Raw genomic sequence first — 111,402 nt, forward strand, 5'->3', positions numbered from 1 at the left:
GCTTGTTGTTTCGGTCATAAGGGCGTTTCTTTCGATATCGTCTCATGACCTCAACACACAAGAAATCTGACAGGCTCACAATGCCTGTCGCGGAACCTTCTTTGCTCATCATTTCTCCGTGTCGCAAGTCTAGCCTTGGTAAACCTCTTGGCTCGTAGAGGACTCTGCAGCTTCTTTCAGCTGCAGGCACGGTAGTTCTCGGCACCATTAAGCTACGAGACTCCACCAATCGCGCGACATACCAGCTAGGCGTAAGAATGGTGGTCGGCGGCGGCGGAAACGACGGCCGTTCCTCGCAGTGCGCCCTCGTCACAAAAAGTAGCGGAAGACGCGTCGAACAGACCAACCCAACGACCGTCGTCAGCCTCCGGTCGGCGGCCCAAGTGCGGGCCGGCCATTTGCGTTTATTGGGCGAAGTACCGCGGTCGATCGAGGTCCACGATGAGGCTCGGCTGTTTGGGCTCCCAGTTCAGCACCTGCCGCGTATGCTGGCTCGACGCCCGATTGTCGACCGCTGCGAAGCCAGCAAACCATCCGAAGTGCTCGGCTGCCTGCTCCGGCGTGATGCTGACTGTCGGCAGACCCAGACGACGACCGATCACGGTGGCAATATCGCGCAACGGTACGCCCTCTTCGGCGGTCGCGTGATAGCGGGCTGCGATGCCTCTCTCGGCAGCCAGCCGGAAGACTTTGGCGGCATCCCGCCGGTGCACCGCCGGCCAATGGTTCAAGCCCTCGCCAACATAGGCCGACACGCCTTTCTCACGTGCTATGGCGATCAGCATCGGCACAAAGCCGTGGTCACCATCTCCGTGCACCGAGGGCGGCAGGCGGACCACCGACACGTTCGTTCCGCGCTCCATCAGACCCGTCGCCGCCACTTCGGTCGCTACGCGCGGGAACGGCGCCATACTCATGTCCGGCACCTGATCCTCCGTCGTCACACCGCCAGGCGCCAACAGGCCCGTGCCGGAGGTGATCACCACCGGCTTGCCCGATGCCCCCACCGCTTCGCCCATCGCCTCGATCACGCGGCGGTCGTTTGCACTGTGCTCGGCAAACTTTGAAAAGTCGTGGTTGAACGCCGTGTGGATGATCGCGTCGGCCTGCGTCACGCCGCGCAAGATGCTGTCGATATCGTCCAGATTGGCGAAGTGCGCCGTCGCACCAACATCACGCAGCCACGCCGCACCAGCCTCCGACCTTGTCATCCCGATCACCGGATGACCCGCGGCCAGCAGTTCATCGACCACGGCTGCCCCTACGAAACCCGTTGCGCCGGTCACGAAAATACGCATGGAAAGTACCTCCTCGTTGAGAGATGAGGTGCATTCTTGCTCTATGATTTATAGGGGTAAAGTAGTGGCTTTATACTGGTAAATGGGCTAACAGGATAATCACGATGGCCACCGGCGAGAACCTGCTCGGCGCCTACCTGCGCGACCGCCGCGCCAAGTTGGACCCGGCCGCCTTTGGCATCTCGCCGGCTCGTCGTCGCACCCCAGGCCTGCGCCGCGAAGAGGTTGCCCACCGCGCCAGCGTCAGCGTCACCTGGTACACCTGGCTCGAGCAAGGCCGAGGCGGTGCGCCATCCTCCGAGGTGCTCAACCGCATTGCCCGCGCCTTGCTGCTCACCGACGTTGAACGCGAACACCTGTTTCTGCTCGCTCAGGGGCGCCCTCCCGAGGCCCGCTACCAGCCGAGCGAGGGCATTACCCCAACCCTGCAACGCATATTGGATTCGCTTACCTTCAGTCCCGCTCTGGTCGTACGCGCCTTCACGCGCGACATCATCGCCTGGAACCATGCCGCCACCGCCGTCTTGGTGGACTACGCCGCCCTGCCTCCCAAACAGCGCAACGTCTTGCGCTTACTCTTCTGCAACCCGACCGTTCGTGCCCGCCAACCGGATTGGGAAAGCGTCGCCCGCTTCGCCGTCGCCACTTTTCGTGCCGATGCCGCCCGCGCCGGCGCAGCCCTTGCCATCGAGATCAGAACCTTAGTCGAAGAACTCTGCGTGGATAGTCACGAATTCGCCACCCTGTGGGGCGAACACGATGTCTGCAACCATGGGGAAGGGCTCAAAGCCATCAATCACCCCACGGTCGGCTTACTATCACTCGAATATTCAGCATTTTCTGTAGACGGGCGGCCGGATCTGAATATGGTGATCTATACGCCTGAGACTGAAGCAGACGCAGAAAGGGTAAGAGCGTTGGTGGCCGCGTATTCTTGATGCATCGGCACGTCATGCTGTGCCCCGGCCCCTGTTTTCACTGTCCTTGTACTGCCGCCCTGTTCAAGCTGTCGTCCCCTTCAGCCGAATACCGTAAATCCTGATGGCCCACACCAGGGATGTGTTGAAATTCTGATCCGTTAGAGTTGGATAACGAGCCCTTTCCCTGCCGATTCGTGGTACCAGCATTTACTCAGTCCGAGCGGCATACCTTCGGGCCGCTTCTCGAACGGGGGCGATGAGCGGCTCGAGTCGCGTGACTGCGGCTGCGAGAACTTCCGGGGCGACCCTTTCCGGATCCCCTGCGTCGAATGGCGGCTTCGGGTCATACTCGAAGACGAGCTGAATCATCTTGGCCACGTCACTCCCTCGCAAAATCGCCGCGAGCTGTAGCCCGAAATCGATGCCAGCGGTAACGCCGCCGCCTGTCACGCGATTTCGGTCAACTACGAACCGCGCCTTGCTTGGGATCGCTCCATAGTCGGCGAGGATTTCGCGATAGGCCCAATGCGAAGTAGCGTGATAGCCCTTGAGCAACCCAGCGGCGGCGAGGATCACAGATCCAGTACACACGCTGGTGACATAGGTCGCGTTCTCGCCAATCCTCGCCAAGAATTCCAGTGTTTCGGCGTCTTCGACCATCAAATGCGTGCTGATACCGCCTGGAACCAGGACGATATCGTAATCGGCTTCACACTCCGAAAAGGACTTCGCCGGAGTGATGCAGATCTGCCGGTCGGTCACGACGGGCTCGGTGGTCCTGCCTACCACGTCGACATGTACGCCGGGGAGACTGGCAAGAATCTGATGCGGGCCGATCAGATCCAACGCCGTGAACTTCGGGTAGGCGAGCATCGCAACGCGCGTGGAAGCAGTCATCGTCGTAGACATATTATTCACCTTTGATTTTGATTCGATCGATCTTAGCCAACTGGAATCCTGCCAGTGGCTACGAATGGGGCACGTGTGGTATCGGCATCAGCGCACGGCGATGCCGAGCTGTATTGCGATCTCGCGTGCGGTGATTTCCCGTTGGGCGGTGAGGCCGGCCGATGCTGCGCGCGCGGCGGCGAGCACATCGACAGGCGCTGTTTCCGGCGTGCCACTATTGAAAGGTGGTTCGGGCGCGTAAGCCATATAGAGCTGGATGCGTTGTGCTACGGCGTCGCCAAACATCTCGGCCGCGAGTCGCAGTGCACCATCAATGCCGGACGTTACACCCGCGGCGAATATCCAGTCGCCGTCAACGACGACTCGTTCATCGACAGGGGTCGCACCGAACAGCGGCAGAAGATGAAACGAGTTCCAGTGGGTCGTCGCGCGCCGGTCGCGCAGCAATCCTGCAGCGCCAAGCAGCAGGGCGCCGGTACAAACGGAGAAGACCTTTCGCGCGCCTGCCGCCTGCGCCCGCAGCCAATCGAGCACGACTTGGTCGTGCATTAGCGCCTGTTGCCCGGGGCCACCCGGCACGTGCAGGATATCAAGCGGTGGCGCGTCATGCAGCGTCGCGTCCGGGACCAGGCGCAACCCCTGCACGTCACGCACGGGCTCGGCAGTGCGCGCGTAAAGCCGGTGCGTGGCGCCTGGCAGGCGCGATAGGACTTCGAATGGGCCAGTCAGATCGATTTGGTCGAGTCCATCGAATACGAGCGAACCGATGGTGAGTTGCGTGTCTTCGTGCGGCATGAGTCTCTTTGCTAGCGGAAAGTGGGCGAAGTCGGTTCGAGCGCGGGGGCCTCCGAATTGGTGCCGACTCGATCGCCGGATTTCTGGCGACGATCGAACTCGACACGGGTAATGTATTGCGCTAACGTTTGGCGATGTTGCCAATGAACCCACAAATCCCGCCACACCGTTCGCCATTGCCGAGACGCATCGAGCTTGTGGCATTCCCGGACGTCCAGATACTCGACATCGCCGGGCCAGCGCAGGTTTTCACGGCGGCAAATGAACTTGCCGTAGAGAGCGGTGACGCGATGCCATACGAAGTTCGGCTTGTCGCGCCCGCGGGTACCCGGGTGAAGAGCACGTCGGGGCTTTCGTTCGTGACCGAACCCTTGATCAACGACCCCGTGCCGCCTGACACGCTTATTATCGCCGGCGGCCGAGGCGTCGCAAAGGCGGCGCAGGACGATGCGTTGCGCGACTGGATTTCCACTCGCGCCGCCGGCGCACGGCGCGTGGCATCGGTATGTACCGGCGCGTTTTTGCTGGCTGCCACCGGCCTGCTCGACGGACGCCGTGCAGTCACGCACTGGCGGCATTGCGATCAGCTATCGCGCGAGTATCCACAGGTGCAAGTCGATTCCGATCCGATCTTTGTGCGCGACGGAAACATCTGGACGTCCGCCGGAGTCACAGCGGGAATTGACCTTTCGCTCGCGCTGGTCGAAGCGGATCTCGGTCGTGCGATAGGGCTCGACGTTGCGCGCAACCTTGTGGTTTTCGTCAAACGACCCGGCGGCCAGGCGCAATTCAGTGCCGCGCTGGCGCTGCAGGCAACAGGCGAGCGTTTCGCAAAGTTGCATGAGTGGGTGGCGGAGCATCTGGCCGACGATCTGTCGTTGTGCCGCCTCGCGCAGGAAGCCGGCATGAGTGAGCGCACCTTTTTACGTCGCTATCGCGAGTCCACCGGACTGACGCCATTACGTGCCGTGGAACGACTGCGCGTCGAGGCTGCACGACAGATGCTCATCGAGACGCAACTGCCGATCAAACGCATCGCGGCGCGTTGCGGCTTTGGGTCAGAAGAAACCATGCGACGTACGTTCGTACGCTTTCAGCAAGTCAGTCCGAGCGATTTTCGCGATCGGTTCGGACATGTGTCCTGAGCCAGCACTGGACGTTCGGAGCAATTAACCGTGGTCCACGCCAGAAGTCACGGCGCCCGACGAGATCGGCGTCCAGAACTATTACACGCTCTTCTTCACGGTCAACGAGTCAGACTTCCGCCTAGGGTATCCAGTAGATTTTTTGCCTGCTGCCAGTCAGCGGTGTCGAACCCTTCGACAACGGCCTCCTGGACCCCCGCCAACGTCTGCCGCGCGTCTTGCGTCTTTCCCTGAAGTTGCCATAGCCGCGCCAGGCTCACCGCGGCGCGCAGTTCAAGCGATTTTGCACTTTCCTTGCGGGCAAGCATGATGGCCCGATGAAAGCACGCTTCCGCTAATCCGCGGTCGGCGGACAGGTCTGGCTGGACGGTGGTACGCTCGAGCAGCAGTTCTCCCTTGAGCCGATGCAGCTCCGCTTCATAGTGGTGCTCCCTCGTGATGCTTCCGAGGATAAAGGTGTCGGCCAGGACGTCCAGACCCGCCTGGGCTTGGCCCGCGTTCGCATAGGTTTGGGCCAGCAGGGCCAGTTGAGTGGGCCGTCCCATCTCGGCGCCGGTGGCCTGATAAGCGGCGACGCCCTGCAGTATCTGAGCGATGCCTTCCTCGCCGCTTCCCTGGTCGGCCAGTGCCCAACCCCGCAGGACGGTCCCCCATGCCAGCCAGAACGGAAAACCTTGTTCGACCGAAAGCGCAATGGCCGCTTCGGCGTACTCGCGGGTCAGCGCCGCCTCATGTCGGAATTGATGCAACTGCGCTGCGTAGACCAGGGCGAGCGCCATGCTGAAAGGGTGAGAGACCTCCCGGGCCAATGCCAGCGCCTCCTGGCAATGTTTGCTAGCCTGAGCCGGGAAGCCCAAATACCACTCGGCCCATGCCAGGAAGCTGAGGCCGCGGACCCTAGGGTCCTGCCCATAGAGCGCGGCATGGATGGGATGCTGTTCAGGCCTATAGTAGGCAATACCTCGCTCCAGGTGCTGCTGAGCGGCGCGGAAATCTCCCATGAAAAGTGAGGATCCGCCCAGTGCAATATGTGCCTGTCCGAGCCACACCGGATCCTGCGTGTTCTCGGCGAGGCCGAGCAGCGCCTCACCCAGCTGATAGGCTGTCTCGTGCTGTGCGCGGATGAAAAAAAACATCCGCAATCCCAGCTTCACCTGGAAGAGCTGCGACTGATCGCCACCTTTGTCACACAAAGCCAGCGCCCGCGTATAGTTGGCCTCCACTTCGGCAGCGGCGTAACCTCGCGCGGCAATCAGAGCCTGCCCAAGCGTGATGCGAAGTGTCAGTTCCAGGTGGGCGCGCTCCGACGTGTCAGGCAGGCCGGTAATTAGTGCCAAAGCCTTGCTGAGGTGACTAATGGCATCAAGATTGGCCGAACGGTCGACGGCCTGGCGCCCGGCACAATACAGATACTCTACCGCCTTGGGGACGTTGCCGCTGTGACTGTAGTGGTGTGCCAGCTCGCTGTAGTGGTCTTTCAACTGGTGATGGAAGAGGGCCTCGATGGCCCGGCCTGTGCGCTCATGCAGTGCGCCGCGCTGTTCCGAGAGCAAGGAGTTGCCGGCCACTTCCTGGGTCAGGGCGTGCTTGAATGCGTACTCCACTTCCGGAAAGGCAGGCTGGCTGTAAATAAAATCTCCAGTCTGCAGGCCGTTCAGCAAGGGGTAGAGGTGCTCATCAGACTGTCCAGAGACTTTCCGGACCAGGCTCAAAGAAAATTCCTTGCCGATGATGGCCAGGGTCTGCAGCAAATCCTTTTGCGCCAATGGCAGTCGGTCTATGCGTGCTGCCAACACGCCTTGTACCGTGGTCGGAATATGTAGCGCGGCTGGGGTCGTCTCGATCCGGTAATGACCAGGCTCGCCGAGCAGTGCCTTTTCCTCGACTAGCGTCTGGACAACCTCTTCCATGAAGAAGGGATTGCCGTCGGTCTTCTGCAGGATGAGATGCTTAAGCGGCTTGAGTCCGGTGGCATCGCCCAGCAGTGCGCTGAGCAGGCCTTGCGCCTCGGTTGGGCCGAGGGGATTGAGCCGCAATTCAATGGCATTGTCCTTTCCTCTCCATGCGGGCCGATACTCTGGCCGGTAGTTCAGGAGGACGAGGATCCGTGCGGCTCCTACGCGCTCGATGAGGAAGGCAAGGAACGCTTCCGTCTCGCTATCCAGCCATTGGAGGTCCTCGAACAGGACCTGCACGGGCTGATTACCGCTCTCGTGCACCAGCAGGCACGTGACAGCATCGAAGGTGCGTTCGCGCCGAACGTTGGCTCCCATGTCCAGCAGCGTCGCGTCGGCGTCGCCGATGCCCAGCAGATGGAGCAGGTAGGGCAGGCGGTCTTCCAGGCTGCGATCCAGCGTGATCACCTTGCCCGCGATCTTTTCGCGGCAACGTCGCTCATCGTCCTGGGCGGTCAGCTGAAAATAGTTCCGCAGGAGTTCAATGAGCGGCAAATAGGCAAAGGCCTTGCCATGCGATACCGAGAAGGTCTCCAGCACCAGGCAACTGCTTGGCGAGCTCGTCTTGAACTCGTGGAACAGCCGCGACTTGCCGACTCCGGCTTCCCCCATCACCGCGACGATCTGCCCGTGTCCGGACGTGGAAACCTCAAGCGCTCGGTGTAGCGCCTCCAGCTCGGCTTCGCGGCCCACGAAGCGAGCCAGCCCGCGATGCGCTGCCACTTGCAAGCGCGTGCGCAGCGCACCGAGGCCGAGCAACTGATAGACCGCGAGCGGCTTGGGGATGCCTTTGACCTGCGCAGTTCCGAGCGCCTTGAACTCGAAGTACCCCTGCGCGAGCTTGTGGGTGGATTCGCTCACGAGGATAGAAGAGAGCGCCGCCATGGTCTCCATCCGCGAGGCAATGTGGATCGTGTGCCCCACCGGGTCATAATCGGTGTGCAAATCGTCCTTGCGGATCGAGCGCACGACCACCTCGCCCGTGTGAATGCCTACCCGAATCTGCAGCGAAACGCCTTGCTCCAGCCGAAGCTTGTCACTGTGCCGCTGCATCGCCTCCTGCATCCGCAGCGCAGCGTACAAGGCGCGCTTGGGATGATCCTCATGGGCGATGGGCGCGCCGAACAGCGCCAGAATACCGTCGCCCAACGACTTTGCCACGTAGCCCTCGTAGTAGTGGACGGCTTCCATCATCAGTTCGATGACCGGTGTGATCAGGCGGTGAGCGTCTTCCGGGTCGCGGTCGTGGATCAGGGCAGTCGAGCCGGCCATATCGGCGAACAGGACGGTGATGGTCTTGCGTTCGCCGCCGGCATCGCCGCGGGCCTCGAGGGCTGCCTGCTCGGCCCGGATACGCTCGGCGAGGTGCGATGGGGTGTAACGAATGGGGCCGGCGGATGATTCCTGCGGCAACTCACCGACGGGCGTGCCGCATGCATTGCAGAAGCGTGCGGTCGCAGTTAATTCTTTGCCGCAACGCACGCAAATTCGCGCCAGCCTTACGCCGCATTGCTCGCAGAATTTCGCTCCATCGGCATTCTCGAACCGGCAATTTGCGCAGCGCACCATGGGAGCCTCCTCCCGAACTTGCTGCAGCCAATTAGATACCCCGATATCTTTCGTCGCAAGCCCAGTGCCGTCATGCCCCGGGATCAGGCTTGGCATTCGTATGCCAGCCATCTCGATGTCCAGGTCTGACCCGCGGAAATTGCTGGGGACAGCTGGCTGGCTAGGCCGAGAATGTTGTGCTTGACGCGATCACCAGTTCGCGAAAATCCGAAAGAAACGATCCAATTTGCTGCGTGGTCAGTCGAGCGCTGGTGACTCGGATGCCCGATTGCCCTTCGACGACGAAGTCACTACCCGTGCGTACCATCCATCCCTTCGCCAACAGCCATTGAGCCACCATGGCCTCGTCCTTCAAAGGAATCCACACATTGAGGCCGACCTTGCCTGGGACGTCGACCCCAATCGACAGGAGGCCTTCCTTGAGTGTGACGAAGCGCTCGCGATAAGCCTGCCCGGCGAGCCTGATTCGGTCTTGCACTCGCTGATCGTTTAGCAGCGCGAGCGCTGTCTGTTGGAGCAGCGAACTGACCCAGCCCATGCTGGTAGCTTGGGAGTACTCCAGCTTCGCAAGCGTTACAGGGTCTCCGCAAGTGACTGAAACGCGCAAATCCGGCCCCAGAAACTTGGAGAAGGAGCGCACCGTGAGCCATCGAGCGCTCTCCGCGTGCCACGGCTCGTATGGCGCCAGCTCCAGCAGACTGGAATGGTCGTCGTCAATGAAAAGCACCTCGTCACGCCCACGCGCAATGGTCCGCAACTCGCGTGCACGCCGGGAACCCGTTGCCGCGCCGGTCGGGTTTTGCGCGCGCGAGGAAAAAATCACTGCGCGACAATCAGAGGACAGTGCATTCCTCAACGCTTCTGGCCGGATCCCCTCGTCATCCATCTCCATCTGCACAGCTCGTAAGCCTAGCGACCGCACCAAGGCCAGCGTCGTCATATAGGTGGGCGTCTCAACGGCGATCTTGTCTCCAGGTTTGACGTGGGTACGAAGCGCTCGCTCCATGGCGTCCAAGGCGCCGCTTGAGACAAAGATTCCGTGAACCGTCGAGAAGTCCGACTCAAAAAAAGAAGTCGCCCAACCCACCAGTTCCGCAACGTTACGCCGCTCTCCGTAAAGCCGTGGCGAAGAAGGGGTGGTTGCAAATGCACTCAGAATCTCGTCGCGCGTGGGCAAGAAGGCCGGGTCTGGATTGCCATCATGTGCCGCAACCACACCGCTGACCGTGACGGAGGGCGGCGCAATGGGCACTGGTGCGTCGAGATGCCGCTTCGCGACCACGGTACCGCGTCTGCCTGCCGTCACGATGACACCACTTTCAATCAGCATCCGGTAGGCCGTAGCCACCGTGTTCTTGTTGATACCGAGCGACTCGGCTAAGGCACGCACCGTCGGCAGCTGCTCTCCTGCGGCAAGTTTGTTGTCGTAGACGGCCCGCTCAATGGTCCGAAACAGGTCTTCGGCCTTCCTTCCTCCGACTGCAAATCGGCTTGGGTCAAACATGCTTTTGTACTGGTCCAAAGTTTAGGAACTCATTATACGTCCCCTTAGCATCGGGCTGAACCATAGCGCAAGCCCTATGGGAGCGTGTTAACCCTGATGCGCCGAGCCCGAAAAAGCGCCTATAGTTGTCCCGGTACAAACATACTATTGTACCGGTACAAACACACGAGAGGAAAATTGAGATGCAGAAGATTCCGGCGGACCGGCACCTGAAGATCGGCGGTTTGATCTTCCCCAACATGGATCAATGTGACTTCACCGGCCCATTCGAGGCCTTGTCGCGCATTCCGAACTCCACGTTCCACACGCTGTGGAAGAACAAGGAAATTGTTCGCGATATGCGAGGCATGCAGCTCGTTGCAGATACTTCCTTCGATGAGGCTCCGCAACTTGACGTCCTGCTCGTGCCGGGAGGCTATGGCCAGGAGGAAGCGGCGGCGGATGAGACTGTCCTCGCCTTTATCCGCCAGCAAGCTGAACACGCCCTATATGTTTACTCGGTGTGTACTGGCGCTCTGCTCTGTGGCGCGGCTGGCTTGTTGCATGGGCGCAGGGCGACCACGCACTGGACAGCGATGGAAGTGCTGCCCCTCTATGGCGCCGTGCCAAGCGAGGAACGGGTCGTCATCGACGGCAACTATGTCAGCGCGGGTGGCGTTACATCGGGCATCGATGGTTCCCTGGTCTTGGCTTCACTGCTCCGTGGAGAGCGGTTAGCGAAAGAACTCCAACTTTATATGGCCTACGACCCGCAACCCCCCTTTGACGCAGGGTCCCCGGCGACCGCGCCCAGCGACATTCTGAGCACCGTCCGTGCGCGAGCATCTCAAATCACCGAGCAACGCTTGGCGAGCGCCCGCCAATATGCTGAGCGAGCCTTGGATCTAGCCTAACCATTCTTTGAGCATGATGCCGTCCACACCACTTATTGATATTGCGTCTGCCGAATCGCTAGCCATTTCGCTCACGCAGCAGTTCGTCAAGGTCGACACTGTGAATCCGCCCGGCAATGAAAGCGCGCTCGCTCGCCTGATCGGCGCACTATTGGCGGAAGCAGGGTTGCAGACGACGTTCCATACGCTAGCTGACGGAAGAGAAAGTCTGGTGGCGTGGACTGGCTCAGCCAATGAAGGGCCAAAGCTGTGTTTCACGGGGCATCTCGACACGGTGCCGTTTGGATCTGCGCCATGGAGTCTGTCGCCACTTTCCGGTGAGATTCAGGGCGACAGGCTGTATGGTCGCGGGTCGTCAGACATGAAGGCTGGTATCGCGGCGTTTATTGCCGCCTTACTCCGGCATCGCGAAACGAACGGACAGCATGCCGCGGTTATCCTGGTCTTGACCGCCGGCGAGGAGACGGGGTGTGAAGGTGCCAAGGCTCTACGGACCCTTACGCAGCCGGCTTTCAATGTTGGTGCCATGGTGGTGGGTGAGCCAACTGCCAACGAGGTCGTGATCGGCCACAAGGGGGCTTTGTGGATTCGGGCCCAGGCGCAGGGTATTACGGCCCATGGCGCTATGCCGGAGCGCGGGGACAACGCGATTTATCACGCTGTCGATGCCATACACAAGCTTCGACTATTCAACTTCCATGCTCCGGAAGATGACCTCCTTGGCCACCCGACGCTCAACGTAGGGACGATCTCCGGCGGTCTCAATGTCAATTCGGTGCCTGACCAAGCTTTGTTTGAGGTCGATGTACGGACGGTTTGTGGGATGCCGCATGACAAGTTGCTCGACGAACTCGGCGCTTACCTTGGCGACCGTGTAGCGCTTAGAGCGAAGCTCGACGTGCCCGCTCTGCGACAGGAGATGAGGAGTCCGTGGATCGCACACGTCAGCAGAATGGTCAGTCAGATCACCGGCTCTCAAAACGGCGGACGCGCAGTCTCATTCTTTACGGATGGTCCCGTCCTCAGGGAAATTTTTGGGGCCGTCCCCACCGTGATTCTCGGTCCCGGCGAACCATCCATGGCGCACAAGACGGACGAGTATTGCAACGTGAGTTCGATTATCGCTGCCGTAAATATCTATGCGCGGATCATCGAGGCTTGGGAAAGCAAAAGGGAACAATGAAATGTCATATCAACAAGTAGCAGATGGACCGATCGATTGCGAATGGTTGACGGAATCTAGAGAGTTCGTCGTCGTATCTCGTGGACGCAGTTTTACGATTGTTGTATTGCTGCTTGCCTTCGCGATTTACTATTTTGCACTTTTGCTAGGTGCGGCCTATTGGAGCGACGTGCTCTCGATACGAATCGTAGGGGCGGTTAACGTCGGCATGATATTGGCCATTTCCCAGTATCCGGTCGCTGGCCTCATTGCTGCCATCTACGTTTGGAGAATGCGTAAATTCGACAAGCTGATCGAAGGATCCGGTAAGGATACCGCCGTAGGGAGCAAGAAATGAGAAATTTTCTGAAATCGCCCACTTTAAAATTGGGGATCGTGATGGCGATTTTTACGATCGTGCCAAATTCAGTCCGCGCTGCATCTGAACTGATTGAGCCAAGGTTTCGCGGCCTTACCTTCGCCACATTTGCGTTGGTCATCGGTTTAACGCTTATCGCAACCTGGTATGCGGCACGTCGGAATGCCAGCGCCCGCGATTTCTATACGGGTGGGGGAATCTCCGGCCGGGCGAATGGCCTGGCCATTGCGGGAGACTATCTCTCGGCCGCCGCCTTCCTGGGCGTCTCCGGGTTGATTTCCCTATATGGCTACGATGGCATCCTGTATTTGATCGGTTTCTTCGTTGCGTTCATTCCCGTACTGCTGTTGATTGCGGAGCCATGTCGGAATCTCGGCCGCTATACACTGGGTGATGTCCTTGCCTATCGCAACAATTACCGCGCTTCCAAGATTGTCGCGGCGCTATCAAGTATCGTGGTGGCGATCTTCTACCTGATTCCGCAGATAGTAGGCGGCGCAACCCTCATCAAGGCGCTGGTCGGATTCCAGTATGAGGCCTCCGTCGTGATGGTTGGGCTGCTGATGCTGGTCTACGTCTTGTTTGGCGGGATGAGGGCGACGACGTATGTACAGATCATCAAGGCGATTCTGCTTCTGTTTTCTTGCGCGTTGATTGTGATTCTTGCGCTCTATCCATTCGGGTTCGACGTCAATTCTCTTTTCAATGAAGTTCTTTCGAGTCAAAAAGTTGCCCACCATTTGACTGCGGTTTTCCAGAATCAGAATGATGCAGTGGACGGGACCTCGCTGGCGCGGAAGTTCTTCGAGCCTGGCCTCTATTTGAAGAACCCTGTCGAACAGGTATCGCTGGGCTTGGCGCTTACGCTTGGGACGGCCGCCTTGCCTCACATCCTGATGCGATTCTTCACGGTGAAGGATGCCAGGACTGCGCGCTCTTCTGTCTTGTGGGCCATGTTGTGGATTGGCGTCTGCCATCTCATGATTATCGTGATTGGCTTTTCTGCCGCCTACTATGTCGGACCCAGCACAATCCTTGCCGCAGATAAAGGGGGCACGCTCGCAGCACCTCTGCTAGCTCAGTTCCTTGGGGGTGGGGCAAACTCATTCGCTGGCAATCTCTTCCTCGGGTGGGTGGCGGCTGTCGCCTTTGCAACGATTGTCGCCGTGGTGGCAGGGCTTACGCTTGCCGCAGCCTCCGCCCTTGCCCATGACATCTACGTCGGGGCAATCCGTCGTGGTGAGGTATCCGAACGAGAGCAAGTGATCGCAGCCAAGGCCGCCGCCGCAATCGTTGGTGTCGTGGCAATTGTTCTGAGCATTCAGGCAAAGGGCCAGAACGTTGCGCATCTTTCAAGTCTGGCGTATGCCGTTGCGGCTTCCGCCAATCTCCCAGCGTTGTTGCTTACCCTGTACTGGCGTCGGTGTAGCACTGTCGGTGTTTGCGTCGGCGTCGTCGGGGGGACACTTGCAGCAGTCCTGCTTGTGCTGGTGTCGCCCAATATGCAGTATCCCTTGCTCGAGAGAGCGCAGGCTGAACGAACGCAAGCCACCGCCGCCAGGAAGATCGAGAACCTGACGGTAAAGATGGCGGCATCGACCGGAGCCGGCCGTGATGAGCTTGGGGCTGAACTATCAAAGGCGCGCGCCGCCATCGCGAGCGCACAGTCGACCATCGATGCGCTCCGCGATCGTCGGACAAGCTTGATTGGGCTCGAGGTGCCCCTATTCCCCTTGCGTAATCCGGCGCTCGTCACCGTTCCATTTGGCTTCATGTTGGTGTTCCTTTTTTCGGTACTCTTCCCGGATCCGCGTGCTCAATCGATCTGGACAAGAATGGTGGCCCAGCGAGAAACCGGCGCCAACGCAGCAGCAGCCATTTCGCACTAAGCATTGCGAAGTACGGAAACGCTCGATACAGCTGGCTAAGGCCAATCGATAATTTACGGCCTTAGATCTGATCGGTCGGCATGTTGGTGAAGTATGGACAGATACAGCTTTCAACGTGGTGTCGACCGATACAAGGAGCGTGAGATTACTTGTCAAAAACCAGGAGTCATGACCGACACCAATCGGTTATGCTGAACAAGCAGCACGCAAAAGTGGCCATTAGTTGTTGATGGCCACGATACGTCGCAGGAGAGACTGGGCAGGACACGTGCCCAGCGCCGACGGAGCAACCACCCCGGAAACTCTCAGGCAAAAGGACTGTGACGTCTACTGCAAATCTGGAGAGTGGCATGCCAGGCATGCCCACCGAAGGGGATGGCGCCGGCACCGTTGGCGCCTAAGCTCTCAGGTCCCGAGACAGATGGGGTGAACGGCCGGATCGTCCGGTCACGAATTTACTTCACAGGGACTGCCATGACGCATATTGTTATCGTCGGCGCCGGTATTTCCGGCGTCACTACCGCTTATACGCTCTCGAGACTTGGCTACCAGGTCACGGTCGTCGACCGCCAATTGTATCCGGCGATGGAAACGTCGTTCGCCAATGGTGGCCAGCTTTCCGCCAGCAATGCCGAAGTCTGGAACAGCTCTGGCACGCTGCTCAAAGGTATCAAATGGATGCTGCAGAAAGATGCCCCGCTGTTGCTCAATCCCAAGCCATCGTGGCATAAATACTCGTGGCTCGGAGAATTCGTCGCGAGCATCCCCCGCTACCGCCGCAACACGATCGAGACCACTCGGTTGGCCATCGAGGCACGCAAGTATCTGTTCGAGATGGCAGAGCGTGAGCAGATCGACTTTGACCTGCAGCATCGCGGCATCCTGCACATCTATCACGACAAAGCGAGCTTTGCGGCCGCAGGCAGGACCAACACTCTCCTCGTTGCCGGAGGACTTGAGCGTCATGCTGTGAGTCCGGAGGAAATCAAGACGATCGAACCAACGCTGCAAGGCCAGTACTACGGCGGCTACTTCACCGCGTCAGACGCCACCGGCGATATTCACAAGTTCACGCGCGGCCTCGCGCAGGCCTGTCATAAATACGATGTGTGCTTCCTGCATGGGGTGGACGTGCAGGCCGTCGAGATGACCGAACAAGGCGTTCGTCTCCTGTTGCAGACAACACTGGACGATAAGCTCTCGACCACGCGCGCTGACGTTGGGACGGAACTCGTCGCCGACGCGCTGGTTGTCTGCGCCGGTGTCGGGAGCCGCCATATCGCGCAAATGGTGGGGGATCGCATCAATGTGTATCCGGTCAAGGGCTATTCGATCACCGTGCATTTGGACGACGAAGCCAGTGTGCAAGGTGCGCCGTGGGTCAGCCTGCTGGATGAGAGCGCGAAGATCGTGACAAGCCGCCTGGGAGCGGGGCGTTTCCGTGTGGCCGGCACGGCCGAATTTAACGGTTACAACCGCGACATTCGCGCCGACCGCATCGAACCCTTGATCGCCTGGACACGCCGTAACTTCGCTATCGGTACTTCGCGTGTGGTGCCGTGGGCTGGCTTGCGCCCGATGATGCCTGACATGATGCCGCGCGTCGGCCGTGGCCGGCATGCACGCGTGTTTTACAACACCGGCCACGGGCATCTCGGTTGGACATTGTCGGGTGCGACTGCCTCGATGATCGCGAGCGTAGTCGACCGCGACTGTCCGCGCCACTAGTCCTGAAGGGCACGTTGCTGATGTCAGCGCTTTGCCGACTCACGCCCGGGTGTGGATAGCGTTTGGTCTTGCCAACGTCCGGATCGAGCTTCTCCACCGGTGTTGCTCCAGTGCCGTACCGGCACGCGTCATGCGGATCGGCTTCAGTACGGGCTGGCCGTGGGGCGCACGATGATCTCGCTGACGTCGACATCGGCAAGCTGTTCCACCGCGTACGCGATGGCCCGAGCAATCGCCTCAGGCTTAATGGCGATTCGGCGGAATGTTTGCATGGCTGCGCGCGCATTGTCATCGGTGATCGAGTTCGCCAATTCGGATTCGACAACACCCGGGCAGACGACAGTGACTCGGATCTTGTCCGTTTCCTGACGCAGGCCATCAGCGTCCCGGCGAATTGCGGGACCCAACGGGCGACGTCACCGGCAACAAAGCAAGTTATTGGGGACGGCTTTGCTCCGGCAGTAACAAGCGCAGCCTCCCCTTCAGCTTGAGTCCGTCCCGCAAATTCAAGCTGAGCAGCGTGATGTTCACAAGTCCAGCGACCAGTTCCAGCACCTGGACAGCGTAGAAGGCGGCATCAAATTCGTTGGCTCTCGCCCTTGAAGCCAGGAACATCGCAGACGGAATCAGGATAAGAAGTCCGTTGGCAGCGATGAAAGGCATGCGCCGCTTCTTCGCATTCACAAGCCGGCCCAATCGCCCTTTCGATAGGGCGAAGCCCGAACCGCCCGCTGCTGCCAAGGCCGGTACCAGCAGCAAGAAGCCCCACGGGATTGCCATCTTGACCACGACGACGGTCGCCCGCCGTAGCGGAAAATAAATTTGTCACCGGGGTATCCAGCTGGAACCCTTGTCGCATAAAGGTGGCGGAAAATGAATTGACATTTTTATCGACACTCTAAAAATAATGAATTAGTCAATTCGCATTAGTCCGCATTAAAATCGTCTCGTTGCATCCTAGACTTCGAATCCCGCCCGTAAGGTACTGATCTTATGGAAGATTCGTGGCAAGTCTCCGAGCCGATCGCAGTTGCCCGACCTTACGGGGCACACCGCCTCGAAGCATTTAGGGCAATGCCGGCATAGAAAGCAGCCAATCCATCTTCGATTGATTATTTCACGATCATGAAATCATCTGGCCCGCCGCCTCCACGCTGGCTTGCCTTGTTCACGGGAGGGGCTCCATGGCGCGACCACTACCTGATCCGACGCCACCGTCGCGCGCGACGATTCGCAGCATTCACCAACTGGGCGACCGCATTCGAGCCACCCGCGCAGGGGAAGGGGTGCCCATTGACCAAGCGGCGAGGCATTGCGGGGTCTCCATCGGCATGCTGTCCAAGCTGGAGAACGGCAAGGGCGTCAATCTCGAGCACGCCCTGTGTGTGCTGATGCTGGTCGTGCCCAAGGCGCATGCACCTTGGCTCGAAGAGGCTGCGACCCATGCGTCCAAGACCGGCGAACTGGCGGCGTGGGATAAGAGCGCTCCCAGGTGCCGTGGCGCGGAGAGGGATTGCTGTGCGCCTTCGCTGAGCCGCGGCTGTCCATGCCAAAACTTCAACCTATCGAGCCGCATCAATGGGGTGCGACGCCTTCGCCGATTGGGATGGTGCCCCCGGCGAACGCCTTGCTTGCAGTTGCTGCGCCGGTTTTGCATCCTCCGGGCGAACCTGCCCCGCCTGCTGGCCGGCCAGATCCATCCGCGATGCGCCTTCGATGAGGCAGGCCCAGTAGCGGGCGCCGCGGCACCAGGTCTTGATCGCCTCGCGCAATTCGGCCTCCGTGAGGGCAAGCTTATGGGCATGCGGGAGGAGATCCTCGAAGATGCCGATCTTGAGCGGCACCTTGGGCGCAGAGTTCTTCAGAATGGCTTGAGGGAATCGCTTTTGCCGCTTTCCGATCGCTTGCACCGCTGGATCTATCGGTTTGCCGGCGAAGCCGTAGCGCGCGCTTGGCCAGCGATTGCGAGCTTCACTTGTTGCTTGTCCACCTGATCCGATGCTGCTCCTGGGTCGCTTGGTGCCGCGCACCCTCTTCGCTGTGCAGGTACGCACTGGTGGTGGCGATCGAGGTATGGCCAAAGTTGTCGCGCACATAGCGCGGGTCCACTTGCCGGGTCGATACGCGTCCTGCCTGTTGTCGGCCACCAGCGTGCCTAGTATAGTGTCACGATCATGAAATAACCTCTGAGCAAGCCTCCACTCTGGTTTTCCTTCTTCCCTGAACGGGCCCCATGCCGCGACCACTCCCTGATCCGACTCCACCTTCGCGCGCGACGATTCGCAGCATTCACCAACTGGGCGACCGCATTCGAGCAACACGGGCAGGCGAAGGGATGCCCATTGATCAAGCGGCGAAAAATTGCGGTGTTTCCGTTGGCTTGCTGTCCAAGCTGGAGAACGGCAAGGGCGTCAATCTCGAGCACGCCCTGCGTGTGATGGACGGGCTAGGTTTGACGATGCTGGTCGTCCCCAAGGCGCATGCGCCTTGGCTCGAACAGACAGCGGCCCACGCGGCCAAGCTCGGCGAGGATGCTGTGTGGGAACAGGTGGGGGAGTAGCGTGGCACCACGATCAGCACAGGCGTGAGCCTCGGATGCGGGTTGTGTGATGCAAAACGGGGTTTGGCGTGGCCAGATTGCCAAGCTGTCGCGAGAGCACCGTGCACAGCCAGCGGCAGCGTGCTGCGTGCAGGCGCTCGCGCTCGGTGGCAGCTGGCACGTCTCGATGGCTTCCTTGGCCACCTCCCACAGCGCGTGGCTCAGGTAGCGTGTGATGCGAGCTTGGTTGGGACTGCGTCAGCGGCGGGCCAGCGCGAACGGGTTCCCAGCCAAGTAGCCCGCCTGGGTGAGCCAGGCGAAGCGATGCCAACCTGAAGCTCGAATAAATCCGGCGCTGTGTGCACGCAACTGGCATCTATGAATACACATGGCGGGGTAGAATCCCGTCATTCCCGTCCTCCGTCTGCCCGCAGTCCATGTCCGAAGATAAGAAGAGCCTGTCCGAAACCATCCGTGCTGCGATTGAGCAGGAGATTCTTTCTGGGAAACTGCCCAGTGGCACCCAGTTGGAGGAACAGCAGTTGCTTGCGCGTTTCAACGTTTCGCGCACGCCCGTGCGCGAGGCGCTGATCCAGCTGGAGTCGGCCGGGCTGGTCGATCTGGTGCCGCGCCAGGGCGCGATCGTGTCCTCGATCACGCTGCGCGAGTACGTCGCGATGAGCGAGATCCTGGTCCAGCTGGAGGCGCTGGCGGCCAGGCTGGCGGCGCGGCGCATCTCGGCGGAGCAGCGCGCGGCGATGCAGCAGGCCCTGGATGCCTGCCGCGCCGCGGCCGAGCAGGCCGATGCCGATCACTACCGCGAGGCGAACGACGCCTTCCACGGCGTCATCTACGAGGCCTGCTGCAACGATATCCTGTCGCGCCAGATCCGAACCATGCGCGCGCGCATGCGTGGCATGCGCGACCTGCGTTTTGAGAAGCCTGCCCGCATACTGGCCTCACTGGAAGAACACCGGGCGGTGATGGAGGCGATCGTGGCGGGCAGCGAAGACGATGCGGCGGCGGCCATGGTGCGCCATATCGCCACCGGCGGCGACGTCTACGCGGACATGATTGCGTCGATGCCTGACGCCGCCGCGGGCAAGCGCGCCAGGCGCTAGTCTGGCGGGGCAGGGCCGCGTGCCGCGCCGCGGTGACGGCGTCAGTCCAGCTTGACGCCAGCCTGGACGATCCGGTCCAGCGCCGACTTGCCGTCCGCTTCGGCCCACTTACCGAACTCCGCCGGCGAGGCCGAGGTGGCGACTTCGCTGCCGTTGGAGGCCAGCTTCGCGCGCAACTGCGGATCGGCCATCACCTTGGTGGTTGCGGCAAAGAGCTTGTCGCGGATTTGCGCCGGCAGGCCGGCCGGCCCGTACAGGCCAAACCAGAAGGTGAAGTCAAAGCCCGGCAGCCCGAGCTGTGACAGCGCGGGCAGGCCCGGCGCCACTGCTGACGGCTTGGGGGTGGTCACGCCAATCATCGTTACCACCCCTTGCGTGCCCAGCGGCAGCACCGAGGCCGCGGTGCCGAACGACAGCTCCACCTCGCCGGCCGCCACCGCCTGCAGCGCGGGCGCGCCGCCCTTGTAGGGCACGTGCGTCATCTGCACGCCGGTGGCCTTCTCGAACTGCAGCCCGGCGATATGCGGTGAGCCGCCGATGCCGGACGACGAGTAGTTGAACTTGCCCGGCTGCGCCCGCGCCTTGGCCACCAGCGCCTTCACGTCGCTAACGTTCAGGCCCTTGTTGACCGCCAGGATTAGCGGCGAGATCGTGAGCCGCGTGATCGGGGTGAAGTCGGTCGCCTTGTAGCGCGCCTTGTACAGCTGCTGGTCGATGCCGTACAGCGTCGCCGTGGCCAGCCCCAGTGTGTAGCCGTCCGGTGCGGCTTGCGCCAGTGCGGCCGAGGCCAAGGTGCTGCCGGCGCCGGGCTTGTTGTCGACCAGTACGGTCTGGCCCAGCTCCCTGGACAGTGCCTCACCGAACACCCGCGCGACGTAATCCGCTGCGCCCGCGGGCGAATAGCCCACCAGCAGCCGGATCGGGCGGTTCGGGTAGTCCTGTGCGCCGGCCACGCCGGGCAGGGCGATCAGGGTGGCAAGGGCAGCGCCGATGGCCGCGCGCCCGAAGGGGTTTGTCATCGTTGTCTCCGTCTTGTTGTCTGGCCGGCGCACCGGCGGCGTTCACGCAGCCACGTTGGCTTCGCGCAGTCCCGCGACATCGGCCTCGTCATAGCCAAGGCCACGCAGGATTTCGTCGGTGTGTTCGCCGGGGTCGGGCGCGGCGCGGGCAAAGCGCTCGGGGTGCGGCGCGGCCGACAGGTTGATCGGCGACCGCAGCAGGTCCAGCCGGCCCAGCACCGGGTGTTCGGCAGGGCGGGTCATGCGCAGGTGGCGCACCTGCGCATCCTCGAAGGCCTGGCCGATATCGAAGACCGGTCCGCACGGCACGCCGGCCGCGTTCAGCCGCGCGGTCAACTCGGCGGCGGTGAAGCCCGCGGTGCATTGGTTGATGGCCGCGTCGAGCCGCTGGCGGTCGGAGGCACGGCCCGCAGCGGTATGGAAGACCGGGTCGTCAAGCAGCCAGCCGGCCTCCACCGTGCGGCAGAAGTTGGCCCACATGCGGTCGGTGCTGGCGGCGATATTGACCACGCCGTCGCGGCAGCGGTACGTGCCCATCGGCACCAGCGTGGGGTGAGCATTGCCTTGCCGGGTCGGCACTTCGCCGTCGACGGTGTAGCGCGTTCCCTGGAAGTCCAGCTTGTTGAGCATGCCCTCGATCAGCGAGGTATGGACCCACTGGCCGCGGCCGGTGCGCGCCCGGTGCAGCAGCGCCAGCAGGATGCCCTGGCCCAGGAACATGCCGGCAGTGGTATCCGAGATGGCGATGCCCACGCGCAGCGGGCCCTGGCCGGGCTCGCCCGTCACCGAACTCAGCCCCGACATGCCCTGCACGATCTGGTCCAGCCCAGGGCGCTCGCAGTACGGCCCGTCCTGCCCGAAGCCGGAAATGCTCGCCAGGATCACCCGCGGGTTGATCGCGCTCAGCCGCTCATAGGTCAGCCCGAGCCGCTCCTTGACCACCGAGCGAAAGTTCTCCACCACCACGTCCGACTTGCGCACCAGCCGCGCCAGCACCTCGGCACCCTGCGGCGTCTTCAGGTCCAGGCACAGGCTGCGCTTGTTCCGGTGCAGGTTCTGCTCGTCCGAGCCGCGCCGCCGCCCAGTGACCGAGCCGCGGTCCTGCGGCGGCGGCGGCTCGACCCGGATCACGTCGGCGCCCCAGTCAGACAGCAGGCGCACCGCGGCCGGGCCGGCGCGGGCGATGGAGAGGTCCAGCACTGTCATGCCGGCCAGCGGCAGGTCGGCAGGCGGCAGATCGGACCCGGTGGCGTGGGTGCCGGGAGTATGAGACGTCATCGCGAATTCCTCTGGAGCGTTCTTCTGAGTATACAAAGACATTGATAAAAAATACGTATACGGAGTTTCCATGATGCCAGAGGCATGGAATTCGGGTAGCCTTCCTGCGGAATTACGCAAATTTTGGTCGAAATACGGGGTGGGCAGGTTGCTTTGTCGCCTCATCAAGAACGGCCTGGATTCAGGCGTCCAGCCAAAAAGCTGGTTCAGAAGAACAGATTTGGAAAATATGTATGCTGACGGATGCTGTGTGTATTGACAGAAACGGTGGACCCGAGGTTTTGGCGCAATGCCAGGTCACCGTTTCGCCACCCGGGCCCGGCGAGGTGCAGGTCCGGCAAACCGCCATCGGCCTGAACTTCGCGGACATCTACCAGCGCAAGGGCGCGCACGGCCCCCATGTGCCGGCGCCGTTCCCGGTGACGCTGGGCTCGGTCGGCGCCGGCAAAGCCACGGCGGTCGGCCCAGATGTCGATGGAGTGCACGTCGGCCAGCGCGTGGCGGTCATGCATCCGGGCGCCTACCAGGTGACACGCAACGTGCCGGCCGGGCGCATCGTGCCGCTGCCTGACGCGATATCGGAGGAGGTGGCGGGCGCCACGCTACTGCGCGGGCTGACCGCCGAATACCTGCTGCACCGGCTCTACAAGGTGCAGCCCGGCGATGCCGTGCTGGTCCACGCCGCCGCTGGCGGCATGGGTGTGCTGCTGTCGCAGTGGGCGCGCGCGCTGGGCGCGACGGTGATCGGCACGGTCGGCAGCGAAGCCAAGCGCGCGGTGGCGCTGGCGCACGGCTGCCACCACGTCATCAATTACCACGAGACGGATTTCGCGGCCGAGGTGCTGGCGCTGACCGGCGGGGAGGGCGTGGCCGTGGTCTACGATGCGGTTGGCAAGGCCGTGTTCGTGCCGTCGCTGCAATGCCTGCGGCCGTGCGGCATGGCGATCAGCTACGGCACCGCGTCAGGCGATGTGGAGGCGTTTGACCTGCAGTGGCTGCACGCACGATCGCTGATCGTGTCGCGGCCGACGTTGCGCACCTATATCGCCAGCCCGCAGGCGCTGGCTGGCGCGGCAGCAACGCTTTTTGCCGCGGTCGAGGCCGGGCACCTGCGGCTGGAGGTCAACCACCGGTATCCGCTGGCAGCCGTGCGCGAGGCGCATCGCGACCTGGAAAGGCGCGCCACCACCGGCTCGGCGGTACTGATCCCGTGAACACCTGAGGCCGAAATGAAACTGTTCCATGGCTGGCTGTCGAGCGCATCGCGCCGGGTGCGCCTGTGCCTGGCCGAGAAGGGCATCGACTATGAAAGCGTGCCGGTCGACATGGCGGCGCAGGAGCACCATTCGCCCGCCTTCCTGGCGATGAACCCCAACGGCGTGGTGCCGGCGCTGGTGCTCGACGATGGCCGCTTCCTGTATGAGAGCTCCACCATCTGCGAGTACCTCGACGAGATCCGGCCATCGCCGCCGCTGCGGCCTGACGATCCCTACCAGCGCGCCGTGATGCGCAACTTCGTGCGCTGGACCGATGAAAATTCGCTGCCAAACCTGCTGATCCTGAACTGGAGCCTCGCGCTGCAGCCAGTGGCGGCGCAGTGGAGCGACGCGGCGCTGACCGAGCGCCTGGCGCGCATCCCAACCGCGGAGCGGCGCCAGGCGTGGCTGCGGATCGCACGCCAGCCCTACACCGACGAGGAGAAGCGCGCCGCGCTCGACAAGCTGCTGCTACTGCTGCCCAAGATGGAAGCCATGCTGACGGGTGCCGAGTGGCTGCTTGGCGCGCGCTATACGCTGGCGGATATCGCCGCCGTCCCGTTTATCGCGCGCATTGCCGAGCTGGCGCCGGCATCCTTGTCCGCGACGCCGGCCGCAGCGTCCTGGTGGCAGCGCGTGCAGGACCGGCCCGCCTTTATGCAAGCCCGGCTGGAGCGCTTCGATGACGCGCTCGCACGCCGTGGCATCCAATGATCCATCCAACTCTGGAGTCTTTTCGATGCAAACCGACGGTTCCCTGCCTTCGCTCGACATAGCTGGCAATGTCGCTACCATCACCCTGCGCCGCCCGGATGTGGCCAATCGCCTGGGGCCGGATGACCTGGCCGAACTGCAGCGGCATATCGAGGCCGTCAACGGCAGCGACGTGCGCGTGCTGCGCCTGCGCAGCGGCGGCAAATACTTCTGCAGCGGCTTCGATATTGGCAAGCTCGCCGCCGGCCAGCGGGGCGCGGGTTTCGAGCCGTTGGTCAACGCGGTGGAAGACTGCCGTGCCGTGACCATCGCCGAGATCCAGGGCGGCGTCTACGGCGGCGGCACCGACCTGGCCCTGGCGTGCGACTTCCGTCTCGGCACAGTTGCGGTGGAGATGTTCATGCCCGCTGCGCGGCTGGGGCTGCATTTCTACCAGCGCGGCATGGAGCGCTATGTCAGCCGCCTCGGGCTGAACTACGCCAAGCGCCTGTTCATGACGGCCGAGCGCATCGATGCCGACGAGATGTTCCGCTGCGGCTTCCTCACCGAGCTGCTGCCAGCCGAGCGCCTGCGCGAGCGCGCCGACCAGCTCAGCGAGACCGTGGCAGGGCTGGCGCCGCTGGCGGTGCAGGGCATGAAGCGGCATCTGAACGCCATCGGGCGCGGCGTACTGGATACCGCGGCGCTGGCCGAGGACATCCGCCGTGCCACGCAATCGCAGGACATCCGTGAAGGTGCGCTGGCGTGGAAGGAAAAGCGCAAGCCGCAGTTCATGGGCAGCTGACGAAAAAGCTGGGCAAGGCTGGGCTGGACTTCTTCGCCTGCCGTGCGTGCGGTTGGGCATCATGGCGTACCTGCTGCTGTCTGAAAGCCAGAACAAGGCACGCTCGCTGACCGAACGTGAGCGAACTGACCTCGACCAGAGGCTGAGCCAGGATCGCGCCGGCGATGGCCACGCCCGCATGCGCGACGCAATCTTTGATGCGCGCGTCTGGATGCTGGGGCTGATCGTGTTCCTGGTGGACTTCGGCGTCTTCGCGCGCTCGTTCTGGAAGCCGCCCCTGCTCAAGTGCCGGCGCATGCCGCGTTTCCCGCTCGGCAAGCCACACGTCGGCTGCCTGATGAAAAAAGAGGCGAGGGCCCTTAGGCGCTCGCCTCTTGCTGGACTCACCGCGACGCGTCAGACCAGTCCGAGGGCGCGCAGCTTGGCGTCCGTGGCGGAGTAGGGGCGCTCGCAAATGATCTTGTCCGAATTCGGCGCAAATTCGAAAGTCGCGGCCATGCGTACGCGGAATTTGCGGCCGGTGGGCGGGAAGATCTTGCCGTTGGCCTTCAGATTGCCCAGGTGCGTGCCGGATAGCCAGAACTCGACCAGCACGGTGTCGTCTGCGGCGGCGATGGCGATGATCTCGTTGGCCAGGTCGGGGAATGTAGCGCGCGACGAGTTGAAGTAGCCGCGCACCTCTTCTTCGCCATCGAACACCGTGCCGGTGGCATGCATTTCGTACCGGGGACGCGCGAAGGTGTCGATCACGGCATCCCATTCGTGCGTGCACTCGAGGGCCATGTGATCACGCACGGTCTGGATGCGTGCGGCGTTCAGGGATTCGGACATCATGTTCTCCATCAGGTTTTGCGGGAAGGATCGGCGACTGGCATCGGCCCGCGCTGCGCCAGTCGCCATATGGGAATGGAATGCGGTGTCAGCGCAACAGCCGCCAGCCGCCGTCCACGGTGAACTCGCCGCCCGTGATGTAGCCGGCTTGGTCGGACGCCAGGAAGGCGATCAGGTTGGCGACATCCTCGGGCTTGCCTTCCTCGGCGAGCGGAATGCGCCGGCCCGCCGTTCGGGGATCGACGCCGCCCGCTGCCTGGCGTTGCTTGTACTGGTCGAAAATCGTTTCGAGCATCGGCGTGGCGATCTTGCCGGGATGGACGGAATTGCAGCGGATCTGGTGGCCGTTCTCGGACCCGGCCAGCGCCACGGTCTTGGTCAGTTGCGTCACCGCGCCCTTGCTGGCGCCATAGGCGACGCTCTGAAGGGTCGGGTAATACGCACCGACGGATGCGAGATTGATGATGGCGCCCTTGCCGGTCTTGCGCATTGCCTCGATGCCTTCGCGGCAGCCCAGGAACGTCCCGTCCAGGTTGACCGCCAGCACACGCCGGAAGTCGGCGAGGGTGGTGTTGGCGAGCGTGCCATTGACCACGTCGCCGACGATGCCCGCCGCATTGACGAGCACGTCGAGCCGCCCGTGGCGCTCAAGGATGGCCGCGATCGTGGCTTTCCAGCCCGGCTCGCTGGTGACGTCCAGCGCCATGAACTCGGCGCCGATCCGGTCCGCCACCGCGGCACCGTTGCCGCTCGCGAGATCGGCAATGACGACACGCGCGCCGCGTTCCAACAGCAAGCGCGCTGTCGCGGCCCCGATGCCGCTAGCGCCACCAGTCACCAGCGCCACTTGGTCCTCGAACTGAGTCATTTCGATTGTCTCCTGTGAGTTGTCCTGCAAGCGCAGTTTCCTGCATATCACCCGACTCTGCGCAAAAAGAAGAAACGTTTCCACAACCGTTCAGGATTGTTGGTGCCGCGAAAAATATGGACAATCATGGTAAACACTACCCACTTGAACTGGGTCGTTGCAGCTATATTGTAAAAACGTTTCTGCAAGTGCGAGACGGCAACCTTCAGAGGGCAAGGAGACAGCAATGAGTTATTTGTTCGGCGGCGTCCGGCAGCTTGGCTACGTGGTGAGCGACATTGAGAAGGCCATGGCTCACTGGACGGAAAAGCTGGGCGTCGGGCCGTGGTTCTACAAGGAAGACGTGGGCACCACGGAATACCGCTACTACGGAAAGCCCGCGACGCCGCCGAAGCTGTCGATCGCGCTGGCCAACTCCGGCGACCTGCAGATTGAGCTGATCCAGCAGCGGGACGATGCCCCGTCGCTCTACCTGGACTCGCTCAAGCGCAGCGGCGAAGGTGCGCAACATATAGCCTACTGGACCGAAGACCGCTTCGACGAAATCGTGGCCCACCTGCTGGAGGCAGGGTATGTAGAGGGGCATGGTGGCCGGATGGGCCCGCGTGGACGTTTTGCCTACTTCGTGCATCCGGAACTGCCCAGCGGCATGTTCGAGATCTCCGAACTGACTGGCGGCAAAGGCGAGTACTTTGCCGAAGTCAGGCGGGCAGGGCTGGCCTGGGACGGCAAGGGACAAGCCATCCACCAGATCGGCGCGCCGCGATAGCGGATGGCATGGCCTGCAGGCCTGCCCCTCCCGGCCGCTTGCCTTGCCGGCCTCAGACCCTGAGGGGTCCGCGTCATCTGGTGAGCTAGAATGCCTGACGTCCAGGAAATGACGCGTAACTCGTCGCTGGCTCGCCGCGCTGCCGTGGCGGCCAGCGGTAACAAAGGGCAGGGGAGGGAGCCGATGTTGCAGTCTTGTGTTAAGCCCGTGGCGGCACAACGTATCGTAAAACGTAGCCGATGAAGCCACGCATCACGATCCGGGAGGTTGCCAAGGAGGCCGGCGTTTCGATTGGCACGGCGTCCCGTGCGCTCAATCGTGCCGGACGCGTCAGCGAAGCAGCGATTGCGGCGGTTTCCAAGGCGGCCAGGCGGCTGGGGTACGAGCCCGACGCGATCGCACAGAGCATGCGTACGCGCTCGTCCGGCGCCATCGGCCTGATCGTGTCGGATCTGGCCAACCCGCTTTACGCCAGGATCATCACTTCCGTCGAGGCCGCGCTGCAAGCAGCCGGGTATGCGTTGCTGATCGCCAGTACGCATAACGACGGTAAGCGCGAAAAGAACCTGATCGACCTGTTTCGCCGCCGACGCGTGGATGGCCTGATCCTGGGTCCCTGCGAAACGGAAAATCCCAAGCTGCTGGAGCAACTCTCCCAAGAGATGCCGGTAATCGCGCTCGACCGGGATTTCGGCCCGACTGGCACCGGCGTCTATGTCGACCACTACACCGGCGCGCTGCAGGCGACCCGCTACCTGCTGAACCTGGGCCACACACGCATCGCGCTGCTGACGCCGGGCAGCGTCCTGCGTCCGGGCCGGGAACGTATCGCCGGATTCAAGGAAGCGTACAAGGAGCAGGATCTCGAGCCGGTGCCGAAGCTGATCCGCTGCGAGAAATCCGCGATGGATTTCGCGTTCACCGAAGCGCTGTCGCTGCTGTCTGGCCCTGAAGCGCCCACGGCCTTCATGTGCCTCGGCACGCGTATCCTGGCCGGGGTGCTGCAGGCAATGCGGCATACCGGCCGGACGGCCCCCGGGGATGTGAGTGTGATCAGCATCGGCGACACCGACCTGTCGCAGTTGTTCAGCCCGTCCATCACATCGCTGACGTGGGATCTGGAGATCGTCGGCACCGTGCTCGCCCAACTGATGCTCAAGCAACTGGAACGCGACGCGGAAATCGAGCCCGAGACCATCGTGATCACCACGCAACTCGTGCTGCGCGAGTCATGTGGTCCCGCCACCGCGCGCAAGAAAGCGACTGCGTAGCCGCAGCGCAATCCGCTCCCGGGTCAGCAACGCCGCCTTCTTTCGGGGCGGCATTTTTTTGTCCGGACGGACCTTGCGTAAAATGCGAAAACGTTTCTACAATGGGTACGCAATACGTCGTCGCGGCGGTAAAACCGTGCCTACGTATCCAGACCTATTCGACAGGAGACATGCGCAATGAAAGCTGCGATTCGCGGTGAGACGGGACTTGTTTTTGCGGAGCTGGAGATCCCTCGGCCCAAGCCCACGGAAATCCTTGTGAAAGTGCGGGCCAGTTCCCTGAATCGCGCCGATTTGTCGCTGGTCGACGGCAAGGCGCATGGGGCGGCTGGCGGTACCGGCACGCCGCTGGGCCTGGAATGGTCGGGGGATGTGGTGGAGGTTGGCGCGGACGTCACGGCCTACAAGGTTGGCGATAGGGTGATGTGCTCTGGCCTCGGCGGCTTTGCCGAGTATGCGGTCACGGATTGGCGGCGAGCCTTCCCGTTTCCTGACCCGGAGATGGACTACGAGACCGGTGCCTGCCTGTCTGTCGCACTGCGCACGACCCATACGGCGATGCGCCATCTTGCCGGGCTTGAAGCCGGGCAAACCGTGATGGTGCTGGGCGCTTCCTCCGGCGTGGGTCTGATGGCGCTGCAGGTGGCAAAGCACTTCGGCGCCAGCCTGGTCATCGGCACGTCGACCAAGCCCGACCGGCGCGCGCGCCTGGCAGAGTTTGGCGCTGACATTGCGCTCGACACCAACGATCCGAACTGGGTGAAGGCCGTCCTCGAACACACCGAGGGCCGCGGCGTGGATCTGCTGGTCGATTTCCTGGCCGGTCCATTTATCAACGACAGCATGCGCACGGTGAAGATCGGTGGACGCATCGTCAATATCGGCCGGATGGCAGGGGAGAGCGGCGAATTCGATTTCGATCTCCATTCGTTACGCCGGATCCAGTACCTCGGCATGACCTTCCGAACGCGCACCGTCGAGGATTTCGGGGTCATTGCCGAACGCGTGCAGCGGGACTTCTGGCCGGCTCTGCGGCAAGGACAACTGCGCCTGCCGATCGATGCCAGGCTGCCGCTGGAGCGTGCCGCCGAGGCTTGCGAGATGATGCGCAGGAATACGCATTTCGGAAAAATCGTCCTGACGCAGGACGCATAACTGAACGCCATAACAAGACGCATCAAGCGCGCATCCCAAACGCCTCACAAAAGATTCACGGGTTTACCACCATTTGATTCGCGCCCTCACCGTCGCACAATTTGTGGAAACGTTTCTTCATGTTCCAGAAAATGCCATCACACAATGGCAAGTGAACACGAAGCGCTGAACGCGTGAAACACAGACGTTGGAGACAAAGATGAAGAAGTCCGCCGCCCTCGGTTTCCTTGCCGCAGTCGCGTTGTCATTTGGCGCGCAGGCGCAGGGTGACGCCAGTTATCCGAACAAGCCGATCCGCTTGATAGTCCCGACCGCACCGGGCGGTGGAGGCGATGTGTTCGCCAGAATCCTCGCGGACCAGCTCGGCCGACGCTTGAAGCAGCCGCTTGTCGTCGAGAACAATGCCGGCGCTGCCGGCACCATCGCGATCGGGCAACTCGCGCGGGCCACGCCGGATGGCTACACGATCGGCTTGGGCACGATGACGACCACCACGCTGGCACCGGCCGTCTACCAGGCGCTGCCCTACGATCCCGTCAAGGACCTGACGACCATCGCCCGCGTCGGAACGTCGCCGATCATCCTGGTCGCCACCAAGGACTTCCCCGCCAACAACCTGAAGGAACTCATCGCCGTGGCGAAGAAGAGCCCGTCGCCGCTGCAGTTCGGCACCTGGGGACTGGGCTCCACCGGCCACTTCTGCGCGGAGGTGCTGGCGCAGAAGACCGGCATCAAGCTGGACCACATCCCGTTCAAGGGCTCGTCGCCCGTGGTGACTGCCATGCTGGGCGGGGTGGTGAAGCTGGGCTGGCTGGATATCGGCAGCGGCACGTCGGCCGTCAAGACCGGCAAGATCAAGGCGCTGGCCATGTGCACGCGTCGCACGGCAAATTTTCCCAATGTTCCCACTTACAAGGAGCAGGGGGTCGATTTCGACCAATGGACGGGCTGGGCCATGTTCGCGCCCGCGGGCCTGCCAAAGCAGATCACGGAAAAGCTTGCCGCGGCCGTGCAGGAGACCCTCAAGGATCCGGCAGTGACGAGCAAGATGGCCGACCTCGGCATCACACCTGATTACGTCGCCGGCAGCGAACAGGCCGCGATCAATGCGCGCGACATCGAAGTGTGGAAGCGCGTCGCGCGCGAAGCGAACATCAAGCTGGACTAAAACATTCCCCATATCCATCGTTCTTGGAGATAGCAATGCCATTGCCGAAGGTTGTCACGCACCAGGACCGGCTGTTGACGGTCAACATCCACGAATCGCGGGAGTTTCCCGGATCCGAGCCAGGCTCGACCATCATTCCGCTGTTCCTCGATCGCGAAAACGGCGTCTGGGTGCTCTACGGCAAGTTCGAACCGGGCACCACGCTCCCGCCCCATTTTCACACCGGTACCGTGCACTTCTTCACGACCAAGGGGCAATGGAACTACGTCGAGTATCCCGAGGATCCGCAAACCGCGGGCAGCTACCTGTATGAACCCGGCGGCTCGGTGCACACATTCTGGGTGCCGGCGGATGCCACGGAGGCTGCCGAAGGTTTCATGGTTGTCTACGGCGCCAACGTCATTTTCTCGGAAGGAGAGTTCCAGCATGTGCGCGACGCCGGCGCCATCGAAGAGGGCATCCTCGCCGCGGCGCGCAAGGCGGGGATTCCCGTGCCGCGCTACATCCGTCCCAAATGGGGAGCGGAATTCTCCGCGGGCTGAAGCAGGTCCCGGTAGCGGCAGGTTGCATACCGGCCGCGTCGCGCATCAACCTGGCGCGACGGCGCCTGGAATGCGTCAGTGAACCCGGCTGCACCGGATAACAGGCGTCGACGAAGCGGCGCCCACGCACACGTTTCAACGTGGCCACAACTAGAAACTCTGGAGACAACTGTCATGAAGCGCTCCCTCCTCAGCGGCGTCGTGGCGATCTGCATGTCGGTCGCCGCCGTCGCCCTTGCCCAGCCCGCCGGCGACTATCCCAACCGCCCGGTCAAGCTGATCGTGCCCTCTGCCGCTGGCGGTGGCGCGGACGCCTTTGGCCGGTTGTTGGGCGATCAACTGAGCAAACGTGTCAAGCAGCCGTTTGTCGTGGAAAACATCGCCGGCGCCGCCGGCACGATTGCAATCGGACAGCTGGCGCACGCCAGGCCCGATGGCTACACGATCGCCCTGGGCACGATGACCACGACCACGCTGGCGCCGGCGGTCTACCACCAGCTGCCTTACGATCCGGTCAAGGGTCTGACGACGCTGGCAAGGGTCGGCACCTCGCCGATCATCCTGGTCGCCACCGCCGACCTGCCAGCCAACAATCTCAAGGAGTTCATCGAACTCGCCAGGCGAAGCCCGAAGCCTATCCAGTTCGGCACCTGGGGCCAAGGCTCGACCGGCCATTTCTGTGCCGAAGTCCTGGCGCAGAAGACGGGCATCAAGCTTGACCATATTCCGTTCAAGGGTGGTGCTGCGGTCATGACGGCCATGATGGGCGATGTGATCAAGGTTGGCTGGCTCGATATCGGGTCCGGCACGGCCGCGGTGAAGACAGGCAAGATCAAGCCGCTGGCGATGTGCACCCGGCGGACTTCCAACTTCCCGAACGTTGCCACGTACAAGGAGCAGGGTGTCGACTTCGACCAGTGGACGGGCTGGGCCATGTTCGCACCGGCCGGCGTGCCGCAGCCGATCGTCGACAAGCTGGCTGCGGCGCTGCGCGACACGCTGAAGGACCCGGCTGTGACCAGCAAGATGGCCGACTGGGGCATCACGCCGGACTTCCTGCCGGGCAACGAACAGGCGGCAATCAATGCACGCGATATCGAGGTATGGAAGAAGGTCGCGCGCGATGCCAGCCTCAAGCTCGAATGACGTGCGGCGCTGTTCGTGCAGTGCGCGCCAGCGCAACCGATAACCGGAGACAGTGAGACATGACCAACGCAAAGCAGGGAACGGGTTTGCGCCGCCGCCTCGGCCGCACAGGGGTGGAGACCAGCGCCATGGCACTCGGATGCTATTCGATGAGCAATGCCTATGGCACGCGCCTGGATGAAGAGTCGGTGAAGGTGATCCGGCAGGCCGTTGACGCGGGCATCAACCTGATCGACACGGCTGACTTCTATGGCTGGGGCCACAACGAGCGGCTGGTGGCGACCGCACTGGAGGGCCGGCGCGACGAGGTGGTGCTGTCGTCCAAGTTCGGCTATGTCCGCGCGGAGGACGGCGGCCTGGGCGTGTGCGGCAATCCGGCCTATGTCAAGCAGGCTTGCGAGGACTCATTGCGCCGCCTCGGCACCGACTGCATCGACCTGTATTTCCAGCATCGGCTGGACCCGAACGTGCCGATCGAGGAGACCGTCGGCGCCATGGCGGAGCTGGTGGTGGCGGGCAAGGTCCGCTACCTGGGCCTGTGCGAGGTATCCGAGAAGACCTTGTGGCGCGCTTGCGCGGTGCACCCGATCGCCGCAGTGCAGGCAGAGTATTCGCTCTGGACCCGCGACGCCGAGGCGCGGATGCTGGAGGTGTATGACGAACTGGGCGTGTCATTGATGGCGTTCTCGCCGCTGGCGCGCGGCATGCTCACCGGCGCCCTGCGCAGCCTGGACCAGTTCGAGGCCAACGATGTGCGGCGCCGCTATCCGCGCTTCTCGCCGGAGAACTTTCCGAAGAACGTTGCGCTGGTAGACCGGCTGGGCGAGATGGCCAAGGGGCTCGGCTGCACGCAGTCGCAGCTTGCGCTGTCGTGGATCTTCCACAAGAGGCCGCAGGTGATCGCGATCTGCGGCTGCGACACGCTGGCCTTCCTGGCCGAGAATCTGGGCGCGCTCGACGTGCGTCTGGACGAGGCCACGGTGGCGCGCATCAGCGAGATGTTCGTGCCCGGGCAGGTCAGCGGCGACCGCTACGACGCCGCGCTGATGAAGCTGCTCGACCACTAGGTCCGCCAACCAACCGATTTTTCCCCATACCAGGACACAGGAACGACAGACCATGCCAATGCCAAAGATCGTCACACATCAGGCCCGCCTGCTGACTGTCAACGTCAACGAGCAGGGCGGCGTGCCCGGACTGCCGGGCGTCACGCTGACCCCGCTGTTCCTCGACCGCGAGAACGGCGTCTGGGTGCTATATGCGAAGTTCGAGCCGGGCACCACGTTGCCGACCCATTTCCACACCGGCACCGTGCATTTCCTCACCACGCGCGGCATATGGAACTACGTGGAATACCCGGACGACCCGCAGACCGCCGGCAGCTACCTGTACGAGCCCGGCGGCTCGGTGCACACCTTCTCGGTGCCCGCGGATGCGGCCGAGCCCGCCGAGGGCTTCATGGTCGTGCACGGTGCGAACATCAACTTTGTCGACGGCGAGTACCACAGCATCGCCGATGCCGGCGCGATCGAGGAGGGCATTCTCCGTGCGGTCGCCAAGGGCCTTGCGCCGATGCCGAAGTACTTCCGGCCCGGGGCCGCGGCGGTCAGCACGGCGCAAGCCAGTGCGGGCGCCAGCGAGGCGCTGGTCGCCGAGGCCTGACGGCGCTGCCGCGGCGCCGCGAGCGCCGCGGGCCTTTCGCAGGTAGTGCATCGACGGACACGTCGTGCCCGTGTCAGCGCGGCGGAGGGCGAATTTTACGCGCCGGGCAAAGCACGGCGCTACGATATACTCGTGGCATGAAGCGACCAGTCCAGATCCGCGATGTGGCCAAGCTCGCCGGCGTGTCGCCGAGCAGCGTATCGAGAGCCTTGAACCGTGAGCGCTACGCCAGCGAGGAGCTTCGTGCGCGCGTGGCCGAAGCCGTCGCCCGGCTTGGCTATGAGCCCAATTCCGTTGCCCAGAGCCTGAGGATCCAGTCAAGCCGCACCATCGGGTGCATGGTTTCGGACGTGGCCAACCCTATGTATGCCGAGATCATCGGCGCCGCCGAGCTAAGGCTGCAGGAAGCCGGATACCTGATGGTGGTCGCGAACTCCCGCAACGGCAGCAAGGAACTCGAGCTGCTGAACATGTTCCGGCGCCGTCGCATGGATGGCCTGCTGCTGACGGTGGATGACGATACCCGCCAGGATGTGCTCGCCGCCATGCAAGACTGCGGGGTGCCACTGGTGTTGCTGGACCGGGACACGACCTTGCAGTGCGACCGGGTCAGTGTCGACCATCGCCAGGGCGCCTTCTCGGTGGTTTCCTTCCTGCTCAGCCTGGGGCACCGCAATATCCTGTTGGAAACGCCTTCGGCGCGAGTGCGGCCCGGGCGTGAGCGTATCGCAGGGGCAGAGGAGGCGGTGCGTGCGGCGGGCCTGCCGCCGACGGTGCTTAGTGCCACCCAGCATACTGACCTGTCCCAGACACGTGTGTTCAGCGACGTGCTGCAAGCGCTGTCGAAGCCGTCGCGGCCAACAGCTGTGGTGGCACTCGGCACGGAGATGCTGGCCGGCGCACTGGCCGCGATCGAGGCGAGCCGGCTGCGCATTCCGGAGGACATCTCGGTGGTCAGCATCGGCGATACGGTGCTGGCGCAATTCGCGGCGCCAGGCATCACTGCGCTGCGCTGGGACCTGAAACAGTTCGGCCGTACCGCCGCAGATCTCCTGCTGGACCGCCTTGAAGGGCGGTCCGACGAAAGCCGCACCATCGTCTTTCCGACCGAACTGGTGTTGCGCCGCTCCTGCATGCCGCCGCCCAGCGCTGGTATGGCCGCCTGACAGGCGCCCGGGTCAACGCGGCAGCTCAGTGCCCGCGACTTATCGCATGTAGGCACCTCCATTGACATCCAGGGTCGCACCTGTCACGTAGGACGACAGATCCGATGCCAGGAAGAGGCGGGCGCCGGCGATCTCGCTGGCACTGCCAGCCCGGCTCAGCGGCCAGTCCTTTGCCGCCGCAGCATGACATCCTCCGGTGTATTGGTACGCGAGAAGTCAGTCACGATCAGTCCCGGTGTGATGGCAATGGCACGGATACGGTCCGGGCCGAGCTCTCGCGCCAGGGCGCGCGTAAAGCTGAGCACGCCGGCCTCAGGCACCCCGCTTGATGCGGGCCGGCAGCACGATCTGCATCAGTGAGGCAGCCAGCACCAGGGCGCCGGACAAGATGAACAGGCTCCAGGTGAAACCGCCGGTGGCCGTGCGTATGGTGGCGACCAGCAGTGGCCCGACAATGCCGGAGCAGTTCGAGCAGGTTGTGATCAGCGCGATGCAGGCCGCGAGGCCTTTTCGCGGCAGGGCCTCGCCGACGCTGGCCCACAGTACGGTGAGGGCCGCGGAGAGCCCGGCGCCAGCGACGACCAGCCCCAGGATCGCGACCGGCAGGTTGGTCTGTAGCACGGCAGTCGTGAGCAGCCCCGCGGCGCCTGTCAGCGCCGCAACGGCGTAGTGTCCGCGGCGCTCGCGAAGCTTGTCCGAGCGTGAGCCGAACCAGAACGCGGCCGCGGCACCGGCGATGGCGGGCAGGGCCGCGACAAAGCCGATCTGCATCAGCGACAGGCCCATGCCTTTGAGCAGCGTCGGTTGCCAGAACGCCAGGGCATAGATGCCCATCACGTTGAGGAAGCAGATCACGCCCAGCCCCCAGGCGCGTGGCTGCCGCAACGCGGTGCGCAGGTGCGGGCTGTGCTCCTCGTTGCCGGTGCCGGTCAGCGTCTGGATCCGGGCCTTCTCTTCCGGCGTCAGCCAGGTTGCCCTGGCCGGGCTGTCGTCCAGGCAGATCCAGGTGATGACAGCGAGCAGCAGGGCAGGGATGCTTTCCAGCGCGAACAGCCATTGCCATCCTGCCAGTCCGCCGACGCCTTGCATGCCGGTCATGACGCTGCCCGCAATCGGTCCGGAGATGATCGGCGCGAAGCCGGCTCCCATCAGGAACAGCGCATTGGCGCGCCCCCGACGCTCGGTCGGATACCACAGCGTCAGGTAATAGAACACGCCCGGTACGAGGCCTGCCTCGAACATGCCGAGAAAGAAGCGCGCGAAATAGAACTGAGTCGGCGTCGTGACAAAGGCCGTCGCCGCGGACGCCAGGCCCCACAACACCATGATGCGCACCAGCGTGCGTTTGGCGCCAATGCGCGTCAGCAGCATGTTGCTGGGGATCTCGAACAGCACATAGCCGACAAACAGGATCGTCGCGCCGAGTCCGAACACCGCGTCGCTGAAGCGCAGCACATCCTGCATCTGCAGTTGTGCATAGCCCACGTTGGTCCGGTCGAGGTAATTGACCAGATAACTGGTGAACAGCAGTGGGATAAGCCGCCACGAGATGCGGCGGTAGAGGGCGTCGTCTGGCCCCGACGCCGTGGTCGATGCCGGTCCAAGCGCTTCGGCGTTGGTTTTGACGTACATGGTTGTCTCCTTTGTTATCACGCAAACCACTCAAGGGTGTTGCGGCAAAGTGTAGCCTGGCGGGAATCGATTTCACATAGGGATAACCATAGCAGTGGTGCCGCCCCTGGATTCCGTGTGAGCAAGAAGGCGAACGCCCACACATCGACGATGTGGCTGGCACATTCTCAACGCAGTTGCAGCCTAAATTCGCCACGGAAATGCCGATAAACGACCTTAGGCCGGTGCTGATCGGTATGTCGTAGTGGCCACAATCCCCGCCGCAGCGCATGAATAAAGGCCGCCATTTAGGGTTGCTCCTATGTGCAATCGATTCCAGAATGTCTAAACTTCGCACCCAGACAGTCCGGTTGTGGCGGTCAGGTCCGGGCACGGTTGTCCGTGCCGGGCGCGCGCCGGACAGTTCACCGGAAACAAACAACGGTAAGGAGACTGGAATGAGTCATATGTTCGGAGGGGTGCGTCAGGTCGGCTACGTCGTGCGCGACATCCAGCGCGCGATGGAGCACTGGATCAAGCTGGGCGTGGGGCCCTGGTTCTACATGGAAGATGTGGGAACGAAGGAGTTCAGGTACTTCGGTGAGTCTTCCCGGCTGCCGAAGCTGTCCATCGCGCTGGCCAATTCCGGCGACCTCCAGATCGAGCTGATCCAGCAGCGCGACGATGCCCCGTCGCTGTATGTCGATTCGCTCAGGCGCAACGGCGAGATTGCGCAGCACGTTGCCTACTGGACCGAGGACCGCTACGACGAGATCGTCGGCACGCTGCTCGCGGCCGGTTATGTCGAGGGCCATGGCGGCCGGATGGGAGCAGCGGGGCGCTTCGGCTATTTCGTGCACCCGGAGTTTCCGAGCGGCATGTTCGAGATCTCCGAGATGACCGGCGGCAAGGCGGAGTACTTCGGCGCCATCAAACAGGCGGCAGCCGCCTGGGACGGCAGCGACCCCATTCGCGTGGTGGGCGCTGCCCCATCGTCGCTTGCGCAAAAGCAGGAATGACCGCCATGGGTGCCCGCCCCATTGCAGAGAACAGAAGAATGCAACCAAAGATTCCGTTACCGACCCACGATCAACTCCCAGCCGACATTCGCAAGGACGTTGGCGAGTCTGCCGCCGGCCAATATCTTCCGCATGATGGCCAATGCTCCGGCGAGCCTGAATGGCTTCATCCAGCTCGCGGGCTCAATTCTGATGCAAAGCGAGTTCGACAAGCGCAAGCGCGAGATTGCGGTGCTGCGTATCGCTCATGTCACCCATTCGTTATACGAATGGGAGCAGCACGTCCGGATTGCACAAATGCTTGGTGTCACGCAGGAAGAGATAGCCCGTATCGGCGTTGATGGGCCCGTGCAGGGATTGGATGAAGAAGGCCTGCTTCTTTGCCGGGTAGCGGAAGAGATCAGCCGGGATATACGGTTGAGCGACGAGGCGCTGCAGGCGATCCTCGAGCGGTACGGCGTGCGCCAGGCAACCGAGCTTATCCTGTGCTGCAGTTACTTCAACATGGTCAGCCGGTTCCTGGAGTCAACGCGAGTGGAGATCGAGAGCGCTCCGGTCATCTGACTTTCTGTGCGGTGAGGATGGCGCGGCCCTGAAGGCCTGCGTGTCTACCGCGGCTCGCCAAGTACTCACTGCACTTCTCGTTGGGGCGGAGTGGCAGTATGGCCGTGCCGGCATCGGCCAATCTCATTGACCATCACCCGGGGCGTGCCCTGTTTCCAGGAGGAAAAATGAATAGATTGCAGGACAAAGTTGCGGTAGTGACGGGAGGCGGGTCCGGTATCGGCAAGGCTATCTGTCTTCAGTTCGCACGGGAAGGCGCGCGTGTCGTCGTGATCTCGAATGTGAAGTCTGAGTCCGACAGTGTCGCGGAAAATGTTCGTCGGCTTGGGCGGGAGGCCGTTGCCTATGTGGCGGACGTGACGGACGCCACCCGGATGAAGGCTGTTGCCGACGAGATCACGGATCGATTCGGGAAGGCAGACATACTGGTTACCAGCGCTGGCGTCATGGGCGAGCGCACGCTTGTCGCCAGTACCAGCGAGGAAGGCTGGCGTTCAACGATTGAGGTGAACCTCAATGCCACTTTCTACTGCATCAAGGCTTTTCTTCCCGCGATGATGGAAAAGAACAGCGGGAGGATCATTACAATCGCTTCGACTTCCGGCAAGCTTCCCGCCGCCATGAATGGTGACTATGCGGCATCAAAGCATGGCGTGATCGGATTGACTAAAGCGCTGGCCCTCGAACTAGGCCTATTGGGAAAGAACGGAATCACCGCGAACGCTATCTGTCCCGGGGCAACGGCTACGCCGATGATCGCCGCTATAAGCGAACAGATGCATTCGTTGACGGGCCAATCGGCCGAAGAATTCATCCGAGAAAGGGTCGCCTCGAAGAACATTCAGCAAAGACTGCTGGATCCCGCCGAGATTGCGCATATGGCAGCTTACCTTGCGTCAGACGAGGCGAGAGGCGTCACCGGCCAGGCGCTGAATGTCTGTGGCGGCACGGTCCTGTACTGAGGCTCAGTAACTTCCCGCATGCGCAGGTGCATATCTTTAAGCCCGAGCTGCAACAGATCCGGCAGCCAACCCGGCGCAACGCGGCGCCGCAGGCACCCGCCGGCCTGAGGTTCTTCGAGGCGGCGATCCAGACCCTTCGCAACCCGCGGCTGGGAGAACCAGCGGCGGCGGCGCCAACTGTGGCTGCGGACCATGGCGACAAGATCGAGCTGTTTTGCGCCCACGATCCGGTCGAGTTCGAGCCCCGCCCCCCTTCAATTAAGACTGGAGAGACCTATGCCCATCGGTTATTCGCCAACCCCCAACGGTCCGCTGGATCGCCTGTATCGCTGGATTGCCAAGTACGCGTCGCGGTACTCGGGCGGTGCCGACCGCGTCGCCAACCAGGAAGCGCTTAAGGGCTTTCGCCGAGCCCAGTGCCTGGCCTATGACGCGGTCGAGCATGTCGCCGGGCAGCTCAGGCCGGGCATGACCGAGCGCGAAGCGGCGCAGTTGCTGGACGACCATCTCAAGAACAACGGAACTCAGCGATACCTGCACAGGCCCTTCGCCTGGTTCGGCGACCACGCGCGTTTCGACGGGTACGCCGGCTACGGCGATTATCACCCGAGCGGCCGCAAGCTCGAAGTGGGCGCCACAGCGATTCTTGACGTCTCGCCCGTCGTAGACGGCTACATCGGCGACGTCGGCTACGCCCTCTCGATCGGCTCCAACCCGGAACTCAACATTGCCAAGGAATTCCTGCTTGAACTCCGAGCCGAGATCCCGAAGCTGTTCGCCAGTTCGATGACGCCGGCGGAAATATGGGCCGAGGTGAATCGGCGCATCGTGGCGGCCGGCTATGACACCATCCACGCCAAGTATCCGCACTGCGTGCTTGGTCATCGCGTCTTCCGAGTCAAGCCGAAGAAGGGCAAGCACCTTCGTATCGGGTGGCGGGCCTTCGGCTGGTTCTCTCTCGAGACCAACCTGGCCTTCCTGAGAATGGGCCCTTCTGCGGCCCTGACGCCCGAGCATGTGGGCAAGAAGCTTGGGCTGTGGGCCATCGAGCCGCACATCGGCTGGAAGGGGGGCGGTTGCAAGTTCGAGGAAATCCTGGTGGTTGAGCACCACCGCTGCTATTGGCTGGATGACGACGTGCCACACGTGCGCGAGGTGCCCAGCGGCAGTTGATCCAAATACTGCAGAGCTGCCGCCATTCCCCGCTGGCCGATATGACCCGGGCCTGCTCGTCGATTCTTCATAGTCGATGAGGCGCGATATTCCCGCTGATCAGCTGCCTCAGGCCTTGTCCGGCTTGATCGGAACGGCGCTGGCCGAAACATCCGTGGCCGCATGAGAACTGGCCTGCATGGAGACCTAGCATGAACCGAGACCTACCCTCAGAAGGACTGATTCCCGTAGCGAATTTTGACAAGGCAAGGCGGCTGCCTGCACCACAAGACCGGTTGCGCGAGCTTCGGTACTGTGCACAACAGTTCCGTGAGCGATTTCTTGATGAGTCGGCCGTATCTTTTGCCCGCAGTCTCAACCTGTTGCGTGTTCCTTATCCTGCTTGGTACGCCTTCAGCGGTGTGTATTCGCAACAGTTGCTCAAGCCTCATCTGATCCATTTGTTGGCCCGTGTCACGGTGATCCAGTTCACAGGATTCGATGGCAAGACGCGCACGCTGTTGTTCACCCCTGCGGACTTCGAGGCCGGTACCGAAACGCCATACTTCAAACGTATGGTTGGAAGGATGCCGAGCTCCCTGCACAGCATTATCGCCCCTGTCCACAGCACAGTGATGGAGGCATTAGACACCTGTGGTATTGCCCCAGGCGAGGTTGACTACATCACCTACGATCATCTCCACACGCAGGACGTCAGGCGCTGGCTTGGCAGCGCGACGGCGCCGGGGCTATTCCCGAATGCGAAGCTGCTGGTGCATAGCCAAGAACTGGCGAGCGTCAGGGGCCTGCTGCCTATCCAGGCTGATTGGTATTGCCCACACGGGTTGGACGGCGTGCCGGCCGCCCGCATCATCGCCTTCGACGGCAGCATCCAGCTGGGGTGCGGCGTGGCATTGATACATACACCCGGGCATACGGAAGGCAACCATTCACTGGTCTACCGGACGCCGGACGGCATTCGTGTCAGTAGTGAGAACGGGGTATCGGCCGACAGCTGGGCCCCCGAGCATTCGAGGCACAACGGCATCCGACGCTTTGCGCTCGCTACAGGAGCCGAGGTTGTCCTGAACGGAAATACTCAGGAAGGCAGCAACGATCAGTACCTGTCGATGGTCGTGGAGAAAACCATCGCAGGCCAGTCCTCCACGCACGCATTCAGCAATGTGGTCCCATCCAGCGAATGCACGCCTCACTGGCTTTTCCCCGGCGCTCCATCGAGCCACCTATGGGGCGAGACAGGTTTCGGCTACCCAAGACGTCGCTAAAAAATGCGGCGCTCGACGAGCATGGAGCGGTGCTCGATGCCGTGTTGCGAGGAGACGCGCAAGCCGGCACGCAGGCCATGATCCGCATATTTCTGCCGGCGGAATCGTCTATGCGGACGTGATCGCGGCAATACCCGGCGACGATGCCGGCGGCCGGGCTCGCGCCAAACGCCCATGAACGCGGGAGCGCACCCGCGCGGGAGCGTTTCCTCGTTCAGGCGGTCTGGGCGCTGTCGTCGCTTTCTTAGCGAGGAGCCCGCCGGCAATAAGGCCGCCTTTACTACGCAAGAGTCGCGTCTTTACTACACTTCACGCCAGAAGGAGCCCAAGAAGGTCGAAAGGCTATATGCGCTGCACAAGTTGCGGGTTCGAGAACATCGCCGAATCGAAACTCTGCGAGGAGTGCGGGGCCAAGCTTGCCCGCATCTGCCCAAACTGCGGCCACGAATCGAGCCTGGCCGCCAAGTACTGCAGCGAGTGCGGCTCGCACCTGGGCGAGTCATCGCAAGCGTCGTCCGCTCTCGCGCAGCCCGCCCTTGCCGCCCCCATTCATTACACCCCGCCCCATTTGGTCGAGCGCATCATGGCCGAGCAGGCGGCGCTTGAAGCGCGGGGCGAAACCGCCGGCGAACGCAAGACCATCACCGTCCTGTTCGCCGACATGGCCGGCTCAACAGCATTGATCTACGACCTGGATCCCGAAGAGGCCCACCGCCTGATCAGCCCGGTCGTGGCGCTGATGATGGAGGCCGTGCACCACTACGAGGGCTACGTGGCCAAGTGCCTGGGTGACGGGATCCTGGCCCTGTTCGGCGCCCCCATCGCCCATGAAGATCATCCGCAACGGGCTCTGTACGCGGCGCTGCGCATGCAGGAAGCGATGCGCCGCCACAGCGACCAGGTCCGTCTGGAGCAGGGCATACCGTTGCAGATCCGGGTGGGCGTCCACACGGGTGAGGTGGTGGTGCGCTCGATCCGCAAGGATGACCTGCGCACGGAATACGACCCGGTGGGGCACACGATCCATATCGCCTCCCGGATGGAAGCGATTGCCGCGCTCTCCTCCATCCTCGTGACTGAATCCACGCATAAGCTCGCCGAGGGGTATTTCGAGTTCAAGGCCTTGGGGCCCGCTCGGGTCAAGGGGATCCCGAAGCCGCTCGCCGTCTATGAGGTGCTAGGTCTGGGGCCATTGCGCACGCGCCTGCAAGTAGCTGAGCGCCGCGGCCTGGCACGGTTCGTCGGCCGCGATTCCGAACTGGAGCAATTGCACCGGTCGCTGGAACAGGCTCAAGAGGGACACGGGAAGATCGTCGGGGTGGTGGGCGAGGCTGGGGTCGGCAAGTCTCGGCTGTTCCATGAGTTCAAGGGGCGCTCACAGCACAGCTGTCTAGTGCTGGAGACATTTTCAGTGTCGCACGGCAAGTCCTTTGCCTATTTGCCGCTGATCGAGCTTCTGAAGAACTATTTTCAGATATCCGCCCAGGACGACGAGCGAGGATGCCGTGAAAAGGTTATGGGCAAGGTGCTGGCGCTGGAGCGCAGTCTGGAAGACCAATTGCCATACATGCTCTATCTGCTGGGCATCGGCGAACTGGGTTCGGCGCTGCCTGACATGGACCCGAGCATCCGGCGCGACCGTACATTCGAGGCGATCACGCGAGTGCTGATGCGCGAAAGCCTCGATCGGCCGATTGAGTTGGTGTTCGAGGACCTGCAATGGCTGGACCGCGAAACCGAGGCGTTCCTCAAGTTCCTAATTGATCGCGTGGCCAGCGCCCGGATACTCCTCCTCATGAACTACCGCCCCGAGTATCAACATGGTTGGGGTCAGAAGAGCTACTACACGCAATTGCGACTTGATCCTTTGGACCCGGCCGAGGCCCAACGGCTATTCGCAGCGCTGCTTGGCGATGACCCTGGACTCATGGCCCTTAAACAACTCATCCTGGAGAAGACCGAGGGCAACCCGTTTTTCATCGAAGAGGTGGTTCAGACCCTCGTCGAGCAGAACGCACTGCTCGGTGAGCCGGGGCGATACCGGATCGAGAAGGCCCCGGCCACGCTGCAGATCCCCACCACCGTGCAGGCTGTGCTCGCCGCGCGCATGGACCGCCTCCCCGGCGCGGAGAAGGAGTTGCTGCAGACCCTTGCCGTGATCGGCAAGGAGTTTCCCTGGAGTCTGATCGAGCTTGTTGTCGGGCAGCCTGAAGACTATCTGCGCCGCCTGCTGTTCCGCCTGGAGGTTGGAGAGTTCATTTACGAGCGGCCGGCGTTCCCGGAGGTCGAGTACACCTTCAAGCATGCACTCACCCAGGAACTCGCGAGCAACTCCATGCTCACTGAACAGCGCAGCGTGCTGCACGAGCGTACGGCGCAGGCCATCGAAGCACTCTTCCACAATCGGGTCAAGGACTACTGCAGCGAGTTGGCGCATCACTACAGCCTGAGCGGCAACATTCCGAAAGCCGTGTCGTACCTCCATTGCGCGGGGCAACAGGCGCTCCAGCGCTCCGCCAGTCTTGAAGCGATCCGCCACCTCAATACCGCCCTGGCGCTGCTCAAGCGCCTGCCCGACACGCGCGAACGGGCTCGTCAGGAACTGACACTGCAACTCACGCTCGGTCCCGCCTTGATGGCTGCCAGAGGCTACGCCGCGTCGGAAGTGGAATCCACTTACGCCCGCGCGCTGGCGTTATGCGAAGAGGTCGGGGAAACTTCACAGCTCTTCCCGGCGCAGTTGGGGTTGCGAACTTACTATAACTTGCGAGCAGAGTACGCAACCGCACAAGCGCTGGGCGAGTGGCTGCTCCGCCTGGCCATGGATGCACAGGACCCCGGTTTGCTCGTGGAGGCTCATGGTGCACTCGGGGCGAGTTCGTTCTTTCAAGGCGACCTCGCCACTGCCCGTGCCCACCAAGAGCGGGTGCGTGCCCTCTACGACCCAGAACAGCATCATGCTCATGCCTTTGCTTCCGGGTTGGATCCGGGCATACGTGGCCTCAACCACCTGGCCTGGAGCCTGTGGTATCTGGGCTATCCCGATCAGGCGCAAAAGCGAAGCCAGGAGGCGCTTGCACTGGCCCAGAAGAAGTCCCACCCTTTCAGCTTGTCGTTCACCCTGGCTTTCACAGCTCAGTTGCATCAGTTTCGGCGTGAAGCGCAACGGACTCATGAATGCGCCGAGGCCGCCATTACGCTCTCAAGCGAGCAGGGGTTTCCATTTTTTTTGGCGTGGGGAACCATCCTGCAAGGTTGGGCGATGGCTGAGCAGGGAAGAGGAGAGGAGGGAATCACTCAGATAATTCAGGGTCTTTCCGCCTACCAAGCCACGGGGGCCGAGCTGGGACGGTCATACTTTCTGGCGCTGCTAGCGGAAACCTATGGTAACGCTGGGCAAACTCAAGCAGGACTGAGCGCGTTGGCCGAGGCACTGGCCATGGTCGACAGAACGGGAGAACGTTGTTATGAAGCGGAGCTGCATCGGCTCAAGGGTGAGCTAATGCTGCATCAGCGGAGCGTCCAGACCGATGAGGCCGTGGGCGGCGAAGAAGCGGAAGCGTGTTTTCACAAGGCGACCGCGGTGGCCCGCCACCAAAGCGCGAAGTCGCTGGAGCTGCGAGCGGCGCTGAGCCTGGCCCGCCTGTGGCAAGGAGAGGGCAAGACGGCGGCAGCCCGGCAGAGGCTCGCCGAGATCTATGGCTTCTTCACTGAAGGTTTCGACACCGCTGACTTACGACAGGCCAAAGCGCTGCTGGATGAGCTGCCGTGAGCTCAAGCGTCGTCAAAGACAGGTGTTTAAGCTCAGCAAGTTCACCCGCGCCTACCGCCCGCAAGCCAACGGCAAGGCAGAACGCTTCATCCTATCGGGCCTTTGCCTAGACGTATCAGAACTCCCAGGGGTGCGCCCAAGCCCTAACCAGTTGGCAGCATCACTACAACTGGCATCGGCCACATAGCGGCATTGGCGGCCTTGCGCCCATGTCCCGACTTCCAGCGTCGAGAAATAACGTCTTGCCGCTTCACGGCTAGTCGCGGGTTCGCTTTCACGTCCGGCAACGATTCCACAAAAATAGCCGACTGAGCCGTGCTCGCTCCACATTTCGCCAGCAAAGCGCGTGAGAATGCAGGACCATCGCGTTTACACGTATGGAATCGATTCCTGATATGCCTAGAATGGCGAATCAAACGGTGCCGATGCCGGCCGATAACGAACAGGTTCCGGGTCTGGAGTGGGGCGCAGATGCTAGTCGGGTAGGCCCGGTATCACGCTTTGGCTCGCGCGAATCATCCGCGGCTCGTTCTTTGGACGCCTCAGGCAATCATGAATAAGGAAAGCCAATGAATGACTTTGACGGCAACGTGGCTCTAGTTACTGGCGGCGTCAGCATTGATGGCATCGAACTCATGCGGCTGGACGCCAGCAGCGAAAAGGCGTGGCACTCCGCGGTTGCGCAAGTCTGTGAGCGGCATGGTTCCCTCGACATTCTCGTGAACTCGCCCGGTATCCAGGGCAACGTGGTCGCCGGCGCCCTGGAGCATTGTTCAGTGGTGGACGGCGGCTCGCACCTGTTGCGCTGATTTCCCTTCAATTTTCCTCTCTTCAACATGGATCCGACTCAACTGCCAATCGAACAGCGCCCGCTGGGTGCCTGTCTCGCGCTACAAGCCTCAAGACATGCCGACCAGGATTTTCTTGTCTTCGGTGACCGATCCTGGACCTATCGCCAGTTTGACGAATGGGTTACGAGGGTGGCCGGAGGTTTGGTGGCGCTGGGCCTTTCCAAGGGTGACAAGCTGGCCATCATGCTGCCTAACTGCCCGGAGTTCATGGCCTTGTGGTTTGCCTGCGCGCGCATCGGCGTGATCGAGGTGCCGGTGAACACCGCCTATCGCGGTCCACTGCTGCGTTACATCCTGGAGCACTCTGACTCGCGCATGGCGGTAGTCGCCAACGAGTTTGTCGAGCGCTTGCAGCATGACGCCGTCCAGTTCGCCAAGCTCGAGACGCTGGTGATCTGGTCCGACAAACCGGCGCCTCTCATGGACGCTCCGATCCCGGCGGTTCCGTTCGAGATGCTCCTGTCGAAGTCGGTTCCCTTGCCAGACGTTCAGATCAGCCATCGCGACACGATGGCAATCATGTACTCGTCGGGCACCACGGGCCCGTCCAAGGGCATCCAGCTGTCGCACAATTATTTCTGGTGGGGCGGCAGCATGGCCGCTCGCAACGGCCGGCTCGACGGCACGAAGCGCCTGTACACCTGCTTGCCGTTGTTCCACGCCAATGCTCAGCTGACCACGGCCATGCCGGCGCTCATGGCGGGAGCTACCTTCGTTCTCGACGACCGCTTCAGCGCCAGCACGTTCTGGGAACGCCTCAGGGCATGTGGCGCCACCTCGTTCGCATATGTCGGCGGCATGCTGGCGATGCTGATGAAGCAGCCGCCGTCGCCCGGGGACCGGGATCACTACGTAGCCCGTGCGGTGGGTGGCGGAGCCCCCAAGGAGCTGTGGCCAGCGTTCGAGGCTCGCTTCGGCGTACGAATCTATGAGGGCTATGGGCAGACGGAGAACTGCGTCGCGCTGAGCAGTCCCGACGATGCGCCGCGTGTGGGTTCCGTGGGGCTGCCCATCTGTGGCTACGACGTGGACCTCGTGGACGACAACGACGAGCCTGTCGGCCCCGAAACGGTTGGCGAGCTTGTCTTCCGCCCACAGCAGCCGTACATCATGATGGATGGCTACTACAAGATGCCCGAGGCGACCCTCGCGCAAAGCCGCAACCTCTGGTTCCACACCGGTGATCTGATGAAGAAGGACCGGGACGGCTACTTCTATTTCGTAGACCGGAAGAAAGACGCGATTCGCCGGCGCGGGGAGAACATCTCTGCTTTCGAGGTCGAGATGGTGGTGAACACCCATCCCGGTGTGCTCGAGTCCGCAGCGATCGCAGTGCCGTCCGACCTCGGCGAAGACGAGGTGATGGTGTGCGTGATTCCCCGGCCAGGCCATTCGCTCGATCCGCTCGACCTGATCAAGCACTGCGAGGGCCTGATGCCGTATTTTGCGGTGCCTCGCTATGTGGATCTGCGCGAGGAGTTCCCCAAGACCCCGACTCACCGGGTCGAGAAATACCGCTTGCGCGAACTGGGTATCACCCCGACGACCTGGGACCGCGACAAGGCGGGTTACACAATCAGGCGTTGATTTTCACTCTTCTGACGAGGTACTCATGAGTTCTCTATTCGGCAAGGTCAGCCAGATTGGCTATGTGGTCCAGGACCTCGAGGCTGCAATGCAGCAATGGCTCGCCATGGGCGTCGGCCCATGGTTTCACGTCGAAGACGTGTCGATGGACCAGTTCCGTCACCGGGGCCAGCCTTCGGACGCCAGGTTTGCAGTGGCGATCGCAAACTCGGGCGATATCCAGATCGAACTGATCAAGATGACTAACGACGCGCCCTCAAGCTGGAGGGAATTCCGTGATGCCGGTGGCAAGGGTATTCAACATATCGCGTACTGGACCCGAGACTACCAGTCCGTGCTCGATCGTGCGGTTGCGCAAGGGCTCGTGATCATTCAAGAAGGGCAGATCGGAGGGCCGACGGGACGCTTCTGCTACTTCGAGTCACCCGACGTTCCCGGAACGGTCGTCGAACTTTCTGACATCAGCGGGCCGAAGGGCGAGATGTTCGAGCAGATCCGGCAGGCCGCGCTGACTTGGGATGGCCAGAATCCTGTGCGTAAGGTCTGAACAACGTACCACGGAACTTAGTAGAAGGAGATACCAATCATGCGTGCCGTAGTGTCCGATGGACAGCGAGTTTTCCTCACCGACGTTCCCAGCCCAACGCCCGGGCCCGGACAGGTGCTGATCCAGGTCCGAGCCAGCGCGCTCAATCGCATTGATCTTGCGATGTCGAAGGGAGCCGAGCACGGTAGCGTCGGCGGCACCGGCGTGCCACTTGGCGTTGAATGGGCGGGTGACATCGCCGAGGTGGGCGCAGGCGTCACGGCGTGGCGCGTCGGTGACCGCGTGATGGGCGCAGGAATCGGTGGTTTTGCCGATTTCACGCTGGGCTACGCTCCGTTGATCTATCCGATCCCGGCGGGGTTGAGCTACGAGCAGGCCGCGGCATTGCCGGTGGGCCTCCAGACCATGCACGACGCGCTTGTGACAAACGGCGCCATGAAGCCGGGACAGGCGGTGCTGGTGCAGGGGGCCAGTTCGGGTATCGGCGTGGCCGGCATGCAAATCGCGAAGGCATTGGGGGCAGGAAAGGTCATCGGTTCGTCTACATCGGCCGATCGTCGGGCGAGACTGAAGGAATTCGGCGCGGATGCCGTCGTTGACACGAGCCGTGCGGATTGGGTGCAGCAGGTGCTGGACGCGACCGATGGCCAGGGTACTGATCTGCTTGTCGACATGGTAGCGGGGCCCTACGTCAATGGTGGCCTGGCGGCAACGCGTATCGGAGGCCGCATGGTCAATGTGGGGCGGGTTGCGGGCGAAAGCGGGGACTTCAATTTCGACCTGCATTCGATGCGCCGCATCACCTATGTTGGCGTGAGCTTCCGCACACGCACTCCGGCCGAAGTGGTGGAAGTCGTGGCCCGCACCCGGAACGATCTCGGGGCACTACTGGACAGGGGAAAGATCCGCATGCCGGTCGCTCAGGTCTTCAGGCTTGAAGAGGTTGGGCAGGCGCTGGAGCATATGGCCGCGAACCGGCACTTTGGAAAGATCGTGCTTTCTCACGTCGTGGCCGAAGGTCTATGACGAGTCGGCGATGACTTTGCGGGTTCACCATCTCAACTGCGGCACGATGTGTCCATTCTGCGAGCCACTGGTCAATGGCGGAGGCAGTTGGCGCCGACCGGGTCACCTGGTTTGTCATTGCCTGTTGATTGAGACACCAGAGGCGTTGGTGCTGGTCGATACCGGGCTGGGCTTGCGCGACATCACCGATTCGCGCCGCCGCCTGGGCTCGACATACCCTGCGCTATTCAAACCGAGGCTCGACGTCGACGAAGCAGCGATCTCGCAAGTCCGTGCACTGGGCTACGACCCCCGTGATGTGCGCCACGTGATTGCTACGCATGTGGACCTCGATCATGTGGGTGGACTGGCCGACTTTCCTGACGCACAGGTGCACGTCTTCAAGCCGGAACTCGACCAGATCCTGCATCCGACGCCACGTGACCGTGCACGCTTTCGCATGCCGCAATTCGAGCACCAGCCGCACTGGACTGTGCACGAGAACGCAGGCGAGCGCTGGTTTGGCTTTGAGGGTATTCGGGCCTTGCCGGGTCTGTCAGTGGACATCCTGATGATCCCGCTTATCGGCCACACGCATGGCCACGCTGGCGTGGCGGTTCGCGATGGTGATCGCTGGCTGATGCATTGCGGCGATGCCTACTACCACCATTCTCAGCTCACCGGCAAGCCGCGGTGGCGTCCGGCGATGAACTTCTTCGAGGCTTATATCCAGGCGAACCGCAGGGCGCGGCTAAAGAATCAGGTGCGGTTGCGTGAGTTGGCGGCACGCCACGGTGACGAAGTTGAACTCTTTTGCTCACACGATCCCGTGGAGCTAGCGCGATACACCAGTTGAATTTTCACGATCCAGAAGTATCGGAATCAATCAAGTTGGGAGCATGGATTATGCAAGACGTGTATGTAGTCGGTATTGGAATGACGCCGTTCGGCAGGCTGCTGGATCTCAGCATCAAGCAGATGACCAGGATCGCTGTGGATGCCGCCCTGGCCGATGCGGGTATCGAGGGGGCATTGATAGAGGCAGCCTACTTCGGGAACTGTGTACAAGGCCATATGGAAGGACAGCATATGATTCGCGGTCCAGTGGCACTTCGGGCGATGGGTCTAGGTGGAATTCCGATCGTCAGCGTGGAGAATGCCTGCGCCAGCGGCAGCACGGCGCTGAACCTGGCCGTTCATCATATTCTGGCGGGGGGCTGTGACGTCGCGCTGGCCGTCGGCGCCGAGAAGATGTATTCGTCGGATCGTGCGAAGATGTTCTCGGCTTTCGACAGCGGCTGGGACGTGACGCAGGTCGAAGAGAACACACAACGCCTGCTGGAGCTCGGCCAGGGCCTGGAGATCCCTCCCGGTACAACCTCGCCCAAGCCCTACAGCGTGTTCATGGACATCTATGCGGCCGCGGCGCGTGAACACATGAAGCGCCATGGCACCACCCAGCGGCAACTGGCTGCAGTGTCGGCAAAGAACCACCAGCACTCCCGGCACAACCCGCTATCGCAGTATCGCGACCCCTATACGATCGAGCAGGTATTGGCCGCGCCGCCGATCACGTACCCCCTGACCATGCCGATGTGCTCGCCGGTCAGCGACGGGGCGGCAGCGGCGATCGTCTGCAGCGAGGCGGCGCTGAAGCGGCTGGGCCTGAGCCGGTCGCGTGCGGTCAAGGTGTTGGCCAGCGTTGTGCAGGCTGGCTCCGACCGCAGCGCCGACGACGCCGAACATGCATGTACGGCGCTGGCATCGCGGCGGGCCTATGAGAAGGCCGGTCTGGGTCCGGCGGATGTGTCGGTGGCCGAAGTCCACGACGCCACCGCCATGGGTGAGATTGTGCAAATTGAGAACCTCGGGTTGTGCGCCCGCGGCGACGGCGGGCCAATGGCGGAGCGCGGCGAGACGGCGATTGGCGGACGAATCCCGGTCAACCCTTCAGGTGGTCTGGAGTCCCGAGGCCACCCGATCGGTGCCACCGGCCTGGCGCAGGTGCATGAATTGGTGACCCAACTTCGCGGTGAAGCGGGAGCCCGGCAAGTCGAGGGCGCCCGTGTCGGCCTGGCCGAGAATGGCGGCGGGCTGATTGGCGTGGAAGAGGCCGTCGCCTGCATCACCATTCTTGGTCGCTGAGACCGTCGCCGCCACTGCACCGCCCGGCCGCGGGCCACGACGCATCATGACTACATCTGCTACGTTCTCAGCGTTCGCACCGATTCCGGGTAAGGCGGGTTATCCGCTTCTTGGCAACCTGCCGCAGGTACCGAAAGGAAAGCTGGTCCAGTTCCTGACTGAGACTGCCCGCGCATTTGATGGCATTTTTGCGCTGGACTTTGCCGGCAAGCGGGCCACCTTCGTCTCATCTGCCGCGCACGCGATGCAGGTATGTGACACACAGCGCTTTCGCAAAGCGCTCGGTCCGGGAATCACCATGCTGCGGCCGCTGGCCGGCGATGGCTTGTTTACCGCTTACAGCGACGAAGTCAACTGGGGCAAGGCGCATCGCATCCTCATGCCAGCATTTGGCCAACGGGCAATGCGGGGCTACTTTGATGCCATGCTCGCGGTGGTACAGCGCCTCGTTGAAAAATGGGAGCGCGGGGGCCCCGACGCGGACATCGTTGTTACCGATGACATGACGCGGCTGACTCTGGACACGATCGCCCGTTGCGGGTTCGGATATGATTTCGCGTCCTTTGACAGCCCGGGCGTACACCCGTTTATCGAAGCCATGGTGCGCTCACTGAGCGAAGCGTTGGCGCGCGTCACGCGCCTGCCGATCCAAACGGCGTTGATGCGCCGTTCGCGAGAGCAGTTTGACGCTGACACCCAGTACCTGCACCAGTTGGTGGACGAAGTGATCGAACAGCGGCGGCGCGAGCCCACCGGCACCCGGGATCTTCTGAACCTGATGCTGGAAGCGCGAGATCCGCTGACTGGCGAAGCGCTGGACAACCTGAACATCCGCTTTCAGGTGCTCACGCTCCTGATGGCCGGGCACGAAACGACCAGCGGCCTGCTCAGTTTCGCGCTTTATGAACTGGTGCGCCATCCCGGCGTATTGGCTGAGGCCTATGCCGAGGTCGATGCCGTCCTGCCGGGGGGCCGCATACCGGAATACGGCGACCTGGCGCGACTTGACGTCATCGACAGGGTACTGAAGGAGACTCTGCGCCTGTGGCCGACAGCCCCCGCTTTCAGCGTCGCCCCATTTAACGACGAGGTGATTGGCGGACGGTACCGGATCGTCAAGGACTCCCGGGTTACCGTGCTCACGACGGCGCTGCATCGCGACCCGGCAGTATGGCCAAGTCCTGACCGTTTCGACATCAACCGCTTCCTGCCAGAGAATGAGCGCGATCGTCATCCTGCCGCCTATAAGCCCTTCGGCAATGGAGAGCGTGCGTGCATCGGTCGGCAATTTGCGTTAGCCGAGGCCAAGCTTGCGCTGGCGCTTATCCTGCAGCGCTTCAAACTCGAGGATCCACACGACTATCAATTCCGCATTGCCGAGGCCCTGACCATCAAGCCCGAGGGATTCGTGCTGCGCGCCAGTCCGCGGCTTGCGCATGAGCGCTTTAGCCCGTCTGCTGCGCCGACTGAGAGGGATCACAACCCCGGACTTGATGCGGAGGAGGGGCCCCTGCCGGCAGGAGGCGGCCGGCGCATGCGCATAGCCTTCGGCTCCAGCCTGGGGTGTGCACGGGAGATTGCGGGCGAGATCGCTCAGCGAGCCGCGCATGCTGGCTTCGACACCACCGTGCACGAGCTGGATGAATTGGTTGGTGCGATGCCTGCTGAAGGCGTGCTGATCGTCGTTGCATCGACCTACTACGGAAGCGCGCCTGACACGGCGAGGAAGTTCGACGCTGCCATTGCGAGTGAGCTGGCAACGTTCAGGGCCCCAGCGTTGACCGTGGCGGTCCTCGGTTGCGGCAATTCGCAGTGGCCGACCTATCAGGCCTTTCCGAAACGTGTTGCAGACTTCTTCGAACAAGCGGGTGCCGTTCGCCTGCTGGATCGTGGCGAGGCCGATGCCGACGGCGACTTCGACCGGACGGCGGGGGAGTGGCTAGCCGCCATGTGGCGCAAGCTGGGCACAGGCGGCGAGGATTTTCCGTTGCGACCACCGGTCAGGATTGAACTCACGGATCCGTTCACGGCGCGTCAGCTTGTCCTGCCGCCAGGTGTGATGCAACTGGAGGTCATCGACAATGAGGAACTGGTGCGGGAGCCGGCCGGGTTATGGGACTTTGCCATCGAGCCCCCACGCACATCGACGCGTCACATTCGATTGCGTCTGCCGGCAGAGGCGCCACGCCCCGCGTACCGGACCGGTGATCACCTCGCCGTTTACCCGAGCAATAAGCCGGAAGTGGTGGAGGCGCTGATTGATCGTCTTGGGTTGTCCGGCGCGGCGACCGTGCGCCTCCATTCGGCGCGAGGCATGGCAGCGGGCCTGCCCCTGGACAACGCGTTGACGGTGCGCGAACTACTGTTGCACTACCTCGAACTACAGGATGTCCCCACTCGGACTGCGCTGGCGTACCTTCAGCGCGCAACGCGCTGCCCGTTCACGCGTCGGCAGCTCGAAGCACTCTCGTCGGACGATGTCACCACGGGTTATGTCGCCCATGTCTCCACGCCAAGGCTGGGGCTGCCAGAACTGCTGGAGCGCTACCCGGCGATAGAACTGGACCTGGAGGGCCTGCTCACGATTTATCCGCCACTGCGGCCGCGGCTCTATTCCATCTCTTCGTCTCCGGAGACTACCGCGGATGAGTTGACAATCACGGTCGGCACTTTGCGTGGGCCTGCACTGTCAGGCGGTGGCGAGTTCAGCGGCGTGGCGTCGAACTATCTCGCCGGCCTTTTGCCAGGCCAGTCGCTCTGGGCCGCTGTCAGGACGCCAGAGCCCGCCTTCGCGCCAGAGGCGGGAACGCCCCTGATCCTGATCGGGCCAGGTACAGGCATTGCGCCGTTTCGTGGCTTCATTGAACAACGGCTGCATGAGCATCGCCTGAACGGAGGCGCACCGCCAACATTGCTGTTCCATGGCTGCCGCCATCCGGATCACGACTGGCTGTACCGGGATGAGCTGATGGGTTGGGAGCGCGAGGGCGTCGTATCCGTCCGGCTTGCCGTCTCTGCACGGCCTGACGGCGAACGCTTCGTTCAGCACGCGCTCTGCGCTGCTGCGGATGAGGTCTGGTCCCTCTGGGATCAGGGTGCCGTGATTTACGTCTGCGGCGACGGACCCCATATGGCACCGGCTGTCCGCGCAACGCTGATCGCATTGCACCAGCAACGCCATCATGTCGACCAGGCAGTTTCTTCCGCCTGGCTGGACAATCAATTGACGAACGGCCGATATCGTCAGGATGTCTTCAATTGATCCGCCTGTGCGAATGAGATTGCGCGGTCGTTGACGCGTGCAGCCATGCAGCCCGCCCTGCGACGTCATGCCGCCAACTAAGGAAATAGCCAAGTGACTGAGAAGCGAGTACTGTGCTCGAGTTGTGATATCTATTGCCAGGTCTCCGCAGAGATTCCCGATTCCGGCTTGGTCGGAGACGTCCGCGTGAAGGCGTTAGATCCTCGTCCGCTCCGCGCGAACATTTGCATGAAGGGGGTCCACGCACCCTCTGGCTTCGCGAATCCCAACCGCGTCTTGTATCCACTGAAGCGAGTTGGTCCCCGAGGCGGTGGCCAGTGGGAGCGGGTGAGTTGGGACGCGGCGATGGATGACATCGCGCGCCGGCTATCGGATGTCGTCGCGAAGCATGGCCCTGAGGCGATGGCCGTGTCGACGTCTCAATGGAACACGCAGACGGACAATGGTGCCGCACGACGGTTCATGAATAAGCTCGGTTCGTCGAACTGGATTAGCGGTGTCGCGCTATGTGCAGGCAACACCGCTGCGATCAATCGCATTGTCTACGGGTGGTACCCATATCCGGATTATCCCAAAACGGAATGCATTGTGTTGTTCGGGCACAATCCAAGACAACATTCCTGGACGCCCGTCTACAACGCAATCCGACGAGCCCAGGATAGGGGAGCAAAGCTTATCGTCCTGGACCCGCGACGCAGTGAGAGCGCTGAACGCGCGGACATCTGGCTTCCCCTGCGACCAGGGACGGACGCCGCGATGTGTTTTGGATGGCTCAAAGTCATCCTTGATGAGGGGCTCTACGACCACGCCTTCGTCGAGCAATTCACCACGGGATTTGAGGAATTTCGGCGCAGGGTAGACGAGTTCCCGCTGACAAGAGTCGCGCAGATCACGGGCGTGGATCCTGAACTAATTGCTGCTGCCGCGCGCATGTACGCCACCAACGGACCAGCAGTGATTCCGTGGACCCCTATCACCGATCAGCAACGAAACTCGACGTCGGCTATCCGCCTGATGTGCAGCCTGCGCGCGATCTGTGGATACCTGGACGTGCCAGGTGGCGAGGTGCTGCACGGACTCCATCCCGATATCGTCCATGAGTCCGAAATGGAATGCCACGGGACGCTGAGCCCCGAGCAGCGGGCTAAGCAACTGGGGTCAGCGACACATCCAGCATTCACCTACCGGGGGACAGACGCGCTGCGAGAGCCCGCAAAGAGAGTGTGGGGATATGAATGGCCAAACCTGATCAGTGGCAGCCATATGGCCAATCCGACGGCCGTTTTCAAGGCAATGGCAGACGGAGATCCATACCCGGTAAAGGCGTTCCTTACGCTCGGTAACAACACCTTGCTGAGTTACGCAAACATGCAGCTGATCGAGCGAGCACTTCGCAATCAGTCACTTGTGGTCGCGGTCGAACACTTCCGCACCCCTACGGCTCAATTAGCCGACTACATCCTGCCTGGAGATGCCTGGTTGGAACGAAGTTGCTTGTCGGACGGCTTTGGCTGGACTGCGATCTACCGCCCATCGCAAAAGGTTGTAGAGCCTCAAGGGGAGTGCCGGAGCGTTTACGACTTCTGGAGGGAACTCGCAATCAGAATGGGAATGGCCGAGCATTTCCCGTGGACCTCTAACGAGGAGGTGCTTGATCATCGCGTGGCGCGCTTGGGCATGACGTTCTCCGAATTCGCGGAAAGGCATCCCTATCATGCCCCTGAGCTGAAGTATCGGAAGTATGAGCAGACGGGATTTGCAACCCCCAGCGGCAAGGTGGAGTTGCACTCAAGTGTGCTGGCGGACTTGGGCTTCGATCCGTTGCCGTACTGGCGCGAGGCACCGCCCGCCAACCCGGCGTGGCCGTTGACAATGTTCACTGGTGTTCGCGATGACGAGTTCTTTCAGACGGGACATCGGCACATTCACGCCCTTAGGGCAAGGCGGCCCGATCCGGTTGTGTTCCTTAACCCGCTGGATGCCGGCGAGGCCAGCCTGAGCGAAGGGGACTGGGGGGAGGTGGTAACGCCTCAGGGGCGAGTGAAAGCCAGGATTTCCGTGAGAGAGGATATGCCAGTAGGAGTGGTGCGGGTTCCGCATGGATGGTGGCTGCCCGAACGGCCCGAGGGTGATGGAACCTTGTCCGGCGCGTGGGATTTCGCGGATGCGCAAATATGCCCCGACGACCCTGAGCATCTCGACCTCGAGCAAGGAATCCCACACCTGAAGGGCGTGGCATGTCGAGTGCAGCGCGCTAGCGAAGTAAATCGGCTGTAGACAAAGGGCGCAGGTTTGGCAGACGTCTGGCTCTGCGTTCGAACCGAAGTTGGGGCATCTTGACTGGATTGAGATATTCCGCGAATTTCCATCAAATGATATACGTCTGAGGAGACCCATGTTCAAAGCGCTGGTACTGGAGAAGTCGTCGCAATTTACCGCCACCCTTAAGGAGATGGATGACGAATTCTTGCCCGCGGGCGACGTGACGGTTGACGTCGAGTACTCGACAATTAACTACAAGGACGCACTGGCCATCACAAACAGCTCTACGATAGTTCGGGAGTGGCCGATGGTCCCCGGCGTTGATGGCGCAGGCGTCGTGCGAGAAAGTAGCCATCCAGCGTGGAAACCAGGCGACCGGGTGCTGCTCAACGGGTTCGGTGTTGGCGAGAAGCACAAGGGTTGCCTGTCGGAGCTCGCACGCCTGGATGGCAACTGGCTAGTGCGGATCCCAGAGGTCTTTACGACGCGGCAAGCGATGGCCATTGGCACCGCGGGCTATACCGCCATGCTTTGCGTCATGGCGTTGGAGCGCCATGGGCTCAGGCCCGGTGAAGGCGAGGTGCTCGTAACGGGTGCAACCGGCGGAGTAGGCTCAATCGCCGTCGCGCTGTTGTCGAAGCTCGGCCATCGGGTGGTTGCCACGACGGGGAAGAGCGCGGAGACGTCTTACCTGAAAGCACTGGGAGCTGTATCAGTCATGGACCGGGTCGAGCTCGCGGGTCCGGGTAAGCCGCTTCAGAAGGAGCGCTGGCGTGCGGTCGTCGACGTCGTTGGCAGCCATACACTAGCAAACGCGTGCGCCCAAACATGCTATGGCGGAGCCGTTGCGGCCTGCGGTTTGGCCCAGGGCATGGATCTGCCGGCGACCGTGCTGCCTTTCATTTTGCGCGGAGTTACGCTTGTTGGCATCGACAGCGTGATGGCGCCACTTGATTTACGCAACGAGGCATGGGCCCGGCTCGCGCGGGGCCTTGACCCTGGGCATTTGGAGACCATGACGCGTGAGATCGGCCTTTCTGAAGTGATTCCCGCCGCAGCGGAACTCATGGCGGGAAAAACCAGGGGGCGCGTCGTAGTGCGGACCGAAGACTGATCTCGTACTGTCTGCCACGACAAAACTGCGATCTCGGTGAAGTGAACCAGTTTGGCTAAGGTACTTGCCCGGCGAGTTGTGCCTTTAGCTAGAAAGGTGGCACGTAGCCGATCGCGTAACCAGGAAAGTACAGATGAGTGGAAGGCGGGGTACTTGAGAAATGGATCGCCTGCAATCGATGCGCGTCTTCTCCACAGTGGTGGAACTCAGCAGCTTTGCGCGTGCAGCGCAGGAACTGGAAATGTCCAATGCGGTGGTTACCCGCTATGTTGCGGACCTGGAGAGCCACCTGGGGACACGGCTGTTGATCCGCACCACGCGCAGCTTGTCACTGACCCATGCCGGCGAGGCCTATCTGCAGCGATGCCAGCAAATTTTGGAGAGTGTGGCTGATGCCGAAAGCGACGTAATTTCTCGCAGTGAGTCGGTGGCCGGAACCCTGCGGCTGGTGACACCGGTGTCGTTCGGACTTCATTTGCTGCCGGCCCTGATGGGCCGCTTCCAGCAGGAGTATCCCGACATGGTATTCGACGTAATGTTATCGGACCGTAATGTCGATATCGTTGAAGAAGGCCGCGACGCGGCCGTAATGCTGTCGGACATCGGGCTGGGCTCCCACCTGGTGGCACGGCCGCTGACTTCAGCCGAGGTAATTCTGTGTGCCACTACTGACTATGTGCGTGCCTATCCTCCGCTGCGCAATGCGCATGACTTGAGCAAGCACCGCTGTATCGCTTTGCGGCTGTCAGGTGCCGAGCGAGAATGGACTTTACTGGGTCCGGAAGGCGAAGTCACCGTGCCAATCAAGCCTGGGCTGCTGTGTAGTAACGCGGTGCTTATGCACCAGGCGACGTTGGCGGGTATGGGCGTTGCGATGCTGTCCTCGTACCTGGCCCGCCCCGATATCGATGCCGGGGATCTGGTGCGCGTTTTGCCCCAGTACCAATTGCCAAGGCGCGACCTGAGCGTGGTCTACCCGAGCCGTAGATTTCTGCCCAAGAAGGTTCGCTTGTTCGTCGACTTCCTGCTGGAGGAATGGAAGGTCATGGCAAAGTAGAGGACGAAGGGCGCTGTCAACTTGCCGATAGCAAGACAAGGCAGTCGGGCGCGGGACCACTGCTCACAAAGCAGTTGGCGGATTTTTGGCCACTTCGGTGAATTAGATCACTGCTCGCGAGCGCTCACATCCCTTTGGCCTTCCGGTCGAAATGCGCTTCCGTCCCACTGTCACAGCACTGTTGCTGGATCATTCCACAAAGGAGTCCGTCAATGACGTTCAAAACGCCTCATCCGCGTCACCATGTTCATACGCGCACCGTGAGGTGCGAAGGCTACAAGCGCGACGACGGCCTGTGGGACATCGAGGGACGGGTGATCGATCAAAAGCCGTTTCAGTACACCGAGCCGGTACGAGGTCTGCGTGCGGCCGAGTCCGAGGTGCACCACATGGCAATCAGGTTGACCGTCGGCAATGACATGGTGGTTCGCGCGATCGAGGTCGACATGCCTTCGACGCCGTACCTCTCTTGCAGTGACGCAATTCCGAACTATCAGGCATTGGTCGGAAAGCGCATCGACCGCACCTGGCGTGAATCAGTAAAGTCGGCGGTGGGCGCGGAGCGAGGCTGCACACACGCTCGCGAGTTGCTGTTCCCTCTCGCGACCACCGCGTTTCAGACCGTATTCGGTTGGCGAGAAGGCGACGCGCGAAACAGCCACTTGTTCGAGGCCAGGGAAAAGCCGGCGTTTATAGGCGAATGCATGGGCTGGGCGGCCGGTGGACCCCAGGTCGCACGCTTCTACCCGCAGTTCGCGAAGCCGATTTGACAAGCACCACACCTGTCGCAACGCTCTGGGCTGCGTATGCGTACGGCGAATTCCGGTGATCCGTGTTGATGTCGGCGGGGGCGGCGACAACGATCGTGTCCACGTGGCAAATAGCTGGACACGCTGGAATTTGAGTAGAGTGGCTGTTCTATCGATGTGTCCGTCCGTGGACTCGGTGAGCAGTGATGGCTGGCCAACATATGTTGACCAGATGATGGCGGTCCGTTAGCCACGGCTCAGGGCACCTCGCGGGCCGCCGCCGCGGTTCGCCGATCACGATGAAGCGTTGTCCGCCTCTCCCGTGAATCGCTCTCCGTGATCGCGGGAATTCCGCAACACGGGCTCCACGCGGATAGCCCAGCGGCTCGCGCCCGCGCTGCGAAGTCCGCTGCGGCGGAACTAGGCCAAGGGCCTTGTCACATTGGTCAGTGAGCAGCGTAAGAGGTCGCGCCGCAAACGCAACTGGAAGTCAGGCAGGTGCTGGTAGCTCAGGTGGAAGAAGCCTTGCGGCTTGGCCAGCTCGATTTCGCCATCGGCAATCTGCCCGCTCTCAGGCCGGTAACACGATATGCGCTGCTGTTTCATGAGTACTACGCGTGCATGACACGCAAGCGCCCCGGGGCTGCCGGCGCGCAGCCTGTCCGCGGAGCGTTTTCTCGAGCTCTCCCATATCGCGGTGGCGCCAAGCGAAAGTAGTCACCGCAATATCGACGACTCACTGCGGGCCGCCGGCCTGCAGCGGCGTATCGCGCTTCAGGTGCCGCATTTCACCGTGACGCCCCAGATCCTGCAGCGCACGACTGGATGGTCACGCTACCGCGACGCGTGGCGCAAGCGTTCAACCAGCACGGGCAGTTCACCGTTTATCCATTGCCGGTCAAGATTCCCGAGGTCGAAGTCACGGTGCACTGGCATGAAAGCTTCGACAATGACGAGGGTAACCAGTGGCTGCGCGAACAGATCATCGAGACCTTGAGTAGGCAGGGGCAGAGGAGCGCCCCAAGTGCGCCGCGCAACGCTCAGCCCGATCCAGGCGATCATGCAGATGACGAGTCGGTCTTGCGATGAAGGGCAATGGGGCGTTTAATTTACCCGGAGGAAGTCCGGGGAGGCTCCCATGGCGCGCTGCACAATTTGCGGGTTTGAGAATGCCATTGGCGCCAATTTTTGTGAGCAATGCGGCAACCGGCTGGCGCGCCTCTGCGCGCGGTGTGGCCACGAACTGAGCCCGGCGGCGCGCTTCTGCAACGCTTGCGGTGAGCCCGTCAGCGACATACCGCAAGCCTCGTCCGCCGCCCCCGTTCATTACACTCCACCGCACCTGGCCGAGCGCATCCGGGCCGAGCAGGCGTGGAACATGGGTCCGCGATTTCGCGGACGACCTCGACACCGTGTCGGGCGAGGAACGCGATTTCCATCTCGACCACCTGGCGCGGATCGGGTGTCATCAGTGCGACACTGCCCGCGCCAACCGCATGCGAGGCGGAGAGACTCGATTGGGGTGCGGAAACGCTGAGCGTCAACTTATGGCCATCGTGATTTTCTAAAAGAAAATTGCCGGTTCAATAATCAGCCCGGGCGATTGGGGGGCTGGGGTTGGCCCAGCCATTCTCGAACACCATCTCGTCCAGGGATTGCCGTCTGGCCCAGCCTTCCTGTTCCAGCATCGGCTTCTCATAGAAGGTGTCGACCTGGCCGAGGCACAGCACAGCCACTGGCCGGGCACCGGGCGGCAGCCGCAGCAGCCGGCCAAGCTGTTCCGGGTCGAACAAGGAAACCCAGCCCACGCCGATTCCCTCCGCGCGCGCAGCAAGCCAGAGGTTCTGGATGGCGCAGGCCACCGAAGCGAGATCCATGTCCGGCATGGTGCGCCGACCGAAGATATGCCGCTCACGTCCATCCATCAGCGCCGCCACCAGGACTTCCCCGCAGTCCAGGATGCCCTCTACCTTGAGTCGCATGAACTCGTCCTCGCGTTCGCCCAGGGCGATCGCGGTGCGCTGGCGTTCGGCATCGACCAGCGCGTGGACCTGCGTTCTCAGGCTCCTGTCAGTGATGCGGATGAAGCGCCAGGGTTGCATGAAGCCGACGCTGGGGGCGAGATGCGCAGCGTGCAACAAGCGTTCCAGCAATGCAGGATCGAGCGGGTCCGGCCGAAAGTGGCGCATGTCGCGACGCTCCCGGATGACGCGATAGACGGCGGCAATTTCACTGTCGCTGTAGCGAGATGGGTTCATGGCTGGAATAGCCTGGCGGTGGCGCTGGGGCTGGAGGGAAAGTCGCAATGCAAGTAGCTTGCCACGATGGTGCCGTGACGATAGACGGCTTTCCCCTGTGCGGTTTGGCGATGCTGGCGCATCCTAGGTCTTGCTGGTCCAACCGATGCGGTGCCGCGCTTGGGTGGCCTCATGCCGCGCATCCTCTTCACTGTGCAGGTAGCCGCTGGTGGTGGCGATCGAGGCATGACCAAAGTTGTCGCGCACAAAGCGCAGGTCAACCTGCTGGTCGGTCATGTGCGAGCCAGCGGTGTGGCGCAGCCAGTGCGCCGAGGCGCTGGCCAGCACTGCGGCCTGCGCCTCCCATTCGGGCCCGCGCGCCCGCAGGCGCTCGGCCGCCAGGCCGAACACCTCTTTCAGGATCAGGTGCAGCGCGCCGCGTGACAGGGCCTTGTCGCGACCCGTCTCGCGGCCGATGACCGGCAGCACCAGCGGGCGCGTCTCGCCGAGTTGCGGCGTGGGCGGCAGTCCGATGGCGCGACGGTAGCGCGCCAGTTCGGCGATGAGCTCGTCGGTGGCCGGCACCAGCCGGGTCCTGTTGCCCTTGCCGACCACCTCCAGCCACCAGCGCTCGACCCCCTGGACATCGCGCCGGCAGAAGAACGCGCCCATGGTGGTGGCCGTCAGTTCGGAGGCGCGCAAGCCGCCCAGATAGAGCACGCTCAGCACCCAGCGGCAGCGGGCCGCGTGCAGCATTTCTCGACCCGTCTCGGCCGGCATTGCTGCGACGGCGTCCTTGACCGTCTCCCAAAGGTCGTGGCTCAGATAACGGGTGATGCGCGCCTGGGCGGGGGCGCGCCGGCGGCGGGCGAGGGCGAGCGGGTTGCCGGCCAGGTAGCCCGCCTCGGTCAGCCAGGCGAACAGCGCATTCAGGATCACCAGCGCGTGGCGCACGCTGGCGGGCGACAGCGGCCCGGCAAACGGGCGCCAGTCCGGGTGGTGGCGGCCGAGCTTCTTGCTGCCGGCCAGGACCCAGCGCGCGGCCGGCTGCGGGTCGGCCAGGAAGCGTTCATAGATCAGCAGATCCTCGTGCGTGAGCGACGACAACGGCTTGCCGAGTTGCAGCACGGCCCACAGCAGCAGCCGCTCGACCTCGCGGCGGTAGGCGGTGAGGGTCGCCGCGCTGTCGGCGTAGCGTGCGAGCCAGGCGGTGACGGCGGCCAGGTCGTCGCTTGCGGCGATGCGGGTGGCCGTGGCGGGAGCGCGGTTGCTGCCGTCGCGCCCGGACAGCGCCGACGGCAGGCGCAGCTGCTCCAGTGGCGTCAGCAGGCCGGCGAGGAGGCCGGACGTGGGCGGGGAGGGCGGCTGGGCGGGCGGTTCCAAGGTCGGGGCAGTGGCCTGAGGCGATTCGAGTCATCATTATAGACATAAGCGGACTTATGTCTAAAGGTTGTCGCATTGTGTTTGATAAATAACGTATTACGTCGTAATATTTATTGATCCCACGATACTTTTTACCCCGATGGCCACCGCCGACCCCGAGTTGACCGACGCCGCGCCCGACTTCGAGCGGTCTGCCGCCCTGGCCGACGACATCGCCGCGCTGCGCGGCCGTTTCCCCGAGACCCGCGCGCTGTACCGCGAGGTCTGCGGCCTGCTGTTCTTCCGCTACGGCGTCACGCCCACCGCCAACAAGCTCTATCAGCTGGTGCGCAAGGGCAGCATGGGCACGCCCGCCGAGGTGCTGCAGGGGTTCTGGCAGGAGCTGCGCGGGCGCACCCGCGTCACGATTGACCATCCGGACCTGCCCCAGGCGTTGAAGGACATCGCCGCCGGGGCGGTGCAGACCATCTGGCAGGCCGCCAACGAGGCCGCCAGCCGCGAACTGGCTGCGCTACGGGCGGAAGCCCGCGACGCGGCGAATGCGGCCGAGGCCGAGCGCGATGCGGCGCACGCCGAGACCGCGCTCGCGCGCGAGGAAGCCGCGGCGCTCGTCGCCCAGCTGGACGCCGCGCGTCAAACCAACGAGGCGGGCGAAACGGCGTTGGCCGCCGAGCGCCAGGCCCACGCCGCGACCCAGGCGCGGCTGGAGGCGGGGCGGGCGGAACTCGAGGCCGCGCGCCGGCAGCTGGACGAGTTGCGAACCCAATTCTCGACGGAGCTGGAACGCGCCCGCGAGCAGGTAACCCTCGCGCAGGAACGGGCCGAGGCCAGCGAGCGCCGCGCCCTGCGCGAACTGGATGCGGAGCGCACCGCGCGCCAGCAGAGCGAACGCGCGGTCGAAGCGTTGCGCGGCGAACTGGTTACGGCGCGCGGCGAGGCTCGCGACGCGGCGGTGGCGCAGGCCGAGGCCAGGGCCCGGCTCGAGACCCAGGTCACGGCGCTCACCGAGCAACTCACCACGCGGCGCGCGGCCGCCGACGCCGCGGGGCGGAAAGCGGCCGACGACCTGGCCACGGTGCAGGCGGCACTGGCCGCGGCGCAGCGCCGAGCCGAGCGCGCCGAAGCCGAAGCGGCGCTGGCGCGCCAGCTGCTGGCAGAATTGCGGCTGGCGCCGCGCGAACGGGGGGAGGGGGGTAGCGTTGAGCGACGGCGGCGCAAGGCCGGCGGTCCGGCCCCTTCCGCCAGCGACACATCAAGCGACACATCAAGCGAACCGCCAGCCGAAGTCCAGGGGGCGAGCGCCTCGCGCCCGGAAGCTGGCAGCGACAGCAGCGATCGCAGCGATAGCAGCGACATCGAACACGATGACAGCAAAGACTGAGCGGGCGGCGGCGATCCGCTGGATCCAGGCCGAGATGGCCGACTATGGGCTGACCATGGAGGAGCTGGCCGCGGCGGGGTGCTTCGATCCGCCACCTCCTCCGCCACCGCCCCCGCCCCCGCCGCCCCCACCCGCGCCAGCGCCAGTGGTCTGCTACCGCAACGCGGCGGGCCAGAGCTGGGACGGGCAGGGCGAGATGCCCGACTGGCTGCGGCGGGCGGTCAATGCGGGGCAGAGCGTCGAGTTTTACCGGGTTGGATAGGTCCACCGATGCATTCAGCCCGCTGTCCAATGGCGGATGTGACGAGGGCCAAGCTGTTGCGCGAGAGCAGGACCGGTGCAAAGGAAGCGATCCACCGCGCGACCCCGGCCGCCGGCTCCATCAGGAGCGCTGCTTCCCGGGACTGGGCCTTTCGCATCGGCGAGAATTCGTCAGGAAGGCTGGGCGCAGGCGAGAAGCGAACGACACGCAAGAGACAAGGTCTCACCGTCCATGGGATTAGGAAGCGTCTGCACGTGCAGTGGCTTCAATGAAGGAGAACGAATTGGCCCCAGAGCAAGTGGTTGAACCCCTTGTCGCGAGCAATGCGACGGACGGACTTGGTCAGATGGAGCTTCCCATCGCTGAGGCGATGCGCGACGCGGATCCCGCCATTGGTGAAGCCAGTGGTGCAGGCGTCGGTAGTGGCAGCGTTGACACTCAGGCCCAACGCTTGGACTTCTGGTCGACAAGCCGGGATAGCGGCCCGACGGCGACCGTGTCATATCGGCGCCGGCGGTCTTACGCAGCCCCGGACGCTTCAACGGAAGACGTGGCACCGGAAGAATCGCGGGAAGCTGCCGCCTCGGAAGCGTTGACTGAATCTGACGCGCCGGAAGCGCCCATTGAAGCCATGTCCTCGGAAGCGACCACTGAAGCCGTGGCCGAAGCTTCGGTTGAAGTTCTGGCCACGGACGAACCGATGGAAGCTGCCGCCCGGGACGAACTGACCGAAACGGCCGCCCCGGTAGCACCGCTTTACGCCCCAGCTCCGGAAGCTGCGCCGGAAGAGACGCGGGCCCCGAAGCGCGGTCGGAAGCCGAAAGCGCTCACCGAAACTGCCGCTCCGGAAGCTGCGCCGGAAGAGACGCGGGCCCCGAAGCGCGGTCGGAAGCCGAAAGCGCTCACCGAAACTGCCGCTCCGGAAGCTGCGCCGGAAGAGACACGGGCCCCGCAGCGCGGTCGGAAGCCGAAAGCGCTCACCGAAACTGCCACGCCGGAGGCTGCGCCGGAAGAGAGGCGGACCCCGAAGCGCGGTCGGAAGCCGAAAATCCTAGCTGAAGTTGCCGCTCCGGAAATCACGACTCAAGCGACCCCAACCCGGAAGCGCGGGCCGAAGCAGATACCACTGCCTGGAGTGGAGGCTGCCCCGGAAGCGCCGACTCAGAAGCCGCAAAACCGGAAGCCGCGACACGAGCAAAAAAAACCTACCGCCACACAAAGCCCGTCCCAATCCTCACTGCTCGCTCAACTGGCCTCTGTCAATGCGCAACTTGAGCAGTTGCGAGCCACGGAAGTGCCAAAGGTCGTGGAGGAGATTCGGCAGTTGATGCAGGAGTACGACCTCAGCATTGAGGACATTGCGGGCAAGCCCAGTGTTGAGCCCGCTGCCCGCGCTGTTCCGACCAAGACGAAGGCCGCGCAGCCTCCCAGGTACCGCAACCCGAAGACGGGCCAGACCTGGTCGGGGCGCGGTAGGGCTCCCGCGTGGATTGGCAAGAAGCGCGAGCGTTTCCTAATCGAATGAAAGGTACGATCACCCCTATCATGGCATGTCCCAATTTAAGACCACCAAAAGTGCCGTACGCGTCATGTCAGGGGATGTCGCTTTGAGGGCGATTACTAACTCCGTGGAATTTCAAGTACAATGATCTCGTGCTTGACCAGCTGTCTTCGACGCTTTCAGCGTGCGGAACAGTGGTTGTGGGACGAAGGCAGCAAGGCTTTGCGCCACGCTACTTCGCAAGCAAAGGCAGATACTGGCCTACCAGACGCCTGCCAGCGAGTCGACAATTCCTAGATTCTTGTCTTCTTGTGATTTGCGAATTTCGGCTACCAATTCTCAGGCTCTTGGCTAGCTACGAAGCCCCTTCTCCGAAGGGGCTTTTCCATATCCGCGCCACGTGAATCTATGCCACCAAATCTCAGGGACAACATCATCCAGTTCTTGGCTGACCGGCACGAGGTTTTTGGAAGCGACCTGGGATTCTTCATCAAGCGCACCAATCCGGAGTGGGGCCTTAAGTCGGAATATCGTTCCCTGCAGGCTTTTGTGGAAGCCGAGCTGAATGATCATTTGAAATTGATTGGCAAACGGGGCGGGAACGACATCTATCGAAACATCACGATCCAGGCACCCGGGCCCAAGGCCCTCAGCGGTGACGATCGCACCCTCTGGTCACTGTTCAGTAATCCGCAGCGTGAAGGAGTCATCCTGCTTAGGGATGGCGCCCTAATAGAGGTAGATGCCGGAGCTGTACGCGGCGAAGTAGACCGCGAGGTCCCCCGTGTTCAGGCTTCCGAATATGCAGACCTGCTGCATAGCGCGGTGGAACGCTTGCCGGAGTCATTGCGCGATCGCTTCGAGGAGATTCTGAAGTCGAAGGACCCATCACCCTGGGCGGCGGCGCTGAGCCTACTCAGGAAGTCCGGAACCGTATCGGCCAGCCGCGAGCTTGAGCAAATGCGAATTGACTACATTAAGGAGCAGTTCGCCACGCGGCTGGGTGCGTTGGGTCTTCCGCAGGACAGAGTGGATGCCCTAGCGCAACAACTCGACGACTCTCGCACGCGCCGCGAGGAAACAAAAAAGCCCGCCGCAATGCCGGCAGCTGCAGCGCCGGTCCTTGCGCCAGGCGAAGGTGCAGCGAGCGAACGGAATCAACTCGCAATGCTGCGACAAGTCGCGAAGGCAGCTATCGACAAGATGAGTGCTGAGCAGATTCGCGCGCTTGATCTGCCACTGGGATTGGTAGTCGATTTCATGCTTGCCCGCCGCTAGTCATGCGTCTGCTCTTCTTGGGGGAGGTAGCAGACCTCGATCGCTTGCGGTCGCACTTGGACGAATTCGCCGGCGCCGACTGGTCGGCGCGCCAAGACATTGCTCTGATCACGGTAAACGATCGACGCAACGAAAAGGACGTACGTGCGCAACTCAAAAAGGCTCTGCGGCCGGCTGGCGATTATCGCGTCTGTCTTTTGAGACACGACACTGAGTACAGTGACAAGGGCTTGCCGCAAGCGCTCTCGCTCCACCGTGCCTCAGCCAAGCACAACTTGGAAGCCTTTCTGAAGGAGGAACTCCGGCCAATCCTTCGCTATGTCGGCGCCGATTGGCGCGAACGAGTGGAGCAGCACCTTAGAGCTTGGGAATATCCCGATCCCGCTGAGGAGCACGTGCAAGATTGGCCAACGCAGAGCATCGATCGATGGTTGTCGCAATTCGATCGTCTCACGGATGCCGGTGGCCGCTTGATCGGGGCAACACTGTTGCAGTGTTTTGAGATGGTTAGCCGCGCCCAGCTTATCGAGCGCTTTAGGCCGCAGGCGGACGCACAGGCGCTGTGCGTTATGCGATATGACAACGGCAAGAGCGCCGATGCGCTCACGGGGCTTCTCAAGAAAGGGGTGCTAGCCAACAACGGAACCGTTCACAACTTCAACGACATGGCGAGGCAGATCCCGCTGCCTGAAGGAAAGATTGTGGTCTTTGAGGATGGGCTGTTTTCCGGCACCGAATGGGTTGGCATCTTCCACAGCCTGCTTGGCTTGGAAGAGGAGAACCCGAAGTGCGAGCGGCTACCCGATCCCGCAGTGCTCAAGCAGATGGACTTGAGGCTCTATTTTGCGGTCGCGACGACGGTCGGCACGGCGCTGCTCAGACGCGAACTCGACAGGCTTGGGCTGCAAAACGTGCAGATCGAGGCAGCTAATGTGGTTGAGGTGCTTTCGGATGCTGGGCGTGAGCGACTCGCCGCGAACACCCTCTTTGCCGACGACGGCAAGATCGCGCGTGACAGCGTAGTGCCACATATCTTTGAGCACTTGCGGTGGGCAGGAAAAGCCGCGGACGCGGTGCAAATGTGCGAGCGAATCGGGCGAGACCTCTGGTCCGACTATCGAAAGCGCAAACTTAAGCCGATTACGGAAGATTTCCTGGAAAGGGTTGCCCTCGGCGCCAGCAATTTGGGATTTGCCTTAGCGTTTCCCTTTTCGATGCCCAAGGTAACCCTGCCAATGTTTTGGTGTACCGGTCCCGTCCAAGGGCATGCCAGGCGCTTCGACTGGAAGCCGCTGTTTCCAAATGCCGCCTAGCCAGGTGCTAGCTGAAGCGATGTGAAGATTGTGCCTAGGGTTGGTATGCCTTTGTTTCCGCTGCAATTTACAGGGGTACAACATGAATTTTCCAGCGGATATCAAAGGGTGCATGAAGGACTGCATCCTGTCGCTGTTCTGGCCGCGTAAGGACATGGTCGGCTTCTTCGAGAAACACGGATGCACCAAGGTCGAAATTGCTCGTCTGCAGATCGAAGGCGAGAACGCGCTCAAGCGTCATGAAGTCGTCGATGCGCTGTTCAGTGCGCTCGCGGCACGCCCTGACAACGGTCTCGGTCCGTTTCGCGCGATGCTGCAATCGCTGTTGACCTGGTCGCATTTCGACCCGTACTACTTTGACAAGCTCGGAAAATTGGATCGCGCCGCGGCGACACGGAACCTCGAACACCTGCGCCAGCTGCAGGAGATTCGGGATGCCAAGATCAGAGCCGATCGCGAACGACGGACCGCCCAGGAAGCGGTTCGCCAGCAGCCGACCGCATCTCTGGAACAACTGCGCGCCGAATATCTCGACCTGCTTGCAAACAAAACGTCGCGACAGCAACGCGGATATGCGCTGGAACGCATTCTCGCCGAGCTTTCCCGTCTCTCGCGCCTAGAAACCACGGAAGCGTTCCGCGTCAATGGGGAACAGGTCGATGGCGCAGTGAAGTTCGAGGGAGAGCATTACCTCATCGAGGCCAAGTGGCAAGAAAGGTCCGCGAGCAACGAGCCGGTCTATCAGTTCGCCGGCAAGGTGGCGGGGAAGCTGTACGGGCGCGGCCTGTTCATTTCTGTGAATGGATTCAGCCCCGAGGTCATTCGTAGCCTCGTCATCGGCAAGGACATCCAGACACTTTTTGTCGACGGTGAAGACTTGATCCTGGTGCTGGAGGGGCACTTGACCTTGCGCGACATGATTGACCGCAAGGTGAAAGCTGCGCAGACCAAGGGCCTCATCTACGTGCACCCGATCTCCGGTGCGGAAAAGAATATCTAAGAAAAGACGGGACTGCCATGCGACTGAGCCGGATTGTTATCGAGAACTTCAGAAACTTCAAGCACCTCGATGTCAGATTGGGCCAACATGCCGTTGTCCTTGGTGAGAATAAGGTTGGTAAGACCAATCTGCTGTTCGCGTTGCGACTAATCCTTGATCCTACGCTTCCCGATTCATCGCGCAAGCTGCGCCTCGATGATTTTTGGGACGGGCTAGCGCGCCCGCTTGGGGCGGAAGACGTCATTGAGGTGTCCATCGAGTTTCGGGACTTTGAAGACAACGAGAATCTGCTGGCGGTGTTGGCAGATCACTTGGTGCGGCCAGATCCGATGGTAGCGCGCGTCACGTATCGCTATCAGCCGGTGCAGGGGCTTAAAGGCGCCCCGCGCAGCGAGGCTGACTACGAGTTCATCCTTTTCGGTGGAGAGCGGCCCGAAAACGCGATCGGCTATGAACTGAGGCGATGGATGCCGATGGATCTGTTCCCGGCCTTGCGCGACGCTGAGTCGGATCTGGCGCGCTGGTCGCGATCGCCACTGCGACCCCTGTTGGACCGGGCTGCAAAGACGGTAGATGCGAAAGCGCTCAGCTCAATCGCCGGCGAGGTCCACACAACCACCTCGAAGATTGCTGCGCTACCTGAGCTGTCCGATGTGGTGGGCCAAGTCAACGATCAGCTCACTGCTATGGTGGGCGATAAGCACGCCGTCGAAACCGCCTTGGGGTTCGCGCCGACGGAACCGGAACGATTGCTGCGCGCGCTGCAAATGATGATCGACGGTGGCAAGCGCGGCGTCGCCGAGGCCAGCCTCGGTTCCGCCAATGTGCTTTACCTCGCGCTGAAGCATCTTGAACATCAGTACTTGGTGGATGAAGGAGAACGTCAACACACCTTCTTGGCGATAGAAGAACCGGAGGCCCACTTGCATCCTCACCTGCAGCGGCTTATTTACCGGAACTACCTGCAGACGCGAGACGAAGCGCAGGCCGATCCGGAGCCACGCAGTATTCTTCTCACGACGCATTCACCGAATGTGGCAAGCGTGGCGCCGCTCACCAATGTTGTTGTTCTGCGCCATGTTGCCGGCGACGGGCACACCGTCGGGCGTTCGCTCAAGGGAATCAAGCTCAATGCCAATGATCGCGAGGACTTGGAACGCTACATCGACGTAACGCGCGGTGAGCTGTTTTTCTCGAAGGGGGTCGTCCTGGTGGAAGGCGACGCGGAAAAGTTTCTCCTGCCGACGTTGGCCAAGCTGTATGACGCATCTTTGGATTTTGATGCATTGGGAATCTCCGTCTGTTCCATTGCCGGCACCAACTTCGCACCTTATGTTCAATTGTTGGGTCAAAAAGGACTTGATATTCCCTTTGCGGTGCTGACGGATTTCGATCCAAAGAGTCAAGCGGTGAGCCAGGAGGATGCAGACCCCGACGATAATGGTGTGGGAAACAGCTATGGCAAAAATCGCGTCGTTAACCAGATCATGCGCCGTATTCTGAGCGAGGATATCTGGGACAAGAGCAGCTATGAAGAGGTTCTTGAGCTCGCGCCGAAGCATGGCGTCTTCCTGAACGAGTTCACATTCGAGATTGATCTGTTTAAGGCGGGGGCTGAGGATCATTTTCATACAGCGGTCGATGCGCTCACTACTAACAAGAAGATGCAAGCGCGCTTTAAGGACCTTTCAATGGATACCGACTCGCTCGATTCCTCACAGTTCCTCAAGGACATCGACTCCATCGGCAAGGGAAGAGTGGCGCAGCGTCTAGCGGCGGTCCTCGTGGAGGAGAATGCCGATGTCTGCCCTGCGTACATCAAAGAGGCGCTGGAGTATCTGAGGGCGAAATTGGGATGAGTACCTCGACACCGCTCTATCCCAAAGCCGCGGAAGATTTACGCGGGAACGAGGATCAATGGCGCGCTTACCAGTCGACGGGCAACTGCGTCATTCTGGCAGGGCCTGGCAGCGGTAAGACGAAGACGATCACCGTCAAGATCGCCCAACTACTTGCTGAGGACGTCCGCCGACCGCGCCGCATTGCATGCATCACCTATAGTAACGCTTGCGTCGGCGAGTTGCGATCACGGCTGACCAAGCTGGGCGTAGATGACGGCGATCGGCTCGCACTCTCCACTGTGCACTCTTTCTGCCTGACCGAGCTGGTGTTGCCCTATGCTGCAATCGCAGGGCTCGACATGCCGAATCCACTAGTTGTGGCTTCGCCAGCGCAGGCAAGAGCGCTTTTCGGCGAGGCCTATCGCGAGCAGCTGGGCGGCAATGCGCCGGGATGGTTTCGCATGGCCTGCGACAAGCTACGGCGCACAATTCCGGATCGCGGCAGTGAAGAGTGGCAGGCGTGGTTTGCCCGCGAAACGAAGGTAGTTGAGGCCTATGAAGCATTGCTCGTACAGAACGGCCTGGCCGACTTCGATGGGTTGGTCCTCGCCGGCCTGCAGCTTGTCGAAAAGCACGAATGGGTCCGGCGCGCCATTCGGGCCAAATATCCCGTGGTCGTGATCGACGAATATCAGGACCTCGGCTTACCCCTGCACCGGATCGTGTTGGCACTGCTTCGGGCGGGAGTTCGGATCGTCGCTGTGGGTGACCCGGACCAGTCCATTTATGGATTCACTGGTGCCAAGCCGGGCCTGTTGAGAGCGTTGGCCGGTCTCCGGCAGATGGAGTCCGTCACGCTCAAGTTGAACTACCGTTGCGCTGACAGAATCATCGCTGCCTCGATGGCGCTCTTGCCGGAGCCGGCAGAGTTTCGGTCCCATGATGGTCGGGCTGGTGAAATTCACATTCACCGTCTGGGGTGCAGCATTCGCAAGCAGGCGGACTATGCACTTGGAACGTTGGTGCCAGCGTTGCTCGAGGCGAATCCGTCGTGGACGCCCGGAGACATTGCGCTGCTATACCGCACGCTTAATGAGGGGGCGCCGATTGCGCAGGCGGCGGATGCTCTTGGTCTACGGTATTTCCGGCTTGACAACGGTTCGCCGATCAAGCGCACACGCCTGACCGAGTGGCTCACGGATGCGGCGCGATGGTGCTCGGGAGGCTGGGAGACCGGAGAGATGTCTCTTTCCCAGTTGCTCAAAGCTTGGCGACGGATGTACCGCTCAATCACGCGCGAGTCTGAGTTGCTGGCTGCACGCAAGCGCTTGATTTCGGCCCTGTTCTCGCTGCGGGATGGTGCGCTCCCTTTGCGCCGATGGCTATTGGCATTGCGTCGCGGCGCGTTGGACGAATTACTCGAACAAGAGCCCGGTCTCACAGATGAGAAAGACAACCTTGATGATCTGATAGCGGCTACCGCGGCGGGCGAGCCCCTGCAGGTATTCACGGTGGAGATCTTTGGGAATCAGGGTAAGAGTCCTGACCAGATCAATCTGATGACGCTGCACAGCTCGAAAGGGTTGGAGTTCCAAGCGGTCATCATGGTAGGGCTGGAGAGCGGTGTGTTCCCCAGTGGCTTGGACAGGACTGAAGAGCAGTTGGATGAGGCGGCTCGTCTTTTCTATGTAGGCGTGACGCGCGCCAAGACACAGATTCATCTGACCTACGACTCCGACGAGTCGCCGTTGATTTCGTCTATTCGGGAAGCAGCCTAGTTGATCCGACTTTCAAAGAACGACCATGTGTTGGCCACACCAAACGATCAAAGGGAGGCGCGTAAATGTCAGACTACTTCAGCGACAGAGAGAATGGCCCGCGACCGCGAACCGAACAATCAATCTCGCCACAGATTTGGGCCGGCATTGTCGCCATGGTGCAGGGGCGGATCAACAGCGGCGCCTTTGGGCTTCGGTATCCCGAGCGTTGCCCTGACGGGCAGGCTGTTTGTGGCTGCGATTCTGCTTCACTGGCCGCGGCCGTGGTCGCAGAGATGTCCGGTCTGGTATGGCCGCTGGAAACCACCCACGAAGTGGAGCAAGAGTTCTTCTCTCAGAGCGTGCCATTTGCGCCGGACACCTTGTTGATCTTGGACTTCATCGAGTTCGTCCATGATGCCGTCGCGAAGCCCATCCCTGGCAAATACCATGACTTCTTCAGTCACCACCATCTAAGCTTCGATCAGCAAGCCGGGCAGGATGAGTTTCGGGCGAGCGTCAACCGGATCTTTGCGCGCAATGGTATGGCCTTCGAGATGCTCTCGACGGGGCGCATTGTTCGAGTGTTGCCGTTGGTGTTGGGGGATGATTTGCGGCGAACAGCCTTCAATACTGGAGACCGGACGCTCGACAACATGCTGGAGGAGTGCCGCGCGAAATTCTCCGATCGGAATCCCCTAGTTCGACGAGAAGCGCTGGAGCGCTTATGGGACGCATGGGAAAGGCTCAAGTCGCTGGCGGATCCCAGTGACAAGAAGAGATCCGTCCAGATCATCCTAAATACCACGGCAACGGAGCCGTCGCTGCGTGCTAGGTTGGAGGCGGAGGCACAGGAGCTGAACTCGATTGGCAACAGTCATTTGATCCGCCATTCCGAAGTCAGCCAAGTGCCGGTGATCGATGTGGATCATGTCGATTACCTCTTCCATCGTTTGTTCGCGATGATCCAACTAATGCTGAAGAAGAAGTAGGGAGTGGATGGCACGACAACTGAACTCAGTCGCGCCCAAGCTCACTCGAACTGCTCGCGGGCTAGCGGGTCCCAAAAATTTTAAAATTGAGAAACTATGAGTAACGGCACCGACATCCTGCTTTATGTAGCCCTTGGCGAAGAATTCGACTCGGTGATGGCGATGCTAGGGGATGGGTTTAAGTCTCAGGAACTGGACAACGTTGCTCTGACCGGCTTCTTTGGAAAAATTAATTCCCCCGTTCTTGGTGAAGATATTGAGGTGGCTGTTTTTGCTGCCGGTAAGATGGGCAACACTCGCTCTGCCAATCTCACCTCATTGCTTATCGAAAAACTGAATCCCGGCAATATCGTCGTGCTAGGTATCGCTGGATCACTGGCCAACGACATGGAGCCTGGTGATGTATTTGTTCCGGACAGCGTGAATGAGTACTTGGCAAACTCTGCGACTCATGGAGAAGGCGAACACTGGACCTTTACTACGTCCGGGAATTATCAACAGACGTCGGTAAGGCTGCTCAACAGACTCCAATTCTTCGCGCATACCGAGAAAATGTATCATACGCAATGGCAGGAAGATGCTCAAAAGATCCGTGCTGAGCTTATCCCAAAGACCACCGAGGACGCCCTTGTCGCCGTAGGGCTGAAAATGCGTGGGGCCTGCAAGCTCTATGTGGGTGACGACCGGAAGTTGGCGAGCGGGCCCGCGGTGGGTAAGGGCAGAGCTTTTGTGGAATGGATTAGTCGGGAAGTTGACAGGAAGATTGCAGCGATGGAAATGGAGTCGGCTGGCGTATACGATGCGGCAATCGTCCGAACGCCTGCGCCCCGAATTGTCGCCATCCGGGGGATATCTGACTATGCCGACGCCCGCAAGGAGAAGCTAGAGGTTATCGCAAAAGGCAAGTTTCGCGAGCTATCTGCAAAGAACGCGCTCTCGTTTTTTGTTCACAGCGTCAAGGCCGGGATGTTTAAAGCGGAATCAGATACCCCACGGAAAGCTGGGATATCGGCTCGAAGCATCGCCCTCGACTCGCGCGTGAAATCGGTCTTTGTCATTGGAGGTCAAACCGGCGAGACGGAGGATGTCGATGCTGAAGTTCCGCGCTTGCACCAGGCTTCATTGACGCTTGGGAGAGTCTTGGCAGGTGCAGGTGCCCAGCTCGTCGTTTGTAGCCCATTTCCTGACTCGGCCGACTATTACGCAGCTATGGGATACGCGGATGCGAAGTCCGGTGGAGTGATTCAGTTCCATAGTCCCACGCACTTGAAGGTCGAAGAGAAGCGCCGACTTCTACGGCAAACCCTTGGAAAGCCGGGTCTCATAATACAGGATTGGAACTATCCAGGCCCAGAGATTGACGAGCAAGACTCGTGGTTCCAGGCTTGGTTTCTGGCCCAGATTCAGGCCCTCGAGAAAGCTGATGTGGTTGTAGCTCTAGGCGGCAAGACCTCTCATACCGCCAGTACACTCCTTCACCTAGCGGAAGCAAAGGGCTTGCCAATAATTCCGTTTCCTTTCCTAGGAGGCGTGGCACGGCGGATATATGAACGGCGCGATTGGAAGCGCCTCAATCCCGGCTTTGACGCGACCGTTATGGCCAACGTCGACGGGATCGAGCAGACGATTGAGATAGCAAACCGTCTGTTGGTTGACCGCGTGAGGCAATCAGAAGGGAGTGCAAAACGCCCGGGAGCCGTCTTCCTGAGTTTCGCGCGTCAAGACGTTGAGATGGCGAGCGCCTTGCGGGAGTTTCTAAGTACCCAGGGGATTGAGGTCTTAATAGGCGAGAACGAGATACGGCCTGATCAGATGATTCCAGCGTCAATCGAGCAAGCGGTGCTTCGGAGTAACGTCTGCGCAGTGCTTTGGAGCCGTTACTACGCTCAGAGTCCTTGGTGCTTCGATGAATTGAACCTCGCGCTGAACCAGCAGGCGTACGGCGGTATGAAAATATGGCTTTTCAATCTGGACGATTCGGCGGTTGTCCCATCTCAGGCGCGGAAATTGGTCTCCATTTCTGTAAGGAGTCCGGAGGCGATTCGACATGTCGCTAGCGAGCTTCTGGCCGAGTCATCGGTAAATTGAGTGATGCGACGAAGCTGACGGGCCTCCGTGACAGGCTTGCTGGAGACGGCTCGTCGGGTTTGATGACCGCTACTTGCTATTTGGGCCTCGCGACTACAGCCTACCCACGTCAAACTCATTGGCTGCCTCCCTGGGCCTGGCGTGGTGGCGTCATGGAGCGCCCCCGTGTAAGCGATCGCCTGCCTCGGCGCTCTACCCTTCTACGTGAAGGTGTTCAACCCAGTCAACCGGTGATGGACGGCGGCGATACCGTACGGCAGAGGAGGCCAAACTCCTCGGCAAACTCGAGGAACTCATCGTCTACCTGGACAGTAAACGGCCTTCATCGTGAACTACGGTGATCGCTATCGGCGTGGGGAGCCCATTGCATCAGGTTTTGTCTAGTCAGCCGTCAACCAGGTAGTCAGCAAGCGGTTCGTCAAGCAACAGCAGATGGTCCGGCGACCTCGGCATGCGCACAACCTGCTGCAAATCCGGACGGCCGTGCTCAATAACCAGCTCCGGTCTTACGTTGAACGCTGGTCTCCCCCATCGCCGGAGAAGGGGACCACCGCCTTGCGGCTTAGTTGGCCCCCGGTTTGGCGCGGTCTCTAGAAGATGGGGTCATCGTACTTCCGTGCGTTTTCTGGCGGTATGCACCGGAAAGGGTTTATCAAGGGCATACAAACACGCAAGCGACACATGATGCCCTCCAATTCGTCTCTGCAGCGCATAAGGGTGAATCCCGGCCGCCCTCTAATCAGCAGATTCAGGTTCAGTTCTTACCGAATCGGCCGTAGAATCATAAAATCCGGCGCCTTCCATGGTGACGTTGTCCGGGATGAACTTGGCATGAGTTTCGTGCAGATATTCCATGGCACTTTCTCTCGTTACTTCATAAGAAAGCTGCTGGTTAATGAAACTCAGTTTGGCGCGCGCGTCATTTATCACGTCCGCCCAAGGTTTTGCCCAGACAGTAAGATTTAGGTCCTCATCGTCGTATACCAATCCCTTTGGTTTCTCGCGTTGCCTGGCTTTCTTCTGAGCATAAGCATCTAAGTCAGTTGATACGGCGAGAAATGCCCATTTCGCAGGAACGTCTCTGAATCGCTCATCATTTGCTACTGCAATTGCGTATTTTTCGATTTGAGTCAAAACCTCAGCATCAATTTTCTTTTTTGGTCGTTTAAGTTCGACTATCAAATAGTCATATTCTCCGGTTCTTGGTTGCGTTACTTTGTGTAGCATTAAGTCCACGCGTCCGCTTTTGCCTTCTTCGATCTCCACTGGATCTAGCTCCTCCTCACGTGGGCCGAGAACTGCAAGGTGTTTTGCCAACACCTCGTTTAGCCGTAATTCACTGCCAGCCAAACCAAATTCCTCATGAAAAAGCCATGCCTCATTTTCCAAAATTTTGTGAAGCTGGTCGCGCTCCAGAAGTGCTTTTTTGTTTTCTTTCTCAAAAATCAGTGCCTCAAGACCATTCAGAAAATTAAGTCGATTTGCGACGATTTTTGCTGAACTTATTATGGCAGAGAGACTTGTATTTTTTAGAAGAGCGGCAAGTTCATCTTGGGCTTCTTTCTTCAGACCAAGTACCTCCCCAATGATAATTTGAACTGACTCTGGGTTTTGCTTAATCGCTTGGGCAAGTAGCTGGAACGTAAATCTACGCGATTTTTGATCGGCGCCCTCAAAGGAAGGTAAATAGCTTTGAACATTTACTGCAAGTATGTCAAAAACTTGCCGTTCTGCCAGTTCTACGGCATCGATGCTTTCTTTGTCGTCATACGGATAAATCTCTTCTCGTTTCCAGTTTTCTACAATCTTGCTTTGGTTTTCGGAAAGCTTCCTGCGGAAATGTTCCTTCACCTTGTTTCTTGCAGCCTTGACGATGTGCTGAACGTCATCATGGAGTTCCGCCAAAACTAGAAGGTTAGATTTGTCGAGTTCGCGAAAGGCGTCTGCCTTAATATAAGCCGTAAAGTTAAATCCCGGGGCTCGAATTTGCTGCCCGGCAGCTACTTCATGGAGGGCAACGCCGTTGGCATCGCAAAGATGAAGCACGCGCTCCGTTGGGAACTTCCACTCGATAATTGAAATGGCCACCGGTACATGGCGCCCATCAGGAAGTCTCACGTCGCCCAGGTGATAGTTAGATATACATTCCTGTGCATCTTTCGGGTCGATAACGCGACTATCAAATTCGAGCGTTACGTCTGGATATTCGGTAAGATAAGCGGCAAAAATTTTGGCCAACTCCATCGGAGTGGAGTCATCCTGGAGCGAACGAAAATCTCGAGCGATATTGCTAATAATGACTTCAGTTCCAGTCTCGGTTGCGTCAACAACCTCTATTGGATCGCTCGTCTCAAAGTCGTCGATAGTGGTTGATCGCCCTACGATCCTGTAGGAAAAGGCCTTTTCTAGATTTTTGAAAGTTGTCCGCCACTCAACGTGGCCCCCGAGAGCGAAGGCCTTAAATCTGCCCTTACCATTCTTGCCATGAAGCGCACGCCCATTCTGTTTTACCTTGTACTTCTTCCAAGAGTCCCCGAGGCCACCAAATAGGGCCTCAACCTTTGTGGGATCAATACCGTAGCCATAATCGCGAACCCGAATCGTCTGGAGGCCGTCAAGTTGGTTACGTTCCAGCGATACCCTGACGTGGTCAGAGCCGGCATCAAAGCCGTTCCAGATCAGTTCGGAGATTGCCGCCAGCGGTCTAGCTGATGTCAGAGACTCGATAAAGTCTTTTTTTGCTGTAACGTGGACTCTAGCCATGCCCTTTCCTTGGTTCGTTCTTCTGCGGGTACGAGTGGTTGATGCCTATCTTACCTTGCGGACGGGTCGTAGCAGAGCCCAGCCGCATCTGGTTGCTCTTGTTCCCTAGCTAGGTCAGCGGCTGTGGACCTCGGCCATGGCACCCCCTGACGGCAAGCCACCCACCTTCCCACGGCGCTCCGGTCTGGCCCAAAGGGCCAGGAACAAAATTCTGCAAAATTCAGGAACAAGATTCTGTAAACCGACGCCGTCGGAGGAGGGCGCCGTTTTTGACATAACGCCCGAAGCGCGCGATTTTTCTGGATTGCTGGGATGTTATGTTTGATAGGGAGAGAAGGGCAGGGTGCGAGCGCCGCCCGCCAGTAGTGGCCGCTCGGTAGGGCACGACGTCTTTGACATGCTCATCAGCCCAGTGTGGTTTCACAGAAGGGCCGTCCGGCCTTGCTACGGCGAAATGGAGGCGGTGTCAATCCGGCAACAGCGTAGCACCGTCTTATCGCATCTTCGTGTAGGCTCGCCACCAAATCACCTTATGCTATCCGGTGCGATTTCCATGGCGCGACACTTTCAATTTGTGGCCCGGGCCGTCTGCGTCGGCGCCATCATTGTGGTCGTCGCCATCGTCTCCCGGCAAGTATATCTGCGCAGCACCGCGGAGGCTGATTATGGCGGCGCTGATGAAGAACCCGCGACAATGATGTTGATCCGCTGCGAGACCATGCACGACCGTCTGCAGAATCGTCGGCACAGTTTGGCTGTGGATGCCGACGAGTGGCCACGCGCTCGTTGTCGAGAGTCTTGAACTCGGCGAACGCTCGATCTAGCTGCCAGTTAACCTTTGCCTGTGTTGCGTTGCTGCGCTGTCCGTTCCCGGTCGTCCCGCAGCATTTTGGGCTTGCTTCGTGGACGCTGGGCATCGCGTAGGAGAGTTGGCTGCTACCGAATGGTGCAATGGATTGGGCCGCAAAGAGATCGGCCAACATCGGAGACGCAGCTCAGGCGATAATTAGCCATTCAGCTGAGGGCACGAACTATTTGACAGTCCACAGCCGTACTGCGGGCCAAGCTATTGCACCCTGAATCTCTTGCGGAATAGTACTCGTCAAGCTGGAGTGGAAGCGACCGAAGGTGCGTACGTGCAACCGTACCAGCGGCGCGTTGGAAGTCGAGCATCGCGCTCAATAGGCTCCTTGGTCTCAGTCCATCACCGCAATTTCGATGTCTCTGTTGAAGCGGGACGTACTTTGGTCCCGGTCCGATCGTCTGTACCCGATCTTCAGCGCGCCTTTTTACTGCGACCGCGTAGGTGCTACCGCCCCTAGTCGCTCCCGCAGGAACTCGATAAAGCGCTGCGTCTTCGCCGGTAGCAGCCGGGTTTCGGTGATCGCATAAACGGGCATCGGAGTGCCGTGCCATGCTGGCATGATGCGGCACAGCCTTCCGCTGCCCAGTTCATCGGCAACGATTTCCTCGGGCATCAGGACGATGCCCATATCTAGCGTCGCCAGGCGGCGGATCATGCCAACGCTGTTTAGCGTAAACCGGCCACCAACCGACACCGTGGTGGTCCGCTTCCCGTCTTGCAACGTCCACGATCCCGTCTTCAGGATACCCAGGCACTCATGCCGAGACAGGTCGGCGGGCTTATTTGGCTCGCCGGATCGCTCAAGGTAGCCGGGCGAGGCATAGAGGTAAGGCGTAAGCGAGGCCAGCGTCCTTGCGATCAGTTGCGAGCTTTCGGACTCTCCCATGCGGATCGCCACGTCAAAGGGTTCGCTGACTAGGTCGACCCGTCGCGGCGTCAGGTCGAAGTCGAAGGTGATGCCGGGATAGAGGCCGGCAAACTCGGCGATCAGGGGCGCCAGGTAGGTCACGGCGAAATCCACTGGCAACGATGCGCGCAGCACGCCGCTGGGCTGGGCCACCATTTCGCCGAGCTGCTCGTGCGCGAGCCGGGCTTCATCAACGATGCGCTTGCAGCGCTCGAAGTAAATCTGGCCTGCCTCCGTCAGTTCGATCTTGCGGGTCGTGCGATGCAGCAGGCGCAGCCCGATCGCCTTCTCTAATCCGCTGATGCGCCGCGACAGTGTCGAGTTCGGCACTCCCATCGCCTCTGCCGCATTGCGAAAGCCCTTGGCTTTGACGACCTCAACGAATAAGGCCATGTCATTCAACAGCTCCATCACACTGCTCCACAAATGGATCAATGTTCTCCAAATTACCATATTTATCCCGAATGAGGATCGCGCGATGATGGCTCCATCCACTCCAGCAGAGAAATTTCCTCGTGAGCAAACTGTTCGATCCCATCCGCGTCGGCCGCTACACCCTGCAAAACCGCCTGGTCATGGCACCGATGACCCGCAGCCGTGCCCAGTACGACGGCACGCCGGGAGAGCTGGCCGCCGAGTATTACGCCCAGCGCGCCAGCGTCGGCCTGATCGTCACCGAAGGCACCCAGCCCTCGGACGACGGGCAGGGCTACCTGACCACCCCGGGTATCTACACCGAAGCGCATGTTGCCGGCTGGAAGCAGACCACCGATGCCGTGCATGCCAGGGGCGGCCATCTCTTCATCCAGCTGATGCACGCCGGCCGCATGTCGCACCCGGATAACACGCCGCATCACCGGCAGGGCGTCGCGCCGTCGGCCATCGCCCCGGGCGCGCCGATGTTCACGGCCACGGGCATGCAGGACATTCCGGTGCCGCGTGCGCTTTCCACTGAGGAAGTGCGCCAGACGGTCCAGGACTTCCGCGACGCAGCCCGTCGCGCGATCGAAGCCGGCTCCGATGGCGTCGAAATCCATGGCGCCAACGCCTACCTGATCCAGCAGTTTTTCGCCACAAGCGCGAACACGCGTATCGATGAATACGGTGGCGCGATGGAGAACCGCGCACGCTTCGCCATCGAGGTCGCCACCGCGATCGCCGAAGAAATTGGCGCGGACCGCACCGCGATCCGCCTTTCGCCGGGCACGGCGATGTGGGGCATCGACGAAGGCGCCGAAGGGCCGGACCTGTACCGCTACCTGGTCGCCGAGCTCGACAAGCTGGGGCTGGCCTACCTGCACGTCATGCACCAGGGCAACGAAGCGCTGCTGACCGATCTCCGCGAGCTCTGGCATGGCACGCTGATTTTGAACCGGCCGGGCCGCCCGCGCGAGCAGGTCGGAGCCGACCTGGCGAAGGGGCTGGCCGACCTGGAGGCCTACGGCCAGATGGTGCTTGCGAACCCGGATTTAGTCGCACGGCTGAAGCACAGCGCGCCACTGAACGAGGCGGACCGCAATGGCTTCTTCGGCGGCACAGCGCAGGGCTACATCGATTACCCGACCCTGAGCGAAGCCCAGGGCGCCTGAGGTAAACATCATGCCCGTCATTGCCCCGCTGCAGCGCGCCAACCACGGCAGCCACTTCCGGGCCTATGGCCTGCGCGGCGTGGCCGCGCTGATCGATCCCTTCCTGGGGGTCGATCACGCCTGGATGAGCGCGCCGACCTTTCCGCCGCATCCCCATGCCGGCTTCTCGGCAGTGTCCTACCTGTTCCTCGATTCGGAAACCGGCATCGACAACCGCGACTCGCTCGGCACCCGCAACCTGATCCGACCCGGTGGCCTGCACTGGGCGACAGCCGGGAGCGGCATCGTCCATGAGGAAGTGCCGGCCGAGGGCGGCAAGACTGTCCATTCGCTGCAGATCTTCGTCAACCTTGCCCCGGAGCGACAGCGCATCGCGCCGTTTGCACTGAGCCTGGAACCACAGGATGTGCCAGTGGTGCAGTTGCCGGGCGCCAAGGTGCGCGTGCCGGTGGGAAGCTTCCGGGGCGCACGTTCCCCGCTAACGCCGCCGACCGAAGTGACGATGCTCGACATCTCGCTGGAGGAAGGTGCCGAACTGGCCTTGCCCGTCTCAGCTGGCCATTGCGCCTTCGTCATGCCGATCTTCGGCACGGCGACGGTAGACGGCCAGGACTTCGGGCACAACGATTTGAAACTCCCTGTCTTTCCGGCGCAGGCCACGCCCCACGCGATCACGCTTCAAGCCTTCCACGGCAGCGCCAAGGTCATGCTTTTTGCCGGCCCGCCGCTGCACTCCACTGCAACCTGACTACGAAGGAGTCTTATCATGGCTTTTGAACGCTTCACCGGCGATAACGCCGCGCTTCTGCTCATCGACCATCAGGTGGGCACCATGGGCTGGGTACATTCCATTCCCTTCGAAGAGATGAAGCGCAACGCGCTGATGCTGGCCAAGACTGCGAGCATCCTCAAGATGCCGGTCGTGCTGACCTCCAGCATGGAGGAATACGCACAGGGCCCGCTGCTGAGCGAACTGGAAAGCATCCTGCCGGATGAATTCGCCGCGCGCATCAAGCGCGTCGGTATCGTCAACGCGATGGATGACGAGAACTTTGCTGGGGCCGTCACGGCGAGCGGGCGCCGCAAGCTCATCATCGCCGGCGTCACCAACGACGTCTGCACGGTATTTCCGGCACTGAGCCTGGTGCGCGATGGCTATGAAGTGCAGGTGATTGCCGATGCCGGCGGCTCGCCGAGCAAGATCGGTGACGACATGGCCCTGCGCCGCATGGAGAAGAATGGGGTCACGCTCTCCAGTACGAACCAGGTGATTGCTGAGCTTGCGGGCAGCTGGAGCACGCCGGAAGGGATGCGGATCGTGCAGGAAGTGATCATGCCCGCATTGCAGGGCTAAGAGAGCGCGCACCTCTGGCGTAGCCACAGGTGCTGCTCTAAAAGTCCAGCCATTCCCGGACAGGCGCAAACAAGTCGGGTTCCAAGCCCGCCGTCATTCCGAAATCAAATAGTCAGAATCCAGAACATTTGCTTTGCGGTAGCGAACGCCCTGCGTACATTGATCAGCAGCCGCCTCCGGTACATCCGACCCCAGTTACCGGACGCAACATTACGTATTGATTGGTTGGCCTGGTCACGGCAGGAACGCCGTGCATGGCAACCATCGCGAGCCCGGCGCTGTCAGGAGACCCGATGATACCCAAGCCGCATGGCACAGACGAAGCACGACAGCGCCTGGTGCGCGTGGCAGCCCGTGCCATAGGCCGCGCAAATCTTGCCCATGCCTATGGCCACTGCAGCCTTCGCACCGGGCCAGACACCTTCCTGGTCGGCGCCCCGAAACCGATGGGACTGGTGGCACCAGGCGACCATGGCACGGAAGTCCGCATCAGCGAAGAACTGCCCGGTCACGTTCTCGGTGAAGTGCGCATCCATCAGGAGATCTACCGGCGGCGCCCCGACGTTGGCGGCATCGTGCGGAGCATGCCCCAAGCGCTGATGGCACTGTCTGCAGCACGGCTGACGCCGCGTTGCCTTCACGGCCTGGGTGCCTATTTCTCGCCGGGCGTTCCGCTGTGGGATGACCGCCAGCTCGTGCGTACTTCAGAGAAAGCCGCGGCCGTGGCGGACGTGCTCGGCGTGGCAAACGCCGTGGTTTTGCGCGGCAATGGCGTGGTGGTGGCCGGCGCTTCGCTGGAGGAGGCGGTTGTCCTGACCTGGTACCTGGAAGACGCTGCGCGCCTCGACCTGGCGCTGCGCGCAGCCGGGCTGGACGCGCCGGCAACGCCGATGACTGAAGACGAAGCCGCACAGCGAGCCACGCGAGGCGGCAGGATCTTCGAGCGCATGTGGGAATACCTGACGGCGGGCGATCCTGAACAGCAAGCCGGAGACAAGACCTAGCCCGTATATCAACAAAACGAGGCGGAACCATCTGCCCGAAGGAGGAGACATGGAAGCCAGGCAAGTTGTGAACATCGAGGACATTATGGACCAGAGTCCCTTGTCTCGGTTTCAGATCATCGTACTGTCGATGTGCGCGCTGATCGTCGCGATCGACGGTTTTGACACTGCGGCCATCGGATATATCGCACCAGCGCTGCGCCAGGAGTGGGGCCTTTCCCTGGCCGCCCTGGCGCCTGCGTTCAGCGCCGGCCTGTTCGGCCTGATGTTTGGTGCCTTCCTGATCGGGCCGTTGGCGGACCGGTATGGACGCAAGCGCGTCATGCTGTGGGCCGTAGCGATCTTCGGCATCGGCACAATCGCCTCGGCGGCGGCGAATTCGCTCGAGACACTGGTGGCGCTGCGGGTTTTTACCGGCCTGGGCTTGGGCGCAGCCATGCCGACATCGATCGCGCTCACGTCGGAATTCGCGCCGAAGCGGCACCGGATGTTCCTGGTGACCCTGAGCTTTTGCGGATTCAGCGCCGGATTCGCGCTCGGCGGGGAACTCGCCGCGCGCCTGATCGAACACTACGGCTGGCGTAGTGTGCTGCTGGTGGGCGGTGCGGTGCCCCTGGCGCTATTGCCCGTGCTGGCGCTAGCCTTGCCGGAATCCGTGCGGTTCCTGGCGATGCAGCCGGACAGGCAGCAGACCCTGCAACGGCTGTTAAAAAAAATCTCTGGTGACACCCGTTGGCAGCAGTACTTGATCAGAACGGCTGGCAGCGAGCCCGTGAAGGGCGCACCTTTCCGCCAGCTACTTACGCGCGACTGGCGACGGGCGACGCTCAGCCTCTGGCTGGCCTATTTCTGCTCGCTATTCGTGTTCTACCTGTTGTCGAGTTGGCTGCCGACCATCATGCGGGAGGCAGGATACCCGATTGGAACCGCTGCGCGCATCGCGGCCATGGCGCCCCTTGGTGGCACGATCGGCGCACTACTGCTGGCGCGGCTGATGGACCGCTTCAATCCCTTCCTCGTGCTGGCGGCTGCCTATATCGGTTCAAGCGCAGCGCTGCTGGCCATCGGACTGACTATCCATTCGGTGGGCATGCTGGCAATCGTCGTGTTCTGCGCCGGTTTCGGCGCCGTGGGCGCACAGACTGGCATGAACGCGCTGGCTGCCACGCTGTATCCGACGCAGATCCGTGCCACAGGTGTGAGCTGGGCGCTGGCCATGGGTCGCGCCGGCTCCATCGTCGGGGCAATGAGCGGTGGCGTTCTGATGGCCTGGTTTGTCAACGCGCAGGCCTTGTTCCAACTGATCGCCGTTCCACCGGTACTTGGTGGCATTGCCCTCGCCTGTCTGTCAATGGCCAGGGGCGAAGCGGATGCCCGCCCGCAGGCCCAGGCGATGCCGCCGCATTACTGACTTTGTTTGGTTAAAAGACGCAATCCCATGAAAGACTTCAAGAACTTTATCAACGGTGAATGGGTCGGCACCCCTCGCCACTTCGAGGACCGCAATCCGGTCGATAACAGCGTGATCGGGTTCGTCCACGAAGCTGGCCAGGCCGAAGTCGATGCGGCGGTAGCAGCGGCGCGCGCCGCATTGACTGGCCCTTGGGGCCGCATGACGGTGGCCCAGCGGGTGGAATTGCTGCACGCCGTCGCCGACGGAATCAATCGCCGCTTCGACGAGTTCCTGGAGGCTGAGATCGCGGATACCGGCAAGCCCCGCTCGCTTGCCAGCCATATCGACATCCCGCGCGGCGCCGCCAACTTCAAGGTGTTCGCCGACCTAATCCGGAACGTGCCTACCGAGAGCTTCACCATGGCCACACCCGATGGCGGTGAGGCGGTCAACTACGCGGTGCGGGCACCGCGCGGTGTAATCGGCGTGGTATGCCCGTGGAATCTGCCACTGCTGCTTATGACGTGGAAGGTCGGCCCTGCGCTGGCGTGCGGCAACACCGTGGTGGTCAAGCCTTCGGAAGAAACGCCGGCGACCGCCACGCTGCTGGGCGAGGTGATGAACGAGGTGGGCATGCCACCCGGCGTCTACAACGTGGTGCATGGCTTTGGCCCGGATTCGGCCGGCGCCTTCCTGACGCAGCATCCCGGCGTGAACGGCATCACGTTCACCGGCGAAACGCGTACCGGCGAGGCCATCATGAAGGCGGCCGCCAACGGTGTGCGGCCGGTCTCATTTGAACTCGGCGGGAAGAACGCCGGCATCGTGTTCGCCGACGCAGACTTCGACAAAGCGGTGACCGGCATCGCGCGCTCCGCCTTCGAGAATAGCGGCCAGGTCTGCCTCGGAACGGAGCGGGTCTACGTTCAGCGTTCCATCTTCGACCGATTCGTCGCCGCGCTCAAGGCAAGGGCAGAGGGGCTTAAGCTCGGCCGACCCATGGAACCCGGGGTCACGCTCGGCCCGCTGGTCTCGCTGGAACATCGCCAAAAGGTGCTGTCCTATTACCGCAAGGCCGTGGAGGAGGGCGCCACGGTTGTCACCGGTGGCGGCGTGCCCGAGATGCCGGATGCACTGAGCGAAGGAGCATGGGTGCAGCCGACGATCTGGACCGGGTTGCCGGAAAGCGCGACGGTGATCCGTGAGGAGATCTTCGGCCCGTGCTGCCATGTCGCGCCGTTCGATAGCGAGGAAGAGGCGATCCGGCTTGCCAATGACACGCCTTACGGGCTCGCCGCCACGGTGTGGACCTCCGACCTCGGCACGGCGCACCGCATGGGCAGCGGGCTGGAAGTCGGTGTCTGCTGGATCAATGCCTGGTTCCTGCGCGACCTGCGCACGGCGTTCGGCGGCGCCAAGCAGTCGGGCATCGGGCGTGAGGGCGGGGTGCATTCGCTCGAGTTCTACACCGAGTTGCGCAACATCTGTGTGAAGCTGTAAGGTCCGCCATGCAAAGCGAACAACTGCGCGAAATCGGCGCGAGCCTGCACCAGGCCCTGCTTGGCCGCGAACCCGTTGCACCGCTGACCGACCGCTGGCCGGAACTGACGATCGACGACGCCTACCGCATCCAACTCGCCATGGTGCAGCACCGGCTCGATGCTGGTGAACGTGTGGTCGGCAAAAAAATCGGCGTAACCAGCAAAGTGGTGATGGACATGCTGGACGTGCGCCAGCCCGATTTTGGCCACCTGCTCTCCGGCATGGTCTACCCGGAAGGCGCGGCCATTGCGACCAATACCCTGATCGCGCCCAGGGCCGAAGGGGAAATCGCCTTCGTACTGAAGGATGACTTGCAAGGGCCGGGCGTGACGAATGCCGACGTGCTGCGCGCCACTGCCTATGTACTGCCTTGCTTCGAGATCGTCGACTCGCGCATCCGCGACTGGAAGATCCGCATCCAGGACACCGTGGCCGATAACGCATCGTCCGGCGTTTTCGTGCTGGGCGATGCCGCTGTGGATCCGCGCGGCATTGACCTCGCCACCGTCGGCATGACTCTGGAGAAGAACGGCGAGATCGTGGCGACTGGCGCCGGCGCCGCGGCACTGGGCCACCCGGCCAATGCCGTGGCCTGGCTGGCCAACACACTTGGCCGGCTTGGCATCGGGCTGAAAGCCGGCGAGGTGATCCTGTCAGGCTCGCTCGCCCCGTTGGTGCCGGTGCAGGCCGGCGACCAGTTGCGGATTACCCTGAACGGCGTCGGCTCGGCCGGCGTGCGCTTCGTCTGAATTCCCAAGGAACAAGCATGACGCTGACACAAGACACCATCCTGAAGCTGGCTGAGCACCTGGAGAACGCTGAGCTGCAGCGGGAGGCGGTCACCAAGATCACCGACGCGCACCCGCAGATGGATTGGGAAGACGCCTACGCGATCCAGGATGCGATCCGCGCCCGCAAAGAGGCGCGCGGCACGCGCGTCACGGGCTTCAAGATGGGGCTGACCTCGTTCGCGAAGATGCGGCAAATGGGCGTGAGCGAGCCGGTCTACGGCTTTCTCACTGACTATGGCGCCTGCATGGACGGCGCCGCCATCGATACCGCAACGCTTATCCATCCCAAGGTCGAGGCTGAGATTGCCTTCGTGCTGAAGCGCTCGCTCAAGGGGCCGGGCTGCCATATCGGTGACGTGCTGGCGGCGACCGACTTCGTGATACCGGCTGTAGAGGTGATCGATTCCCGATACGAGAATTTTCGCTTTGACCTGAAGAGCGTGATTGCGGATAACACCTCTGCCGCGCGCTTCGTGACCGGCGGCGCTGCGCTGGGGGTGGCAGGACTCGACCTCAAGAATCTCGGCGTGGTACTGGAGAAAAATGGCGAGATTGTCGTGACTGCTACCGGCGCCGCTGTGCTGGGGCATCCGGCCAACAGTGTCGCCATGCTGGCGAACATGCTGGGCGCACGTGGCCGTGAGCTGCCTGCCGGCGCCTTCATCATGACCGGGGGCATCACTGAGGCAATAGCAGTCGAGGCGGGTGACAACATCACCGTGCGATACCAGCACCTTGGCGCGGTGTCGATGCGATTCGTGTAGGCCACAAATGACGAGAGACGCAAAAAAATCCAAAAGGCGTCCCGAAGAACCACGGAGGAGACAGAAACAGATGAGATGGCTTTCCGTCGCGGGAGTCCTCGCCACGGCGTTCCCAGCATTTGCCCTTGCACAAGGTAGTGTCACGGCATATGGCGTGGTGGACACGGGTGTGGCGTTCGTCAATGGGGTCGGAGCGGGTCGGGATACCCAGGTATTCATGCCGACGCTAACCGGCACGGTGCCATCGCGTTGGGGGCTGCGCGGGACGGAGGACCTGGGTGGCGGCAACAAGGCCATCTTCTGGCTGGAGTCCGGCTTCGCGCCCGACAGCGGTGCATCGAACCAGGGCGGACGCCTGTTCGGCCGTCAGGCACTTGTTGGCCTCTCAGGTGGCTGGGGTCAAGTTGCGCTCGGGCGCCAGTACACGATGCTGTTCTGGGCCATGGCCGAGCCGGACATGCTCGGCCCCAACATCTTCGGCTCGGGATCCCTCGACAACTACATCCCCAATACGCGCGCAGACAACGCGGTTTCCTATAAAGGCAAGTTCGGCGGCTTGACCGTTGGTGCGACTTACAGCTTTGGCCGGGACGGCGTCAACGCGGGGCCGAGCCCCGCGGGCACCAACTGCGCCGGCGAGAACCCGGCGGACAAGCGTGCATGCCGGGAATGGTCCGCACTGCTGCAGTACGACACGGGGCGCTGGAGCGTCGCGGCAGCGTACGATTCGTTACGTGGCGGTCCCGGCGCCTTTGGCGGGATGAGCAGCAGCTCACTAACCGACGACCGCCTCTCCGTGAACGGCTACTTCATGGTGGGAGACGCGAAGATCGGCGGGGGATGGTTGCGTCGGGACAACCGTGCTAGCACGACGCCGCGCAGCGATCTGTACTACGCCGGCGTCTCGTATCCGGTCACCTCCACATTCAGCGTGGACGCCGAGGCATTCCATCTCCGCTATCACCATAGCGCGAACAAGGCATGGCTGTTCGCGGGCCGCGGTACCTATTCTTTCTCCAAGCGCACATCCGTGTATGCGACGGCGGGGTATATCGACAATCGCGGAACCCTAGCATTGTCTGTCAATGCCGGCCAGGCCGGTAAGCCCACGACACCCGGAGGAAATCAGTTAGGCGCAATGATCGGGATGAAACACATTTTCTAGGGGATAAACTGGAAGAAGGCGGCATATACGGCAGTAATGAATATGCCATGCTTTACCAGCTTGACGCTACCTGCCTAACGGCCTTCCGCTCAGCGTGAATCCTTGATCTTCTGCGCTACGAACGCCTGCTGTCGGCATGACGGCAGGCATCGTGCCGCCTGATCATCTGCATTTCCTTGACCCATGGATCGTCATCATTTTCGTTAATAGCGACAATCAGGAATATTAGCTTTCGAATGGCATTTGCCTGTCGCTAATATTTAAAGCACAAAGACGCGGAAGTGCTGACGCGTCAATCAAATCGAGGCGCTCCTTCTGCAGCGCTAATTCTGGAGGCAATCACGGTGAAGAAGATCAAGTGTGCGCTGATCGGTTCCGGCAATATTGGCACCGATCTGATCTACAAGATCAGGCGCAGTCCGGTACTGGAACCGGTATGGATGGTGGGAATCGACCCCGAATCGGAAGGCCTGGCCCGGGCCCGTGAGCTAGGCCTGAAGACCACCGCCGAAGGCATCGACGGATTTCTGCCGCACGTGGCGGCAGACGAGATCCAGATCGCCTTCGATGCGACCAGTGCTTATGTGCATGAGGAAAACAGCCGCAAGCTCAATGCGCTCGGCGTGATGGTGATCGACCTTACCCCTGCGGCCATCGGTCCGCTTTGCGTCCCGCCGGTCAACCTGCACGGACTCACGCAGGACGGGGTCATGAACGTCAACATGATTTCCTGCGCCGGGCAAGCGACGATCCCGATGGTCTACGCCGTGTCGCGGGTCCAGCCCGTGGAGTACGGGGAAATCGTGGCAAGTGTGTCGTCCAAGTCGATTGGCCCGGGCACGCGCAAGAATCTGGACGAATTCACTTACACCACCTCCGGCGCCATCGAGCGCGTCGGTGGCGCGGAACGAGGCAAGGCACTGGTGGTGATCAATCCGGCAGAACCGCCCGTGATCATGCGAAACACCATCTACTGCCTGACCAGGACGGCGCCGGACGAACAGAAGATCACCGAATCCGTCATGGGCATGATCGTCGAAGTGCAAAAGTACGTGCCGGGCTATCGGCTGGTGAACGGACCGGTATTCGATGGCAACAAGATTTCCATCTATCTCGAAGTCAAGGGGCTGGGCGACTACCTGCCCACCTACGCCGGCAACCTCGACATCATGACCGCGGCGGCAACACGTACCGCGGAGCTGTTTGCCGAGGGCATTCTCGCAGGCACCACGAAAACGCGATCCATTCAGGCCGAGGAAGTGTGATGAGCCATCTGAAAGGCAGAAAAGTCCTTCTCCATGATATGTGCTTGCGCGACGGCATGCATGCCAAGCGCCACCAGATCAGCATCGAGCAAATGGTGAAGCTCGCGACCGCGCTGGATGAGGCGGGTATCCCGCTGATCCAGGTCACCCATGGTGATGGCCTGGGCGGCTCCTGCGTCAACTTCGGCTTCGGCCTGCATACCAACGAGGAGTATCTCTCGGCGGTGGTGCCGCAGCTGAAGCAGGCCAAAGTGTCCGTGCTGCTCCTGCCCGGCCTGGGTACGATGAAGGATCTCCAGTCAGCGCGCGAGTGCGGCGCCCACAGCGTGCATGTCGCGACCCATTGCACGGAAGCGGATGTGGCCGAACAGCATATCGGCTTCGCCCGCAAGTTGGGCATGGACACCACCGGCTTTTTGATGATGGCCCATATGAATTCGCCAGAAGGCCTGGTGAGGCAGGGCAAGCTGATGGAGTCCTACGGCGCGCAGACCATCTATGTGACGGACTCCGCCGGCTACATGCTGCCGGAGGACGTCAAGGCCCGTATCGGCGCCTTGCGCGCGGCGCTGAAGCCGGAGACCGAGATTGGCTTCCACGGCCACCACAACTTGGGCATGGGGATTGCCAACTCGATCGCCGCGATCGAGGAAGGCGCGAGCCGCATCGACGGTTCCGTCGGCGGGCTGGGCGCGGGTGCCGGCAATACGCCATTGGAGGTTTTTGCAGGCGTATGCGAACGGATGGGCATCGAGACTGGGGTCAACCTGTTCAGGCTTGTCGATGTGGCCGAGGACATTGTGGTACCGATGATGGACCACGCGATCCGGGTCGATCGCGAGTCCTTCACGATCGGCTACGCGGGCGTGTATTCCACGTTCCTCCTGTTCGCCAAACGCGCCGCCGCGCGCTATGGCGTCCCCGCCCGCGACATCCTGCTGGAGCTTGGCCGCAAAAAGATGGTTGGCGGCCAGGAGGACATGATCGAGGACACCGCCATGACCATGGCGAAGCAGCGTGGCCTACTCAAGGGCGGATCTTCCCTTCAAGCGCTGCAGGCGCAGGAGGCCTAGCACATGCCGTTTGCACAGATCTACCTGCTGGAAGGCCGCAGCGAGGAACAGAAAGCCGCGGTCATCGAGAAAGTTACCCAGGCCCTCTGCGAGGCCGTAGGCGCTCCAAAGGAAAACGTCCGCGTCTGGATCCAGGACGTACCGAAGACCAACTGGGGCATCGCCGGAAAGAGCGCAAAAGAACTCGGGCGTTAAGCCCGGGCAGGAAACCGGGGCACCGACAGGACGGATGCCTCAGGTCATAAGAATGGAGACACCCAATGCTAAATCTGCACGATATCCGCTATGTGCGGCTCGGTACCAGGAATCTCGACGAGGCCGAGCAATTCGCTACCAGGATTCTCGGGCTCGAGCCAGTCAGGCGAGTCGGGAAGATGCTGTACCTGCGCTCGGATGCGCGGGACCACACGCTGTGCTATGTGGAGGGGGATCCGCGGGAGCAGACTGTCGGCTTCGAGGTGGCTTCGGGCGATGACCTCGACAGCGCCGGCGCGCTCCTGGAGAACAGCGGGCGCCCTGTCAGACTTGGCACGAGAGAGGAGTGCGAGCAGCGCGGTATTACCGCATTTCTCAACTTTTCCGACCCTTCGGGCACCAACTTCGACCTCGTCTGGCGTCCGCATGCCAGCGCCCGGCGCTATTTTCCGACCCGCGATGCCGGTATTACCGGTTTCAGCCATGTAGGTCTGTACAGCAGCGATCCGAAGCGGGACGAGCAATTTTGGACCGAGATCGGCGGTGCGCGAGTTAGCGACCGCATTGGCGATGCGCCGCTGCTCAGAATTAACCCGATCCATCACACCATGGCCTTGTTTCCGGCCAGCCACGGCGGTGTCCAGCATATCAACCACCAGGTGGAATCCGTCGACGACATCCTGCGTGCGTACTACTTCCTGAAGCAGAAGGGGGTTGAGATCCGGTTCGGACCTGGCCGTCATGCCACTTCGGGAGCTTACTTCCTGTACTTCGCTGGTCCGGACGGCATGACCTACGAGTATTCCTGCGGGGTTCGTCATTTTTCTGAAGATGATGAAAAAACGCATGTGCCCCGCCAATTCCCCGTCGAACCTGCTTCTTTCTGCATGCTTGGCGCCAGGCCCACGGGCATTACCGGGTTCGAAAGCTGAAGTGTGTTGTGTGCGCCGGTTATCCGGCACGGTTGCCGCGGTGGCAACAAGCCGCGTCAGGCGACGGCGTTGCAAGTTTGCGAGAAACGAGAAATGTCAATGAATTACCAAGTCAGACTTGAGCCCAGTGGGCACAGCTATGTGGTGGAAGAGGGCAAGACGGTGCTCAAGGCCGGCATGGATGCTGGCTTGCTGATGCCATACAGCTGCCGTGCCGGTGGATGCAAGACGTGTCGGGGCAAGATCCTGGAAGGATCGGTTGATTTCGGTCCGATCATTCCCGGCGTGCTGCCCGATGAGGAGCGCAAGGCGGGCTATGCGTTGCTATGCGTGGCAAAGCCATTGTCGGACCTGGTAATCAAGGTCGATGAACTGGAAGGCGTCGAGTCTGTCAAGGCGAAGACGTTCCCCTGTCGCGTCATCGGCATGGAGCGGGCCGCGCCGGACGTGATGGTGGTGAGGCTGCGCATTCCGATGAACTACAACGTCTTCTTCCTGCCGGGACAGTACATCGAGGTCCTGATGAAAGATGGTCAACGCCGCAGCTATTCGGTTGCAGTGGCCCCTCATCACGAGGATCTGACGCAGCTTGAATTGCACATCCGCCACTCTCCCGGTGGACAGTTCACTGACCATGTCTTTGATGGCCTGAAGGTGAACGACATGCTGCGGTTCGAAGGGCCATTTGGCACGTTCTTTCTGCGAGAGAAGTCGGAAAAGCCCATCGTCTTGCTGGCCGGTGGGACCGGCTTCGCACCAATCAAGTCCATCATCGAGTACATGGTTCAGCAGGGAATCCGCCGTCCCATCAAACTCTATTGGGGCGGTCGCACGCGCCGGGATATCTACCGCATGGGGTTGGCCGAACAATGGCAGCGGGAATTTGATCATATTGAGTTTGTACCCGTCCTGTCGAACCAGACACCGGATTGCCGCTGGGAAGGGCGGACTGGCTTTGTGCACCACGCCATTATGGAAGACCTGCCTGACCTGTCTGGCTACCAGGTCTACGCCTGCGGCACGCCAGCCATGATCACTGCGGCGAAGCAGGATTTTGTTGAACGGTGCGGGCTTCCTGCCAATGAGTTTTTCGCCGATTCCTTTATTTAAGTCCGCCCGTTACAAGCCACAAGAACTTGGAGAGCATGATGCCTCAAATTCCGGAAAATACGACCGTTCCCGTCAACAACCAGGACTCGGTCGTCAAGCCGTACGTACTCGGCCACGGCACGCTCGCCTGTCGCGATATCGACGAGACGCGCCGGTTCTACAAAGAGTTCCTGGGCGTTGAAACTGTGCGCCATGGCCCCCGTTCCTTCGCGGCCCGCCTCGGCATGAAGTTCCACATCTTCTGCGTGGAAATCGGCGACGAGATCGAGCCGGTGCCTTTCCTCAACCACTGGGGGCTGGACGTCGCGAGCAAGGAGGAGGTCGATACGGTCTACAAGCAGACAGTCGAACTCAAGGACAAGTACAAGATCCGGCAGATTACCGAACCGGCGCTCCAGCACGGCGTGTACTCGTTCTACCTGGAAGACTTGGACTACAACTGGTGGGAAGTGCAGTACTACGAGGGCGGATTCCAGGCCGAAGACCTTTTCGATTTCGGCGATCTCTTCTGAGAGCGCGGGACAACGACGCACGCAGAGAGAATGAAGGAATGAAAACTGAATACAAGCTTCTTACCTATGCTTACCAGGACGGCGGTCCGCGCGCCGGGATTCTCGTTGGGCAGAAGGTGTTCGATATCGCACAAGAGCTTGAACTGCAGTTGGTCGGCGAAACGCCGTCAGTGCTAGCCCTCTCGGTGCTGGACATATTGCGTAAGTGGGACGCGTATGCGCCGCTGCTAGCCTCGCTGGCAAGCCAGGCGGACGTCGAGGGGAAGGATCCCCGGCGTGGCTTCGACCTGGATCAGGTCGAACTGCTGGCCCCGATCCAGTTTCCGGGCACCGTCTTTGGCGCGGGCGCCAATTTCTCGGATCACGTCGAGGAAATGCGGCGCGCCTTTAATTTGCCGGAAGAGCCAAGCCCTCGCGAGAACGGTGGCCAGCCCTGGTTCTTCGTCAAGTCGCCGACTGCAAGTGTGGTGACCGGTCCCGGCACGCAGATCAAGCTGCCTGCCTACGCGACGTCGGTCGATTATGAAGCCGAGTTGGCGGTGGTGATTGGTCGTACTGCCCGCAATGTGCAGGTTGAAGAGGCGCTCGACTATGTCGCCGGCTACACCATAGCGAACGATCTGTCGGCGCGCGATGCAGTGCGCCGCGCCAATGTTCCCAAGCAATCGCCATTCCACTTCGATTGGGTATCGCATAAGTGCTTTGACGGAAGTTGCCCCATTGGACCGTGGATTACGCCCGCAGAGTTCGTCGGCGACCCGCAGGCGCTCGGTATCAAGCTCTGGCTCAATGGCGAAATCCGCCAGGACGGCTCGACCCGCCCGATGATCTTCACAGTGGCCGAACAGATCGCGTTCCTTAGCAGCCGTGCAACGTTACAGCCGGGCGATGTGATCCTCACCGGCACACCGGCCGGTGTGGGCACGCCACGTGGCGAGTTCCTCAAGGCTGGCGATCACGTCCGTATCTGGATCGAGAGCATCGGCGAGTTCCACAACTCATTTGCCTGAAGGGGCGGGTCCTTAGGCGCCTGCGCGGACCCGCGACCATTCATCCACTGGCCGGAGCGGCCGTCAAATTTATCTGCCCAACCTCTTGGGCAAGGAGAACGCCATGTTGTTTGTTGAAAAAGAAATCGCTGTCAATGACAACCGTCAGCCAGGGGATCCGGTGCTGACCCGTGCCCAGGTGTGGGCCGGGCTGAAGATGAAGGCAGACAACGCCTTGCCGTTTGTCGCGGTGATGTCGAAGTGCGAGGTGGTCGAGTACACGCCGAATGGCCTGGTTCGGGACATCGAAGCGCGCGGCCAGGCGGCCCGCGAGCGCATCACCTTCTACCCGGGGCGGAAGGTTGTCTTCCTGCGTCTGTCCGGCCCGGCCGACGGATTCATCGTCAACGAGATCCTCGGGGAGGATGCAGACATCCGGCTGCGCTTCAGCTTCGCCTTGCAGCTGGTGGACGTCGATTCAGGCTCTCCCGAGGAGCGGGAGTTCAAGGCAGTGATGGAGCGCGATTACGCGTCCGCGGTGGACTCCACGCTTGCCGCCATCCGACAAGCGGCATTGAGCGGAGCACTGTAACGGCCTGGCCAGCGCACTACGGCATTTCGGCGAGCGCTGGCCGATCAGCAGAGCGTGCAGGCAATCACAGAGAGTGGAGCAGAGACATGAAAAATTCCTGGTATGACGAACTGTTCGGAATCATCGATAACCGGCAGCTCGAGGCATTCCTTAACCTGGTTACCGACGACATCACATTCACAGTGGCCAACCATCCGCCGGTGGTCGGCAAAAACGCGGTGCGCGACAAGCTGGCCGCGTTCTGGAGTTCGATCAACGGTCTGAAGCACACCACCCGCAACATCTTCGAGAGTCAGGGTCACACAATCTTCGAGTTCATGGTGCGCTATACGCGAACGGACAACGAAGAGGTCTCGGTCCCGTGCGTGACGATCATCAGGCTTCGCGACGGGCGTGTCAGCGACTGGCGCATCTATATCGACATGGCGCCCGTCTTCTCGCCTGGCTGAGAGGTGGCCGAGTTGGGCCAACCGGCTGGCGTACAAGCCAGCACTGCTGCCATACGGTGATCAACAGTCACCGAACTCAAATAGAACAAGAAAATTTGGGGAGACAGAATGCAGTACGAGCAGAATTTCCTCGCCAGGCGCAAGTCTGGTGTGCCGCGTCGGATGCAGGAGCGGCATTCTCCGCGCCGCGCGTTGGCGTCCGCTGTGACGATCGCGCTGGCCGCACTGAGCGCACCGACGGCGAGTGCCTTCGAGATCCAGACGAGCAGTGAAGATCTCCGCATACGCTGGGACAATACGCTGAAGTACAGCACGGCCTGGCGCGTGAAGGAGCGATCTGACGCGCTGGTGGCGGATGCCAACCAGGATGACGGGGACCGCAACTTCAGCAGGGGCCTGATTTCGAATCGGGTGGACCTGCTGTCAGAGTTTGACCTGTCGCTCAGGAACGTGGGGATGCGCCTGAGCGGGGCAGCGTGGTACGACAGCGTCTACAACCGCAAGAACGATAACGATTCTCCATTTACCGCCAACGCCACCTCGGTGCCGTACAACGAGTTTACTGGGGCCACCAGCAGGCTTCACGGGCGCAAGGCGGAGCTGCTGGATGCTTTTGCGTTCGGCAAGGCGGACCTTGGGGACATGCCGGCAACGCTGCGCATTGGCCAGCACAGCGTGCTCTATGGTGAAAGCCTGTTCTTCGGCAATAACGGCATCGCCGGCGGCCAGTCCCCGATCGACATCGTCAAGTTGCTGGCGGTACCCGGCACGCAGTTCAAGGAACTGATTCGCCCGGTGCCTCAGGTGTCCGGCCAGATCCAGCTGCGGCCCAACGTCGCTGTCGGCGCGTATTACCAGTTCCACTGGGAAAAGAACCGGCTGCCCGCCGCCGGAAGCTATTTCTCCAGCGTCGATCTGCTCGATGACGGCGGTGAGCGCATCCTGGCGGGACCCGGAGCGGCCTTCACGCGCGGCGCCGACATCAAGGCCCGAAACTCAGGACAGGGCGGGCTGCAGCTGCGCTACCGCCCGGAAGGCCTGGATAGCGAATTCGGCCTGTACGCTGTCCAGTACAACGCCAAAGACCCCGTCGTCTACGCCAACCTGAGCCCGGCCTTCACGCCGGCGACCTACCAGTTGGTCTACCCGGAAGCGATCAAGGCCGTCGGCATCAGCTTTAGTACGTCGGTCGGGGAGACGAATGTGGCCGGCGAGTTCTCGGTCCGGCACAACATGCCGCTGGTGGCACGGGCGGGCGCCGTTACGGTACTGCCGGGCATGACTGCAGACAACCGGAACAACGCGCTCTACCCGGTCGGCGACACGGCTCATGCCCAGCTTTCCTGGATTGCGCTGCTCGGCCAAACGCCATTCTGGGAGGGCGGTAGCTTCATCGGTGAGGTGGCGTGGAATCGGCGCCTGGGAATCGCCAGGAACGCCGGGGCGCTGGATCCGAACGCCACCCGCGATGCCGCGGCAGTGCGCATGATCTTCCAGCCGTCTTACTACCAGGTACTCGACGGACTGGACCTTTCGGTGCCGATCGGCATCGGTTACGGATTGTTCGGCAAGTCGTCAGTGATCAATCCCGGTTTCAGCGTGTACCACGGTGGTGACCTCAGTATCGGCGTGAACGGTGATTACCTTAAAACCTGGAAATTCAGCCTGAATTACACCCATTACTTTGGCGGACAGGCGACCACCGTGGCGCCGGCGAACGCGGCCGTCCAGGCCTATTCCTACGGCCAGTCGCTGAAAGACCGCGATTTCGTTTCACTTTCCGTACAACGTTCATTCTGACAAACACAGACCAAGGCAATCAGGAGACACCAGAAATGAAAGCGAGACATTCTGTTCTATGCGCGGCCATTTGCGGCTTGGCGACTTTCGCTTCCCATGCGCCGGCCGCGGTGACGCCGGAAGAAGCAGCAGCGCTCAAGAGCACGCTGACACCCTTCGGCGCCGAAAAGGCCGGCAACAAGGACGGCACGATCCCGGCCTGGGATGGCGGGTACACCAAGGTGCCGTCGGGATATAAGAGCGGCAATCCGCGTCCGGACCCGTTTGCGAATGAGAAGCCCCGCTTCTCCATTACCGCGAAAAACATGGACCAGTACGCCGACAAACTAACCGACGGGGTCAAGGCGCTGTTGAAGAAGTACCCGGACAGCTACCGGCTGGATGTATATCCCACCCATCGCACGGCAGCAGCACCGCAATGGGTCTATGACAACACCTTCAAAAACGCAACGCGGGCAAAGAGCACGCAGGGCGGCGTCTGGCTCGAGGGCGCATATGGCGGCATTCCGTTCCCGATTCCGAAGGATGGTTTCGAGGCCATGTGGAATCATAAGCTTATGTGGCTGGGCGAAACCACGGGCTATGCCTTCAACAACTACGTGGGCACCCCGGACGGAAAGCTGGTTCTTTCGACGCGGGGCTACAACAAGACCCAGTATCCGTACTACGAAAAAGGTGGAAGCGTCGAGAACTTCAAGGGCGAGAGCCAGCAGTTGCGCGTCTGGATGACCGACCCGCCGATCAAGTCCGGCGAGCAATTCGTTCTGATTGATTCGGTCAACAAGCCGCGCCAGGCGTGGCAATACCTGGTGGGGCAGCGGCGCGTGCGCAAGGCTCCGACGCTGGGCTATGACACGCCCAACGATGTGAATTCCGGGCAGGAATACTACGACGAAGCCTATATCTTCCTGGGCGACCTGGATCGCTACAACTGGAAGCTCGTCGGCAAGAAGGAAATCTATATCCCGTACAACAACAACAAGTTCTTCCAGAAAGACGTCACGCTCGAGCAACAGCTGTTGCCACATCACGTCAATCCCGACTCAGTGCGCTGGGAGTTGCACCGCGTCTGGGTAGTGGAAGCGGACCTGGCGCCGGGCAAGCGACATGTCGTTCCTAAGCGTCGCTACTACCTCGACGAAGACACTTGGGGCGCGATCCTGGCCGACGGCTGGGACGCGCAAGGGCAATTGTGGCGCACCCAGTTGGCCCTGCCCTTTGTCGTGATGGAGGGTCCGTTCGTGTTCCCGAACCTGCAGTGGTCTACCCACAATCTGCAGACTGGCGGCTGGGCGGCTACGGGCGCAACAAACTGGACGAACCCGTCCTACTCCTACCACTTCAAGATGCTTGACCGTATTTCGGCAAGCTACTTCACGCCGGAAGCCATGTCGGGTGAGGGCGTACGCTAAGCATTGCGGAGGGGTCGATGTCGGCCCCCCGAAACTATTTCAGGAGGAGATCATGGACGCACGGACCGCAGCACTGCTGCAGGACGAGGTGGCAATTATTACGGGCGCCGCCGGGGGCATCGGCCGCGCCGCGGCGCAGGTGTTCGCCCGGGAAGGCGCTCGGCTGGTGCTGGCCGACATGGACGTTGCCGGAGGCGAGGAAGCCGCGCAACAAGTCATTCGTGCCGGTGGCGAAGCGATCTTCGTGCCCACCGATGTCGCCAATGGCGAGCATGTACGCAAACTTGTGGCCGTGACGGTGGAGAAGTTCGGGAAGCTGACAGTGGCCTTCAATAACGCAGGCATCGAAGGCCAGCTTGCGCCGACGGCGGACTATGACGAAGCCGAATGGGACCGAGTCATCCGCATCAACCTCAAGGGCGCATGGAACTGCCTGCGCTTCGAGATTCCCGCGATGCTCGCCGCCGGCAAGGGCGCTATCGTAAATACCGCCTCCGGGCTGGGACAGGTGGGCGCATGGAGCATGCCTGCCTACGTCGCATCCAAGCATGGCGTCATCGGCCTAACCCAGACGGCTGCCCTCGATTATGCCGCGAAGGGCATCCGCGTGAACGCCCTGATGCCGGGCGTCGTGGAGACGCCGATGATGATGGACCGCATGTTCAAGGAAAACCCGCAGTTGTTGGACGTCCTCAAGCAGGCACATCCCATCGGACGCTTCGCCCGACCCGGTGAGCCGGCCGAGGCTGCGGCGTGGTTGTGCTCGGACCGCGCCTCCTTCGTGACCGGAGCGGCGATGGCCTGCGACGGCGGATTCCTGAGCCACTGAATGCCTTGAGGAGCGATTGTGCCAAACAGATTGAAAGACAAGGTAGCCATTATTACCGGCATTGGCAGTGGTATGGGACGTGCTGCCGCGCTATTGTTTGCTGCCGAAGGGGCGAAAGTGGTTGGTTGCGACGTCAATGAAGCGGCTTGCCGCGAGACGGTCGCGGCCATTCAGGCACAGGGAGGCGAAGCGGTCTCGCTGCACCCGTGCGACCCGTCCGAGCCGGCCGAAGCCCAGGCCCTGGTCGAACTCGCGGTCTCCGCCTTCGGGACTATCGATGTCCTCTACAACAACGCCGCGGCCGTCCACTTTGCGCCGATTGAAGCGATGACCCACGAGATGTGGACGGCCACTATGAAGGGCGAGTTGGATATTGTCTTCAATGCCTGCAAGGCAGCATGGCCGTTCCTGGCGAAGCGTGGCGGGTCGATCATCAACTGTGGTTCCACCTCGGGAAAGATTGCCTATGAAGTGCTGCCCGCCCTGGCGCATGCCGCCGGCAAAGGTGGCGTGATTGCCATGACGCGCCAGTTGGCCATGGAAGGGGGCAAGCATGGCATACGCGCGAACAGCATTTCCCCGGGACTGGTCCGCACCGGCGCGACCGCGGCCCTGATCGACAACCCTGAATGGTTTGCGCCGATGAGGCGCAAGCTGATGCTCGACGGCCAGGTCGGCACGCCGGAAGACATTGCCTACTGCGCGCTCTACCTGGCCAGTGATGAGGCGAAATGGGTCACGGGAGCGGACTTCGCCATTGATGGTGGCACCACGGCGTGGTGATCGACGGCGGCCTCGATATACAGCGACATCGTAGGGGAGCGCAAGCGGAGAGACCGCGGCGGGATTTTCTCTTGCCGTTCCCCGGGAGGAGACATGGTGGATAAAAAGAAGATGCGGTGGAAACCGGCATTAAGTGCGGTAGTGATCAGCGTCGCATTGCTGACGGCAGCAGGGGCGGCCGGGGCGATGCCAGGGCCGCTCGACCGGCCGGCACAAGGTTCGGCGCATGCCCGCGGCGCGGTGCTGGTGGCGATCGCGAATGCCGGCTCAAGGCTTGTAGCCGTCGGCGAACGCGGCATCGTGCTGCTATCGGACGATAATGGCGCCGCCTGGCGTCAGGCGCAGGTGCCTGTGAGTGTCACGCTGACGGCAGTGCGCTTCGTGACGGCCAGCGAAGGCTGGGCGGTTGGCCACGGAGGGACCGTGCTGCATACGCGGGACGGCGGTGAAACCTGGACAAAGCAGCTTGACGGCCGACAAGCCGCCAGCATGCTGCTGGAACGGGCCGAGGCAAGGATGCGGCGCAACCAAGGTGACCCGAGGGCGCTTGCCCGCGAACTCGAAGACGCGCAACGGTTGGTGGCCGAGGGACCGGACAAGCCCTTTCTTGACCTGCATTTCGTCAACGCGAACACCGGCTTTGTCGTCGGCGCCTACAACCTGATCTTCCGCACGGACGACGGTGGCAAGTCCTGGCAATCGATGGACTCGCGCATTGACAACCCCAAGGGCCTGCACCTCTATGCGATCGGGGGCGCCGGCCCGGATCTGTATATCGTGGGTGAACAGGGTTGCGTCTTCCACTCCGCGGATGGTGGCGACACGTTTGTACCGCTGACCACGCCGTATAACGGCAGCTATTTCGGGTTGGTCACGCGGCCTGGCGGGGAATTGGTTGCATTTGGCATGCGTGGCAATGCCTATCGCTCGCGGGACCGGGGCGTGAGCTGGCAAAAGGTTGACGTGACTTCGAATGCATCACTCGCTGCGGGCACGTGGCTAAGGGACGGGCGCCTGGCTCTGGTGGACCAGTCCGGTCGATTGCTGCTTAGCAGCGATCAGGGTGCCCATTTTGGGGCGGCTTCCCTGAGCCAGACGACGCCGCTGGCTGGCATCGCACAGGCCGCGAATGGCGAAGTCATCATGGTCGGCCAGCGCGGCGTGGTCAGGTTTAGGCCCGCCATGGCGAAACGGGAGGGGCAATGAAGACTGAAGAGATTAGCGAGGTGCGGCCGGCTTCCGGCAGCCTGCAGGAATTCGACCCGCGTTCGGGATCGCTCGTCGAGCGGGCGTTCTTCAACCATCGGATGGCGGTGCTAGTGGCGTGCCTGCTGGTTACGCTGCTGCTTGGATTCCAGGCAACCAGGCTGAGGCTGAATGCCGATTTCGAAAAGATGATCCCGACGGGACATCCCTATATCGGCAAGTATCTCCAGCACAAGGACGACCTGAAAGGGATGGGCAACGCCGTCCGCATCGCGGTGGCGGCCGGGCATGGCACGATCTTTGATGCGCGATACCTCGAGACACTCAGGAAGATCAACGACGAAATCTTCCTGATTCCGGGGGTCGACCGGCCCTTCATGAAGTCGCTGTGGACGTCCAACACGCGTTGGCTCGGCGTGACGGAAGAGGGTCTGGACGGTGGTCCAGTGATTCCCGATGACTATGATCGTTCGGCGCAGAGCATCGAGCAAATCCGGACCAATGTCGAGCGTTCCGGCGAAACCGGTCAGTTGGTGGCATCAGACTATCGGTCCAGCATCATCTTCGTTCCGCTGCTGGACCGGAATCCAGAGACCGGCAAGCCGCTCGACTACAAGCAGTTCTCCGACCAGCTTGAGCGCGTCCGCGCCAGCTATGCGGGCCAGGATGTCGAACTGCATATCACCGGCTTTGCCAAGGTCGTGGGCGACCTGATTGAGGGGCTGCGGGTCGTGCTGGTGTTCTTCGCGCTGACCGTGCTGATTGCTGCCGGCGCGGTCTATTGGTACACCCGGTGCGTGAGAAGCACGGCACTGGTCGTCATCAGTTCGCTGGCGGCTGTGGTCTGGCAACTCGGCCTGTTGCCGACGCTGGGATACGAACTGGATCCCTACTCGATCCTCGTGCCGTTCCTGGTATTCGCCATCGGCATCAGCCACGGCGCCCAGAAAATGAACGGCATCATGCAGGACGTTGGCCGCGGCATGCAAAAGCAGGTGGCGGCGCGCATGACGTTCCGGCGCCTGTTCCTGGCGGGCCTGACGGCGCTATTGTGCGACGCGGTGGGCTTTGCTGTACTGCTGGTGATCAAGATCCGCGTGATCCAGGAACTGGCGATCGCCGCCAGCTTGGGTGTGGCGGTGCTGATTTTTACGAACCTGATTCTGCTGCCGGTGTTGCTGAGTTTCACTGGGGTCAGTGCGCGCGCTGCCGCCCGCAGCCTGAGCAGCGAACATGCGGCGCGGAGCGGGGCCGACAAGCACGTGCTATGGCGCACGCTGGACGCCTTCACCACGCGCAAATGGGCCACGCTGGCAATACTAGCGGCGGTCGCCATGGGCGCCGCCGGCTTCATGGTGAGCCTCAAGCTAAAAGTGGGTGATCTGGACCCCGGCGCGCCGGAACTGCGCAGCGAATCGCGGTACAACCGGGACGATGCTTTTATGCGGAAGGCCTACGCGGCGAGCAGCGATGTCCTGGTCGTCATGGTCGAAACCCCTGATGGCCTCTGCACGCGCTATGAAACACAGGCCCAGGTCGATGCGCTCGCGTGGGAACTGCAGGACGTGGCCGGCGTGGAAGGCATCAACTCCCTGCCGCTGCTGAGCCGGCGCATCGTCGCGGGCATGAACGAAGGCAATCCCAAATGGTACGAACTGGTACCGAACCAGGCCACGCTCAACACGGTCGCCAATCGCACGCCGCGCGAGATGTTCAACCAGGGCTGCAACCTGCTGTCGATGTTTGTGTACTTGCACGACCACAAGGCCGAGACCCTGGCTGGTGTGGTGCAGAAAGTGGAGGCCTTCGCTGCCCGCAACGATACCGGGACGGTCAAGTTCTTCCTGGCGGCGGGTAATGCAGGCATCGAAGCGGCTACCAATATCGTCGTCCGGCAGGCGAGCCGTGAGATGCTGTTCTGGGTGTATGGCGCCGTGGTCCTGCTGTGCTTTGTCACCTTCCGCTCCTGGGCGGCCGTGCTTTGCGCTGTCCTGCCGCTGGTGCTGACGTCGATCCTGGCTGAAGCGCTGATGGTCGGCCTGGGCATGGGCATCAAGGTGGCGACCTTGCCAGTGATCGCCCTTGGCGTGGGGATTGGCGTCGATTACGCGCTCTATGTGCTGACCATCGTCCTCGACCAGTTGCGACGGGGCGCCACCTTGTCCGACGCGTACTTCCGCGCGCTCGTCTTCACTGGCAAGGTGGTGATGCTGACCGGGGTGACACTGGCGCTGGGGGTTGGGGCGTGGGCCTTCTCTCCCATCAAGTTCCAGGCGGACATGGGCATCCTGCTAGCCTTCATGTTCCTGTGGAACATGCTGGGCGCTCTCGTGCTGCTACCTGCCTTGGCATATTTCGTCCTGCCACGGGCATCGGTCCCCGCAGTGCTTGCCCGAGGGGGAGTGTGTGGCGGGTAAGTGAGATTGCTTGCAGTGGGTGCATGGGGCGTCCGAGTCGTCGCGGATTTGTCCCAAGCTGCAAGATGCCAGGACGCAGAAACTGGGGCGATCACATGGTGATCGCCCCAGTTGCATGGATGACCAGGCCCCCCGAGGCCACCGCGTATGGGCAGCCTGGAGCCGCCAAAACTAGACCGCATTCTGAGCGGTGGTCCCGCGTGCCGCATTCTTCCCCGACCAGCAAGTTCACATCGCCTTTCCCGGAAAGAGCCTACGAATCCGCGTTTGATTCCAAATGGGCTTACCTTAGAGGCCCTTCCCGAGTATCCAACGCGGCCCCGAAAGCGGCACGCTAACCGTATTCAAGCAATCGTTCCTTCTGATACAAGCCTGCGCATCTCGCACTGGCTATGATCCTTCCACCCAAAGGAAATATATGGAGACAAGACATGAAAACGGGTGGAGGAATGCTGCACGGCCGGGTGGTGATTGCAACCGGCGCAGCTAACGGCATCGGGCGTTCGGCAGCGCTGCGCTTTGCCAGCGAAGGTGCCAAGGTCGCGGTTGCGGATATGGATGAAACAGGCGGCGCAGAAACGATCCGGTTGATTGCCAGGGCGGGCGGTGAAGCCATCTTTGTCCGGACAGACGTGTCTGACGAACACTCCGTCAAAGGCTCGATTGAGCTGACGGTGGAGACATTCGGCCGTCTCGATGGCGCTTTCAATAATGCTGGCGTTGAGATGTGCCACAAGCCGTTGCATGACATTTCCCTGGATGAGTGGCAACGGGTGTTGAGCATCGATCTGACTGGTGTCTTCTTGTGTATGAAGTATCAGATTCCGGCGATGCTCAAGGCCGGTGGCGGGGCGATTGTCAATACCGCTTCCAACCTCGGCATCGTCGCAATTCCTGATGGCGCTGAGTATATCTCTGCCAAGCATGGCGTCGTAGGGCTCACCAAGGCCGCGGCCGTCGATTACGCGCAGCATGGGATTCGCGTCAACGCACTGCTCCCCGGTGTAACGTTGACGCCAATGATTGAGCGGCTGACATCTCATCCGAACGTTTCCCAAGTATTTGAAAGCATTCGCAAGGCCCATCCGATCGGCCGATTCGCCCGGCCGGATGAGATTGCCCAGACTGCCACGTGGCTCCTTTCGGACGCCGCATCCTACGTGGTAGGCACCTCGATCGTGGCCGACGGCGGCTATGTAGCGCAATAACAAATCCGCAAGGTATCCCGCAAAGGCATTGCCCAGAAAGAGCGGAACGTGTCCGCGTCTTTTGCCTCGAATCCTTCAACTTGACCAATAATTAATGGAGACAACAATCATGACTAGTGCATACGATGTGATCGCTATCGGAGCCGGCCACAATGGGTTGGTTGCTGCAGCATATATGGCTAAGGCCGGAAAAAAGGTCCTGGTACTCGAGCGCAACGCACATCCAGGTGGCGGCGTAGTGACCCGGGAAGCGACGCTCCCAGGCTTTCGTCACGACATGCATTCGATGGCACATATCATGGTCCTTGCGAACCCGATGATCCTTCAGGATGAGTTGGGGTTGCAATCCAAGTTTGGCCTGAAGTATGACGACTGCCCTGTGCCGCACGCAACCGTATTCGGCGATGGCACGACGCTGTTTACTTATAAGGATGTTGATCGGACGGCGCAGTCTATTGCTACCGTCTCGGAGAAAGATGCCGAAAGCTATCGACGCTTCGCGCAAGCTAGTCTGGCGGCGCTTCCGCTGTTCCTGTCCTCCCTCTATTCGCCGCCGCCGCCGATGGCAGCATTCGTCGGCATGATGGATCAAAGCAGTGAAGGACGGGACATCATGCAAATGTTGCAGCGCACCCCCCTGGACATCTGCAATGACTGGTTTGAGAACGACAAGGTCAAGATGCACCTGCTTCGACTGATGTCCGAGAACCTGATTTTCTGGGACGAATTGGGGGCCGGCGCCACATTCTTCCTGTGGCCTGGACTGGTCCACAGGTACGGCATTCGGCAACCCATCGGTGGCAGCGGAATGCTAACGGATTCGCTGATCAAGTGTATTACTCACTTTGGCGGAGAAGTGCGCCTGAATCAGGCGGTCCGCAAGGTCGTGATGAAAGATGGTCGCGCGACCGGCGTGGAAATGAGTGACGGGCAGCGCTACGAAGCACGGCAAGGGATGATCGGCGCGATCCATCCGCATAACCTTTCCAAGATGATCGATGGTCTTGATCCGGCAGTGGCGACACGCGGCAAGAGGGTGCTGTTGTCGAAGCTCGCCACGATCAACACGAGCTACGCGCTGAACGAGCCATTGCGCTATAAAGCCGGCCCGGAATTCGATCAGGCCGTCATTTCCGAGTGCATGATGTGGGAAACCGTCGAAGAAGCACTAAGCGACATCGACAATATCAAGCGAGGCCGTCTGCCGAAGTACCCGCTCACGATGGGGGTGGATCCCAGTGTTCGCGATAGGACGCGCGTGCCGCAGGGGAAGGGGATCATGTACAACACCGCCCTGGTCCCGTATTCCCTGGCCGGCCGTGATCCGTCGTATTGGGACGAGTACAAGGAGACCGTTGCGGATATGAACCTTGAGTATCTGCGAAAATTCACGATTAATCTGACCCCGGAAAATATCCTGGCTCGGCATATCGAAAGCCCGCTCGATATGGAGCGGTGGAGCCCAAGCTTCATGGAAGGTGACATCCATGGCGCGGCTCCCAACTTCTTCCAAAGCGTTGGCCATCGACCGACAGCGGACCTGGGGCAATACACGGTGCCGGGCATTGAAGGGCTTTACCTAGTCGGTCCATTCATGCATCCGGGCGGCGGCGTCAATGGCGCGGGGCGTGCAACGGCCATTCGGATGCTGGGGGACATGGAGATCGCGTTCGATACTGTTGCGGGTGCCCCGGTATGAAGCTCTATGGCCCCGATAAGCAGGAGATGATCCAGGTGAGCACGATCGAGCGCGACGGCCAAGGCTTGCTCATTCGAGGAAAGATCTACGGCACGATGCCATTGGTTGCGGTCTTGCGCCCCGAGGAGGCGCGTGCCGCCTTATCACTCCTGAACTGGAAGGCTATCGCCTTTGTGATCAAAGCGCTGGTGTTTGGACGAAGGAAGCCATAAGGGGACATCGCGCAACTTGGACTGGGCAAGAGGCAAGGCGTGTGTCCTTTTGCCCGAGTTACTCGCCTCCCCCGACTGTTGCATGCGGCGTCCTGCCATTGCCCGTTGTCAGGGTCGCTGCGTAGTCGAACGGACTGAAATCGCTCAAGGAGTAGACAATACATGCTTGTGCATCCGAAATCGGCGAGTGCGTTGATTTCTGACGGTCGCTCCTTTAGCCTATAGGCGTATGGATCTGCTGTGCTAGGAGTGAGACATGGACCAACGCTTGGCTGCTCGGGCCGATTTTGTTGACTGCAGGGAGTTCTCTGCCGCGCTAAGCAGGTGTCATCTCAGATGGGACCTTCGCTCGGCGACCGGTCAGCCGGGATATCGCGCGAGTCTGAAGCTATGCGAATACGGCGATGTTGTGTTCGCGGAGGTCGAGCACGATCCGATTCATGCGAGCCGTCGCGCGGTTGACATCAACAGGCGCGATTTGGGTGTCATTGGATTGACGCTTTTCACAGAGGGTTCAATGGTTTTCGGGCAGCGTGGTCGCGAGTTGTCTCTGCAGTCCAATGAACTGTTCTTGTGGGATGGCAAGCGACCGGGTGATCTGAGCTCACTTGAGGCCGTCAAATGTAAGACAATGCTCTTTCCCCGCCCGCTCGTCAGCCAGCACATTGGGGATATAGATGACTTGACGGGGCGGAAACTTGGGTTGGAGTTGGGAGGCGGCGCACTGTTGAAATCGCATATAGAAGCGATGCATGAATCGTTTGATCAAATTTCACCACGTGACCGCCTCGGCGTGCTCCGGGCAACGCTAGATCTGGTAGGGGTATGCTTTAGGTCGTTGGATGCGACGCCCCGCACCGGGACCCAGCATCAGAAGGTGCTGTTCAGACACATCGAAGACTTCATGCGCGATGCGCTGTTGGAACCGGATTTCAATCCAACGACAGTTGCCCAAGCTCTGGGCATTACGCCTCGCTATCTCCACCGCCTTTTTTCCGAAGCAGGCACAACATTCTCGGAATGGGTCAGGCTTGAACGGCTGACCCGTGCCGAGAAAGCTCTGACGAGTCCGAGCTTCGCCGCGGTGTCGATAGAGGTGGCGGCGGAAATTCGGACAGTCGGCTAAGTGGAAAAGCAGGGGCCTGAGCCGGCCATAATGGCGGGCATAA

Annotated in this window: 98 protein-coding genes, 5 pseudogenes and 1 riboswitch; of the genes and pseudogenes, 82 read left to right on the plus strand and 21 right to left on the minus strand. The window is 61.4% G+C overall.

Features of this window, described 5'->3' with window-relative positions; genetic code table 11:
* Positions 1 to 404: 404 nt before the first annotated feature.
* A complete protein-coding gene (locus tag AC3WL8_RS23925) occupies positions 405 to 1,298 on the minus strand; it encodes an SDR family oxidoreductase (RefSeq protein WP_013959102.1) in 894 nt (297 codons plus the stop codon).
* 104 nt (positions 1,299 to 1,402) lie between these two features.
* Here AC3WL8_RS23925 and AC3WL8_RS23930 point away from each other — a divergent pair, with 104 nt between their 5' ends.
* Positions 1,403 to 2,236 (plus strand): helix-turn-helix transcriptional regulator, encoded by an 834-nt coding sequence (locus AC3WL8_RS23930; protein WP_492378922.1) that lies wholly within the window; start codon positions 1,403 to 1,405, stop codon positions 2,234 to 2,236.
* Positions 2,237 to 2,425: 189 nt separating this feature from the next.
* On the opposite strand, the gene AC3WL8_RS23935 is transcribed toward AC3WL8_RS23930, so the two are convergent.
* Both AC3WL8_RS23935 and AC3WL8_RS23940 read right to left on the minus strand, forming a co-directional pair.
* On the minus strand, positions 2,426 to 3,127 hold the full coding sequence (locus AC3WL8_RS23935; RefSeq protein WP_013959104.1) for a DJ-1/PfpI family protein: 702 nt from the start codon (positions 3,125 to 3,127) through the stop codon (positions 2,426 to 2,428).
* An 87-nt stretch (positions 3,128 to 3,214) separates the two neighbouring features.
* On the minus strand, positions 3,215 to 3,922 hold the full coding sequence (locus AC3WL8_RS23940; protein ID WP_041229033.1) for a DJ-1/PfpI family protein: 708 nt from the start codon (positions 3,920 to 3,922) through the stop codon (positions 3,215 to 3,217).
* Positions 3,923 to 4,056: 134 nt separating this feature from the next.
* Here AC3WL8_RS23940 and AC3WL8_RS23945 point away from each other — a divergent pair, with 134 nt between their 5' ends.
* A complete protein-coding gene (locus AC3WL8_RS23945; RefSeq protein WP_492378923.1) occupies positions 4,057 to 5,067 on the plus strand; it encodes a GlxA family transcriptional regulator in 1,011 nt (336 codons plus the stop codon).
* 101 nt (positions 5,068 to 5,168) lie between these two features.
* Here AC3WL8_RS23945 and AC3WL8_RS23950 read toward each other — a convergent pair whose 3' ends face one another.
* Together AC3WL8_RS23950 and AC3WL8_RS23955 are read right to left on the minus strand one after the other, a co-directional pair.
* Positions 5,169 to 8,591 (minus strand): adenylate/guanylate cyclase domain-containing protein, encoded by a 3,423-nt coding sequence (locus AC3WL8_RS23950; protein WP_492378924.1) that lies wholly within the window; start codon positions 8,589 to 8,591, stop codon positions 5,169 to 5,171.
* A gap of 160 nt (positions 8,592 to 8,751) precedes the next feature.
* Positions 8,752 to 10,095: an aminotransferase class I/II-fold pyridoxal phosphate-dependent enzyme gene (locus AC3WL8_RS23955; protein ID WP_492378925.1), complete on the minus strand. Its 1,344-nt coding sequence runs from the start codon at positions 10,093 to 10,095 to the stop codon at positions 8,752 to 8,754.
* Between the two features lie 182 nt (positions 10,096 to 10,277).
* Between AC3WL8_RS23955 and AC3WL8_RS23960 the strand changes: the two genes are divergently transcribed.
* From AC3WL8_RS23960 to AC3WL8_RS23980, 5 genes are all read left to right on the plus strand, one after another.
* The gene (locus tag AC3WL8_RS23960; RefSeq protein ID WP_013959109.1) at positions 10,278 to 10,988 is read left to right on the plus strand and encodes a DJ-1/PfpI family protein; all 711 of its coding nucleotides are present in this window, start codon (positions 10,278 to 10,280) and stop codon (positions 10,986 to 10,988) included.
* A gap of 13 nt (positions 10,989 to 11,001) precedes the next feature.
* The gene (locus AC3WL8_RS23965) at positions 11,002 to 12,171 is read left to right on the plus strand and encodes a M20 family metallopeptidase (protein ID WP_492378926.1); all 1,170 of its coding nucleotides are present in this window, start codon (positions 11,002 to 11,004) and stop codon (positions 12,169 to 12,171) included.
* Between the two features lies 1 nt (position 12,172).
* Positions 12,173 to 12,508 carry a DUF485 domain-containing protein gene (locus tag AC3WL8_RS23970; RefSeq protein WP_492378927.1) on the plus strand — a complete coding sequence of 112 codons (336 nt, stop codon included), beginning with the start codon at positions 12,173 to 12,175 and terminating at the stop codon, positions 12,506 to 12,508.
* On the plus strand, positions 12,505 to 14,418 hold the full coding sequence (locus AC3WL8_RS23975; RefSeq protein WP_492378928.1) for a solute symporter family protein: 1,914 nt from the start codon (positions 12,505 to 12,507) through the stop codon (positions 14,416 to 14,418). Before AC3WL8_RS23970 ends, AC3WL8_RS23975 begins: the two co-directional genes overlap by 4 nt.
* A 236-nt stretch (positions 14,419 to 14,654) precedes the next feature.
* Positions 14,655 to 14,749, plus strand: a riboswitch (glycine riboswitch).
* A 44-nt stretch (positions 14,750 to 14,793) separates the two neighbouring features.
* On the plus strand, positions 14,794 to 16,146 hold the full coding sequence (locus AC3WL8_RS23980) for a D-amino acid dehydrogenase (protein WP_148271756.1): 1,353 nt from the start codon (positions 14,794 to 14,796) through the stop codon (positions 16,144 to 16,146).
* 143 nt (positions 16,147 to 16,289) lie between these two features.
* Here the strand turns inward: AC3WL8_RS23980 and AC3WL8_RS23985 are convergent.
* The 3 genes and pseudogenes from AC3WL8_RS23985 to AC3WL8_RS23995 form a co-directional block, all read right to left on the minus strand.
* Positions 16,290 to 16,544 (minus strand): annotated as a pseudogene (locus AC3WL8_RS23985) (short-chain dehydrogenase); the annotation flags it as partial.
* Positions 16,545 to 16,581: 37 nt separating this feature from the next.
* Entirely contained in the window at positions 16,582 to 16,926 is a 345-nt protein-coding gene (locus AC3WL8_RS23990) for a hypothetical protein (protein ID WP_492379009.1), read from the minus strand.
* 782 nt (positions 16,927 to 17,708) lie between these two features.
* Entirely contained in the window at positions 17,709 to 18,056 is a 348-nt protein-coding gene (locus AC3WL8_RS23995) for a ProQ/FinO family protein (RefSeq protein ID WP_492378929.1), read from the minus strand.
* Positions 18,057 to 18,481: 425 nt separating this feature from the next.
* Between AC3WL8_RS23995 and AC3WL8_RS24000 the strand changes: the two genes are divergently transcribed.
* On the plus strand, positions 18,482 to 18,706 hold the full coding sequence (locus AC3WL8_RS24000; protein ID WP_492378930.1) for a helix-turn-helix domain-containing protein: 225 nt from the start codon (positions 18,482 to 18,484) through the stop codon (positions 18,704 to 18,706).
* A 94-nt stretch (positions 18,707 to 18,800) separates the two neighbouring features.
* Here AC3WL8_RS24000 and AC3WL8_RS24005 read toward each other — a convergent pair.
* Positions 18,801 to 19,006: pseudogene (locus AC3WL8_RS24005) on the minus strand (tyrosine-type recombinase/integrase); the annotation flags it as partial.
* Between the two features lie 116 nt (positions 19,007 to 19,122).
* On the opposite strand from AC3WL8_RS24005, the gene AC3WL8_RS24010 reads away from it, so the two are divergent.
* Positions 19,123 to 19,806, plus strand: a complete 684-nt coding sequence (locus AC3WL8_RS24010) for a GntR family transcriptional regulator (protein ID WP_492378931.1) — start codon at positions 19,123 to 19,125, stop codon at positions 19,804 to 19,806.
* Positions 19,807 to 19,847: 41 nt separating this feature from the next.
* Here the strand turns inward: AC3WL8_RS24010 and AC3WL8_RS24015 are convergent, their stop codons facing one another.
* Together AC3WL8_RS24015 and AC3WL8_RS24020 are read right to left on the minus strand one after the other, a co-directional pair.
* Positions 19,848 to 20,825: a Bug family tripartite tricarboxylate transporter substrate binding protein gene (locus tag AC3WL8_RS24015; RefSeq protein WP_492378932.1), complete on the minus strand. Its 978-nt coding sequence runs from the start codon at positions 20,823 to 20,825 to the stop codon at positions 19,848 to 19,850.
* 42 nt (positions 20,826 to 20,867) lie between these two features.
* Entirely contained in the window at positions 20,868 to 22,103 is a 1,236-nt protein-coding gene (locus tag AC3WL8_RS24020) for a CaiB/BaiF CoA transferase family protein (protein WP_492378933.1), read from the minus strand.
* Positions 22,104 to 22,336: 233 nt separating this feature from the next.
* On the opposite strand from AC3WL8_RS24020, the gene AC3WL8_RS24025 reads away from it, so the two are divergent.
* The 4 genes from AC3WL8_RS24025 (at position 22,337) to AC3WL8_RS24040 (ending at position 25,299) form a co-directional block, all read left to right on the plus strand.
* Positions 22,337 to 23,317, plus strand: a complete 981-nt coding sequence (locus AC3WL8_RS24025; protein ID WP_492378934.1) for a quinone oxidoreductase family protein — start codon at positions 22,337 to 22,339, stop codon at positions 23,315 to 23,317.
* Between the two features lie 15 nt (positions 23,318 to 23,332).
* The gene (locus tag AC3WL8_RS24030) at positions 23,333 to 24,073 is read left to right on the plus strand and encodes a glutathione S-transferase family protein (RefSeq protein ID WP_492378935.1); all 741 of its coding nucleotides are present in this window, start codon (positions 23,333 to 23,335) and stop codon (positions 24,071 to 24,073) included.
* 25 nt (positions 24,074 to 24,098) lie between these two features.
* Entirely contained in the window at positions 24,099 to 24,857 is a 759-nt protein-coding gene (locus AC3WL8_RS24035; protein ID WP_492378936.1) for an enoyl-CoA hydratase/isomerase family protein, read from the plus strand.
* Positions 24,858 to 24,918: 61 nt separating this feature from the next.
* Positions 24,919 to 25,299 (plus strand): hypothetical protein, encoded by a 381-nt coding sequence (locus tag AC3WL8_RS24040; RefSeq protein ID WP_492378937.1) that lies wholly within the window; start codon positions 24,919 to 24,921, stop codon positions 25,297 to 25,299.
* On the opposite strand, the gene AC3WL8_RS24045 is transcribed toward AC3WL8_RS24040, so the two are convergent.
* Together AC3WL8_RS24045 and AC3WL8_RS24050 are read right to left on the minus strand one after the other, a co-directional pair.
* Positions 25,254 to 25,691, minus strand: coding sequence for a nuclear transport factor 2 family protein (locus tag AC3WL8_RS24045; RefSeq protein ID WP_492378938.1), 438 nt, complete (start codon positions 25,689 to 25,691; stop codon positions 25,254 to 25,256). The genes AC3WL8_RS24040 and AC3WL8_RS24045 overlap by 46 nt on opposite strands.
* Before the next feature lie 85 nt (positions 25,692 to 25,776).
* Positions 25,777 to 26,556, minus strand: coding sequence for an SDR family NAD(P)-dependent oxidoreductase (locus tag AC3WL8_RS24050; RefSeq protein ID WP_492378939.1), 780 nt, complete (start codon positions 26,554 to 26,556; stop codon positions 25,777 to 25,779).
* 226 nt (positions 26,557 to 26,782) lie between these two features.
* Between AC3WL8_RS24050 and AC3WL8_RS24055 the strand changes: the two genes are divergently transcribed.
* The 9 genes from AC3WL8_RS24055 to AC3WL8_RS24095 all read left to right on the plus strand — a co-directional run bounded on the left by AC3WL8_RS24055 (position 26,783) and on the right by AC3WL8_RS24095 (position 35,435).
* On the plus strand, positions 26,783 to 27,325 hold the full coding sequence (locus tag AC3WL8_RS24055; RefSeq protein WP_017511357.1) for a VOC family protein: 543 nt from the start codon (positions 26,783 to 26,785) through the stop codon (positions 27,323 to 27,325).
* A 239-nt stretch (positions 27,326 to 27,564) separates the two neighbouring features.
* Positions 27,565 to 28,596 carry a LacI family DNA-binding transcriptional regulator gene (locus tag AC3WL8_RS24060; RefSeq protein WP_492378940.1) on the plus strand — a complete coding sequence of 344 codons (1,032 nt, stop codon included), beginning with the start codon at positions 27,565 to 27,567 and terminating at the stop codon, positions 28,594 to 28,596.
* 177 nt (positions 28,597 to 28,773) lie between these two features.
* The gene (locus tag AC3WL8_RS24065; protein WP_492378941.1) at positions 28,774 to 29,751 is read left to right on the plus strand and encodes a zinc-binding dehydrogenase; all 978 of its coding nucleotides are present in this window, start codon (positions 28,774 to 28,776) and stop codon (positions 29,749 to 29,751) included.
* A gap of 199 nt (positions 29,752 to 29,950) precedes the next feature.
* Positions 29,951 to 30,919 (plus strand): Bug family tripartite tricarboxylate transporter substrate binding protein, encoded by a 969-nt coding sequence (locus tag AC3WL8_RS24070; protein WP_492378942.1) that lies wholly within the window; start codon positions 29,951 to 29,953, stop codon positions 30,917 to 30,919.
* Between the two features lie 35 nt (positions 30,920 to 30,954).
* Positions 30,955 to 31,461, plus strand: a complete 507-nt coding sequence (locus tag AC3WL8_RS24075; RefSeq protein ID WP_492378943.1) for a 2,4'-dihydroxyacetophenone dioxygenase family protein — start codon at positions 30,955 to 30,957, stop codon at positions 31,459 to 31,461.
* A 174-nt stretch (positions 31,462 to 31,635) separates the two neighbouring features.
* Positions 31,636 to 32,607 carry a Bug family tripartite tricarboxylate transporter substrate binding protein gene (locus AC3WL8_RS24080; RefSeq protein ID WP_492378944.1) on the plus strand — a complete coding sequence of 324 codons (972 nt, stop codon included), beginning with the start codon at positions 31,636 to 31,638 and terminating at the stop codon, positions 32,605 to 32,607.
* Positions 32,608 to 32,666: 59 nt separating this feature from the next.
* Complete coding sequence (locus AC3WL8_RS24085) at positions 32,667 to 33,674, plus strand: aldo/keto reductase (protein ID WP_492378945.1); 1,008 nt, start codon at positions 32,667 to 32,669, stop codon at positions 33,672 to 33,674.
* Between the two features lie 52 nt (positions 33,675 to 33,726).
* A complete protein-coding gene (locus tag AC3WL8_RS24090) occupies positions 33,727 to 34,269 on the plus strand; it encodes a 2,4'-dihydroxyacetophenone dioxygenase family protein (protein WP_492378946.1) in 543 nt (180 codons plus the stop codon).
* A 164-nt stretch (positions 34,270 to 34,433) separates the two neighbouring features.
* Positions 34,434 to 35,435, plus strand: a complete 1,002-nt coding sequence (locus AC3WL8_RS24095; RefSeq protein WP_492378947.1) for a LacI family DNA-binding transcriptional regulator — start codon at positions 34,434 to 34,436, stop codon at positions 35,433 to 35,435.
* 39 nt (positions 35,436 to 35,474) lie between these two features.
* Here the strand turns inward: AC3WL8_RS24095 and AC3WL8_RS24100 are convergent, their stop codons facing one another.
* The 3 genes from AC3WL8_RS24100 to AC3WL8_RS24110 are packed head-to-tail and all read right to left on the minus strand — an operon-like array spanning position 35,475 to position 37,067.
* Positions 35,475 to 35,594, minus strand: coding sequence for an SDR family oxidoreductase (locus AC3WL8_RS24100; RefSeq protein ID WP_492379010.1), 120 nt, complete (start codon positions 35,592 to 35,594; stop codon positions 35,475 to 35,477).
* The gene (locus AC3WL8_RS24105; protein WP_492378948.1) at positions 35,591 to 35,755 is read right to left on the minus strand and encodes an SDR family oxidoreductase; all 165 of its coding nucleotides are present in this window, start codon (positions 35,753 to 35,755) and stop codon (positions 35,591 to 35,593) included. Before AC3WL8_RS24105 ends, AC3WL8_RS24100 begins: the two co-directional genes overlap by 4 nt.
* A complete protein-coding gene (locus AC3WL8_RS24110; protein WP_492378949.1) occupies positions 35,748 to 37,067 on the minus strand; it encodes an MFS transporter in 1,320 nt (439 codons plus the stop codon). The genes AC3WL8_RS24105 and AC3WL8_RS24110 overlap by 8 nt, the downstream gene beginning before the upstream one ends.
* A 437-nt stretch (positions 37,068 to 37,504) precedes the next feature.
* On the opposite strand from AC3WL8_RS24110, the gene AC3WL8_RS24115 reads away from it, so the two are divergent.
* From AC3WL8_RS24115 to AC3WL8_RS24200, 18 genes and pseudogenes are all read left to right on the plus strand, one after another.
* Positions 37,505 to 38,065, plus strand: coding sequence for a VOC family protein (locus AC3WL8_RS24115; RefSeq protein ID WP_492378950.1), 561 nt, complete (start codon positions 37,505 to 37,507; stop codon positions 38,063 to 38,065).
* Between the two features lie 99 nt (positions 38,066 to 38,164).
* Entirely contained in the window at positions 38,165 to 38,629 is a 465-nt protein-coding gene (locus AC3WL8_RS24120; RefSeq protein WP_492378951.1) for a carboxymuconolactone decarboxylase family protein, read from the plus strand.
* A gap of 98 nt (positions 38,630 to 38,727) precedes the next feature.
* Positions 38,728 to 39,591 carry an SDR family NAD(P)-dependent oxidoreductase gene (locus AC3WL8_RS24125; RefSeq protein ID WP_492378952.1) on the plus strand — a complete coding sequence of 288 codons (864 nt, stop codon included), beginning with the start codon at positions 38,728 to 38,730 and terminating at the stop codon, positions 39,589 to 39,591.
* A 276-nt stretch (positions 39,592 to 39,867) separates the two neighbouring features.
* Positions 39,868 to 40,764: a M24 family metallopeptidase gene (locus AC3WL8_RS24130; RefSeq protein WP_492378953.1), complete on the plus strand. Its 897-nt coding sequence runs from the start codon at positions 39,868 to 39,870 to the stop codon at positions 40,762 to 40,764.
* 191 nt (positions 40,765 to 40,955) lie between these two features.
* Complete coding sequence (locus tag AC3WL8_RS24135) at positions 40,956 to 42,029, plus strand: MBL fold metallo-hydrolase (RefSeq protein ID WP_492378954.1); 1,074 nt, start codon at positions 40,956 to 40,958, stop codon at positions 42,027 to 42,029.
* A 346-nt stretch (positions 42,030 to 42,375) separates the two neighbouring features.
* The gene (locus AC3WL8_RS24140) at positions 42,376 to 45,801 is read left to right on the plus strand and encodes an adenylate/guanylate cyclase domain-containing protein (protein ID WP_492378955.1); all 3,426 of its coding nucleotides are present in this window, start codon (positions 42,376 to 42,378) and stop codon (positions 45,799 to 45,801) included.
* A 37-nt stretch (positions 45,802 to 45,838) separates the two neighbouring features.
* Positions 45,839 to 46,061, plus strand: a pseudogene (locus AC3WL8_RS24145) (integrase core domain-containing protein); the annotation flags it as partial.
* A gap of 309 nt (positions 46,062 to 46,370) precedes the next feature.
* Positions 46,371 to 46,610, plus strand: coding sequence for a hypothetical protein (locus AC3WL8_RS24150; protein ID WP_492378956.1), 240 nt, complete (start codon positions 46,371 to 46,373; stop codon positions 46,608 to 46,610).
* A 27-nt stretch (positions 46,611 to 46,637) separates the two neighbouring features.
* Entirely contained in the window at positions 46,638 to 48,239 is a 1,602-nt protein-coding gene (locus AC3WL8_RS24155) for an AMP-binding protein (protein WP_492378957.1), read from the plus strand.
* A 25-nt stretch (positions 48,240 to 48,264) separates the two neighbouring features.
* The gene (locus tag AC3WL8_RS24160) at positions 48,265 to 48,786 is read left to right on the plus strand and encodes a VOC family protein (protein WP_492378958.1); all 522 of its coding nucleotides are present in this window, start codon (positions 48,265 to 48,267) and stop codon (positions 48,784 to 48,786) included.
* 39 nt (positions 48,787 to 48,825) lie between these two features.
* Positions 48,826 to 49,812 (plus strand): quinone oxidoreductase family protein, encoded by a 987-nt coding sequence (locus AC3WL8_RS24165; protein ID WP_492378959.1) that lies wholly within the window; start codon positions 48,826 to 48,828, stop codon positions 49,810 to 49,812.
* 46 nt (positions 49,813 to 49,858) lie between these two features.
* Positions 49,859 to 50,647 (plus strand): MBL fold metallo-hydrolase, encoded by a 789-nt coding sequence (locus AC3WL8_RS24170; RefSeq protein ID WP_492379011.1) that lies wholly within the window; start codon positions 49,859 to 49,861, stop codon positions 50,645 to 50,647.
* Positions 50,648 to 50,697: 50 nt separating this feature from the next.
* Positions 50,698 to 51,936: a thiolase family protein gene (locus AC3WL8_RS24175; RefSeq protein WP_492378960.1), complete on the plus strand. Its 1,239-nt coding sequence runs from the start codon at positions 50,698 to 50,700 to the stop codon at positions 51,934 to 51,936.
* 46 nt (positions 51,937 to 51,982) lie between these two features.
* Entirely contained in the window at positions 51,983 to 55,198 is a 3,216-nt protein-coding gene (locus AC3WL8_RS24180; protein WP_492378961.1) for a bifunctional cytochrome P450/NADPH--P450 reductase, read from the plus strand.
* Positions 55,199 to 55,426: 228 nt separating this feature from the next.
* A complete protein-coding gene (locus AC3WL8_RS24185) occupies positions 55,427 to 57,475 on the plus strand; it encodes a molybdopterin-containing oxidoreductase family protein (RefSeq protein WP_492379012.1) in 2,049 nt (682 codons plus the stop codon).
* Positions 57,476 to 57,593: 118 nt separating this feature from the next.
* Positions 57,594 to 58,574 carry an acrylyl-CoA reductase (NADPH) gene (gene acuI, locus AC3WL8_RS24190; protein WP_492378962.1) on the plus strand — a complete coding sequence of 327 codons (981 nt, stop codon included), beginning with the start codon at positions 57,594 to 57,596 and terminating at the stop codon, positions 58,572 to 58,574.
* A gap of 160 nt (positions 58,575 to 58,734) precedes the next feature.
* The gene (locus AC3WL8_RS24195) at positions 58,735 to 59,631 is read left to right on the plus strand and encodes a LysR family transcriptional regulator (RefSeq protein ID WP_492378963.1); all 897 of its coding nucleotides are present in this window, start codon (positions 58,735 to 58,737) and stop codon (positions 59,629 to 59,631) included.
* Between the two features lie 212 nt (positions 59,632 to 59,843).
* The gene (locus AC3WL8_RS24200; RefSeq protein WP_492378964.1) at positions 59,844 to 60,401 is read left to right on the plus strand and encodes a DUF2889 domain-containing protein; all 558 of its coding nucleotides are present in this window, start codon (positions 59,844 to 59,846) and stop codon (positions 60,399 to 60,401) included.
* A gap of 399 nt (positions 60,402 to 60,800) precedes the next feature.
* On the opposite strand, the gene AC3WL8_RS24205 is transcribed toward AC3WL8_RS24200, so the two are convergent.
* A complete protein-coding gene (locus AC3WL8_RS24205) occupies positions 60,801 to 60,986 on the minus strand; it encodes a hypothetical protein (protein WP_492378965.1) in 186 nt (61 codons plus the stop codon).
* A 219-nt stretch (positions 60,987 to 61,205) separates the two neighbouring features.
* Between AC3WL8_RS24205 and AC3WL8_RS24210 the strand changes: the two genes are divergently transcribed.
* Positions 61,206 to 61,469: a hypothetical protein gene (locus tag AC3WL8_RS24210; protein WP_492378966.1), complete on the plus strand. Its 264-nt coding sequence runs from the start codon at positions 61,206 to 61,208 to the stop codon at positions 61,467 to 61,469.
* Positions 61,470 to 61,518: 49 nt separating this feature from the next.
* Positions 61,519 to 61,752, plus strand: a pseudogene (locus AC3WL8_RS24215) (double zinc ribbon domain-containing protein); the annotation flags it as partial.
* A gap of 211 nt (positions 61,753 to 61,963) precedes the next feature.
* On the opposite strand, the gene bluB reads toward AC3WL8_RS24215, so the two are convergent.
* Together bluB and AC3WL8_RS24225 are read right to left on the minus strand one after the other, a co-directional pair.
* Entirely contained in the window at positions 61,964 to 62,638 is a 675-nt protein-coding gene (gene bluB / locus AC3WL8_RS24220) for a 5,6-dimethylbenzimidazole synthase (protein WP_492378967.1), read from the minus strand.
* Between the two features lie 123 nt (positions 62,639 to 62,761).
* Positions 62,762 to 64,000, minus strand: a complete 1,239-nt coding sequence (locus AC3WL8_RS24225) for a tyrosine-type recombinase/integrase (RefSeq protein WP_492378968.1) — start codon at positions 63,998 to 64,000, stop codon at positions 62,762 to 62,764.
* A 139-nt stretch (positions 64,001 to 64,139) separates the two neighbouring features.
* Here AC3WL8_RS24225 and AC3WL8_RS24230 point away from each other — a divergent pair, with 139 nt between their 5' ends.
* From AC3WL8_RS24230 to AC3WL8_RS24280, 11 genes and pseudogenes are all read left to right on the plus strand, one after another.
* A complete protein-coding gene (locus AC3WL8_RS24230) occupies positions 64,140 to 65,381 on the plus strand; it encodes a DNA-binding protein (protein WP_492378969.1) in 1,242 nt (413 codons plus the stop codon).
* Complete coding sequence (locus tag AC3WL8_RS24235; RefSeq protein ID WP_492378970.1) at positions 65,365 to 65,643, plus strand: H-NS histone family protein; 279 nt, start codon at positions 65,365 to 65,367, stop codon at positions 65,641 to 65,643. The genes AC3WL8_RS24230 and AC3WL8_RS24235 overlap by 17 nt, the downstream gene beginning before the upstream one ends.
* Positions 65,644 to 65,911: 268 nt before the next feature.
* The gene (locus AC3WL8_RS24240; RefSeq protein WP_492378971.1) at positions 65,912 to 67,168 is read left to right on the plus strand and encodes an H-NS histone family protein; all 1,257 of its coding nucleotides are present in this window, start codon (positions 65,912 to 65,914) and stop codon (positions 67,166 to 67,168) included.
* Between the two features lie 384 nt (positions 67,169 to 67,552).
* Complete coding sequence (locus AC3WL8_RS24245; protein ID WP_492378972.1) at positions 67,553 to 68,422, plus strand: hypothetical protein; 870 nt, start codon at positions 67,553 to 67,555, stop codon at positions 68,420 to 68,422.
* Positions 68,423 to 68,424: 2 nt separating this feature from the next.
* Positions 68,425 to 69,735 carry a phosphoribosyltransferase-like protein gene (locus tag AC3WL8_RS24250; protein WP_492378973.1) on the plus strand — a complete coding sequence of 437 codons (1,311 nt, stop codon included), beginning with the start codon at positions 68,425 to 68,427 and terminating at the stop codon, positions 69,733 to 69,735.
* An 82-nt stretch (positions 69,736 to 69,817) separates the two neighbouring features.
* On the plus strand, positions 69,818 to 70,735 hold the full coding sequence (locus tag AC3WL8_RS24255; protein ID WP_492378974.1) for a restriction endonuclease: 918 nt from the start codon (positions 69,818 to 69,820) through the stop codon (positions 70,733 to 70,735).
* Positions 70,736 to 70,752: 17 nt separating this feature from the next.
* On the plus strand, positions 70,753 to 72,594 hold the full coding sequence (locus tag AC3WL8_RS24260) for an ATP-dependent nuclease (protein WP_492378975.1): 1,842 nt from the start codon (positions 70,753 to 70,755) through the stop codon (positions 72,592 to 72,594).
* On the plus strand, positions 72,591 to 74,354 hold the full coding sequence (locus AC3WL8_RS24265) for an ATP-dependent helicase (RefSeq protein ID WP_492378976.1): 1,764 nt from the start codon (positions 72,591 to 72,593) through the stop codon (positions 74,352 to 74,354). The genes AC3WL8_RS24260 and AC3WL8_RS24265 overlap by 4 nt, the downstream gene beginning before the upstream one ends.
* A 65-nt stretch (positions 74,355 to 74,419) precedes the next feature.
* Positions 74,420 to 75,325: an AbiJ-NTD4 domain-containing protein gene (locus AC3WL8_RS24270; RefSeq protein WP_492378977.1), complete on the plus strand. Its 906-nt coding sequence runs from the start codon at positions 74,420 to 74,422 to the stop codon at positions 75,323 to 75,325.
* Between the two features lie 96 nt (positions 75,326 to 75,421).
* On the plus strand, positions 75,422 to 77,413 hold the full coding sequence (locus AC3WL8_RS24275; RefSeq protein WP_492378978.1) for a TIR domain-containing protein: 1,992 nt from the start codon (positions 75,422 to 75,424) through the stop codon (positions 77,411 to 77,413).
* Positions 77,414 to 77,675: 262 nt separating this feature from the next.
* A pseudogene (locus tag AC3WL8_RS24280) lies at positions 77,676 to 78,007 on the plus strand (hypothetical protein); the annotation flags it as partial.
* A gap of 141 nt (positions 78,008 to 78,148) precedes the next feature.
* On the opposite strand, the gene AC3WL8_RS24285 reads toward AC3WL8_RS24280, so the two are convergent.
* On the minus strand, positions 78,149 to 80,176 hold the full coding sequence (locus tag AC3WL8_RS24285) for an ATP-binding protein (RefSeq protein ID WP_492378979.1): 2,028 nt from the start codon (positions 80,174 to 80,176) through the stop codon (positions 78,149 to 78,151).
* A 553-nt stretch (positions 80,177 to 80,729) separates the two neighbouring features.
* Between AC3WL8_RS24285 and AC3WL8_RS24290 the strand changes: the two genes are divergently transcribed.
* Positions 80,730 to 80,978 carry a hypothetical protein gene (locus AC3WL8_RS24290; protein WP_492378980.1) on the plus strand — a complete coding sequence of 83 codons (249 nt, stop codon included), beginning with the start codon at positions 80,730 to 80,732 and terminating at the stop codon, positions 80,976 to 80,978.
* Positions 80,979 to 81,465: 487 nt separating this feature from the next.
* Here the strand turns inward: AC3WL8_RS24290 and AC3WL8_RS24295 are convergent, their stop codons facing one another.
* Complete coding sequence (locus AC3WL8_RS24295) at positions 81,466 to 82,359, minus strand: LysR family transcriptional regulator (protein ID WP_492378981.1); 894 nt, start codon at positions 82,357 to 82,359, stop codon at positions 81,466 to 81,468.
* A 104-nt stretch (positions 82,360 to 82,463) separates the two neighbouring features.
* Here AC3WL8_RS24295 and AC3WL8_RS24300 point away from each other — a divergent pair, with 104 nt between their 5' ends.
* The 28 genes from AC3WL8_RS24300 (at position 82,464) to AC3WL8_RS24435 (ending at position 111,359) form a co-directional block, all read left to right on the plus strand.
* Entirely contained in the window at positions 82,464 to 83,537 is a 1,074-nt protein-coding gene (locus AC3WL8_RS24300; RefSeq protein WP_492378982.1) for an alkene reductase, read from the plus strand.
* A gap of 10 nt (positions 83,538 to 83,547) precedes the next feature.
* Entirely contained in the window at positions 83,548 to 84,285 is a 738-nt protein-coding gene (locus AC3WL8_RS24305; protein WP_492378983.1) for a pirin family protein, read from the plus strand.
* Positions 84,286 to 84,303: 18 nt separating this feature from the next.
* Positions 84,304 to 84,891: an isochorismatase family protein gene (locus AC3WL8_RS24310; RefSeq protein ID WP_492378984.1), complete on the plus strand. Its 588-nt coding sequence runs from the start codon at positions 84,304 to 84,306 to the stop codon at positions 84,889 to 84,891.
* A 254-nt stretch (positions 84,892 to 85,145) separates the two neighbouring features.
* Positions 85,146 to 85,895, plus strand: a complete 750-nt coding sequence (locus tag AC3WL8_RS24315; protein WP_492378985.1) for a class II aldolase/adducin family protein — start codon at positions 85,146 to 85,148, stop codon at positions 85,893 to 85,895.
* Between the two features lie 49 nt (positions 85,896 to 85,944).
* A complete protein-coding gene (locus AC3WL8_RS24320) occupies positions 85,945 to 87,306 on the plus strand; it encodes an MFS transporter (RefSeq protein WP_492378986.1) in 1,362 nt (453 codons plus the stop codon).
* 27 nt (positions 87,307 to 87,333) lie between these two features.
* On the plus strand, positions 87,334 to 88,788 hold the full coding sequence (locus AC3WL8_RS24325; RefSeq protein WP_492378987.1) for a 2-hydroxymuconic semialdehyde dehydrogenase: 1,455 nt from the start codon (positions 87,334 to 87,336) through the stop codon (positions 88,786 to 88,788).
* Positions 88,789 to 88,796: 8 nt separating this feature from the next.
* Positions 88,797 to 89,579 carry a 2-oxopent-4-enoate hydratase gene (gene dmpE, locus AC3WL8_RS24330; RefSeq protein WP_492378988.1) on the plus strand — a complete coding sequence of 261 codons (783 nt, stop codon included), beginning with the start codon at positions 88,797 to 88,799 and terminating at the stop codon, positions 89,577 to 89,579.
* A 17-nt stretch (positions 89,580 to 89,596) separates the two neighbouring features.
* Positions 89,597 to 90,385 (plus strand): 2-oxo-3-hexenedioate decarboxylase, encoded by a 789-nt coding sequence (dmpH, locus tag AC3WL8_RS24335; RefSeq protein WP_492378989.1) that lies wholly within the window; start codon positions 89,597 to 89,599, stop codon positions 90,383 to 90,385.
* Positions 90,386 to 90,455: 70 nt separating this feature from the next.
* On the plus strand, positions 90,456 to 91,550 hold the full coding sequence (locus tag AC3WL8_RS24340) for a porin (protein ID WP_492378990.1): 1,095 nt from the start codon (positions 90,456 to 90,458) through the stop codon (positions 91,548 to 91,550).
* Between the two features lie 344 nt (positions 91,551 to 91,894).
* Positions 91,895 to 92,815 carry an acetaldehyde dehydrogenase (acetylating) gene (locus AC3WL8_RS24345; RefSeq protein WP_492379013.1) on the plus strand — a complete coding sequence of 307 codons (921 nt, stop codon included), beginning with the start codon at positions 91,895 to 91,897 and terminating at the stop codon, positions 92,813 to 92,815.
* Positions 92,815 to 93,888 (plus strand): 4-hydroxy-2-oxovalerate aldolase, encoded by a 1,074-nt coding sequence (dmpG, locus tag AC3WL8_RS24350; RefSeq protein ID WP_492378991.1) that lies wholly within the window; start codon positions 92,815 to 92,817, stop codon positions 93,886 to 93,888. The genes AC3WL8_RS24345 and dmpG overlap by 1 nt, the downstream gene beginning before the upstream one ends.
* Before the next feature lie 3 nt (positions 93,889 to 93,891).
* Positions 93,892 to 94,083 (plus strand): 2-hydroxymuconate tautomerase, encoded by a 192-nt coding sequence (gene thmT / locus AC3WL8_RS24355; RefSeq protein WP_492378992.1) that lies wholly within the window; start codon positions 93,892 to 93,894, stop codon positions 94,081 to 94,083.
* Between the two features lie 65 nt (positions 94,084 to 94,148).
* Positions 94,149 to 95,015, plus strand: a complete 867-nt coding sequence (locus tag AC3WL8_RS24360) for a VOC family protein (protein ID WP_492378993.1) — start codon at positions 94,149 to 94,151, stop codon at positions 95,013 to 95,015.
* Positions 95,016 to 95,114: 99 nt separating this feature from the next.
* Positions 95,115 to 96,125, plus strand: a complete 1,011-nt coding sequence (locus AC3WL8_RS24365; protein WP_492378994.1) for a CDP-6-deoxy-delta-3,4-glucoseen reductase — start codon at positions 95,115 to 95,117, stop codon at positions 96,123 to 96,125.
* Positions 96,126 to 96,160: 35 nt separating this feature from the next.
* Positions 96,161 to 96,637 (plus strand): VOC family protein, encoded by a 477-nt coding sequence (locus tag AC3WL8_RS24370; protein WP_492378995.1) that lies wholly within the window; start codon positions 96,161 to 96,163, stop codon positions 96,635 to 96,637.
* 38 nt (positions 96,638 to 96,675) lie between these two features.
* Positions 96,676 to 97,647: a fumarylacetoacetate hydrolase family protein gene (locus AC3WL8_RS24375; RefSeq protein WP_492378996.1), complete on the plus strand. Its 972-nt coding sequence runs from the start codon at positions 96,676 to 96,678 to the stop codon at positions 97,645 to 97,647.
* A gap of 103 nt (positions 97,648 to 97,750) precedes the next feature.
* Positions 97,751 to 98,218 (plus strand): SRPBCC family protein, encoded by a 468-nt coding sequence (locus tag AC3WL8_RS24380; protein ID WP_492378997.1) that lies wholly within the window; start codon positions 97,751 to 97,753, stop codon positions 98,216 to 98,218.
* Positions 98,219 to 98,304: 86 nt separating this feature from the next.
* Entirely contained in the window at positions 98,305 to 98,667 is a 363-nt protein-coding gene (locus AC3WL8_RS24385) for a nuclear transport factor 2 family protein (RefSeq protein WP_492378998.1), read from the plus strand.
* A 108-nt stretch (positions 98,668 to 98,775) separates the two neighbouring features.
* Complete coding sequence (locus AC3WL8_RS24390; RefSeq protein WP_492378999.1) at positions 98,776 to 100,467, plus strand: DUF1302 domain-containing protein; 1,692 nt, start codon at positions 98,776 to 98,778, stop codon at positions 100,465 to 100,467.
* A gap of 110 nt (positions 100,468 to 100,577) precedes the next feature.
* Entirely contained in the window at positions 100,578 to 101,879 is a 1,302-nt protein-coding gene (locus AC3WL8_RS24395) for a DUF1329 domain-containing protein (protein ID WP_492379000.1), read from the plus strand.
* Positions 101,880 to 101,931: 52 nt separating this feature from the next.
* The gene (locus tag AC3WL8_RS24400; RefSeq protein ID WP_492379001.1) at positions 101,932 to 102,708 is read left to right on the plus strand and encodes a glucose 1-dehydrogenase; all 777 of its coding nucleotides are present in this window, start codon (positions 101,932 to 101,934) and stop codon (positions 102,706 to 102,708) included.
* Between the two features lie 30 nt (positions 102,709 to 102,738).
* Positions 102,739 to 103,491 (plus strand): SDR family NAD(P)-dependent oxidoreductase, encoded by a 753-nt coding sequence (locus tag AC3WL8_RS24405; protein ID WP_492379002.1) that lies wholly within the window; start codon positions 102,739 to 102,741, stop codon positions 103,489 to 103,491.
* Positions 103,492 to 103,584: 93 nt separating this feature from the next.
* Positions 103,585 to 104,697, plus strand: coding sequence for a WD40/YVTN/BNR-like repeat-containing protein (locus tag AC3WL8_RS24410; RefSeq protein WP_492379003.1), 1,113 nt, complete (start codon positions 103,585 to 103,587; stop codon positions 104,695 to 104,697).
* Positions 104,694 to 107,114, plus strand: a complete 2,421-nt coding sequence (locus AC3WL8_RS24415) for an efflux RND transporter permease subunit (RefSeq protein ID WP_492379004.1) — start codon at positions 104,694 to 104,696, stop codon at positions 107,112 to 107,114. The genes AC3WL8_RS24410 and AC3WL8_RS24415 overlap by 4 nt, the downstream gene beginning before the upstream one ends.
* A 431-nt stretch (positions 107,115 to 107,545) precedes the next feature.
* Positions 107,546 to 108,322, plus strand: a complete 777-nt coding sequence (locus AC3WL8_RS24420; protein ID WP_492379005.1) for an SDR family oxidoreductase — start codon at positions 107,546 to 107,548, stop codon at positions 108,320 to 108,322.
* A gap of 109 nt (positions 108,323 to 108,431) precedes the next feature.
* Positions 108,432 to 110,021, plus strand: a complete 1,590-nt coding sequence (locus tag AC3WL8_RS24425; protein ID WP_492379006.1) for a phytoene desaturase family protein — start codon at positions 108,432 to 108,434, stop codon at positions 110,019 to 110,021.
* Positions 110,018 to 110,233 (plus strand): hypothetical protein, encoded by a 216-nt coding sequence (locus AC3WL8_RS24430; RefSeq protein WP_492379007.1) that lies wholly within the window; start codon positions 110,018 to 110,020, stop codon positions 110,231 to 110,233. The genes AC3WL8_RS24425 and AC3WL8_RS24430 overlap by 4 nt, the downstream gene beginning before the upstream one ends.
* Before the next feature lie 256 nt (positions 110,234 to 110,489).
* On the plus strand, positions 110,490 to 111,359 hold the full coding sequence (locus AC3WL8_RS24435) for an AraC family transcriptional regulator (protein WP_492379008.1): 870 nt from the start codon (positions 110,490 to 110,492) through the stop codon (positions 111,357 to 111,359).
* Positions 111,360 to 111,402 lie beyond the last annotated feature (43 nt).

This window comes from Cupriavidus sp. FW305-F7, from assembly GCF_058782875.1.

Bases quoted from the DNA above. Each gene is read 5' to 3' on its own strand.
- AC3WL8_RS23925 (WP_013959102.1), bottom strand. From the start codon at position 1,298: ATGCGTATTTTCGTGACCGGCGCAACGGGTTTCGTAGGGGCAGCCGTG.
- AC3WL8_RS23930 (WP_492378922.1), top strand. From the start codon at position 1,403: ATGGCCACCGGCGAGAACCTGCTCGGCGCCTACCTGCGCGACCGCCGC.
- AC3WL8_RS23935 (WP_013959104.1), bottom strand. From the start codon at position 3,127: ATGTCTACGACGATGACTGCTTCCACGCGCGTTGCGATGCTCGCCTAC.
- AC3WL8_RS23940 (WP_041229033.1), bottom strand. From the start codon at position 3,922: ATGCCGCACGAAGACACGCAACTCACCATCGGTTCGCTCGTATTCGAT.
- AC3WL8_RS23945 (WP_492378923.1), top strand. From the start codon at position 4,057: ATGTTGCCAATGAACCCACAAATCCCGCCACACCGTTCGCCATTGCCG.
- AC3WL8_RS23950 (WP_492378924.1), bottom strand. From the start codon at position 8,591: ATGGTGCGCTGCGCAAATTGCCGGTTCGAGAATGCCGATGGAGCGAAA.
- AC3WL8_RS23955 (WP_492378925.1), bottom strand. From the start codon at position 10,095: ATGTTTGACCCAAGCCGATTTGCAGTCGGAGGAAGGAAGGCCGAAGAC.
- AC3WL8_RS23960 (WP_013959109.1), top strand. From the start codon at position 10,278: ATGCAGAAGATTCCGGCGGACCGGCACCTGAAGATCGGCGGTTTGATC.
- AC3WL8_RS23965 (WP_492378926.1), top strand. From the start codon at position 11,002: ATGATGCCGTCCACACCACTTATTGATATTGCGTCTGCCGAATCGCTA.
- AC3WL8_RS23970 (WP_492378927.1), top strand. From the start codon at position 12,173: ATGTCATATCAACAAGTAGCAGATGGACCGATCGATTGCGAATGGTTG.
- AC3WL8_RS23975 (WP_492378928.1), top strand. From the start codon at position 12,505: ATGAGAAATTTTCTGAAATCGCCCACTTTAAAATTGGGGATCGTGATG.
- AC3WL8_RS23980 (WP_148271756.1), top strand. From the start codon at position 14,794: ATGGCGCCGGCACCGTTGGCGCCTAAGCTCTCAGGTCCCGAGACAGAT.
- AC3WL8_RS23990 (WP_492379009.1), bottom strand. From the start codon at position 16,926: ATGGCAATCCCGTGGGGCTTCTTGCTGCTGGTACCGGCCTTGGCAGCA.
- AC3WL8_RS24000 (WP_492378930.1), top strand. From the start codon at position 18,482: ATGCCCATTGATCAAGCGGCGAAAAATTGCGGTGTTTCCGTTGGCTTG.
- AC3WL8_RS24010 (WP_492378931.1), top strand. From the start codon at position 19,123: ATGTCCGAAGATAAGAAGAGCCTGTCCGAAACCATCCGTGCTGCGATT.
- AC3WL8_RS24015 (WP_492378932.1), bottom strand. From the start codon at position 20,825: ATGACAAACCCCTTCGGGCGCGCGGCCATCGGCGCTGCCCTTGCCACC.
- AC3WL8_RS24020 (WP_492378933.1), bottom strand. From the start codon at position 22,103: ATGACGTCTCATACTCCCGGCACCCACGCCACCGGGTCCGATCTGCCG.
- AC3WL8_RS24025 (WP_492378934.1), top strand. From the start codon at position 22,337: ATGCTGACGGATGCTGTGTGTATTGACAGAAACGGTGGACCCGAGGTT.
- AC3WL8_RS24030 (WP_492378935.1), top strand. From the start codon at position 23,333: ATGAAACTGTTCCATGGCTGGCTGTCGAGCGCATCGCGCCGGGTGCGC.
- AC3WL8_RS24035 (WP_492378936.1), top strand. From the start codon at position 24,099: ATGCAAACCGACGGTTCCCTGCCTTCGCTCGACATAGCTGGCAATGTC.
- AC3WL8_RS24040 (WP_492378937.1), top strand. From the start codon at position 24,919: ATGGCGTACCTGCTGCTGTCTGAAAGCCAGAACAAGGCACGCTCGCTG.
- AC3WL8_RS24045 (WP_492378938.1), bottom strand. From the start codon at position 25,691: ATGATGTCCGAATCCCTGAACGCCGCACGCATCCAGACCGTGCGTGAT.
- AC3WL8_RS24050 (WP_492378939.1), bottom strand. From the start codon at position 26,556: ATGACTCAGTTCGAGGACCAAGTGGCGCTGGTGACTGGTGGCGCTAGC.
- AC3WL8_RS24055 (WP_017511357.1), top strand. From the start codon at position 26,783: ATGAGTTATTTGTTCGGCGGCGTCCGGCAGCTTGGCTACGTGGTGAGC.
- AC3WL8_RS24060 (WP_492378940.1), top strand. From the start codon at position 27,565: ATGAAGCCACGCATCACGATCCGGGAGGTTGCCAAGGAGGCCGGCGTT.
- AC3WL8_RS24065 (WP_492378941.1), top strand. From the start codon at position 28,774: ATGAAAGCTGCGATTCGCGGTGAGACGGGACTTGTTTTTGCGGAGCTG.
- AC3WL8_RS24070 (WP_492378942.1), top strand. From the start codon at position 29,951: ATGAAGAAGTCCGCCGCCCTCGGTTTCCTTGCCGCAGTCGCGTTGTCA.
- AC3WL8_RS24075 (WP_492378943.1), top strand. From the start codon at position 30,955: ATGCCATTGCCGAAGGTTGTCACGCACCAGGACCGGCTGTTGACGGTC.
- AC3WL8_RS24080 (WP_492378944.1), top strand. From the start codon at position 31,636: ATGAAGCGCTCCCTCCTCAGCGGCGTCGTGGCGATCTGCATGTCGGTC.
- AC3WL8_RS24085 (WP_492378945.1), top strand. From the start codon at position 32,667: ATGACCAACGCAAAGCAGGGAACGGGTTTGCGCCGCCGCCTCGGCCGC.
- AC3WL8_RS24090 (WP_492378946.1), top strand. From the start codon at position 33,727: ATGCCAATGCCAAAGATCGTCACACATCAGGCCCGCCTGCTGACTGTC.
- AC3WL8_RS24110 (WP_492378949.1), bottom strand. From the start codon at position 37,067: ATGTACGTCAAAACCAACGCCGAAGCGCTTGGACCGGCATCGACCACG.
- AC3WL8_RS24115 (WP_492378950.1), top strand. From the start codon at position 37,505: ATGAGTCATATGTTCGGAGGGGTGCGTCAGGTCGGCTACGTCGTGCGC.
- AC3WL8_RS24125 (WP_492378952.1), top strand. From the start codon at position 38,728: ATGGCCGTGCCGGCATCGGCCAATCTCATTGACCATCACCCGGGGCGT.
- AC3WL8_RS24130 (WP_492378953.1), top strand. From the start codon at position 39,868: ATGCCCATCGGTTATTCGCCAACCCCCAACGGTCCGCTGGATCGCCTG.
- AC3WL8_RS24135 (WP_492378954.1), top strand. From the start codon at position 40,956: ATGAACCGAGACCTACCCTCAGAAGGACTGATTCCCGTAGCGAATTTT.
- AC3WL8_RS24140 (WP_492378955.1), top strand. From the start codon at position 42,376: ATGCGCTGCACAAGTTGCGGGTTCGAGAACATCGCCGAATCGAAACTC.
- AC3WL8_RS24150 (WP_492378956.1), top strand. From the start codon at position 46,371: ATGAATGACTTTGACGGCAACGTGGCTCTAGTTACTGGCGGCGTCAGC.
- AC3WL8_RS24155 (WP_492378957.1), top strand. From the start codon at position 46,638: ATGGATCCGACTCAACTGCCAATCGAACAGCGCCCGCTGGGTGCCTGT.
- AC3WL8_RS24160 (WP_492378958.1), top strand. From the start codon at position 48,265: ATGAGTTCTCTATTCGGCAAGGTCAGCCAGATTGGCTATGTGGTCCAG.
- AC3WL8_RS24165 (WP_492378959.1), top strand. From the start codon at position 48,826: ATGCGTGCCGTAGTGTCCGATGGACAGCGAGTTTTCCTCACCGACGTT.
- AC3WL8_RS24170 (WP_492379011.1), top strand. From the start codon at position 49,859: ATGTGTCCATTCTGCGAGCCACTGGTCAATGGCGGAGGCAGTTGGCGC.
- AC3WL8_RS24175 (WP_492378960.1), top strand. From the start codon at position 50,698: ATGCAAGACGTGTATGTAGTCGGTATTGGAATGACGCCGTTCGGCAGG.
- AC3WL8_RS24180 (WP_492378961.1), top strand. From the start codon at position 51,983: ATGACTACATCTGCTACGTTCTCAGCGTTCGCACCGATTCCGGGTAAG.
- AC3WL8_RS24185 (WP_492379012.1), top strand. From the start codon at position 55,427: ATGAAGGGGGTCCACGCACCCTCTGGCTTCGCGAATCCCAACCGCGTC.
- acuI (WP_492378962.1), top strand. From the start codon at position 57,594: ATGTTCAAAGCGCTGGTACTGGAGAAGTCGTCGCAATTTACCGCCACC.
- AC3WL8_RS24195 (WP_492378963.1), top strand. From the start codon at position 58,735: ATGGATCGCCTGCAATCGATGCGCGTCTTCTCCACAGTGGTGGAACTC.
- AC3WL8_RS24200 (WP_492378964.1), top strand. From the start codon at position 59,844: ATGACGTTCAAAACGCCTCATCCGCGTCACCATGTTCATACGCGCACC.
- AC3WL8_RS24205 (WP_492378965.1), bottom strand. From the start codon at position 60,986: ATGAAACAGCAGCGCATATCGTGTTACCGGCCTGAGAGCGGGCAGATT.
- AC3WL8_RS24210 (WP_492378966.1), top strand. From the start codon at position 61,206: ATGGTCACGCTACCGCGACGCGTGGCGCAAGCGTTCAACCAGCACGGG.
- bluB (WP_492378967.1), bottom strand. From the start codon at position 62,638: ATGAACCCATCTCGCTACAGCGACAGTGAAATTGCCGCCGTCTATCGC.
- AC3WL8_RS24230 (WP_492378969.1), top strand. From the start codon at position 64,140: ATGGCCACCGCCGACCCCGAGTTGACCGACGCCGCGCCCGACTTCGAG.
- AC3WL8_RS24235 (WP_492378970.1), top strand. From the start codon at position 65,365: ATGACAGCAAAGACTGAGCGGGCGGCGGCGATCCGCTGGATCCAGGCC.
- AC3WL8_RS24240 (WP_492378971.1), top strand. From the start codon at position 65,912: ATGAAGGAGAACGAATTGGCCCCAGAGCAAGTGGTTGAACCCCTTGTC.
- AC3WL8_RS24245 (WP_492378972.1), top strand. From the start codon at position 67,553: ATGCCACCAAATCTCAGGGACAACATCATCCAGTTCTTGGCTGACCGG.
- AC3WL8_RS24250 (WP_492378973.1), top strand. From the start codon at position 68,425: ATGCGTCTGCTCTTCTTGGGGGAGGTAGCAGACCTCGATCGCTTGCGG.
- AC3WL8_RS24255 (WP_492378974.1), top strand. From the start codon at position 69,818: ATGAATTTTCCAGCGGATATCAAAGGGTGCATGAAGGACTGCATCCTG.
- AC3WL8_RS24260 (WP_492378975.1), top strand. From the start codon at position 70,753: ATGCGACTGAGCCGGATTGTTATCGAGAACTTCAGAAACTTCAAGCAC.
- AC3WL8_RS24265 (WP_492378976.1), top strand. From the start codon at position 72,591: ATGAGTACCTCGACACCGCTCTATCCCAAAGCCGCGGAAGATTTACGC.
- AC3WL8_RS24270 (WP_492378977.1), top strand. From the start codon at position 74,420: ATGTCAGACTACTTCAGCGACAGAGAGAATGGCCCGCGACCGCGAACC.
- AC3WL8_RS24275 (WP_492378978.1), top strand. From the start codon at position 75,422: ATGAGTAACGGCACCGACATCCTGCTTTATGTAGCCCTTGGCGAAGAA.
- AC3WL8_RS24285 (WP_492378979.1), bottom strand. From the start codon at position 80,176: ATGGCTAGAGTCCACGTTACAGCAAAAAAAGACTTTATCGAGTCTCTG.
- AC3WL8_RS24290 (WP_492378980.1), top strand. From the start codon at position 80,730: ATGGCGCGACACTTTCAATTTGTGGCCCGGGCCGTCTGCGTCGGCGCC.
- AC3WL8_RS24295 (WP_492378981.1), bottom strand. From the start codon at position 82,359: ATGGAGCTGTTGAATGACATGGCCTTATTCGTTGAGGTCGTCAAAGCC.
- AC3WL8_RS24305 (WP_492378983.1), top strand. From the start codon at position 83,548: ATGCCCGTCATTGCCCCGCTGCAGCGCGCCAACCACGGCAGCCACTTC.
- AC3WL8_RS24310 (WP_492378984.1), top strand. From the start codon at position 84,304: ATGGCTTTTGAACGCTTCACCGGCGATAACGCCGCGCTTCTGCTCATC.
- AC3WL8_RS24315 (WP_492378985.1), top strand. From the start codon at position 85,146: ATGGCAACCATCGCGAGCCCGGCGCTGTCAGGAGACCCGATGATACCC.
- AC3WL8_RS24320 (WP_492378986.1), top strand. From the start codon at position 85,945: ATGGAAGCCAGGCAAGTTGTGAACATCGAGGACATTATGGACCAGAGT.
- AC3WL8_RS24325 (WP_492378987.1), top strand. From the start codon at position 87,334: ATGAAAGACTTCAAGAACTTTATCAACGGTGAATGGGTCGGCACCCCT.
- dmpE (WP_492378988.1), top strand. From the start codon at position 88,797: ATGCAAAGCGAACAACTGCGCGAAATCGGCGCGAGCCTGCACCAGGCC.
- dmpH (WP_492378989.1), top strand. From the start codon at position 89,597: ATGACGCTGACACAAGACACCATCCTGAAGCTGGCTGAGCACCTGGAG.
- AC3WL8_RS24340 (WP_492378990.1), top strand. From the start codon at position 90,456: ATGAGATGGCTTTCCGTCGCGGGAGTCCTCGCCACGGCGTTCCCAGCA.
- dmpG (WP_492378991.1), top strand. From the start codon at position 92,815: ATGAGCCATCTGAAAGGCAGAAAAGTCCTTCTCCATGATATGTGCTTG.
- thmT (WP_492378992.1), top strand. From the start codon at position 93,892: ATGCCGTTTGCACAGATCTACCTGCTGGAAGGCCGCAGCGAGGAACAG.
- AC3WL8_RS24360 (WP_492378993.1), top strand. From the start codon at position 94,149: ATGCTAAATCTGCACGATATCCGCTATGTGCGGCTCGGTACCAGGAAT.
- AC3WL8_RS24365 (WP_492378994.1), top strand. From the start codon at position 95,115: ATGAATTACCAAGTCAGACTTGAGCCCAGTGGGCACAGCTATGTGGTG.
- AC3WL8_RS24370 (WP_492378995.1), top strand. From the start codon at position 96,161: ATGATGCCTCAAATTCCGGAAAATACGACCGTTCCCGTCAACAACCAG.
- AC3WL8_RS24375 (WP_492378996.1), top strand. From the start codon at position 96,676: ATGAAAACTGAATACAAGCTTCTTACCTATGCTTACCAGGACGGCGGT.
- AC3WL8_RS24380 (WP_492378997.1), top strand. From the start codon at position 97,751: ATGTTGTTTGTTGAAAAAGAAATCGCTGTCAATGACAACCGTCAGCCA.
- AC3WL8_RS24385 (WP_492378998.1), top strand. From the start codon at position 98,305: ATGAAAAATTCCTGGTATGACGAACTGTTCGGAATCATCGATAACCGG.
- AC3WL8_RS24390 (WP_492378999.1), top strand. From the start codon at position 98,776: ATGCAGTACGAGCAGAATTTCCTCGCCAGGCGCAAGTCTGGTGTGCCG.
- AC3WL8_RS24400 (WP_492379001.1), top strand. From the start codon at position 101,932: ATGGACGCACGGACCGCAGCACTGCTGCAGGACGAGGTGGCAATTATT.
- AC3WL8_RS24410 (WP_492379003.1), top strand. From the start codon at position 103,585: ATGGTGGATAAAAAGAAGATGCGGTGGAAACCGGCATTAAGTGCGGTA.
- AC3WL8_RS24415 (WP_492379004.1), top strand. From the start codon at position 104,694: ATGAAGACTGAAGAGATTAGCGAGGTGCGGCCGGCTTCCGGCAGCCTG.
- AC3WL8_RS24420 (WP_492379005.1), top strand. From the start codon at position 107,546: ATGAAAACGGGTGGAGGAATGCTGCACGGCCGGGTGGTGATTGCAACC.
- AC3WL8_RS24425 (WP_492379006.1), top strand. From the start codon at position 108,432: ATGACTAGTGCATACGATGTGATCGCTATCGGAGCCGGCCACAATGGG.
- AC3WL8_RS24430 (WP_492379007.1), top strand. From the start codon at position 110,018: ATGAAGCTCTATGGCCCCGATAAGCAGGAGATGATCCAGGTGAGCACG.
- AC3WL8_RS24435 (WP_492379008.1), top strand. From the start codon at position 110,490: ATGGACCAACGCTTGGCTGCTCGGGCCGATTTTGTTGACTGCAGGGAG.